Annotated in this window: 90 protein-coding genes and 2 tRNA genes (1 of these 92 cut by a window edge); 35 read left to right on the plus strand and 57 right to left on the minus strand. The window is 43.7% G+C overall.

The features are described from left to right. The 7 genes in view from rfbD to BLS64_RS02155 are tightly spaced (at most 10 nt apart) and all read right to left on the minus strand, a layout consistent with a single transcriptional unit that may run on beyond the window. Positions 1-828: the 5' portion of a dTDP-4-dehydrorhamnose reductase gene (rfbD, locus tag BLS64_RS02125; protein ID WP_093111252.1), read on the minus strand. It extends 21 nt beyond the left edge of the window; 828 of the gene's 849 nt are visible here — the first part of the coding sequence; it begins with the start codon at positions 826-828; the stop codon falls past the left edge of the window. After that, positions 825-1,373: a dTDP-4-dehydrorhamnose 3,5-epimerase gene (rfbC, locus tag BLS64_RS02130; RefSeq protein ID WP_093111254.1), complete on the minus strand. Its 549-nt coding sequence runs from the start codon at positions 1,371-1,373 to the stop codon at positions 825-827. The genes rfbD and rfbC overlap by 4 nt, the downstream gene beginning before the upstream one ends. Further along, the gene (gene rfbA, locus BLS64_RS02135; RefSeq protein WP_093111256.1) at positions 1,373-2,230 is read right to left on the minus strand and encodes a glucose-1-phosphate thymidylyltransferase RfbA; all 858 of its coding nucleotides are present in this window, start codon (positions 2,228-2,230) and stop codon (positions 1,373-1,375) included. The genes rfbC and rfbA overlap by 1 nt, the downstream gene beginning before the upstream one ends. Continuing rightward, complete coding sequence (rfbB, locus tag BLS64_RS02140; protein ID WP_093111258.1) at positions 2,227-3,249, minus strand: dTDP-glucose 4,6-dehydratase; 1,023 nt, start codon at positions 3,247-3,249, stop codon at positions 2,227-2,229. Before rfbB ends, rfbA begins: the two co-directional genes overlap by 4 nt. After that, positions 3,246-4,955 carry a DUF6909 family protein gene (locus tag BLS64_RS02145; protein ID WP_093112261.1) on the minus strand — a complete coding sequence of 570 codons (1,710 nt, stop codon included), beginning with the start codon at positions 4,953-4,955 and terminating at the stop codon, positions 3,246-3,248. Before BLS64_RS02145 ends, rfbB begins: the two co-directional genes overlap by 4 nt. A gap of 10 nt (positions 4,956-4,965) precedes the next feature. Then, on the minus strand, positions 4,966-6,462 hold the full coding sequence (locus tag BLS64_RS02150; RefSeq protein ID WP_093111261.1) for a GH3 auxin-responsive promoter family protein: 1,497 nt from the start codon (positions 6,460-6,462) through the stop codon (positions 4,966-4,968). A 5-nt stretch (positions 6,463-6,467) separates the two neighbouring features. Further along, entirely contained in the window at positions 6,468-7,337 is an 870-nt protein-coding gene (locus BLS64_RS02155) for a M23 family metallopeptidase (protein ID WP_093111263.1), read from the minus strand. A 116-nt stretch (positions 7,338-7,453) separates the two neighbouring features. Between BLS64_RS02155 and BLS64_RS02160 the strand changes: the two genes are divergently transcribed. Further along, complete coding sequence (locus BLS64_RS02160) at positions 7,454-7,651, plus strand: Sec-independent protein translocase subunit TatA/TatB (RefSeq protein WP_093111265.1); 198 nt, start codon at positions 7,454-7,456, stop codon at positions 7,649-7,651. Between the two features lie 60 nt (positions 7,652-7,711). On the opposite strand, the gene BLS64_RS02165 is transcribed toward BLS64_RS02160, so the two are convergent. Genes BLS64_RS02165 through BLS64_RS02175 form a run of 3 tightly spaced genes read right to left on the minus strand, consistent with a single transcriptional unit; the run spans position 7,712 to position 11,538 of the window. Continuing rightward, positions 7,712-8,689: a DUF4837 family protein gene (locus BLS64_RS02165; RefSeq protein WP_093111267.1), complete on the minus strand. Its 978-nt coding sequence runs from the start codon at positions 8,687-8,689 to the stop codon at positions 7,712-7,714. Between the two features lie 20 nt (positions 8,690-8,709). Then, on the minus strand, positions 8,710-10,299 hold the full coding sequence (locus tag BLS64_RS02170) for a lytic transglycosylase domain-containing protein (RefSeq protein WP_093111269.1): 1,590 nt from the start codon (positions 10,297-10,299) through the stop codon (positions 8,710-8,712). A 54-nt stretch (positions 10,300-10,353) separates the two neighbouring features. Further along, positions 10,354-11,538, minus strand: a complete 1,185-nt coding sequence (locus tag BLS64_RS02175; protein WP_093111271.1) for a phosphoglycerate kinase — start codon at positions 11,536-11,538, stop codon at positions 10,354-10,356. Between the two features lie 72 nt (positions 11,539-11,610). Between BLS64_RS02175 and BLS64_RS02180 the strand changes: the two genes are divergently transcribed. Next, positions 11,611-12,759, plus strand: coding sequence for a DNA polymerase III subunit (locus BLS64_RS02180; protein WP_093111273.1), 1,149 nt, complete (start codon positions 11,611-11,613; stop codon positions 12,757-12,759). Between the two features lie 6 nt (positions 12,760-12,765). Continuing rightward, positions 12,766-13,161, plus strand: coding sequence for a DoxX family protein (locus BLS64_RS02185; RefSeq protein WP_093111275.1), 396 nt, complete (start codon positions 12,766-12,768; stop codon positions 13,159-13,161). 46 nt (positions 13,162-13,207) lie between these two features. On the opposite strand, the gene BLS64_RS02190 is transcribed toward BLS64_RS02185, so the two are convergent. The 5 genes from BLS64_RS02190 to BLS64_RS02210 all read right to left on the minus strand — a co-directional run bounded on the left by BLS64_RS02190 (position 13,208) and on the right by BLS64_RS02210 (position 20,370). Beyond that, positions 13,208-13,720 carry an OmpH family outer membrane protein gene (locus BLS64_RS02190; protein ID WP_093111277.1) on the minus strand — a complete coding sequence of 171 codons (513 nt, stop codon included), beginning with the start codon at positions 13,718-13,720 and terminating at the stop codon, positions 13,208-13,210. 229 nt (positions 13,721-13,949) lie between these two features. After that, complete coding sequence (locus tag BLS64_RS02195; protein WP_093112263.1) at positions 13,950-14,771, minus strand: class I SAM-dependent methyltransferase; 822 nt, start codon at positions 14,769-14,771, stop codon at positions 13,950-13,952. 97 nt (positions 14,772-14,868) lie between these two features. Next, positions 14,869-16,740, minus strand: coding sequence for a tRNA uridine-5-carboxymethylaminomethyl(34) synthesis enzyme MnmG (gene mnmG / locus BLS64_RS02200; RefSeq protein WP_093111279.1), 1,872 nt, complete (start codon positions 16,738-16,740; stop codon positions 14,869-14,871). A 14-nt stretch (positions 16,741-16,754) separates the two neighbouring features. After that, on the minus strand, positions 16,755-17,174 hold the full coding sequence (gene ybeY, locus BLS64_RS02205; RefSeq protein ID WP_093112265.1) for an rRNA maturation RNase YbeY: 420 nt from the start codon (positions 17,172-17,174) through the stop codon (positions 16,755-16,757). Continuing rightward, positions 17,167-20,370, minus strand: a complete 3,204-nt coding sequence (locus BLS64_RS02210) for a hypothetical protein (protein WP_143019259.1) — start codon at positions 20,368-20,370, stop codon at positions 17,167-17,169. Before BLS64_RS02210 ends, ybeY begins: the two co-directional genes overlap by 8 nt. Before the next feature lie 184 nt (positions 20,371-20,554). On the opposite strand from BLS64_RS02210, the gene gltX reads away from it, so the two are divergent. Next, positions 20,555-22,078 (plus strand): glutamate--tRNA ligase, encoded by a 1,524-nt coding sequence (gene gltX, locus BLS64_RS02215; protein WP_093111284.1) that lies wholly within the window; start codon positions 20,555-20,557, stop codon positions 22,076-22,078. Positions 22,079-22,179: 101 nt separating this feature from the next. Here the strand turns inward: gltX and BLS64_RS02220 are convergent, their stop codons facing one another. Further along, positions 22,180-23,001: a hypothetical protein gene (locus BLS64_RS02220; protein WP_093111286.1), complete on the minus strand. Its 822-nt coding sequence runs from the start codon at positions 22,999-23,001 to the stop codon at positions 22,180-22,182. A 16-nt stretch (positions 23,002-23,017) separates the two neighbouring features. Continuing rightward, complete coding sequence (locus tag BLS64_RS02225; RefSeq protein ID WP_093111288.1) at positions 23,018-23,698, minus strand: hypothetical protein; 681 nt, start codon at positions 23,696-23,698, stop codon at positions 23,018-23,020. Positions 23,699-23,777: 79 nt separating this feature from the next. Here BLS64_RS02225 and BLS64_RS02230 point away from each other — a divergent pair, with 79 nt between their 5' ends. Further along, complete coding sequence (locus BLS64_RS02230) at positions 23,778-24,809, plus strand: SPFH domain-containing protein (RefSeq protein WP_093111290.1); 1,032 nt, start codon at positions 23,778-23,780, stop codon at positions 24,807-24,809. Positions 24,810-24,812: 3 nt separating this feature from the next. On the opposite strand, the gene BLS64_RS02235 is transcribed toward BLS64_RS02230, so the two are convergent. The 4 genes from BLS64_RS02235 to BLS64_RS02250 all read right to left on the minus strand — a co-directional run bounded on the left by BLS64_RS02235 (position 24,813) and on the right by BLS64_RS02250 (position 27,652). After that, positions 24,813-25,037, minus strand: a complete 225-nt coding sequence (locus BLS64_RS02235; protein WP_093111292.1) for a DUF6327 family protein — start codon at positions 25,035-25,037, stop codon at positions 24,813-24,815. Further along, positions 25,024-25,467, minus strand: coding sequence for a phage holin family protein (locus BLS64_RS02240; protein ID WP_093111294.1), 444 nt, complete (start codon positions 25,465-25,467; stop codon positions 25,024-25,026). The genes BLS64_RS02235 and BLS64_RS02240 overlap by 14 nt, the downstream gene beginning before the upstream one ends. Before the next feature lie 7 nt (positions 25,468-25,474). After that, positions 25,475-25,843, minus strand: coding sequence for a YtxH domain-containing protein (locus tag BLS64_RS02245; protein WP_093111296.1), 369 nt, complete (start codon positions 25,841-25,843; stop codon positions 25,475-25,477). A 132-nt stretch (positions 25,844-25,975) separates the two neighbouring features. Further along, on the minus strand, positions 25,976-27,652 hold the full coding sequence (locus BLS64_RS02250) for a glutamine--tRNA ligase/YqeY domain fusion protein (RefSeq protein WP_093111298.1): 1,677 nt from the start codon (positions 27,650-27,652) through the stop codon (positions 25,976-25,978). Between the two features lie 134 nt (positions 27,653-27,786). On the opposite strand from BLS64_RS02250, the gene folB reads away from it, so the two are divergent. Both folB and BLS64_RS02260 read left to right on the plus strand, forming a co-directional pair. Next, a complete protein-coding gene (gene folB / locus BLS64_RS02255) occupies positions 27,787-28,143 on the plus strand; it encodes a dihydroneopterin aldolase (RefSeq protein WP_093111300.1) in 357 nt (118 codons plus the stop codon). A 77-nt stretch (positions 28,144-28,220) separates the two neighbouring features. Further along, positions 28,221-28,291 (plus strand) — tRNA-Cys (locus BLS64_RS02260). Positions 28,292-29,060: 769 nt separating this feature from the next. Here the strand turns inward: BLS64_RS02260 and BLS64_RS02270 are convergent. Genes BLS64_RS02270 through rnr form a run of 3 tightly spaced genes read right to left on the minus strand, consistent with a single transcriptional unit; the run spans position 29,061 to position 32,714 of the window. Then, a complete protein-coding gene (locus tag BLS64_RS02270) occupies positions 29,061-29,798 on the minus strand; it encodes a LysE family translocator (protein WP_093111304.1) in 738 nt (245 codons plus the stop codon). A 41-nt stretch (positions 29,799-29,839) separates the two neighbouring features. After that, a complete protein-coding gene (locus BLS64_RS02275; protein WP_093111306.1) occupies positions 29,840-30,526 on the minus strand; it encodes a head GIN domain-containing protein in 687 nt (228 codons plus the stop codon). After that, positions 30,510-32,714, minus strand: a complete 2,205-nt coding sequence (rnr, locus tag BLS64_RS02280; RefSeq protein ID WP_093111308.1) for a ribonuclease R — start codon at positions 32,712-32,714, stop codon at positions 30,510-30,512. The genes BLS64_RS02275 and rnr overlap by 17 nt, the downstream gene beginning before the upstream one ends. Before the next feature lie 383 nt (positions 32,715-33,097). On the opposite strand from rnr, the gene BLS64_RS02285 reads away from it, so the two are divergent. The 3 genes from BLS64_RS02285 (at position 33,098) to BLS64_RS02295 (ending at position 34,748) form a co-directional block, all read left to right on the plus strand. After that, complete coding sequence (locus tag BLS64_RS02285) at positions 33,098-33,340, plus strand: putative signal transducing protein (protein WP_093111310.1); 243 nt, start codon at positions 33,098-33,100, stop codon at positions 33,338-33,340. Between the two features lie 520 nt (positions 33,341-33,860). Then, positions 33,861-34,292, plus strand: coding sequence for a ribose 5-phosphate isomerase B (gene rpiB, locus BLS64_RS02290; RefSeq protein ID WP_093111312.1), 432 nt, complete (start codon positions 33,861-33,863; stop codon positions 34,290-34,292). A 15-nt stretch (positions 34,293-34,307) separates the two neighbouring features. Further along, positions 34,308-34,748: a GNAT family N-acetyltransferase gene (locus tag BLS64_RS02295; protein WP_093111314.1), complete on the plus strand. Its 441-nt coding sequence runs from the start codon at positions 34,308-34,310 to the stop codon at positions 34,746-34,748. Here the strand turns inward: BLS64_RS02295 and BLS64_RS02300 are convergent, their stop codons facing one another. The 6 genes from BLS64_RS02300 to BLS64_RS02325 all read right to left on the minus strand — a co-directional run bounded on the left by BLS64_RS02300 (position 34,749) and on the right by BLS64_RS02325 (position 43,151). Next, positions 34,749-36,383: a S41 family peptidase gene (locus BLS64_RS02300; RefSeq protein ID WP_093111316.1), complete on the minus strand. Its 1,635-nt coding sequence runs from the start codon at positions 36,381-36,383 to the stop codon at positions 34,749-34,751. Position 36,384: 1 nt separating this feature from the next. After that, positions 36,385-36,762: a ribonuclease P protein component gene (gene rnpA / locus BLS64_RS02305; protein ID WP_093111318.1), complete on the minus strand. Its 378-nt coding sequence runs from the start codon at positions 36,760-36,762 to the stop codon at positions 36,385-36,387. A gap of 101 nt (positions 36,763-36,863) precedes the next feature. After that, complete coding sequence (locus BLS64_RS02310; RefSeq protein ID WP_093111320.1) at positions 36,864-38,693, minus strand: M1 family metallopeptidase; 1,830 nt, start codon at positions 38,691-38,693, stop codon at positions 36,864-36,866. 5 nt (positions 38,694-38,698) lie between these two features. Beyond that, on the minus strand, positions 38,699-40,378 hold the full coding sequence (locus BLS64_RS02315) for a S8 family peptidase (protein WP_093111322.1): 1,680 nt from the start codon (positions 40,376-40,378) through the stop codon (positions 38,699-38,701). Between the two features lie 8 nt (positions 40,379-40,386). After that, the gene (locus BLS64_RS02320) at positions 40,387-41,247 is read right to left on the minus strand and encodes an MBL fold metallo-hydrolase (protein WP_093111324.1); all 861 of its coding nucleotides are present in this window, start codon (positions 41,245-41,247) and stop codon (positions 40,387-40,389) included. A 119-nt stretch (positions 41,248-41,366) separates the two neighbouring features. After that, positions 41,367-43,151 (minus strand): cation:proton antiporter, encoded by a 1,785-nt coding sequence (locus BLS64_RS02325; RefSeq protein WP_093111326.1) that lies wholly within the window; start codon positions 43,149-43,151, stop codon positions 41,367-41,369. 141 nt (positions 43,152-43,292) lie between these two features. Here BLS64_RS02325 and BLS64_RS02330 point away from each other — a divergent pair, with 141 nt between their 5' ends. Both BLS64_RS02330 and BLS64_RS02335 read left to right on the plus strand, forming a co-directional pair. Continuing rightward, entirely contained in the window at positions 43,293-45,320 is a 2,028-nt protein-coding gene (locus BLS64_RS02330; RefSeq protein ID WP_093111328.1) for a cation:proton antiporter, read from the plus strand. 95 nt (positions 45,321-45,415) lie between these two features. Next, positions 45,416-47,299 carry a cation:proton antiporter gene (locus BLS64_RS02335; RefSeq protein WP_093111330.1) on the plus strand — a complete coding sequence of 628 codons (1,884 nt, stop codon included), beginning with the start codon at positions 45,416-45,418 and terminating at the stop codon, positions 47,297-47,299. A 3-nt stretch (positions 47,300-47,302) separates the two neighbouring features. Here BLS64_RS02335 and BLS64_RS02340 read toward each other — a convergent pair whose 3' ends face one another. Together BLS64_RS02340 and lepA are read right to left on the minus strand one after the other, a co-directional pair. Then, on the minus strand, positions 47,303-48,061 hold the full coding sequence (locus tag BLS64_RS02340) for a YebC/PmpR family DNA-binding transcriptional regulator (protein ID WP_093111332.1): 759 nt from the start codon (positions 48,059-48,061) through the stop codon (positions 47,303-47,305). A gap of 430 nt (positions 48,062-48,491) precedes the next feature. After that, positions 48,492-50,288, minus strand: a complete 1,797-nt coding sequence (gene lepA / locus BLS64_RS02345; protein ID WP_093111334.1) for a translation elongation factor 4 — start codon at positions 50,286-50,288, stop codon at positions 48,492-48,494. Between the two features lie 256 nt (positions 50,289-50,544). Here lepA and BLS64_RS02350 point away from each other — a divergent pair, with 256 nt between their 5' ends. From BLS64_RS02350 to BLS64_RS02400, 10 genes are all read left to right on the plus strand, one after another. Then, a complete protein-coding gene (locus BLS64_RS02350) occupies positions 50,545-51,816 on the plus strand; it encodes a sugar MFS transporter (RefSeq protein WP_093111336.1) in 1,272 nt (423 codons plus the stop codon). A 24-nt stretch (positions 51,817-51,840) separates the two neighbouring features. Next, complete coding sequence (gene murQ / locus BLS64_RS02355) at positions 51,841-52,665, plus strand: N-acetylmuramic acid 6-phosphate etherase (RefSeq protein WP_093111338.1); 825 nt, start codon at positions 51,841-51,843, stop codon at positions 52,663-52,665. Positions 52,666-52,740: 75 nt separating this feature from the next. Next, positions 52,741-54,357, plus strand: coding sequence for a glycoside hydrolase family 10 protein (locus BLS64_RS02360; protein ID WP_245693357.1), 1,617 nt, complete (start codon positions 52,741-52,743; stop codon positions 54,355-54,357). 15 nt (positions 54,358-54,372) lie between these two features. Then, positions 54,373-55,413, plus strand: coding sequence for a dipeptide epimerase (locus BLS64_RS02365; RefSeq protein WP_093111340.1), 1,041 nt, complete (start codon positions 54,373-54,375; stop codon positions 55,411-55,413). Continuing rightward, positions 55,410-56,651, plus strand: a complete 1,242-nt coding sequence (locus BLS64_RS02370) for an SH3 domain-containing C40 family peptidase (protein WP_093111342.1) — start codon at positions 55,410-55,412, stop codon at positions 56,649-56,651. The genes BLS64_RS02365 and BLS64_RS02370 overlap by 4 nt, the downstream gene beginning before the upstream one ends. An 8-nt stretch (positions 56,652-56,659) precedes the next feature. Then, positions 56,660-59,599, plus strand: coding sequence for a glycoside hydrolase family 3 N-terminal domain-containing protein (locus BLS64_RS02375; RefSeq protein WP_093111344.1), 2,940 nt, complete (start codon positions 56,660-56,662; stop codon positions 59,597-59,599). A gap of 126 nt (positions 59,600-59,725) precedes the next feature. Next, entirely contained in the window at positions 59,726-62,134 is a 2,409-nt protein-coding gene (locus BLS64_RS02380; protein ID WP_093111346.1) for an outer membrane beta-barrel family protein, read from the plus strand. A 433-nt stretch (positions 62,135-62,567) separates the two neighbouring features. Then, on the plus strand, positions 62,568-63,560 hold the full coding sequence (gene dusB / locus BLS64_RS02385) for a tRNA dihydrouridine synthase DusB (RefSeq protein WP_093111348.1): 993 nt from the start codon (positions 62,568-62,570) through the stop codon (positions 63,558-63,560). 416 nt (positions 63,561-63,976) lie between these two features. Further along, a complete protein-coding gene (locus BLS64_RS02395; protein WP_093111350.1) occupies positions 63,977-64,228 on the plus strand; it encodes a type II toxin-antitoxin system ParD family antitoxin in 252 nt (83 codons plus the stop codon). Further along, positions 64,221-64,523, plus strand: coding sequence for a type II toxin-antitoxin system RelE/ParE family toxin (locus BLS64_RS02400; RefSeq protein ID WP_093111352.1), 303 nt, complete (start codon positions 64,221-64,223; stop codon positions 64,521-64,523). The genes BLS64_RS02395 and BLS64_RS02400 overlap by 8 nt, the downstream gene beginning before the upstream one ends. Before the next feature lie 174 nt (positions 64,524-64,697). On the opposite strand, the gene BLS64_RS02405 is transcribed toward BLS64_RS02400, so the two are convergent. Further along, a complete protein-coding gene (locus BLS64_RS02405; protein ID WP_093111354.1) occupies positions 64,698-65,894 on the minus strand; it encodes an ABC transporter permease in 1,197 nt (398 codons plus the stop codon). 6 nt (positions 65,895-65,900) lie between these two features. Then, positions 65,901-66,296 carry a 30S ribosome-binding factor RbfA gene (gene rbfA, locus BLS64_RS02410; protein WP_093111356.1) on the minus strand — a complete coding sequence of 132 codons (396 nt, stop codon included), beginning with the start codon at positions 66,294-66,296 and terminating at the stop codon, positions 65,901-65,903. A 143-nt stretch (positions 66,297-66,439) separates the two neighbouring features. Between rbfA and mce the strand changes: the two genes are divergently transcribed. The 3 genes from mce (at position 66,440) to BLS64_RS02425 (ending at position 69,214) form a co-directional block, all read left to right on the plus strand. Then, positions 66,440-66,886 (plus strand): methylmalonyl-CoA epimerase, encoded by a 447-nt coding sequence (gene mce, locus BLS64_RS02415; protein WP_093112269.1) that lies wholly within the window; start codon positions 66,440-66,442, stop codon positions 66,884-66,886. 172 nt (positions 66,887-67,058) lie between these two features. Further along, a tRNA-Ile gene (locus tag BLS64_RS02420) sits at positions 67,059-67,132 on the plus strand. A gap of 123 nt (positions 67,133-67,255) precedes the next feature. Further along, complete coding sequence (locus tag BLS64_RS02425) at positions 67,256-69,214, plus strand: ATP-dependent nuclease (RefSeq protein WP_093111358.1); 1,959 nt, start codon at positions 67,256-67,258, stop codon at positions 69,212-69,214. Here BLS64_RS02425 and BLS64_RS02430 read toward each other — a convergent pair. The 5 genes from BLS64_RS02430 to BLS64_RS02455 all read right to left on the minus strand — a co-directional run bounded on the left by BLS64_RS02430 (position 69,211) and on the right by BLS64_RS02455 (position 73,630). After that, positions 69,211-70,050 carry a rolling circle replication-associated protein gene (locus BLS64_RS02430; RefSeq protein ID WP_093111360.1) on the minus strand — a complete coding sequence of 280 codons (840 nt, stop codon included), beginning with the start codon at positions 70,048-70,050 and terminating at the stop codon, positions 69,211-69,213. The genes BLS64_RS02425 and BLS64_RS02430 overlap by 4 nt on opposite strands. A 305-nt stretch (positions 70,051-70,355) precedes the next feature. Next, positions 70,356-70,655: a helix-turn-helix domain-containing protein gene (locus BLS64_RS02440; protein WP_093111364.1), complete on the minus strand. Its 300-nt coding sequence runs from the start codon at positions 70,653-70,655 to the stop codon at positions 70,356-70,358. 80 nt (positions 70,656-70,735) lie between these two features. Next, complete coding sequence (locus BLS64_RS02445) at positions 70,736-71,413, minus strand: hypothetical protein (protein ID WP_093111366.1); 678 nt, start codon at positions 71,411-71,413, stop codon at positions 70,736-70,738. A gap of 112 nt (positions 71,414-71,525) precedes the next feature. After that, complete coding sequence (locus tag BLS64_RS02450) at positions 71,526-72,257, minus strand: hypothetical protein (protein ID WP_143019260.1); 732 nt, start codon at positions 72,255-72,257, stop codon at positions 71,526-71,528. Between the two features lie 137 nt (positions 72,258-72,394). Further along, on the minus strand, positions 72,395-73,630 hold the full coding sequence (locus BLS64_RS02455; protein WP_093111370.1) for a site-specific integrase: 1,236 nt from the start codon (positions 73,628-73,630) through the stop codon (positions 72,395-72,397). Between the two features lie 616 nt (positions 73,631-74,246). Between BLS64_RS02455 and BLS64_RS02460 the strand changes: the two genes are divergently transcribed. Further along, positions 74,247-75,818 (plus strand): hypothetical protein, encoded by a 1,572-nt coding sequence (locus BLS64_RS02460; protein ID WP_093111372.1) that lies wholly within the window; start codon positions 74,247-74,249, stop codon positions 75,816-75,818. Positions 75,819-76,044: 226 nt separating this feature from the next. Then, positions 76,045-76,251 (plus strand): hypothetical protein, encoded by a 207-nt coding sequence (locus BLS64_RS02465; RefSeq protein ID WP_143019261.1) that lies wholly within the window; start codon positions 76,045-76,047, stop codon positions 76,249-76,251. A gap of 28 nt (positions 76,252-76,279) precedes the next feature. Here BLS64_RS02465 and BLS64_RS02470 read toward each other — a convergent pair whose 3' ends face one another. Next, positions 76,280-78,748 (minus strand): DUF5916 domain-containing protein, encoded by a 2,469-nt coding sequence (locus BLS64_RS02470; protein ID WP_143019262.1) that lies wholly within the window; start codon positions 78,746-78,748, stop codon positions 76,280-76,282. Between the two features lie 211 nt (positions 78,749-78,959). On the opposite strand from BLS64_RS02470, the gene BLS64_RS02475 reads away from it, so the two are divergent. The 8 genes from BLS64_RS02475 to BLS64_RS02510 all read left to right on the plus strand — a co-directional run bounded on the left by BLS64_RS02475 (position 78,960) and on the right by BLS64_RS02510 (position 84,667). Beyond that, a complete protein-coding gene (locus BLS64_RS02475; RefSeq protein WP_093111376.1) occupies positions 78,960-79,334 on the plus strand; it encodes a ribosomal maturation YjgA family protein in 375 nt (124 codons plus the stop codon). A gap of 118 nt (positions 79,335-79,452) precedes the next feature. Beyond that, complete coding sequence (locus BLS64_RS02480) at positions 79,453-79,866, plus strand: BLUF domain-containing protein (RefSeq protein ID WP_093111378.1); 414 nt, start codon at positions 79,453-79,455, stop codon at positions 79,864-79,866. Between the two features lie 193 nt (positions 79,867-80,059). Further along, positions 80,060-81,076, plus strand: a complete 1,017-nt coding sequence (locus tag BLS64_RS02485) for a WD40/YVTN/BNR-like repeat-containing protein (protein ID WP_093111380.1) — start codon at positions 80,060-80,062, stop codon at positions 81,074-81,076. Positions 81,077-81,212: 136 nt separating this feature from the next. After that, on the plus strand, positions 81,213-81,677 hold the full coding sequence (locus BLS64_RS02490; protein ID WP_093111382.1) for a hypothetical protein: 465 nt from the start codon (positions 81,213-81,215) through the stop codon (positions 81,675-81,677). A gap of 84 nt (positions 81,678-81,761) precedes the next feature. Continuing rightward, a complete protein-coding gene (locus tag BLS64_RS02495; protein ID WP_143019263.1) occupies positions 81,762-82,160 on the plus strand; it encodes a hypothetical protein in 399 nt (132 codons plus the stop codon). Between the two features lie 108 nt (positions 82,161-82,268). Further along, the gene (locus tag BLS64_RS02500) at positions 82,269-82,820 is read left to right on the plus strand and encodes an RNA polymerase sigma factor (RefSeq protein ID WP_093111386.1); all 552 of its coding nucleotides are present in this window, start codon (positions 82,269-82,271) and stop codon (positions 82,818-82,820) included. Continuing rightward, complete coding sequence (locus BLS64_RS02505) at positions 82,807-84,012, plus strand: hypothetical protein (protein ID WP_093111388.1); 1,206 nt, start codon at positions 82,807-82,809, stop codon at positions 84,010-84,012. Before BLS64_RS02500 ends, BLS64_RS02505 begins: the two co-directional genes overlap by 14 nt. 31 nt (positions 84,013-84,043) lie before the next feature. Next, on the plus strand, positions 84,044-84,667 hold the full coding sequence (locus BLS64_RS02510; RefSeq protein ID WP_093111390.1) for a porin family protein: 624 nt from the start codon (positions 84,044-84,046) through the stop codon (positions 84,665-84,667). Positions 84,668-84,720: 53 nt separating this feature from the next. Here the strand turns inward: BLS64_RS02510 and BLS64_RS02515 are convergent, their stop codons facing one another. From BLS64_RS02515 to BLS64_RS02595, 17 genes are all read right to left on the minus strand, one after another. Further along, a complete protein-coding gene (locus BLS64_RS02515; RefSeq protein ID WP_093112271.1) occupies positions 84,721-87,573 on the minus strand; it encodes a M16 family metallopeptidase in 2,853 nt (950 codons plus the stop codon). 244 nt (positions 87,574-87,817) lie between these two features. Then, positions 87,818-89,221 carry a sugar porter family MFS transporter gene (locus tag BLS64_RS02520; RefSeq protein ID WP_093111392.1) on the minus strand — a complete coding sequence of 468 codons (1,404 nt, stop codon included), beginning with the start codon at positions 89,219-89,221 and terminating at the stop codon, positions 87,818-87,820. A gap of 163 nt (positions 89,222-89,384) precedes the next feature. Further along, a complete protein-coding gene (locus BLS64_RS02525) occupies positions 89,385-90,488 on the minus strand; it encodes a formylglycine-generating enzyme family protein (protein WP_093111394.1) in 1,104 nt (367 codons plus the stop codon). Further along, a complete protein-coding gene (locus BLS64_RS02530; protein ID WP_093111396.1) occupies positions 90,485-91,384 on the minus strand; it encodes an alpha/beta hydrolase in 900 nt (299 codons plus the stop codon). Before BLS64_RS02530 ends, BLS64_RS02525 begins: the two co-directional genes overlap by 4 nt. Positions 91,385-91,393: 9 nt before the next feature. Then, positions 91,394-93,982: a glycoside hydrolase family 2 TIM barrel-domain containing protein gene (locus BLS64_RS02535; RefSeq protein ID WP_093111398.1), complete on the minus strand. Its 2,589-nt coding sequence runs from the start codon at positions 93,980-93,982 to the stop codon at positions 91,394-91,396. Positions 93,983-93,991: 9 nt separating this feature from the next. After that, positions 93,992-95,185, minus strand: a complete 1,194-nt coding sequence (locus BLS64_RS02540) for a CehA/McbA family metallohydrolase domain-containing protein (RefSeq protein WP_093111400.1) — start codon at positions 95,183-95,185, stop codon at positions 93,992-93,994. Positions 95,186-95,201: 16 nt separating this feature from the next. Continuing rightward, a complete protein-coding gene (locus BLS64_RS02545; RefSeq protein ID WP_093111402.1) occupies positions 95,202-96,998 on the minus strand; it encodes a family 43 glycosylhydrolase in 1,797 nt (598 codons plus the stop codon). Positions 96,999-97,019: 21 nt separating this feature from the next. Continuing rightward, on the minus strand, positions 97,020-98,651 hold the full coding sequence (locus tag BLS64_RS02550; protein WP_093111404.1) for a sulfatase-like hydrolase/transferase: 1,632 nt from the start codon (positions 98,649-98,651) through the stop codon (positions 97,020-97,022). Between the two features lie 89 nt (positions 98,652-98,740). Continuing rightward, a complete protein-coding gene (bglX, locus tag BLS64_RS02555; RefSeq protein WP_093112273.1) occupies positions 98,741-101,014 on the minus strand; it encodes a beta-glucosidase BglX in 2,274 nt (757 codons plus the stop codon). A 37-nt stretch (positions 101,015-101,051) separates the two neighbouring features. Continuing rightward, complete coding sequence (locus tag BLS64_RS02560) at positions 101,052-102,857, minus strand: family 43 glycosylhydrolase (protein WP_093111406.1); 1,806 nt, start codon at positions 102,855-102,857, stop codon at positions 101,052-101,054. Between the two features lie 11 nt (positions 102,858-102,868). Beyond that, on the minus strand, positions 102,869-105,208 hold the full coding sequence (gene bglX, locus BLS64_RS02565; RefSeq protein ID WP_093111408.1) for a beta-glucosidase BglX: 2,340 nt from the start codon (positions 105,206-105,208) through the stop codon (positions 102,869-102,871). A gap of 36 nt (positions 105,209-105,244) precedes the next feature. Beyond that, on the minus strand, positions 105,245-106,060 hold the full coding sequence (locus BLS64_RS02570; RefSeq protein ID WP_176763408.1) for a carboxylesterase family protein: 816 nt from the start codon (positions 106,058-106,060) through the stop codon (positions 105,245-105,247). A gap of 18 nt (positions 106,061-106,078) precedes the next feature. Further along, the gene (locus BLS64_RS02575) at positions 106,079-107,449 is read right to left on the minus strand and encodes a glucoamylase family protein (RefSeq protein WP_176763409.1); all 1,371 of its coding nucleotides are present in this window, start codon (positions 107,447-107,449) and stop codon (positions 106,079-106,081) included. 20 nt (positions 107,450-107,469) lie between these two features. Then, positions 107,470-108,810 (minus strand): glucoamylase family protein, encoded by a 1,341-nt coding sequence (locus BLS64_RS02580; RefSeq protein WP_093111414.1) that lies wholly within the window; start codon positions 108,808-108,810, stop codon positions 107,470-107,472. Positions 108,811-108,886: 76 nt separating this feature from the next. Next, on the minus strand, positions 108,887-110,584 hold the full coding sequence (locus BLS64_RS02585) for a LamG domain-containing protein (protein WP_093111416.1): 1,698 nt from the start codon (positions 110,582-110,584) through the stop codon (positions 108,887-108,889). Between the two features lie 19 nt (positions 110,585-110,603). After that, the gene (locus BLS64_RS02590; protein ID WP_093111418.1) at positions 110,604-112,130 is read right to left on the minus strand and encodes a RagB/SusD family nutrient uptake outer membrane protein; all 1,527 of its coding nucleotides are present in this window, start codon (positions 112,128-112,130) and stop codon (positions 110,604-110,606) included. Between the two features lie 12 nt (positions 112,131-112,142). Next, the gene (locus tag BLS64_RS02595) at positions 112,143-115,145 is read right to left on the minus strand and encodes a SusC/RagA family TonB-linked outer membrane protein (protein ID WP_093111420.1); all 3,003 of its coding nucleotides are present in this window, start codon (positions 115,143-115,145) and stop codon (positions 112,143-112,145) included. Positions 115,146-115,343: the final 198 nt, after the last annotated feature.

A 115,343-nucleotide genomic window follows, 5' to 3' on the forward strand; every position in this document is an offset into this window, starting at 1 on the left:
CTTTTCTAGACTTTCTCTCCAATGCAGAATTGGAATTCCAAAGGCCTCTTCGGCCCTTTTCTTGTTTAAAACGCTGTATGCCGGACGGGTGGCTATGGTCTGAAAATCATTATTCTCTTTAAGCTCTGTGCGGGAGTCGCTCAGGGCCAGGATCTCTGCGGCAAAATCATACCATGTAGCTTCTCCCTGATTGCTGTAGTGGTAAGTGCCGTATTTTTGGCTTCCGGAAGCCATTAATTCCAGCACAAAACCCGCAAGATCATAAGCATTAGTAGGCGTCCCTTTCTGGGAAGTGGTAATATTGAGCGTCTCCCCAGCCGCAGCTTTTTTCCGAATGGTGTTAAAGAAATTGTGCCCGATATCTGAATACAGCCAGGAGGTCCTGAAAATGAAATACCGGTCCATGTGTTTCCTGATGTATTCTTCTCCCATCAACTTTGAAGCTCCGTAAACGTTCAGCGGTGCTGTCTCATCTTCTTCGGTATAAGGGATCTCCTTTTTCCCGTCGAAAACATAATCGGTTGAAAAATGGATCAGCGTACATTCATTTTCACAGCAGGTTTCCGCCAGGTTCTTCACTGCTTCGGCGTTCACCAGGTAAGCCATCTCCTGCTCGCTTTCTGCCTGTTCCACCTTGGTATAAGCTGAACAATTGATGCAATAATCGAAATTGTTATTTCTGAAGTAGGCGCTAACCACTCCAAAAAGGGTTAGATCCAGGTCTTCAGAAGTGGTAAAAGTGAACTCGAACTCCTGGTATCTAGAGGAAAGCTTTCTAATACACTGCCCCAGTTGACCTGAAGCTCCTGTCACCAATACTTTTTTCATAAGCCAAGAGATTCTAAGGTGGGTAATTGTTTGTCTTTTTCAGAAAGGATGAGCTCTTCTTCTGGCATTTCCCAGTCAATGTTCAAAGTGGGATCTTTCCAAATTATTCCGGCATCTGAATCTTTGTGATAATACTGGTCACATTTATAGGCGAAAACAGAGGTTTCTGAACGTGTTAGAAAGCCGTGAGCGAATCCGGCAGGCACGAATAGCTGGTACTGGTTTTCATTGCTTAAAATCACCTTAAATGACTTCAAATAAGTTGGGGAGTCGGGCCTAAGGTCTACCACCACATCCAGTATCTCTCCCACCACTGCCCTCACCAGCTTGGCCTGAGCAAATTTCCCTTTCTGAAAATGCAGTCCCCGCAATACTCCTTTGGTTGAAGTTGACTGGTTATCCTGCACAAAATTAAGGTGCAGCCCAGTCACTTCCTCAAACCTTCGCTGACTAAAGCTTTCCATAAAAGTTCCTCTGTGGTCCTTGAAGACAGAAGGCTTCAGAATAAAACAATCTTTTAACGGTGTATTTTCTATTTCAAGCATTAATCGATCCGTAATAAATATTCACCATAACCGCTTTTCAGCAAAGGCTGCGCCAGCCGGTGAAGTTGTTCCTTGTTTATATAGCCCATCTGGTAGGCAGTTTCTTCTATGGCTCCTATCTTCAAGCCCTGCCTTTCTTCGATCACCTGCACAAACTGGGCGGCTTTCATAAGAGAGTCAAAGGTCCCGGTGTCCAGCCAAGCGGTTCCCTTATCCAAGATGCTTACCTGTAATTTTTGTTTCTGAAGGTAGGCATTATTGACATCGGTGATCTCCAGCTCCCCACGGGCCGAGGGTTTAATGTTCCTGGCGATCTCCACCACGTCATTGTCGTAAAAATATATCCCCGGCACCGCGTAATTTGATTTCGGAGAAACCGGTTTCTCTTCAATTGAATTTACTTTTCCCGAAGCATCAAAGTCTACCACCCCGTAACGCTGTGGGTCGTGCACGTGATAGGCATAGATCATTCCCCCGTCGGGTTCATTATTGCTTTGCAGCAACTTGTCAAGCCCCGAACCGTAAAATATATTATCACCCAAGATCAGCGCTACCTTATCGTTCCCGATAAAATCTGCACCAATAACAAAAGCTTCCGCGAGACCTTTTGGTTCTTCCTGCACAGCGAACTCGAACCTGCACCCGTAGCGGCTGCCATCTCCCAAAAGTTCCCTGAACAAAGGCAGGTCCTTGGGCGTGGAGATGATGAGGATCTCGTTGATCCCCGCCATCATCAGTGTGGAAAGCGGGTAATAGATCATGGGTTTGTCATACACCGGCATCAACTGCTTGCTCACCGCGAGAGTTAGCGGGTGAAGCCTTGTTCCGGAGCCGCCTGCAAGAATAATTCCTTTCATTTTTGATATTTTTGAAGATACCAGTTCACTGTCTTTGCAATACCGCTTTCAAAGTTCTCATCTGCTTTCCAACCCAGTTCGCCTTCAATTTTTGAAGCGTCTATGGCATACCGTCGGTCGTGCCCGGGTCTGTCCACCACGTAGGTGATTAGGTCTGCATAGCTTTTTCCGCTTTTTCGCGGAATCTTTTTGTCGAGCAGCTCACAGATCTTTTTCGCAATGTAAATGTTCTCCCGCTCATTTTGGCCGCCAATGTTGTAAGTTTCTCCAAACCTTCCCTCACGCAATACCAGATTAATGCCTTTACAATGATCTGTTACGTATAACCAGTCCCGCACATTTTTACCATCGCCATAGATGGGAATAGGTTCTTCGTTAAGAGCGGTTCTAATGATGGTGGGAATAAGCTTTTCGTCATGCTGATGGGGACCATAATTATTTGAACAGTTGGTGGTCAAGACCGGCATTCCGTAGGTATGAAAATAGCTGCGCACCAAAAAGTCTGAAGCCGCCTTTGAAGCAGAATAAGGGCTATTTGGCGCGTAAGGCGTCTCTTCAGTGAACAATCCCTCAGCTCCTAAAGTGCCGTACACCTCATCTGTGGAAACATGCAAAAATCTGGCATTTTTAAACCCTTCCTTTATGCTGAAAGGTTTATTCATCCACAGCACATAAGCATTTTGAAGCAGGTTAAAAGTCCCGTTGATATTGGTTTCAACAAAAGCCGAAGGATCCAGAATGGAATTATCCACATGAGATTCGGCCGCAAAATTGATCACCTCCTGAAAACGGTATTTTTCGAACAGCTCCTTTACCAGCGGCTTATCATTTATATCTCCCTGCACAAAAGTGTAATTGGAAGCTCCTTCTACCTCCAGGTTGTCCAGATTTCCGGCGTAAGTAAGCTTGTCCAGGTTGACGATATGGTAATTTTCATCCTTGACAAACAGGTTGATGTAATTAGAGCCGATAAATCCGGCGCCACCTGTTACAAGAATATATTTTTGTTCCCGATTCATTTTTCTTCGGAATTATCACATTCAAAGATTTGCTCCAGGATCTTTTCAGTAATGAGATACGTTGGTTTTACCCCTGTTGTTCCCAAACCTCCGGAAGCCAGCGTACTCCCGGTTTCCAGCGGATTATCTGAGGCGTAATAGGCATAACGCACCTTCACGTCACCATTGATGTTCCCCCTTAATTTGGCGGCGGCCTGTATGGCCTTTTGATAATGTGCACCTTCCATCTCAAGCCCAACCACATTCCAGGAGGATTCATGGAAGAACTTAAGAATATCCTTGTTTTGAAGCGAAGTTCCTAATACGGTGATCATGGCGCCGTCACAAACACTAATTCCATGACCTTCGAGATCTTCCTTGCTCAGTTCGTTCGTGAACGGATAGTTATCTGCGGTCCCCTCAAAAAGGTGTGCAGAAGGGATCATAATATCGCCTTTTCCACCCACAAGGATCCCTGCTTTTCCCATGATAGAAATAGAAGCCACATTCATGTGAATATTACCCTGTTCCGTTTGCAACGGTTTCAGCATTTCATCCATGGTCTCATAAGCCTGTTCCCCAAAAGCGTAATCCATCACCATGATCACCGGCTTCTCCTTATCGTCAATATCGCCGTTGAGCTTGAATTTCGGATTCACGTACTGCATTTTTGCGGTATCAAAGATCTGCACGTCAATGTTCGCGCCGCTGGTATCTTCAATAAAGGTCATGCCTTCTTCGGAAGCGGTCTTCATGACCTTCATACGCAGCTTGCCATTAGCGGAGTTACTAAGATCTTCGTAAATGCCTGAAAGTTTTTTCTTTTTTAGCTCAGTTTTAAGGGCTTCCGGAGCATAAAGCGTGTTCATTACGCTGTGCATATTGGCGCTGATAATGTGCAAAGGCCGGCTCAAAAGGTTCTTTTCAAGCAGCACTTCCTTCACCTTGGTCGCCCAGATCTCCCCGTGAATATGATGACCCAGCCTTTCTCTCAACACCGGACTAAAGGTCACGATGCGTTTGTTGTTGTTGAGCATCTCGTCAAGGGCGAGTTTACCCAGCCAATAGACAATATGCAGAAAACGTTCATTGTTTCCGGGAATACTGAAAAGTGGAAAAATAGTGGTCACTTCCCTGAAGGTTCTCCCTAAAATGTTTGCGGTATGCGTAAGAGCAACTTCTCTTTCTGCCTGCGACAGCTCTTCCTTGCTAAGCACAGCATTTTCCAGCTTTTGCCAGTCGCGTGAAACTTCCCCTTCTTCATCTATCAACACGCGCCTCATGATCTTGTGAGACTCTATGAACAGAAAAGTAAGATGGGTTAAAATGTCATAGATCTCAGACCTCCCGCGGGTGATCTCGATATTCATTTGCTCCTCGTCTATGCGGTAGCAGTTTCTGCGTCTTTTTGGGGGTACAATGGGTTTAAAATGGGAATTTCCGTAGCCTTCGTCACTGGTAAGGTTGATGAACCTGCATTCTTCAATGCCTATAGGCAACCTGTCAATGACGTACAGCAGTCCGTTCAATTCCACTTTTTCCTCTGCTACAGAGCCGTAGATCTCGGGCCTCAGTATCAGCAAGGATTCCCGCAAAGTTTCTCCCGATACTCCCATGGGTTTATAGAAACCGCGGTTGAACAGGTGACGCATGGTAATGTACATTCTTTCAATGGCATTGGAACTTTCCTGTGCCCGGGTGCGACCCTGTAATTTCAAATTACTCATATATATTTGCTCATTTTTTAAGTTTTTCAAGGGCATCTGCGATCTTACGATCGTTAGAGAGCCTTGGTAATTTATTTTGTCCGCCCAGCTTTCCTATTGATTTCATGTATTCCTGAAATCCGGAAACCGGGACTTTGGTTATTTTCAATCTCTGCAGGATCTTCCCTTCCAGCAGGTCAAAATAATAGGAATTCTGTTGTTGCATAGACTTGTCCAGGGCATCTGCAAAGGTATCCATATCTTCGGGCTCCTTTTCGAATTCAATGAACCATTCATGATATGGCAACTGTTCGCCTTCGGGATTGATCTGCGGCGCAACGGTGAATTCTGAAATTCTTACTTCTGTTCCTGCAGTAGCCTCTTGCATGGCCTGCTCCACTTCCTTGGCGATGACATGCTCCCCAAAAGCCGAAATAAAGTGCTTAATCCTTCCGGAAACGATCACCCTGTACGGCTTCAGCGAAGTGAACTGTATGGTGTCTCCCAGGTTATAGGCCCAGAGGCCGGCTGTAGTTGAGATGATCATTACATAGTTGGTGTGCAGCTCTACTTCTCCAATAGTGAGACGCTTCGGGTTTTCTGAAAAGAATTCATCAGTCTTAATGAACTCGTAGAAAATACCTGAATTAAGCTGCAGCAACATACCTTTTTCATCTTGCTTATCCTGAAAGGCAAAAAAGCCTTCCGAAGCAGGGAAAAGTTCAATGCTGTCCACTTTTCGTCCTATCAGGTTCTCAAACTTTGCACGGTAAGGTTCGTAATTTACCCCGCCGTAAATGAAAAGTTCAAAGTTAGGGAAGATCTCTCCTACTTTTTTCCCGGTGCGGGCCTGCAACCTTTCAAAATACATCTGCACCCAGGAGGGAATACCGCTTATTACCGACATGTCTTCGTGAACGGTTTCCTCTACGATCGCGTCTACCTTGGTTTCCCAGTCTTCAATGCAGTTGGTCTCCCAGCTCGGCATTCGATTCTTCTGAAGGTATCCCGGCACGTAATGGGCCACGATGCCCGAAAGCCTTCCCAGTTTGATCCCGTTCTTTTCATCCAGTTCGGGACTACCCTGCAAAAAGATCATTTTTCCGTCTACAAAGTCAGCTTTCCCGGTGTCTGCAATATAGCACAAAATGGCATTTCGGGCCGCTTCGATATGGGTGGGCATAGAGGCTTTGGTAAGTGGGATGTACTTTGCGCCGCTGGTGGTACCAGAAGTTTTTGCGAAATAAAGCGGCTTTCCCGGCCAAAGAATGTCTTCTTTTCCCGCGACCACCTGCTCCACATAAGGCTTCAGTTCTTCGTAATCCCTTACCGGCACCTTTGCGGCAAAGTCGGCAGGAGATTGTATGGAACCAAAGGAATGGTCTTTCCCAAATTTGGTGTTTTTGGCTTTCTGAATTAGCTCTTTAAAAACCTTTTGTTGGGTCTCCACTGGCTTTGACGCCCAGGAGTCAATTTTTCGTTGTATGTAAGCGGCAAAAATTTTAGCCGAAAATGATTTTATAGACATAGCAGTTATTGAAAATCAATGAAATCTGTCGGGTTCACAGGTTGACCTTCGCTCCACAGCTCAAAGTGCAGATGCGGCCCGGTAGAGAATTCTCCCGTAGAACCTGCAGTAGCGATCACTTCTCCTTTTTTCACCCTTTCCCCCTGTTCTTTAGTGAGGGAAGCATTGTGCTTGTAAACCGACAATAATCCGTAGCTATGCTCCACAATGATCACGTTACCGGTCTGTGAAGTCCATGCGGCAAAGATGACCGTACCGTCAGCAACCGATTTCACAGGAGCGTTATGAGCCGCGACAATATCGATCCCAAAATGGCGGTCCTTGATATTGTAGCCTTCAGAAACAGGGCCTTTGAGGGGCGGAAAAAGAGCATAATTCGCTCTTGAGGTAGCCGTTTCAAGGAAATTATATTTATCTTCCTGCACCACCATTTCCCTCAAGAGTGAGTCCTCTTTTGAAGGGGCAAGATCTATATCTCCGGGTTCAGATCTCTGACTCTCCAGCAGAGAATCCCGGTTGAATTCCACCGTTTTGACATCTCCGGTGAGAACCCTCCTAATGGAATTGATATACTGGTTGTTCATCTCCACCACGTTCTGCAGAGAATCGGTTTTATAAGCCAGGGTAACGGCACGCTGTTTAAGTTCTGTAGAAGAATAACCCGGAATGTATTCCCGCAAGCCGGTAAAGGCAATTAGAACCGTAGTGAGCGCTATCAATACGATAACCGCTACTGTTAATACAACAAATACATTTAGCCGCGTAAGATTTACAGAAAGTTTCTCTTCAAAAGTATCATCGTTGAGGATCACCAGCCTGTACTTATCCAGCAGCTTCTGGGAAATCTTTCTCTTATGTTCTTTATTTTCTTCCATAGTTCAAGGGGCTGAGGCAAAGATAGGATAAAGAAAATTTTTAAATTGGTTTTATACTAACAGAAACCCTTGATTTAAAGATTTATTGCTAACTTTGCAACACTAAATTTATCATTATGAACGCAGCTATTTTACCATGGGTTATTGGAACACCTCAAATAATTTTCATTGTTGTGGTGGTGTTGTTGTTATTTGGCGGAAGGAAAATTCCTGAACTAATGAGAGGATTAGGTAGCGGGATAAAGGAATTCAAAGACGCTTCCAAAGATGATGAGCCTACAGGCAAACCTGAAGAAGACCAGAAGAGATTGTAAGATCTTCAACTTTTATAAGATATTAAAAAACCCAACTTTCGTTGGGTTTTTCTTTTGTCTCTATTTAATGTCTGCCGACTTTAAAATAGCTTCTATCTCCTGCATGTGGTCTCTCTTCATGGCCGAAGGGGCAAAAGCGAATCCTTCTATCACCACATACCTGTCGTTCTTCTCATCCAACACAGCATAGTTTAAAAAAGGGCCTGCCATAAAAGCACCTTTTACCTCCCAGGTTCCTTTGGTTTCCCAGGCGAACTTACCGTCTATTTGCGATTCAAAAAGGTAAGGCGCATAGGCCTCCTCTGTGATCATGTAAGTGTCCTCAAGGGGTCCGGGAATATGTTTCTGCCCTATAGAGTCTCTCATCGCGATAATATTTCCAATCACATTGGTATCCTTTTCCAGAACGTGCCTTGGAACTTCATAGGCCAGGATCTCCATGCTGCCGTTCTTAATGTCTTTTCTTATCCAAAAGAAATCGTCTTCTTCTTTAGCATAGCGGTATGCCGTAGGAAACTTGAGCGACAATCCCAGTTCCTCCTCCAGGCGTTTATCATCTTTTAAAGACTTTTTCATTCGCCGCTGCTTTTCCTTGATCTCGGTTTCTTTAAAAGCCTTTACGATCTCTTCGGAATGTTCTTCTAATTGATTGATGATCTCCTCATTGGTCTGGCCAGAAATAAGTACCCCGGTCTGCGGGCGGGCATAAGGATTTTCAGCCACTTTCACGTTGGCCTCTTTTCCTTTCTGAACCCTTAAAAAGATCCTGTTCTTTCTAACGAAACCTGAAAAAGCTTCGGGTGGCATCTGGCTTATGGAAAACAGTGGTTCTTCCTGTGGCAATCCGTCTACAGGCGCAGCCAGTACCTTGCGCAAAGAATCTCCCACCTCTCCGTTCCATAGCTCATTTTCTATGATGACCGATAGATTATTGATGTTGCCAGATGAGCTGGTCAAAACCACCTGATCTTCTTTTGGGTTATCGTTACAGGCCGCAAGTACGAACAGGCTAAGTACCAGTGATGTTATTTTTCTCATATTTCTGAATTTTGAAGGGCTTATCCTTCTGAAAGTTTAAGTTTCATTCCGGGTTTTAGGCTGCTGCCACGCATGTTGTTGAGATCCTTGATCTTTTGAACCGTAACTCCCGGAAATTTTCGGGAAATACTCCACAACGAATCTCCATGCTTGACAGTATAGAATTTTGGAGAGGATTTGCTGCTGCTTGATGCCGTACTTCCGGAAGTTACCGGTTTCCTCGGATAGATCGTCAGCCGCTGCCCTACTCTAAGGTTATTGCTTCTTAGGTTGTTCCATCGCTTTATCTGGCTTACACCCACCCCATATCGCTCGGCTATCCTTCCGAGGTAATCCCCGCTGCGCACGCGATATCTTATACGACTTTCGGAATCAACAAGCTGGGGTAAAGGTTTCTCCTCCTTGGCCAGCTCGGCTTCAGCATATCTGTAAATAGCCTCTTCGTTGTTTACAAAGAACCCTGAGCGGCTTCTTGGCAGGCGAATGGCGTACTTTTCATCTTCTATATAGGGAATGATGTCAAGCTTATAGCTTGGATTAAGGAACTGAAGCAGCTCCTTCTCTACCCCTGTGACCTCAGAGATCTGGTCAAAAGACAATAATCGTTTGGTTTGAATGGTATCTGTCTCGAAATAGGAAGTGTGCGGATTTGGCGGCTGAAAACCATGTTCTTCGGCATATTCAAAGATATACATGGTTGCCAGGAAGGCGGGAACATAACCCGCTGTTTCACGTGGAAGAAAAGGCCTCAAATTCCAATAATTAGTGGATCCGCCGCTTCTTCTAATGGCTTTGGAAACATTCCCGGGTCCGGAATTATATGAAGCAAGCACCAGGTCCCAGTCCTCAAAAACCCGGTAAAGGGTAGACAGGTACTGGGCTGCCGCCTCTGTAGACATCATTGGGTCCATACGCTCGTCAACATAAGAGCTTACATCAAGACCGTGCATTTTCCCGGTTGCGAACATGAACTGCCACAGTCCGGTAGCGCCCACCCTGGACCTCGCCCTGGGGTTAAGGGCAGACTCAACAATGGCCAGGTATTTTACTTCCAGCGGAATATTATATTTATCCAGCTTCTGTTCGAACATCGGAAAGTAATACGCGCTGAGCGCCATTAAGCGCTCCATGGATTTTTTGTTACGTTTGAGATATGATTTGATCACATTTTCCAGCAACGGATTGTATTCTACCTTAAAAGGGGTTCTGGCATCGAGTTTTTCAAGCCGCTTTTTCAGCGTATCGGTAGGAAGGTCGTCATAGACAACTTCATTATAATCTAAATTCACCAGGGAATCCTGCAGCCCGTTATACAGACTGGACATGAACAATTCCTTTTGCCACAGCGAGTCTATCATAGCCGCTCCAGGATCGTCCAAAAGGGCAAAAACAGCAGAATCTTTGATGATCTTATGAATAGGAACATTGTTGGAGATCTCTACATCGTCGCTATTCATTAACAGGAAGAAATCCTGCTCTGGTAGCCGAATGGTGTCTTCGGGCTCTCCGTTCTCTTGTTTATTTTCGTTTTTTGCCTCTGTTCTTTCTTGCTGCGCATACAGGCTTACTGACAGTAGCAAAAACACTAAAGGCAGAACTCTTCTAATCATAGGTTTTTATTAATTCGCATTAATAAGCTTTGGAGCTTCAATTATCGTACCTCTTTACTTTTTCATGGCTTCAATTCCCGGAAGACTTTTCCCTTCCAGCATTTCAAGCATGGCTCCGCCCCCTGTAGATACGTAACTTACCTGGTCTTCAAGATTGTATTTTTTTACGGCTGCTACAGAATCCCCACCGCCTACAAGTGAAAAAGCGCCTTTCTTAGTGGCACTGGCTATGTACTCACCAACAGCAATGGTGCCTTTGGCAAAAGGTTCCATCTCAAAAACACCCATTGGGCCGTTCCAGAGTATGGTTTTGGAATCCTCCAGCACACTGCCATAATTCTTTACGGTTTCTGGGCCTATATCAAGTCCCATCCATCCATCGGGGATCTCATCTACCGGCACCACCTCGGTATTGGCCAGTTCAGAAAAACTGTCGGCAATTACCGAATCTACCGGCAAATGCACCTGGACTCCTTTGTTCTTTGCGGTTTTCAGGATCTTCAGGGCTAGCTCCTGCTTGTCATCTTCCACAAGAGAGCTGCCTATCTTTCCGCCTCGGGCTTTTATGAAGGTATAGGTCATTCCTCCGCCGATGATCAAATGGTCTATTTTGTCAAGAACGTTCTCAATAACAGTGATCTTGGTCGAAACTTTCGCCCCGCCCAGAACGGCAGTCACGGGTTTTTGGGAGTTACCAAGAACTTTGTTCAGGCTTTCTATCTCTTTGGCCAGTAAATATCCGAAGCATTTATCGTCGAAGTATTTCGCGATGATCGTGGTAGAAGCATGCGCCCTGTGCGCAGTTCCAAAGGCGTCGTTCACGTAGATATCTCCGAGGGATGCCAGTTCTTTAGCAAAATCATCGTCACCTTTCTTCTCTTCGGGATGAAACCTGAGGTTTTCCAGCAGTAGCACTTCGCCCGGCTGTAGTTCATCGGCAGCCTCTTTGGCCACTTCCCCTACACATGCAGGAACAAATTTCACCTTTACCCCAATGATCTCAGAAACCTTATTAACAATGTGCTCTAAAGAATATTTCTGCTCTACTCCTTCGGGCCTTCCAAGGTGAGACATTAAAATGGCGCTTCCGCCATCCTCAAGTATCTTAATAATGGTAGGTTTGGCAGCTTCAATCCTACTCGTGTCCCCCACTTCCTGATCTTCGTTTAGCGGCACATTAAAATCTACCCTTATTAAAGCTCTTTTATTCTGAAAATTGTAGTCGTCTATCGTTTTCATAGTTATTGTTGTTAGGAACAAATAAAATTTTTCCCTAAGATATAAAAGTGTGGATAAATTTTATCTTTGCTTATGCTATTTTCTGAAGTATTAGGACTCCCTCACATCAAGAACCACCTTACCACAACCGCCGAGAAAGGACGTGTTCCCCATGCGCAGTTGTTTGTAGGTTCCTCGGGTAGTGGAACTTTACCCATGGCCATTGCTTATGCTCAATACATTCTGTGCCAAAATACCGGCGGAGAAAATAATTCGGGGATCGAGGCCTGTAACATCAAGATGAACAAGCTGTCTCACCCAGACCTGCACTTTGCATTTCCGGTAGCGGCCAATGACAAGGTAAAGAAGAACCCGGTCTCGGGTAATTTCCTTGATGAATGGCGGCAGTTCGTTGAAAATGAACCCTACGGAAGTCTTTTTGACTGGTACCAGAAACTGGGAATAGAGAACAAACAGGGCCAGATAGGCGTACATGAGGCACAGGACATTGTGAAATCGCTTTCCTTAAAAGCCTATGAAGGTGGATATAAGGTCATGATCATATGGATGGCCGAAAAAATGAATACCGCTTGCGCCAATAAGCTCCTAAAGCTTATCGAAGAACCGCCGAAAGATACGCTGTTCCTGTTGATCACCGAGGAAGAGGAGAATATCATACAGACCATACGCTCCAGGTGCCAAACCCTTCACTTTCCACCGCTCAATGAAGCAGTTATTGCTGAAGGTTTGATGAAAAATGAAGCATGTGAGGAGCAAAAGGCCCTCACTATTGCTCACCGGGCAAACGGCAACTACAGCACTGCGCTGGATATTCTTCAAAATAATTCGGGAACCGAGCAATTTGAGGAATGGTTCATCACCTGGGTGAGAAGCGCCTTCAAAGCAAAAGGAAATAAATCAGCTATTTTGGATCTTATTTCCTGGAGCGAAACTATAGCCGCGACTGGGCGTGAAACTCAGAAAAAATTTCTGCTTTTTTGCCAGGATTTCTTCCGCCAGGCCCTGCTTCAGAACTACAAAACCGAAAGCCTGGTTTTCATGCAGCCGCAGACCAAAGGCTTTAGCCTGGAAAAATTCGCTCCTTTCGTGAGCGGCAATAATATTCTGGGCATCAATAAAGAACTCGAGGATGCCATTTACCATATAGAACGAAACGGTAATGCCAAGATCATCCTCACCGACCTTTCAATCAAATTAACCCGACTTTTACACAGCAAATAATCATTTATGGAAAACATTACTATCTACATGCCGGTACTTTTAATCCTGCTTTTTACCCTTATCACCTTCTTACAATCTGGTCTTGATAAATTGACCGACTGGAAAGGAAATGTGGGATGGTTAAAAGAGCATTTTGGAAGCACATTTTTAGGCGGAATGGTCCCTCTATTAGTCGGTACTATTCTGGTTTTGGAAGTGCTGGTAGGGATTCTTGCCCTGGCGGGAATCTACTCAATAGTGGTACATGGGGAACTGCAAATGGCCTTCTGGACGCTTGTTTTGGCAGCCATAACCCTGCTTATGCTGCTCTTTGGGCAAAGGGTAGCAAAAGATTATCCCGGCGCTTTCACCATCACCGGTTATTTCATGGTGGTCATCTTTGGACTTTACCTCATCGCATAAAAAAAGGGTTCCATGTGGAACCCTTTTCTATATCTTTCTTCTTCTTTTATTCTTCAGTTTTAGCAGCATTCAGTTCTGCAAGCACTTCCTGAGTGATATCCAGGCCTTCTTCGGCGTACATTATATTAGCTGATTCATTTGAACCGAAGATGTAGGTGTAATCGTTTTCCTCCCCGTAAACCTTCACGAAATCTCTCACTTTAGTGATAAGCGAATCGATCACCTGGTCACTCTCCTGCCTCAATTGTCCGGTTCTAACCTGCTGTTGCTGCTGAAGCATTTGCTGTTTTTGCATTAGCTCCTGCTCTGTAGCCTGTCTCTCGGCTTGTGACATGGTAGCCCTGTTTTCCTGGTACTCCATTACCTCCTGTTGAAAACCCTGCGCCACAGAATCCAGTTCTTTTTTAAGCTTTTCAGATCTGGCATTGAAATCGGCTTCTACTTCCTTCATTTCAGAAAATTCCTGGATGAGCTTTGTCGTATCGACATAAGCAGTTTTATTTTCATTACATCCGGTCAATACCACTCCTAAAAAAAGGACCACAAAAAATTTCTTCATCTTTCTTGATTTTGATTTGGACAAAAATAAGAAAGGAAATGAATAATGGCGGGTAAAGAAAGGAATTGTATCACTATCAGATTACATAATACAGATCACAAACTAAATAAAATAAAACTATATAAACTATGGCATTTACATAGGCAATAAGGCTCTTTTATGGTTTTCGGAAGGTTCTTCTACCACGAATCCTATAAAGTGCTCGCAAATCGGCTTAAAATGCGTTTTTCTACTGTTTCTTCAAAAAATAGGCGATGGAAGAATACTCTCCTGTGTCTTTTGCTTTTTGGTTGGAAATAAAACCGGTAAAAGCGGCTTTTAAAGGATTCCCTTTTCCATTTCTATAATTCTCTGAAAGGAGGCTCACATAATAAGAATCGAACGGCAAACCTTTTTCCTTAATAACCTCAAAATTGAATTCTGAAAATATTTTCTGAATGGAGGTTCTGGAGAAGTGATATAAATGCCGCGGAACATCAAAAGCGGCCCAATGTTCTTTATAAACATTAGCATCGTAACTTTTGAAATTCGGAACCGCGACTACAAGCAAACCGTCCTTTTTCAAAACCCGGAAAAGTTCGTTGACCTGATCTTCCAGATCAGGCACATGTTCAAGAACATGCCACATAGTGATAACATCAAATTCTTCATCTGGAAAAGAAGAAGTGTTTTCCTTAAGAGAGATCCCTTTTTTTAGGGCCAGTTGTTTGGCTCCGGAATTTGGTTCCACACCAAAAACATCATAACCCTTCTTTTTTGCCTCAGCTAAAAAATCTCCGGTACCGGCTCCAATATCTAAAAGTTTACCCCTACCCTTTTTTTCCTTTTCAATCCACTCCAACTTCTTTTGAAGCATATAGGATTTTACCTTTTGATATACCTTTTCAAAAATGGAATTTTTAGAATCGGTATGGGAAATGTATTTTTCACTTTTGTAGAACTCCGGCAATTCATTTTCTTTCGGTCTCGGAAAAGTCCCTAAAAGATCAAATTGGTTTTCCCTCTTCAGCTCAAAAAATTTGTGGCTAACGGTGTAATCCTTACAAACCATTTCCGTGGTTTCCGAAAAATCAAAAGGGGGAAGTTTCTTCAAAATATGATCTAAAAATTAATTTTAAAAATAGATGTTCCACGTGGAACGTGAAAAATTATCTACCCATATAAACCAATAAAACTGAAATATCATTCGGGCTCACTCCACTGATCCTTGATGCCTGGGAAACGGATGTCGGTTTAACTTTTCTCAATTTTTCACGTGCTTCATATGACATGGATTTGATCCTGGAATAGTCAAAATTCTCCGGAATCTTTATTCCTTCAAGTCGATTTAATTTATCGGCGTTGTTCTTTTCCTTTTCAATATATCCTGAATACTTCACCTGGATTTCGGTCTGCTCAAGTTCTTCCTCTTTAAGATCATTAGCTTCGATAAATTCATTTACGCCACTAAATTTTCTCACATCATCCATGGTGATATTAGGACGAGAAAAAACCTTAAATATCTTATCGCTTTGTTTCATCGGGGAAGATCCTTTTTCCTCCAGGACAACATTTGCTTCTTCAGGAACCACACTCGTGTCCTTCAAAAAATTTACGAAAGCAGCAGATTTCTCCTTCTTCTCCTCCATTTTCCGAAGCCTTTTTTCAGAAGCCAATCCGATTTTATAAGATCTTTCAGTAAGACGAAAATCAGCATTATCCTGTCTCAAAAGAGTTCGATATTCTGCCCTTGAAGTAAACATTCTATATGGCTCTTCTGTACCTTTTGTAATAAGGTCATCTATCAAAACTCCGATATAAGCCTCACTCCTTTGAAGGACAAATTCCTCTCTTTCCTGCACTTTTAAAGCGGCATTTATACCCGCGATCAGCCCCTGAGATCCGGCTTCTTCATATCCTGTAGTTCCGTTTATCTGTCCGGCAAAATACAACCCATTTACCAACTTTGTTTCAAGCGTATGCTTCAATTGCGTTGGCGGGAAATAATCATACTCTATCGCGTAACCCGGTCTAAAGAATTTTACATTTTCAAATCCGGCAACAGATCTTAAAGCCCTAAACTGAACATCCTCGGGAAGCGAAGTTGAGAATCCGTTTATATACATCTCAACCGTATTCCAACCTTCCGGTTCAATGAATAACTGGTGCCGGTCTTTATCTGCAAAACGATTGATCTTATCTTCTATAGAAGGACAATACCTGGGACCTATACTTTTGATCCTTCCATTAAACATTGGCGACCTGTCGAAACCTTCTTTTAAAAGTTCATGTACCTCAGGTGAGGTATAACTCATGTAACAGGAGCGCTGTTTTTTCAGGGGAGCAGTTTCATCCAAGTAGGAAAACTTCGCAGGGACATCATCCCCGGGTTGCTCGATCATTTTAGAATAATCCAAAGACCTTCCATCCACTCTTGGAGGAGTTCCGGTTTTCATTCTTCCGGCTTCAAATCCAAGTTGAAGTAATTCTTCGGTGATTCCTGTAGCAGCTCTTTCTCCTGCTCTACCTCCACCAAATTGTTTGTCGCCAATATGGATGAGTCCGTTCAAAAAAGTTCCGTTGGTAAGGATAACAGATTTGGCTTTAACTTCAATTCCAAGAGAAGTCCGAACTCCAACCACCCGATCATTTTCTATCAAAAGACCGGAAACCATTTCCTGATAAAAATCCAAATTCGGTGTGTTTTCCAGACGCAGTCTCCAATGTTCGGCGAACATCATTCTATCGCTTTGCACCCTCGGACTCCACATAGCTGGTCCTTTAGATTTGTTCAGCATTTTGAATTGAATAGCACTGGTATCGCTCACCAATCCGCTGTACCCTCCAAGCGCATCAATCTCTCTAACGATCTGACCTTTTGCGATACCACCCATTGCAGGATTACAACTCATTTGGGCGATGTTTTGCAGGTTCATGGTGATGAGCAGGGTCTTGCTGCCCATGTTCGCTGCGGCCGCCGCAGCTTCACTTCCGGCGTGCCCGGCACCCACTACAATTACATCATATTCTTTGTCAAACATATCTTGATTTTCCTCTATTGTTCCACGTGGAACATTTGCATTTTTTCTTCTTCTTTGGAACGCATCAGCTTTTTCTCCTCGGCTGTTTTATCCTTATATCCACAGAAATGAAGCACCCCGTGAACCATCACTCTTTTGAGCTCTTCACTAAATTCAACAGAAAATTTGCCGGCATTCTCTTCCACTCTTTGAGTGCTGATAAATATATCGCCACCCAAAATATCTCCTACCGAATCATCAAAGCTGATAATATCGGTATAGGTATCATGATCCAAATATTTCCGGTTGATCTCGAGCAGGTATTCATCATCGCAAAAGATAAAGCTTATTTCACCCAGCTTCTTATCTTCAGAAGAAATGACTCTTTTAAGCCAGTCTTCATGCCGAGTCTCATCTTCAAGATTGAAGTTGTTCTCTGAATAGAAATTAATGATCTCCTCGTTCAAAATATTCCCTTACTTTTAGTCTGTAAATTTGCCGCAAAGGTAAGGTTTGTCTGTTTAAAATTTCAGTGGTACTAAAATATTCTTTAGCCCTGATAATTGGTGAAACCTGCGGGCGATCAAACTCTTCCTTGTTCGTGTTTGCCTCTCGTTCCTGCTTTTCTCCCTGCAGCAATTCAGCGTCATCCAGTTCAAGCAATTTGTGTTCCAAACGTTTCATTCTCTCAAGCGTTTTCCTGTTGAAACCATTATCAAGAATTTGCTTTTCCATTTGTTCCATTTCCTTTAAAAGATTTCCGGCCTTCCCATTTTTTCCTTCACGTTTCAATCTTTCCTCCAGCGCTTTTCTTAATAACTGCTGTTCCTGAAAGATCCTGAACAATTCTTCACTGGTCTCCTCAGACTCGTTTTGTCCGCCTTTCTCACCACCTTCTTCCGGACCTTCTTTCTCCCCTTTTCGAACCCCTTTTTCCATCCTGTCATTGAGACCTTGTTGCTTCTGGATGATATCGGGGAGTTGCATTCCGCCACTTTGACCTCCCGAGCCTTTTCCCGAAGCCTGCGCCATCATCTGTTCCATGCTTCCAAGTATCCTGCTAAGAAAATAAGCCAGGTCATTTGCCCCGGTAACCACATACTGCTGACTGCTTACCCCCTGCATCAGGTTGTCCTGAGCCAGTCTTTTAAGAGATTTGTCCAGGTGGTAACCTACATCAACAAGTTTTCCCGTAACCTCATCTGTGATCATTTGGTTTCGCAGGGCCAACGAGTAGATGCTGTCATCAATATGCTGAAAGTTTTCCTTTAGAAAATTCTGCTCCCGCAGAAGAGAGGAAAACATAGGATTATTATTACCCGACTTCCTGAAGGATTCCATCACATCTTCCTGCTCAAAGGAAAAGGTAAGCAGGTTATCCAGAATTTGCCTTAGCATATCCACGTCTTCCTGCATTTGCTGCATACCAGCCATCTGCATTTGGTTTTGCATTTGCTTTGCCATTTGCATCATCTTCTCTCCTGCTTTCTTTTGTTCTTCTTGTGCCCTCAGTTTATTCCCTTGTTCCAATTCTTCGGAAGCCTTTTTTTGATCCTGCTGAATTTCCTTTTCCGTATTTTCATTCCGCGGCATGTTAACGGGTTTTTTCAAATCTTCATTCTCATTTCCCAGTTCGTCTAATTCTTCAAAAACCTCTTCGGTCTCCTTGTTGAGGGAATCCTGAGCAGTGGCATTATTTTCTTTTTCTGAAGTACCAAGTTCCTGTTGTTCCTCTCCAAGTTTTTCAAGTTCGTTTGCCAGCTTCTGAAGTTTTTCCTGCACGTAATATTTTTTTGTGAGCTCGAGAAGTTGATCCAAACTCCGTTCCCGGGTTTGGTTTCCTTTAGACATTTTCTCCAGCTTTTCCTTAAGACCCTCCTCCTCTATTTTATCGGCATATTTTTCAAGTTCCTCCAAAAGTTTTTCCTGTTCCCGGAGCTCTTCTTCTTTTTTATCGAGCCTCTCCTGAAGATCTTTCCTCAACTCTTCGTTGTAAGATTTTTCTTCCTTTTCAAGAGTACGTTTTAATTTCTCTGTGTACGATTCCATCAAACGATTCTGCTCCTTTTGGCGCTGCAAAAAATTCTCCAGCCGTTGCCGGTTCTTATAATCCAGTTCCTCCTTTCGGATCCTGGATAATTCCTCCAGTTCTTTCCCGGTCTGCTTCATTTCCTTCAAAGAATTCCCCAGATCATCTATAAGTTCTTCCTGCCCCGCCAGCCTTTCTTCCTTCTCTTCCTGTTCAGTCTTCTTTCGAAACGAAAAAGATCGGCTCCTCACCTTTTTAAATCCGTTAACGCGGTCATTATCAACCACTTCAAAGAATATTTCGTATTCTTTTCCCCTCTCAAGTTGCAGAGTATCAGGAAAAACGGATAAAAACTCCCCTACCGTACCCTTTCCGGCATTAATCCTGACCATTTTTTTGATTTTAGGCTCATCAACGGGAAAGGCGATCAGGTTCACTCGGGCTATCCCGTGATCGTCAGAAACCTTTCCGTAGAAATAATGAACCTCCTCTTCAAGGCTGTCAACTTTGTGTTCCAATTCAAGTTTTGGAAATTCATCCTTCACCACCTTTATAGAATAATCCAGTTTCTCAAAATCTTCCACCTCCCGGTTAGACGTACTTATTTGATAATCGGTATTTGCTAAGACCCTTTTGGAATAGGAAAAAGCTCCCTCCTTCTTCTGAAATATATCCACAGTATCGGGAAGAGAGATCTTTACTTTATCTGTTGACCGTGTGGCTAAAAGCCAGGTTACCAAAGTCCCTTCAGGAACGGTCGCGTTGCCCGTACCATCGATCACTTCATCTTCCATAGAAGTATGATCGGGAAAGTCCAGCTGCATTTGGAGATTAAGGGTGCGGGGAACTTTTACGATCTCTACAGTATAAGACCTGGAATTCACATTATTTCCGGAGAGATAAAAAACAAAATCCTCTTCAACGGGTTCAAATTCATATCTGAAAATCCCAGGAGAAACCTGGTTCATGAAATAGGTCTGACCCCCATAGTGAACCGAAACGTTTTCCGGGATCACTCTCCCTTCGGTCATTACCTCTATCTCCAAAGTTTCATTCTCTCTTACCTTTAGGTTCTCATTCCGAACTTTAAAAGCAAAGGGCGCGGGCGGTTCATAAACCACTTTATAATTCACTACCCTCTCGTAGCTGTCAGTAAAGATATCAGCCTTCCCCAGCAGAACAAAGATCAGGATGATCAAAACCGGAACAGCTGCATATTTAAGATATGGAAGATTTTTCCTGAAGTCGATGGCCATCGCAAAAGGAACAGGTCTTAACTCTTTGGCTTTTTGATCAATTCCGGCGAACAAAAGATCTGTCTTCTGGGGATTGTTTTTTAGCTGCAGCACATTCAGCAGTTTATCTTTTACTTCGGGAAAATGCCTGCCTATGATGCCTGAAGCTTCTACCTCATCTATACCTTTGGAAATCCTGAAAATTTTCAAAAGCGGATACACGATAAACCTTCCGAAGAGCAAAACTTCCACCGCAATAAAAGTCCAGAACAGCACAGTCCGCGCCGTTGGATTTAACCAAAACAGGTGCTCGATAAAAAGGGTAAGCAGAAAATAAAGCAGGCCAATGGCCGTAAAAAGGATGAGCCCTTTCAAAAGTTCGTTCATGTAGAACTTCTTTATAAAAGCCCTTAATTTTATTTTTAAGATCTCGAAATTATCCATGCCCCCCGCTCGTTACCAGTCTTTTAAAAATACGATTTAATTTTGAAAATGCGCTAAGGGATAGCTTATTAAGGCCGTTTCTAAAACATAAAGAATCCCTTATCTTTGCCGTTCAAAATAAGGATTTATGTCTACAAACAAAGTAAGGGTGCGATTTGCACCAAGCCCAACAGGCCCTTTACATATTGGTGGGGTGCGTACAGCTCTCTTCAACTATCTGTATGCAAAAAAACACCAGGGAGATTTTATTCTGCGTATTGAAGATACAGACCAGGCCAGGTTTGTCGAAGGAGCAGAGGATTATATAATCGATTCCCTGAACTGGTGTAATATTCCTTATGATGAAGGCCCCGGAAAGGACAAAGGTTTTGGTCCTTACCGCCAAAGCGAGCGGAAACACCTGTACCGTGAATATGCCGACAAGCTCATCGAATCGGGTAACGCGTATTATGCATTTGATACTTCGGAAGAATTGGATGCTCACCGGCAAGATCATGAAGCGAATGGAAAGACCTTTATCTATAACTGGCACAACCGTCTTAAGCTGAACAATTCCCTTTCCCTTTCTGAAGCCGAGGTAAAAGAAAAACTGGACAGCGGAGAACCGTATGTCATCCGATTCAAAACGCCCGAAGATGAAACACTGAATTTGCAGGACGAGATCCGCGGAAAGATGACCGTGGAAACAAAGATCCTTGATGATAAGGTGCTTTTTAAGAGCGACGGGATGCCAACCTATCACCTGGCAAATATCGTGGATGATCACCTCATGGAGATCTCGCATGTGATTCGCGGGGAAGAATGGCTGCCTTCACTTGCCCTGCACTTTATGTTGTACAGGGCGTTTGGTTGGGATGTTCCAAAGTTCGCCCACCTGCCGTTGATCCTCAAACCACAGGGTAAAGGAAAACTCAGCAAACGAGACGGAGATAAAATGGGATTCCCGGTTTTCCCACTGGAGTGGAAAGATCCAAAATCAGGAGACGTCTCAACAGGATATCGTGAAGAAGGTTATTTCCCTGAAGCTGTTGTGAACATGCTGGCCCTTTTAGGCTGGAACCAGGGCGGCGGCAGCGAACAGGAGATCTATTCCCTGCAGGAACTGGTGGAGGCATTTAGCCTGGAGCACGTTTCTAAAGGAGGTTCCAAATTTGATCCTGAAAAAACAAAATGGTTCCAGCATCATTACATGCAGGAAGCCGATGATAATGAACTGGCTAATGACTTTTCAGCTTTACTGAAGCAAAAAGACCTCTCGCCTTCCAAAGAGTATATACTGAAGGTGATCGCGCTCTTAAAAGAGCGTGCGACCTTTGTAAGCGATTTTTGGGAACTGGGCAACTACTTCTTCACCGCACCGGAGAACTACGATGAAAAGGCCGCTAAAAAAGCCTGGAAAGAGGATACTACCAATGTTATTGAACAGGTAAAATCCATCCTGAAGGAAACTGAAGATTTCAGCGCTTCAAATCTTCAGGATAAGGTAAAAGGATGGATAACCGATCAAGGAATAGGTTTTGGAAAGGTAATGCAGCCTTTCAGGTTATCCCTGGTGGGTGCCATGCAAGGGCCAGATGTCTTCGAGATCGCAGCGGCCATTGGCAAGGAAGAGACTATAAACCGACTTGAAAAGGCACAACAAACCTTATAAAAATAGAGAGGGCTGAAAATCCAATTTTCAGCCCTTTTTTTTCATTGCTGTTCGTATTGCGACAAATGGTACGGTATTAGAATCTCTTACCTGTTTTATTTCTAATGCTCTAGGTGAATGATAGAATCTTTATCTACAGTAAACTTTAAATATGATCTATATTTAACCGATTCCTTTAAATCAAGGAAATAATATTTTTCCCATTTCTTAATTTTCCCGGCAATTTCTAAGGCAGTTTTTTCAAAGTTTGTCCGAGGTTCTTCAAAATCATTTTTAAACTGGTTCATATTAAAGATAGTATCTACAACTTCATATGTCGGTTCTTTTCTAGGTGCTAAATTTGCGGTTTCTAAATCTCCGTTATCGTCAACATCTACCCATATAGGAGCGAAGCCTGAAGGATCAAATTTTCTCTTTTTGTACTTTTCTAGAATTGAATCGGTATTAGTGACTGGTACGGCCTTAAAAAATTGGTATCGGTAAGCAGTTAAATCAAGGTCATTTCCATTATGTAAAATTTTTTGCTCCTTTTGATTTATTGCTTTGTAATCCAAAGGCTTGCTATTGGAGCAATAATATCCAAAATAAAGGCTATTATCACTCCCTTCCTTGGCATATATTAACCAGGTTTCTCCTGCTTGAACATTCCAGTCACAAGAAGTAATATTTCCTGTGATTTCACCCTCAGAAATTAATTCGAATTTTAGAGTTCCAGGATTATCTCCATTTTTGAAATGTTTTGAAACTTCAAATGTGACCGTATAGGTAAGTGAATCAGAAGAATAAATTTTATCAATTACTTCTCCCTTAAAAACATACTTTGCTTGATAAAATTCTACCGCAATTTTCGGGGTATCACAACTACAGGCAAAACTTTTAAAAGTTGCAAAAAAGAATATTAGAAAGGTTATTCCTGTTTTCATTTAAGAGCAAACTGATTTACAGGAATATTATCAGTCCAAAGGTCACCATGCTTATATGACCACTGAGATCGGCAAGAGCCGGTTCCTTCTCCCCCAACCCTTCTTCGGTTGGTTTTTTCAGAATATTGTTTATTCCATACTGATATTGCAGCCATAATTTCACCTTTTCAAGGCCTCCTGCAATTCCTGCTGCAAGATTGAAATTGACCGAAGAGATCTCTTCCAGGTCAATGGGATTCACGTTATCATAACCTTCAATAAAAAAGTATTCTGCATCCTGCCGGGCATCAAATTTCCCGTTGATCTGCAATATAGGCCCGCCATGAATGCTCAAATAATGATCGATGAGCTTGTAGCTTCCGAAGAAATTGGCCTGCACTCCTATCATGGTAAAAGGGATCTCTGAATATTCTGAATCCTGGGGTTGTTTCACCCGCCCGTCCATGCTCAACTTAAAATCGAAAAAATTGATCCCATAGATAAATTCAAAGTCATTGTAAAAGGAATCCCAGGTGGTGAAACCTGCCGTCCAGCTCATTTTGGGAGTGATGGGCAACGAATCAGTATTGATATTGAAATGGTTCACCCCCGCCTGCAGCCCAAGCCGGTTGTATTCCCCGTCCCAAATTCTCTGGGAATGAGATGCCATTGCAAAACAGCAAAAAAAGCCAAGAATAAGGATCTTTTTCAAAGTCATGGGATTGGTGCTTTTAAAAATTATCTCCTAAATGTAGGAGTTTATTTTCTATCTTCCCGTTAAAATTAAAATTCACCAAATGATTACTACAATTTTATCCATTTTATTAGCATTCTTAGCGCTCGTTATTCTCTTTTCCGGAATCTTCACCGTGAAACAACAAACGGCGGCGGCCATAGAACGCTTCGGAAAATTCCAGCGCATAAGCAACAGTGGATTGCATTTTAAAGTTCCCGTAATTGACCAGATCGCAGGACGAATAAACCTGAAAGTACAGCAACTGGATGTATTGGTAGAGACAAAGACTAAAGACGATGTGTTCGTTAAATTAAAAATCTCCGTCCAGTTTCAGGTGATCCAAACCCGTATCTATGACGCCTTTTACAAGCTGGAAAATTCGCATGATCAGATAACTTCTTATGTATTTGACGTGGTGCGTGCCGAGGTGCCGAAAATGAAATTAGATGACGTTTTTGAGCGCAAGGACGATATCGCAATTGCCGTGAAAAGGGAGCTGAACGAAGCCATGCAGGATTACGGGTATGACATCATCAAGACCCTGGTAACCGATATTGATCCCGATGTACAGGTTAAGGCGGCGATGAACAGGATCAACGCTTCTGAAAGGGAAAAAGTGGCTGCCGAATATGAAGCCGAGGCAGAACGCATCAAGATCGTGGCAAAGGCTCGTGCCGAAGCCGAAAGTAAACGTCTACAGGGTCAGGGTATTGCCGATCAGCGCCGGGAGATCGCCCGCGGACTGGAAGAAAGTGTGGATGTACTGAACAATGTAGGGATCAATTCACAGGAGGCTTCTGCCCTTATCGTTGTTACCCAACATTATGATACGCTGCAATCTTTGGGAGAGGAAACCCAAAGCAATCTAATTCTCCTACCGAATTCTCCGCAGGCCGGCAGCGATATGCTGAACAACATGATCGCATCTTTTACAGCTTCCAATCAAATTGGAGAGGCCATGAAAAAAGAGAATGCTCTTAAGGAACGCAAGAGAAGGGAAAAAGAAGAGTTTGAAAAAAGGGATTTCAGAATGCCAAAACAAACAGATGAAGGCGAAGAAAATGATAAAGGGGAAGATAATGTAAAGGAATAGATCCTACTTCCACTTATCGCCGATAAAGCCAAGCACTTTGGTCGCACCTTTGAGGATAAGGGCATTCTTGAAGATACTGCCGGCCGCGCTCTTTAGCAGCCTTTTGGGAGAAAGGCTTTCTTTGGTCTGATTATAGTTAAGGAGGATACGCTCCTTATCGATCTCCTTTTGAAGTTTAAGCAGTTTAAGGTCCCGGTCTATTTCCTTGAAGCTCTTATACTCTCTCATTGTCTTCGACTGGTTTTTCTTCTGGCTGAAGATTGTTTGGAGATGTGAATTCAGGATGGGCTGTTTTTGGCCCTTCCTCGGGCTCTTTAAAGAACTGTTTTGAAGCTTTGGATAACATCATCCTGTTGATGAAAGAACTTCCGAAGAACACGATAAAAAGGCCTGTGAGCAGGTAAATGCCGCCTACAATGAAGAAACCACTGCTGGGTGCATCAAGCCAGTCACTAAGCGCAACAGAAATGGCTATCGAAAGGAACAGAATGGCGAAAAGAATAAAGAAAGCTACTACCACCCCTTTTACGGCGGCAGTAGCTCCTTTCATTGTTTTGTTAAAAAGGTCGAGCTTATAATACTCGGCACTACTTTTAGCAAATTCGCGTATGTTTTCGTTTAGCCTGTGTAGATTGTCGGATACTCTTTCGAATGCCATATTGTAATTATACTACAATATTATCTGAAGTGTCTGCCTCGCCTTTTTTATCCTTTTGGAACTTTGCGTTCTGCTTTTTCAGTTCTTCCAGTTTGGCTTCAAGACTGCTCAAGATCTCATCGGCTTTGTAACTGGCAGAAGAAAGAGTTTCTTCAAGCCTGTCCTCGAAATCCATTTTTGCCTTCTTGGCCTTTTGTGAAAGATTAGAAGAGGTTTCCCGGTATCTGCGGTTAAGATCATCCTGAGTTCTTCTGGCGTTTTCCCCAAGTTTTCTGCGGGTTTCCTCACCGCTGTCAGGCGCATATAACATTCCAAGGCCGGCTCCTATGGCTGCCCCGGTTAATAATGCTAAAAAGGTACTTCCTGAATTTGCCATGATATAATTGGTTGTTTAGATTAATACTATAACCAAATATAGGATAATGCCTTCTCACCCCCTGTTAACAACCGGTTAATATCCATTTCCCAATGCTAAAGTATTCTTAAACTGGAAAACTTGGCCTGCATCTTAGTTCTTGCCACCCCAGGAATCCCGTAGTGTTACTGTGCGGTTGAAAACAAGCTTTTCTGCTGTACTGTCTTTATCAACGTTAAAATATCCTATTCTCTGGAACTGGAACTGGTCCAGCACCTTGGCATCTTTAAGGCTTGGTTCCAGGTAACCGGTAACCACCTTTAAAGAATCCGGATTAAGGAACTCGGTAAAGTCTTTTTCCTTGTCGGCATCTGGCGCTTCTACGGTGAACAGGCGGTCATAAAGCCTTACCTCTGCTTCTATGGCGTGCTTTGCAGAAACCCAGTGCAAGGTACCTTTCACCTTACGCATGGATTCCTCTGTTCCACTGCCGCTCCGGCTTTTGGGATCATAAGTACAATGGATCTCAACGATCTCCCCATTTTCATCCTTTACCACATCCTCGCCTTTGATGATATACGCGTTCTTAAGCCTTACTTCCTTTCCTAAGGTTAACCTGAAGAACTTGCGGTTGGCTTCCTCCTTGAAATCTTCTCTTTCAATGTAAAGCTCCTTAGAAAACGGAACTTTTCTAGACCCGGCAGATTCATCTTCAGGATTGTTCTCAGCATCAAGCCATTCTTCTTCCCCTTCGGGATAATTTGTGATCACCAGCTTTACAGGATCAAGCACGGCCATAACCCTTGGCGCGGCTTTGTTAAGATCTTCCCTAATGCAAAATTCAAGAAGGGAAACATCCACGATATTTTCCCTTTTTCCTATCCCAATAGTTTCAGCGAACTTCCTGATAGACGCTGGCGTGTAACCTCGTCTTCTCAAAGCAGAAACTGTCGGCATACGCGGGTCATCCCAGGAAGAGACTATCCCCTTCTCTACCAGGTGAAGCAGTTTCCTCTTGCTCACAATCGTATGGCTCAAATTACGCCTTGCAAATTCCCTTTGCTTTGGCCTGAATTCTTCCGAAGAACTTACCTTTTCAAGGAACCAGTTATACAGATCACGGTGTGGTAAAAATTCAAGCGTACAGAAGGAATGAGAAACATGCTCAATAAAATCACTCTGCCCGTGTGCCCAGTCGTATAAAGGATAGATCATCCAGTCGTTCCCGGTGCGGTGGTGTTTTTTATGAAGGCTGCGATACATCACAGGATCACGCATGATCATGTTCTTGGAAGCCATATCTATTTTTGCACGAACAACATGCTGACCTTCGGCAGTCTCACCGTTCTTCATCTTCTCGAACAACTCAAGGTTCTCTTCTACCGAACGATCCCTGTACGGGCTGTTCTTTCCGGGTTCTGTAGGCGTACCTTTTTGCTCGGCGATCTCTGCGGAAGTCTGACTGTCCACATACGCATGACCGTTCTTGATAAGCTCTACCGCCCAGTCATACAATTGCTGAAAATAATCTGAAGCATAACATTCCCTGGCCCATTTAAACCCAAGCCATTCCACATCTCGCTTTATGGCATCAACGTATTCCTGTTCCTCTTTTATGGGATTGGTATCATCAAACCTGAGATTAACAGGCGCATTGTACTTTTCTCCCAACCCAAAGTTAAGGCAAATCGAAGAGGCATGACCAATGTGAAGATATCCGTTAGGTTCAGGCGGAAACCTGAATTGAAGTTCTTCTCTGCTATAATTTGTTCTTAGATCTTCTTCAATGATTTGCTCAATAAAATTGAGGGATCGCTTTTCTTCAGACATAATTGTTTCTTTCAGCTTTTTCAGCTGCAAAATTACAGAAAATAAACATCAAAAAAGACAGGGAAAAAGAGGATTCCAAAGCAGCCTTTTAGGAAGGTATTCTGAATAGTTCCTATCTTCGCAAAAAATTGATCATGGGAAGCATAAAACTTAAAAATATCAAGATCTTCGCCTACCACGGATGCATGGATGAGGAAGGCAGAATAGGCAGCGATTACCGTGTAGACCTGAAGGTGCAGGGCGATCTTTCCCGGTCGGCCAAGACCGACGCGCTTAGAGATACCATAGATTACGTTCACCTAAATAAGATCGTAAAAGAAGAAATGGCCATACGTTCCAAACTCCTGGAAACAGTAGCAGAGCGTATTTTGAGCAGGGTGCTGGAGGAAATACTTCTGGTTCAAAAGGTTACGGTAGATGTCTCAAAGATCAATCCACCCATTGGCGGAAATGTAGAGATGGTAACGGTAAGGAGGACTAAAAGCCGTTAGAAAAGCTAAACTTTAAAGCTTTCTAAAAAGGTAGTCTCAAAAAATAAATTTTATTACATTTGCCTCCGTTAAACAACGGCATCGTGGCCGAGTGGCTAGGCAGAGCTCTGCAAAAGCTTGTACAGCGGTTCGAATCCGCTCGATGCCTCAAAAGCTCCTTTTTCAAGGGAGCTTTTTTTATTTCTTTTCGCTTCAGATCATTCAAAATATCTCACTATTTCCAGATCAGAATGAAAGGATGATTAATAAGGATAACTTGTACAGCGGTTCCCCCGAAGCGTCGGGGCGCTCGATGCCTCAAAAGCTCCTCTTTCAAGGGAGCTTTTTTTATTTCTTTTCGCTTCAGATCATTCAAAATATCTCATTATTTCAAATAGGAATGAAAGGATGATTAATAAGGATAACTTGTACAGCAGTTCCCCCGAAGCGTCGGGGCGCTCGATGCCTCAAAAGCTCCTTTTTCAAGGGAGCTTTTTTTATTTCTTTTCACTTCAGATCATTCAAAAATATCTCACTATTTAAGATCAGAATGAAAGGATGATTAATAAGGATAACTTGTACAGCGGTTCCCCCAACACTTCGGGGCGATCGATGCCTCAAAAGCTCCTTTTTCAAGGGAGCTTTTTTTTTTCTTTTCACTTCAGATCATTCAAAATATCTCACTATTTTCAGATCAGAATAAAAGGGTTATTAATAGGATAACATGGACAGCGGTTCTCCCGAACCGTCGGGGCGCTCGATGCCTCAAAAGCTCCTTTTTTCAAGGGAGCTTTTTTATTTCTCTGCACTTCAGATCATTCAAAAATATCTCACTATTTCAAATAGGAATGAAAGAGTGATTAATAGATAACTTGTACAGTGGTTCCCCCGAAGCGTCGGGGCGATAAAGCTAATTTTCAGAGCCTTTATGTAAAGCTTTAAAAATTGCTTCGGAAATTTTTTTTCGAAAGTTGAGCTGCCGCACTGTCCTCGGGAGTAGTTGGTGTGATATTGTCGATCTGCTCCTGTATCTGATTGATCTCCTGCGGAACGAGGCCCTGCCCTATCAGGAAAATTCCGAAGATCATAAGGAGCACGCTGATGCCTTTTTTAACCCTGTAAATACGATTGGGAGTAAGTTTCCGGTTCAGCTTTTTGGCAGCCAGGATCTTGAAGATATCCACCACAAAATAGGTACCTATTATGCTGCTGAAAAAGATGGTAATCCTGTCGGTTTCCATTTCCATTTGAGGACCAAACACAATGATCAATCCCAGCCAGAAACCCAGTACTCCAATGTTGATAAAGTTCAGCAGAAAACCTTTCGCGGCCAGTCCCAGGTAATCTCTTTTGTTCAGTTTCTGAATTTCGGGCACCTCTTCATGCTGTAAAACCCGCTTGGTCTGTATGAACTGAATAATGCCATAAGTAACCAGAATACCTCCGCCAAAAATAAAAAGAGCCGGATCATCCTTGATCCGGTTCAATAATTTCGTGGTACTAAAATAAGCTATAAGTAAAAAGATAACATCGGCAAAGATCACTCCCAGATCAAAAGAAATGGCGGCTCTAAAGCCTTTGATGGCAGCAGTTTCCAAAAGAACGAAAAAGACCGGGCCCAGTAAGAAAGCGAGGAAAAATCCTAGCGGTACGGCTGCCAGTATATCTTGAAACATTCGGAGGTTTTAGTTTCCACAAAGGTAGTATTTTACTTCACTTATAAAATTTTACCTCCAAGGCTGGTTTTGCGGTCTATTTCATCGGGATTTCCAAAGATCTTCACTACCCCTCCAAGAGAAGCTGTAGCCTTACAATATGCTTCCGCATAAACTTCAGCTTTACCTGCCGTACCCACGCTCACAGTGGTTTCGTTGGTCTTCAGATCCTTTCCGTAGAATTGGCCGCCGGTATTGGCTTCAGCCTCCTGGTTTTCAGCCTTACCTTTTACGGTAATATTCCCTCCCGAAACCGCTTTAGATCTCACAGTTTCGGCTTCAACTTCAGCAAATATCGAGGCACCTTCCTGAGCTCTTAACATGATCATCTGAGTCTCTAATTTTCCCTCTGTCTTTACAAGGGAGCCTTCATTCGCATCTATGGTCTCAATGGACTTTCCGTAGACCGTGATCAGTGTATTGTCATCTGACCAGATATTATCAAGCGTAAGCCTAATCTCAAGCCTGTCCTCCACGATCTCGAATTTCACTTTTTCTTTGCTGTGACCGGTGATCTCAATACGGTTTGCTTCCGAAGGAATCACGACCACTTCTACTCCATTAAAGGTCTTCACTTCCCTGAAATTCCTCAGATCCTGGACAACATCCTGGGCCGATAGCGGCAGTGTGAGCAAACAAATTACCGTGATTAATATGATTTTTGAAAAAAGATTAGTTCTCAACTTCATTTCGCGTTCCTATTAAATTAAAATCAAGGTGACGTTTTACAAGGTCTGCATTCTTAACCGTCACATAGACCTCATCACCCAACTGATAAACTTTCTTGGTATTTCTACCTATGATGGCGTAATTCTCCTGGTCAAAATCAAAATGATCTTCCCTGATGTCCCTTAGGCGAACCATGCCCTCACATTTATTAGCAATGATCTCAACGTAGATACCCCATTCGGTCACCCCCGAAATAACGCCGAGGAATTGCTCCTCATTGTGCTCCTGCATGAATTTTATCTGCATGTACTTGATAGAGTCCCTCTCGGCATTGGTTGCCAGGCCTTCCATCTGACTACTGTGCTGACATTTCTCCTCGTATTCCTCTTCCTTAACCGATCCGTGTCCGTCAAGGTAGTGCTGTAACAGGCGGTGCGCCATCACATCGGGATAACGGCGAATAGGAGAGGTAAAATGAGAATAATGGCTGAAGGCAAGTCCGTAATGGCCGATATTTTCGGTACTATAATACGCCTTGCTCATGGTCCTTATAGCCAGGGTATCTACCAGGTTTTGCTCCTTGGTTCCCTGAACATCTGAAAGGAGCTTGTTCAGTGATTTACTAATGTTCTTTTGATCCTTTAAATTCAGTTTATGTCCGAATTTGCCCACTAAGGATTGAAGGGCTGCTAATTTTTCATCATCGGGATCGTCATGACATCTGTACACAAAGGTCTTTTTCGGTTTTTGTTTCCCAATGAATTCGGCCACCTTCTTGTTGGCCAGCAACATGAATTCTTCGATAAGTTTATTGGCATCTTTAGAGGTCTTAAAAAATACCCCTACAGGTTCGTTCTTTTCATCAAGATCAAATTTTACTTCCACCTTATCAAAAGAAATGGCTCCCTCACCCATGCGTTTTTCCCGCATGATCTTGGCAAGTTTATCCATTTTAAGGATCGCAGAAGCCACGGCGTCATCTGCGTGGTACATTTCTCCGGAAAGGGAAATATCTGCCGGAATTTCTCCTGCGGTGGTTTCTATGATGTACTGTGCCTCTTCGTAAGCAAAACGGGCATCTGAATATGTCACCGTTCTCCCGAACCACTGGTCCAGTATCTGGGCCTTGTCGTTCATCTTGAAAACAGCGGAAAAAGTGTACTTCTCTTCATTAGGCCTCAACGAACAGGCGTTATTCGAAAGCACTTCGGGAAGCATGGGTACCACCCGGTCAACCAGGTATACAGAAGTAGCGCGATTAAAAGCCTCTTCATCGAGAATGGTTCCGGGTTTTACGTAGTGTGAAACATCGGCAATGTGGATCCCGATCTCGTAGGTACCATCCTCGAGTTCTTCAAAACTTAAGGCGTCATCAAAATCTTTCGCGTCTTTTGGATCAATGGTAAAGGTGAGAGTTTCCCTCATATCCCTTCTCTTCGCAATCTCTTCCTGCTGAATGGAGGTATCCAGTTTTCCGGCGAATTCCTCAACTTCAGCCGGGAATTCATGCGGCAATCCATATTGCGCTAGAATAGCATGTATTTCTGTGTGGTGCTCTCCGGGTTTTCCCAGTACCTGCACGATATTTCCGAAGGGAGAATCGGCTTTTTCCGGCCAGTCTTCCATTTCAACCACTACCTTATCCCCGTCACTGGCCTCACCTATCTTGTTCTTTTGAACAAAGATATCCGTGTACATTTTCGGATCACTGATCGCTACAAACCCAAAGTTCTCCTGAAGTTGAAGCACGCCTACAAAACGGGTTTTCTTCCGGTTAATGATCCTGGTGATCTCTCCTTCCGGTTTTTTGTTTCTTCTTCTCTTGTAGACGTAGATCTCAACTTCATCACCGTCGAAGGCTTTGTTGATACTATTGCTGGGAATGAATACGTCGTCTTCAAGTTCCTCAACCACTACATATCCGCTGCCTTTGGCCGTCATATCCAGGAAACCGGTGTAGTAATCAACGTTTGCCACCAACTGGTACTTCCCTCTTTCTACTTCTTCTATCTTCTTTTTAGCGGCAAGTTGAGCGAGCGTTCTGATGATCTTATTCCTGTTGGTAGGATCATCAACGCCCATTTTTGCAGCTATTTGTTTATAGTTAAATGGTTTTCCTGAATTCTTTCGCAGAATGTTCAGGATCGTTTTGGTTACATTTTCCAGGGAAGGTCCTTTTTTTCCCTTATTCTTCTTCTTTCTTGTCATTGCTCGTATTAAGCTATAAAATTAAGCCTTATATCTTACTTGATTGATCTTTGCTCTTATTATTTCGTTAAGTCTGCTTAAAAGCCTTAAAATTATTAACATTCATTTAGAAAATATTAACATTATCATTCATATCTCTCTGGGAAATCGCATTTTAGTGGAAGGATCTAATCTCAACTATACTAATATATGAGTAAATCTTCGAAGATTACCATGATCTTTGTTCTAATTTTCCTTGTAGGAGTGCTTTCATTTGTTGCCAGCATCAATCATTCTCTCAACAATCCTGAATTTTCGTCCTGTAAAGATTTTATGAAAGAAGAGAACTCAGCAGACTATTCCTTAACCAAATAATCGGTATCTTTCATAGCAATAACCCTGCTATGAAAGATTTTACCTTACTCGCCGTTTTTACTTTTCCGCACGAATATGCGATCCTGCGACTATTGTTCGACCAGGAAGGAATAAGATACGTTTTCCAGAATGAGACAATGATAGGGGTATTCCCTTTTTACTCCAACGCCCTTGGAGGTATCAAACTTAAAGTACACAAAGAAGACCTGCAAAGATCAAAAGAGATCCTCGAATCATTAGATGACACTTCCACACCCTTAAGGATCGTCTAGTTGTTAACAATTATAATAATTTTCTTTTTTCTTTTCTTTTTTTAAAAATTAAATGATGAGGTATTATGGCTTGTTAATATGTGGAATAACTTTTTTCCTCTTTTTTTGGAATTGTAGAGGGAAGTATTGTGGTAACAGGTTATGAACATCCTTTAAAATGATCAAAGTCCTGATTCCTAAATAGTCTTAAGAGTTTCTTAACAATTGTTCATAACGAAATGTAAATTTGTTTCTCTGAAAACTTTCTCTTTTTTGGTTGTTCACAATCCAAATTTCGGGTCTGAAAACTTTTCCAAAAATCGCAGATAAAAAATTTGATACTCTCGTAAAATAATTGGTATGGGCAATTAGAAGGATTATTCCAAATTTCATTTTTATTTTTTGATGATAATTTATGAACAAACAAGCTGATTTTATAAGAGCTTAATCTTTAATGCTTTGTAACATTTAATTAACAATAGCAAAAATTGAAGTTAATAAGCCAATTTTCTACCTTTGTCCCTTATTCAAAACAAAAATCATGAAGATCTCCCTCGGAAACGACCACGCAGGTACCGACTACAAATTCGAAATCTTGGAATACCTGAAGAGTCAGGGACATGAGGTTACCAATCACGGTACAGATAAAGATGACAGTGTGGACTACCCCGATTTTGTACATCCCGTGGCCAAAGATGTTGAGAACAAAAAAGCCGATTTTGGTATCATTATATGTGGCAGCGGTAACGGTGCCAACATGACCGCCAATAAGCACCAGGGAGTTCGTTCTGCGTTGTGCTGGAACAAGGAGATCGTTAGCCTTGCGAGGGAACACAATAACGCCAATGTTTTAAGTATTCCTGCAAGATTCACTTCAAAACCACAGGCTCTTGAAATGGTGAAGACCTTTCTTAATACTCCTTTTGAAGGCGGAAGGCATGAAAGAAGAGTTGAAAAGATCGCCTGTAGCTAAATCAATTTTCTGTTAATGAAGATCCTTGTCAAAAGATTTGAAGAGCTGGGGCTACATGAGCTTTACGAGCTTTTGCAGCTGCGCTCTGAAGTTTTTGTGGTAGAACAGGATTGCGTCTACCAGGATATAGACGGCAAGGATGAGAAAGCTCTTCACGTCCTGGGATATGATAATGACAAACTGGTAGCTTATACCCGCCTCTTTCCTCCGGGAATATACTTTTCCGAAGCCGCCATCGGCAGGGTTGTAGTAAGGGAAAGCAGCCGAAAAAATAAGTTTGGGCATGACATTTTAAAGGCTTCTATAAAGGCAATCGAAGAGAATTACAGTACTAACAGGATCAAACTTTCTGCTCAAACCTATCTTACCAAATTTTACGAGAGCCATGGCTTCAAACAAATAGGCGAAGGTTACCTGGAAGATGGTATCCCTCACATAGCCATGTTGAAGGAATAATTACTGGAGTATCTTATTGTATTCTGCCGGGTCGTTTAATACTGTACGTGCTTTTCTTATCTCCGGATTGTTTTCTACATAATATTTATACAAACCTTCTTTGTAAAAATACCTTTTAATGATCTCATCAGATAACAGACTGATGATCTCCTCTTTTTTATCTTCTATGGCCTGTTGCTTTGAAGTTTGAATCGTTTTTTCGATCTCTTTGTAATCCTGTGCAATTTCGTCATCAAAGCCTTCAAGCGCTGCCGCTTTTTTGAGTTCGGAAAGTTGTTTTTCCGTAAAGGTCTGGTAATCGAAATCTGTTGAAGCCAGGAACTTTTTGAAATCATTGAAATCTGTCTGGCTTAGATCAAGCGCTTCGGGAGAGGAAAGATCATGTGAATAGTAGTAGTCTGTCGCATAGTCAAAGATTGAATTCTGCTGCAGGATCGCATTGGTGATACTGCTGTATTCCGAAGTTTCCAGTTTGATATCAGGAGAAATACCTCCTCCGTCATACACTTTTCGACCATTTCGGGTCTTGAATTCGTTATAATCTTCCTGACTGAACCTTATGGCGTTCCCTTCCTCGTCGCGGTTCTGATAATCCAGTGCCTGTATGCACCTGCCGCTTGGAGTGTAATAGCGTGAAATGGTCACTTTTAATTGGGTGCCGTAGGTAAGGTCTTTAGGCCGCTGTACCAGGCCTTTTCCAAAACTCCTGGCTCCTATGACTACGGCACGGTCAAGATCCTGCAGGGCACCCGCCACGATCTCGCTGGCAGAGGCGCTTCTGCCGTTAATGAGCACAGCTAGCGGAATTTCGCTGTCAATTGCTTTTCGGGTTGTGAAAAAGGTCTGGTTGTATTTTTCTACAGCCGATTTTGTACTGGTGATCAACTCTCCTTCAGGAATGAAAATATTGGCCACATTAATAGCTTCGGAAAGCAGCCCGCCGGGATTGCCCCTAAGGTCAAGAATGATCTTCTCGGCTCCCTGTTCCTTCAGCTCCCTGAATGCCTGTACAGTTTCTGCTGAAGCATTGCGGTTAAATTGAGAAAGCACGATGTATCCGGTATTGTCCCCTATCAGTTTATAAAATGGAACGGCTTTGATCTCAATAGCGCCCCTTGTAAGTACGGTCTTTTTAATCTCTCCCTGGCGGTTGTAGGTGAGTTCCACCCTACTATTTGGCGCCCCTTTCAGCAGCTCTCCTGCATCTTCGGTAAAATCAGCTACTGTTACGTCCCCTATCTTTATGATCTCATCTCCTGCTTTTAAACCGGCTTTATCTGCAGGATAATCTTGGTAGGGTTCGATAATGGTGATCTTGTTGTTCCTTATTCCCACTGTAGCTCCTATGCCTGTGTATTCCCCGGCGTTGTTGATCCTGGCCGCCTGCACTTCCTGCTCGTTCCAGTAATGCGTGTAAGGATCAAGATCTTCAAGCATCGCATTGATGGCGGTATCCATCAGTTCTGCCGGATTTGTTTCATCAACATAGTTAAGGTTGAGTTCCTTGAACAGGGTGGTGAAGATCTCCAGCTGTTTGGCGATCTCGAAGAAATCAGCTTTAAAACTTATGGTACTAAAGAAAAGCACCAGCACAGTGGCCACTACTCCTAATCGTCTGGTATGGTTCCGGTTCATGTTATCTTGTTTTTTCTTTCTCTACCAGTCTCTTCAAGAGTTCTTCGGTTGCCGAAAAAACCTGTTGGTAAGTGGCTTTTTCCCTGCCGGTATATATGAGCATGAAAGCGTAGCGAGAATCTAACTGGCTACTAACAAGATACTTATTTTTTCTGAATGCTTCCCGCATCAGTCTTTTCAATTTGATGCGGTCAACTGCTTTTTTATGATTTTTTTTAGGAACAGACACCCCCGTCTTGTTAAATTCTGCTTCAGGATCGTTCAATGGAAGATAGATAAGCCTCAAAGGATATTTTTTCACCGACTTTCCTTCAGTGAATAATCGATCGATTAGGACCTTGCTCTTTAATTTTTCCTTTTTTCCGAAGCTTTCGTTCATGAGGTAAAATTATTCATTTCTGAAGCTATTTTACGCTTCTAACTAAAAAGAATAAAAAAAGCCCCTTCTAAGAAGAGGCTTTAAAATGGTATTTTTCAGTCCTATTTTTGGTAAACATTGTTTTCCCTGTTGATATCGGCCATCAATTTTGAACTGTCTATTTCAATAGAAGATATCTCGCTGAGCGGTTCTTCAAGAGAGAAAGTGTAGGTAGGATAAGCCCAGGCCCAGTCGTCTTTTATAACAACATTCTCTGCATCCTCAAATGGCTTTTCCCATCTCATCATTTGCAACGGAATGTATACCTGCTTTGAACTGCCGTTGGTATAATTTACAGTCACTTCAACCGGCATAGGCATTACCCCGATGCGTTCCAGGGTTACCTGCGTACCGGTTTCTTCCTCCTGCACGTTCTGCACGGCGTAATCAATGGTATTGGTGGTCTGGGTCCAGTCTCTTAGATACCAGTCAAGTTCGGCTCCGGAAACTTTCTCGGCTACCCTGATAAAATCGTTTGGAGTAGGATGTTTGAACTTCCAGTCGTTGTAGTAGCGTTTTAAAGTTTTCTGAAGGTTCTCTTCTCCAATGATGTAACCCAGTTGCGCCAGGAATACTTCTCCTTTGGAATAAGCTGAAGCTCCGTAAGCGGCATTATAGGTATATCTGTCGGCGTGGGTAGATTGCGGCTGCTCCACTCCCGAAGTAGCCAGGCGCAGATAACTATTATACGCACCTTCATAAGGATTTTCCTTGTTCTGGTTCATCACCTCGTTCATGGCCTTGCTTGAAATGTAACTGGTGAAACCTTCATCCATCCATTCATGTATGCTTTCATTGGTAGCCATAAGGTGCTGGAACCAGGCGTGAGCCATTTCGTGGGCGGTAACGCCAACAAGGCTACCAAAATTTCTTTCTCCGGTGATAAGGGTAAGCATGGCATATTCCATTCCGCCGTCACCACCCTGGATAACCGAATACTGAGGCCATGGATAAGGCCCTATATGCTCATTGAAGAACTTCAGCAGTTCCTCGGTCTTTGGCTGCAGGTTCTTCCAGTTTTCCTTGATCTCCGGGTTATCTTTGTAAAGGAAATGCAGTACGGTTCCATCGGCAGCGGTGCGCTTGTCATGGATGTATTCAGGATCTGCGGCCCAGGAGAAATCGTGCACTTTTTCGGCTATAAAATGCCAGGTGTGCTTATCTCCTTTTTTGTTCTTTACTTTTACGCCTTCATCTTCATAACCGTGACCGATCTCATTGGCATTTTGAAGTATTCCGCTGGCACCAACAGTATAGGATTTGTCAATGTTGATCTTCACGTCAAAATTACCCCATACGCCATGCCATTCGCGACCTATATAAGGATCAGCATGCCATCCCTGGAAATCATATTCGGCGAGCTTTGGATACCACTGGGTCATGGAAAGGGCCACACCTTCACTGCTGTTCCTTCCGGAACGACGGATTTGCTCAGGAACCTGTCCTTCAAATTCCATTTTAAAAGTGGCTTTTTCCCCGGGTAAGATCGGTTTATCCAGCTGTACTTCCAGTACGGTTCCCACTTCTTCATATTGAAGTTGTTTGCCGTCCCGGCTAAGCGATTTTACCTTTAAATATCCCTGTTGTGCGGGTGAAAGTTTGGAGATTCTGTCTCCTACCCTTCTGTCAGGATCTGAAATGGTTCTTGACCTCACATCCATTTCACTTCCCGGTTGGAAGGCGTTAAAGAACAGGTGATAAAACACCTGGTTCAAAGTATCGGGAGAATTGTTGGTATAGACCAGTTCCTGATCTCCGGTGTATTGAAAGTTCTTTACGTTCATGTCAACGTTCATGCGGTAATCTGCATGTTGTTGCCAGTAAGAGGTGTTGTTCTGGGCATTTAACCCCAGGCTTGCTAAAACAGCAAATGTTAACAGGATTTTCTTCATAATTATTATCTAGAAAGTTTATCTGCCAAAATCAAGGCATTATACATATTGGCCATTTTTCCTGAAGTTGAAAGCTGACCGAAATTTTTAGTGTTTGAAGGATCTCCTCCCAGTACCACTGTGGCACTGGAACTAAGCCCGCCGTCCATGATCACTTTTTTGACCTGTCTGGCTGAAAGCTTTGGATACAACGAACGGATCACTGCAGCCACTCCTGTTACTGCCGGAGCAGCCATGGAAGTTCCCTGCATGAACTCGTATTCATTATTTGGTGTGGTAGACCAGATCTGTGTCCCGGGAGCGAAAACGTCCACGTTAGATGCTCCGTAATTGGAGAAAGAAGCGATCATGTTAGAACCGTATGTGTAATTAAGCGCACCCACGGTCAATACATTGTTAGCGATCTCCTTCGGATCTTCGGGAGTCTGATCGTTTGGATAAACCCTTTTCTGATCGAGGTCAAGGCCTTCGTTTCCGGCGGCATTAACGACAAGCACATCGTTCTTTTCAGCATACTGAATGGCATCTATCACCCATTCCGGATGGGTGGAAAAATACTTTCCGAAGCTGGTGTTGATGATGCTCGCGCCATTGTCTACGGCATATCTTATGGCAAGGGCGATGTCCTTGTCATATTCATCCCCGTCGGGTACTGCGCGAATGGGCATGATCTCCACATTATGGGCCACCCCGTTAATACCTCTGTTGTTGTTCCTTTCCGCAGCAATGATCCCGGCCACGTGGGTACCGTGTTTGATATCTTCCTTATCTGGAGTAGGTCCGGTCACGTCGTTGTTCCCGTAGTTAGTGTCATTGATATCATTCACATCATCACCAACAATAGCTCTTCCGTCAAGTTCAAGGTTGAAGTGGGAATCAAGCCTTCCGGAGAAATAATCAATGGCCTCGTTCAGCTGGGCAATGGCATCAGGAATATTTCCTTCAACATTGCTCATCACCTGGAACAGGAAACCTTTGTATTGTTTCATTTCTTCCGTTTCAGCTTTCATTGCCTGAAGTTCTTCAAGGGTATAATCCTCTTTTCCCAGCTTGGTAGAAACGGCATCATGAGCCATTTTTAGCTGCTGAAGAATGCCTTCATACTGGTTCTTTAGACCAAGAGCTTCGTTGTATTCTTTTTCATATTCGGCTTTAGCGCTCATGTACAGGTCAAATTCCTCTTTGTTCTCAGGCTTAACTGCCGATGCAGGAATCCCATTATATTTTGGCTTCAGCTTTTTGTAAATACGCACGTATTCCATGTTCTCTTTTACGGCATCTCCCAGGAAGTTCCATCCGTGAATATCGTCAACATACCCATTGTTGTCATCATCTTTGTTATTTCCGGGAACTTCATCTTCGTTGGTCCAGATCACCCCGTCAAGGTCTTCGTGTTCAATGTCCACCCCGCTGTCAATAACAGCTACGATCACTTTCTTGCCTTTTGTATTCTTGATGATCTCGGAATAGGCTTTTTGGACGCTCATTCCGGGAATGGTATCAGAAACCAAATCTGCTCCTCCCCATCCTTTTAATTCGGTTTCGGTAAGGTCTGTGACCTTGAGGGGCATGGTATCTATGTTTTCAATGGGTGTAGAAACTACGGCCGGGGCAGAACTGCTGCAGCCTGCTACAGTTATCGCCAAACCGGCGATAAGCAAGGGTCTGAATGTTGGGATCTTCATAATTCGATTTAGTTAAAAAGTTCGTTGAAAGTATAAACCTGGTCCAGTCTTACTCCTTTTTCGGTGTGTTTGACTGTGATGATCTTGTTGTGAGCATCATGTTCCAGGAACAGGTAAAAGTTTTCATCTGCGGCCTTGTTCAAAAATGCCTTTTTCTCCGGAAGGGTCAGCAAAGGCCGGGTATCATACCCCATCACGAAAGGTAAGGGTGTATGCCCTGCAGTGGGCAAAAGATCGGCCATGAAAACCAGTTTTTTCCCTTGGTAATCTATGTGAGGGATCATTTGTTTGTCTGTATGCCCGTCTGCATAGAGAATTCCGAATCCCAGTTCTGAAGTGTCCTGGTAGGCTTCGCTGGTGCGGTCAATGAAATTCAGTTGACCGCTTTCCTGCATGGGCAGGATGTTCTCCTTCAAAAAAGAGGCTTTTTCACGATCGTTCGGGTTGGTTGCCCATTCCCAATGTTCCTTGTTGCTCCAGAATTTCGCGTTCTTAAAAGCAGGTTCATAACCCGTTCGGTCTTTGTTCCACTGTATGCTTCCGCCGCAATGGTCAAAATGCAGATGGGTCATAAAAACATCGGTGATATCATCGCGATGAAATCCGTGTTTTTGAAGGGATTTATCGATATTATCATCTCCCCACCGGTAATAATAGCCAAAGAATTTATCACTTTGTTTATCGCCCATCCCGGTATCTATGAGGATAAGCCTGTTTCCGTCTTCGATGAGCAGGCAGGTAGCCGCGATGTCTATCATGTTATTGGCATCTGCCGGATTGGTCCTGTTCCAAATGCTTTTTGGGACTACGCCAAACATGGCGCCGCCGTCCAATTTAAAATTTCCGGCTTCAATAGGATATAAGGTCATAAAGATTTTTTCTTCGGAAGTTTATGGATCCGCAAAATACTAAAAGCTCCCTATAATTCTAGGTTGTTTTGGAAAATGAATCACTTCAATTAACAAAATTTTTAGCATTTATGTAGAGGTCAGTGCAAAAAGAGGACCTTTTCTTCGGGCTGAATTTCGTCGTGATAATGGAAAGGACGCTTATGACCTTCAGGATCTATGATCAATACCGGAAGTATTTTTCCCTTTCCTGATTTGTGCTTTTTTACCCAGTTTCGGGTGGTGGTTACTTGTTTAACTTCCTCTGTGTCTTCACTGTAATCACCAGATTTTATCTTGAAGATCCAGGGGCCGAGTTCTGTCTTACTGGCGAACATGGAGGAAGCTTTGATCCTGTCCAGCACCTCCACTCCCGCGCCTTCATCCTGGGGTGCGAAGAGGACAATATTCTTTGGGATGAAGAAAGCGTCGTGAGCCAGTTGGGCTGCCAAAAGATTGATCTCGTTGTTACCGGTAAGGGCAATGAAAGATCCTTTTTCAAAAGCCCTGGCAGTTTCCATGGTTTCTTCTTTTAAGATATTCCCATGAACGCTTTCAAAACCTCTTTGACGGGCTTCTTCCACCAGCTCCCGGTTGGAATCCACAAAGGTGATCTCCTCCTGGTCTTTAATGTGGCCGGCAAGGTACAATCCTAGCGGATTTGCCCCCAGGATCAATATGCCTTTCCTGCTTTCCTGGTGAATGAGTTCGCCCCTCTTGCGCAGCCAATTGGTAGTCCAGGTGAGGAACACCGGCACGCTAAGAGTGGTGAAAATAGCCATGAACACCAGGATGGAAAATATTTCCGTAGAGATAATTCCCATTTCCAGTCCAATTCCGGCGATGATGATCTCCACCGCCCCCCGGCCGTTCATTCCGGTTCCTACTGTGACACCTTCCCGCCAACCGTAGCCACTGGGCAGGTAGAAAAGCGCTGTTCCCACTATCTTTCCCACCATTGCTACAAGCACTACAGTTATCAGCATTAAAAGGTTGGTTTGAAATACCTCCAGGGTTACATGAAATCCTGCGGATACAAAAAAAATCGGCGCCAAAAATCCGATGGAAATGTCATGAAAAATGTCGTTTATTTCCTTTGATATTTGTCGGTTGAAAACTCCGTCCCTGATGAAAAGCCCTGCCATAAAGGCGCCCAAAATACTATGCAATCCCGCAAGTTCGGCGAGTTCGCAGAATCCGAAGACAATGATAAGAATAAGAGTGAAATGAAAGGTACGGTTCTTAATGTTGTTCTCGCTAAGTAACCTTCCGAGTAAGGGCAAAAGAAAATATCCCGAAAGGGCTGTAAAAGCGAAAAAAAGGATGGCTTTCCCGGCCACCCAAACGAGCCCCAGGGTGTCTATGCTGCCAACATCAACAAAGCTCAGCATTCCCGCAAAGATCACCAGGGCAAGAGTATCCGAGATGAGGGCACCTGCCATGAGAACATAGGCGATACGGGTATTCAGAAGTTTAAGGTCAACCAGGATCCGGCTTTTTGTTGCGAGAGAAGTGACCCCCACGGCTATGGCGACGAAAAGGGCTGCGAGATCAGTTCCGCCAAAAAAGATAATGGTATAATAACCCATTCCAAACGGAACGATAAACCCACCTATCGCAGCAAGAAGCCCCGGCCATGAAGCCTTTCCAAGGTCTCTGAAGTTTATTTCTATCCCAATGTAAACCATGAGAAGGATGATCCCCACCTCGGCCAGGACCGAGATCATTTCTGAGGTCTCTAACAGGCCCAGCAGTGCTGGCCCAAGGATAATACCTATTACCAGCTCGCCTAAAATGGGGGGATAACCCAGCCTTTTTGCACTAGTTCCGCCTAACCAGGCACCGGCAAGAATGATAAGCAGACTTAAGATGTTGAATTCTTCCATGCCGGTAAGGGTTTGAAAAAGCGATTAGAAATGAAATTCTTGCTTGACTTCCTTAAAAATAACAGATTTTTTACAGTAGAGTAGTTAAAGATTCATTTTCTTTCTTTTTTATTTATCTTGTTTTATAAAAAATTTAGGAATATGAAGGATTTTTTAGATATACTTCATCATGAGTTCGAATTGCCTTTATCCAATCCGGTACTGGTTTTTGCGTTGATCCTTCTAATCATCCTCGTTTCTCCAATAGCTTTAAAAAGATTGAACATTCCGGGGATAATTGTCCTGATCATCTCCGGGATCGTTATTGGTCCTTATGGGTTCGGGATTCTGGAACAAAGCTCGGCTATAGATCTTTTTTCCACCATAGGGCTTTTGTATATCATGTTCATTGCAGGTCTTGAACTGGATATGAATCAGTTCAAAGCGAATAAGAACAAGAGTTTTCTTTTTGGTTTTTTCACCTTCATCATGCCCCTTGCTATAGGTTTTCCGGTTTGTTTTTACCTGTTAGGTTTTGATTTTAACGCGAGTTTTTTAACGGCCAGTATGTTCGCTACCCATACCCTTCTCACCTATCCCATTGTGAGCAAGATGAAGGTTTCGAAAAATGAAGCCGTGGCGATTACCGTGGGAGGAACCATACTTACAGATACGGCGGTTCTTATCATCCTCGCAGTGATCATGGGCAATCATGAAGGCACATTGAATATGGCTTTCTGGCAAAGACTTATCATCTCGCTTTCCATCTTTTCGGCCATTATTTTCCTGGTGGTGCCCAGGATCGCGAAATGGTTCTTTACCCAAATGGAGAACGAAAAACATTCCCATTACATTTTTGTGCTATCGGTGGTCTTTATTGCTGCTTTTATGGCAGAGCTTGCAGGCGTGGAGCCTATAATAGGAGCATTTTTAGCAGGTCTAGGTCTTAACCGTTTGATTCCACATTCCTCGGCTCTTATGAACAGGATAGAGTTCATTGGAAATTCCCTTTTTATACCCTTTTTCCTGATAAGTGTGGGGATGCTGGTAGATGTTAGCGTGATCTTTAGCGGCCCTATGGCTTTGATCGTGGCAGCAACTTTAAGTGTGGTGGCACTATTCGGAAAATGGCTGGCGGCTTTCTTCACCCAACTGGTATTTAAATATTCCGGTTCTCAAAGGAAAGTGATCTTTGGGTTGAGCAGTGGTCACGCTGCAGCAACTTTGGCAGTGATCATTGTAGGGTTCAATGCGGGGATCATTGAGGAAAACATTCTTAACGGAACGATCATTTTGATCCTGGTGACCTCCATAGTAGCCACCCTTGCTACCGAGCGGGCTGCAAAGAAAATGGCTGAAGAAGCCCGGGAATTGTCGGCTGTTGATGTGAAAAATTCTGAAGCATACAAGAGCGAATCCATTTTGCTTCCCATTGCCAATATCCGAAATTTCGACAAACTCCTGGAATTTGCCATTCTTATAAAAGATAAATCTTCACCCAATCCCATATCAATTCTATCGGTCGTGCCAAATAATGAAGAGGCCGAGGTGAATATAGCCCGTGCGACCGAAAAACTGGAAGATTTTGTCAAACAGGCTTCAGCGGCCGAGACGAATGTGAATATCCTGGCGGCGGTAGACCATAACGTGGCGGCAGGAATTGCTCGAAAATCCAAGGAGATCATTGCCGATCTCATCATCCTTGGCTGGCCTACTCAAAAAGGACTCATGGATAAGCTCATCGGGAAAAAAATGGAGCGTATTATTTCTGCCACTTCAAAGACCTCTTTTGTCACTTATTTTGATCGCCCACTTGCGACTCATAAGAGGATATTCATTATTGCGCCGCCTTTGGCCGAAAAAGAGAATGGATTTGACCTATGGATAAGGAAGATTGATCTGTTGGCAAAAGAACTGAGTGTTTCGGTGCTGGTAAATTGTACTTCTGAAACAGCTTCAGAAATAAAAAAGAAGATCAGGGAACTTAAAAGTGACTCTCCTTTTGAATACAGAAAATTTTCTGCCTGGGAAGATTTTCTCATCCTGGGCAAGGATATGCTTGAGGATGATATAGTAGTGCTGGTTTCCGCAAGAAAAGGATCAATTTCTTTCCAGTCTGTCTTACCAACCATTCCTGCCAAACTTGAAAAATATTTCTTCGATAAAAGCCGGATCATCATTTATCCCTGACACGCCCTAATAGCGACACCTTCTACTTTTTTCATAAATTGTCTTTTTTCAGCTGAAAAAGGTAACTTTAACCCATATAAAAAGTAAACGCATAGATGTTAGAGCTTGCAGGATTAGTGATTTTAGGGATCTTAGCCCAGTGGGTGGCATGGAAAACGAAGACCCCGGCCATTTTACCTCTTATTTTGATCGGTCTCTTTGTAGGCCCCATTTCCACTCTGCTTTCGGGAGACGGCACCAAATGGCTGGAACCTATCTGGAACGGACAGGAAGGGGTATTTCCCGGCGAAAGCCTTTTCTACTTCGTGTCGCTTGCTATTGCCGTGATCCTCTTTGAAGGCGGACTGACCCTGAGAAAAGGGGAAGTAGGAAATATTGGCCCCGTGATCATCAAGCTCATAAGTGTGGGGGTGGTGGTGACCTTTTTTGGCGCCGGACTTGCCGCGCATTTTATCTACGGATTCTCCTGGCAGATCTCTTTCCTGTTTTCATCATTGATCATAGTAACGGGACCCACTGTGATCTCCCCTATTCTGCGGAATATTCCGCTGAAGACCCACGTTTCTTCCATTCTTAAATGGGAAGGAATTTTGATAGACCCTATAGGTGCCCTTATCGCAGTTCTCATGTATGAGTTCATTCGCGTGGAAGGCGGGCAGGATTTCACCATGACCGCACTTACGGAATTTGGAAAGATCATCCTGTTTGGGTTCACTTTTGGGTTCACCTTTGCGCATGTCCTTGCCCTGCTTATAAAACGCAACATTATTCCACATTACCTACTGAACGTTTTCACTCTAGCCACGGTTCTGGGAGTATTCGTTCTGGCCGATCTTTTCGCACATGAAAGCGGACTTTTGGCCGTGGTAGTTATGGGAATGGTCATGGGAAATAAAGACCTCCCTAACATCAAGGAACTGCTTTATTTTAAAGAATCCCTGAGTGTTTTGCTGATCTCTATCCTGTTCATTTTGCTGGCCGCAAATATTGAAATTGAAGAACTGTTGCTGATTTTCAACTGGAAAGCCCTGATACTTTTTGGAACAGTCGTGTTACTGGTAAGACCGCTTGGAGTCCTGCTGAGTTCCCTTGGTTCCGGGTTAAGGTGGAATGAAATAGCCTTTGTGAGCTGGGTTGGACCTCGTGGGATCGTGGCTGCCGGTATCGCTTCTCTCTTCGGATTAAAACTTGCAAGAGAAGGAGTGCCCGGTGCCGAATACATCACTCCGCTGGTGTTCATGATCGTGCTGCTGTCGGTGCTGCTCAATGCGACCACAGCCAGAATGTTTGCCCGTGCCGTAGGAGTGTTCATAAAGAATTCTGAAGGTATCCTTATTATTGGAGCCTCTTCCCTTTCGCGGCTTATCGCCAAATACTTGCAGGACAATAAAAGGCATGTAGTGCTTGTGGACAACAATGCAGATAACATCAGGAAAGCCAAGGATCTTGGTCTTGATGCCATTGAAGGCAGTGTGTATCAGGATGACCTTATGAACAATATTGAGCTGAACGACATTGGTTACCTCATGGCGATGACCGGTAACAGTGATATCAACAAAACGGCCATTACAAAATTCACCCGTCAGTTCGGTGAAAAAGGATCTTTCAGGCTGATCTCTTCAGATGAGATGAATGATCCTGAAACCAATCCTTCAGAAGGCCTTTTCTCGCATACAGACGATTATATCAAGCTTACCGAGGTGGCTCGCAAATACCCCAGAATCCATGAGGTAATGTTGAACAGCCGTGCTCACTATGAAGGATTGATAGAGATCTCCAAAACAGATCCGGATATCATTCCTTTGTTCGTGAAGAAAGATTCCGGGGAACTGGAGATCATTCCTTCCCACAGTTCAGAGGTGGAAATAGGCAATGGTTATCAACTGGTCTATTTGGGTAAAAAGATCCAGAAAGAAGTTGAAGAAGAGCAGGAAGAGGATTATGAAGAGACGGTAGAAGACCTGGACAAAGAGGTGTAGAAATCACTCTTTCTCGAGCTCCTGCATCAGTTCCTCTGTTATTTCCATGTTGTGGTAGACGTTCTGGACGTCATCGTCTTCCTCGAACTTATCAATAAGCTGGAGTATCTTTTTCGCGTCTTCCAGCGGAAGCTCCACAGTGTTTAAAGGAATGCGCTGCAACTCGGCATTTTTGGGTTCTATTTCCAACTCTTCCAATTTGGCGTTCATGCTCCCGAAATCTGTAAAATCTGTATAGACGTAGATAACGTCATCTTCTTTTTCAATGGTGGTGGCCCCGCCTTCTATCAGTTCCAGTTCAAATTCTTCCATTTTCCGGGCAATGCTTTCCCTGTCTATGGTGAAGACCCCTTTACGGTCAAAAAGGAATTCCAGCGAACCGTTGGTTCCAAGGCTGCCGCCGTTCTTGGAAAAGATAGACCTTACTGAGGCTACTGTGCGGTTGGTATTGTCTGTAGTGCACTCTATGAAAATTGCGATTCCGTTAGGTCCATATCCTTCAAAGGTGACCAATTCGTAATTGTCGGCTTCTGCCCCGCTGGCCTTCTTTATGGCGCGTTCTATGGTGTCTTTGGGCATGTTGACACCCTTGGCGTTGGAAATGGCATTACGCAGCGCCGGATTGGTTTCAGGATCGGGGCCTCCCCCATCTTTTACCGCCACGCTGATCTCTTTGATCGCTCTGGTGAATTGTTTTGCTCTTTTCTTGTCCTGGGCCCCTTTGCGGTGTTTGATGTTCGCCCACTTGCTGTGTCCGGCCATTTCTTGGTTTTTAGTCGTTAGACTTTAGAAAATAGAATACCTTGTAGAGGTTCGTTTCACAAAGTTAAAAAAATTGAAGGCAGACCCAAGGAGGTTAGGAAAGAGAGGAGAGAGTAAAGAACAGAGAGTAGAGACCTTCCTAATAGAAAATTATAAAAACCTTAATGTTTCACGCAAAGAACGCAAAGTTTCCGCGGAGGCCGCAAAGTAATCACCGTTCAAGCTTCGGCGGGTCAAAATCTTGGTACATGGAAATGACCTCCTGCAGATAACACAGCAGTGTTCCAAGTAAAAGCAATCCGACAATATAAAATTCGTGTATTCGTGGCTGCATAAAATGAAAAAGCGCCCGATAATTCGGACGCTCTTGTAAAATATCGATTTTAAGATCTTTTGGATTTTGGTGCTTGAACTTTTGGAATTTCTCCGTTTAGTCGTTCAGCTTCAGTACCGCCATGAAAGCCTCTTGCGGGATCTCTACGTTCCCTACCTGGCGCATGCGTTTTTTACCTTTTTTCTGTTTCTCAAGAAGTTTTCTTTTACGGGAGATATCTCCTCCGTAACACTTCGCGGTAACATCTTTTCTAAGTGCTTTTACGGTCTCACGGGCGATGATCTTCGCCCCGATAGCAGCCTGAATAGGAATATCGAACTGCTGTCTCGGTATAAGTTCCTTCAGCTTTTCACACATCTTTTTACCTATGTCATAAGCATTGTCTACGTGCAAAAGGGCAGAAAGGGCATCTACGGTATTTCCGTTCAGCAGTACATCAACTTTCACCAGTTTTGAAGGCCTCATGCCAATAGGAGAATAGTCAAAGGAAGCATAGCCCCTGGAAACTGTTTTCAAGCGGTCATAAAAGTCAAATACGATCTCGGCAAGCGGCATGTCGAATGACAATTCCACTCTTTCTGGGGTCAAATAGGTCTGGTTGGTGATCTGTCCGCGTTTCTCGATACACAATGACATTACAGGGCCAACGAAATCGGCTTTCGTAATGATGGTCGCCTTGATGTAAGGCTCTTCTACCCTGTCGAGACTTGAAGGCTCCGGCAGGTCGGACGGGTTGTTCACCAAAATGACTTCATCCGGGTGTTTATGGGTATAGGCGTGGTAGGAAACGTTAGGAACCGTGGTGATCACGGTCATGTCAAATTCCCTCTCCAGGCGCTCCTGAATGATCTCCAAATGCAGCATGCCCAGGAATCCGCAACGGAAACCAAAACCTAATGCAGCGGAACTTTCCGGAGTGAAAACCAGCGAAGCATCATTGAGCTGCAGTTTCTCCATAGAAGCCCGCAGATCTTCATAATCTTCGGTATCTACAGGATAAATTCCCGCGAATACCATCGGTTTGACATCTTCGAATCCGGGAACGGCTTCGGTGGTCGGGTTTTTCGCATCGGTGATGGTATCTCCCACCTTCACCTCTTTGGCTTCTTTGATCCCAGTGATGAGGTAACCCACATCTCCGGTCTTTATTTCATTCCTCGGAAGTTGCTTCAGTTTAAGCGTACCCACCTCGTCTGCATTATAGTTCTTGCCGGTGGCCACGAATTTGATCTGCTGTCCTTTTTTGATGGTACCGTTGATCACCCTGAAGTAGGTCTCCACTCCGCGGAAAGGGTTGTAAACAGAATCAAAGATCAAAGCTCTTAAAGGGGCATCCACTTTTCCTGAAGGAGGCGGAATACGCTCAATAATTGCTGAAAGAATCTCGTCTATCCCCAGGCCGGTTTTTGCACTGGCAGGAATGACTTCAGAAGGGTCACATCCCAGAAGATCCACGATATCATCGGTCACCTCTTCGGGATTGGCGCTTGGAAGGTCAACTTTGTTCAGCACTGGAATGATCTCCAGGTCATTTTCAAGGGCCAGGTACAGGTTGGAAATGGTCTGTGCCTGAATACTTTGCGCAGCATCCACCACCAGGAGGGCACCCTCGCAGGCAGCTATGGAACGCGAAACTTCGTAAGAGAAATCCACGTGTCCCGGAGTATCGATCAAATTCAGAACATATTGTTCTCCCTTGTAGGTATAGTCCATCTGGATCGCATGACTCTTTATGGTAATACCTCTCTCCCGCTCCAAATCCATACTGTCAAGCAACTGCTCCTGCTTTTCCCGATCGGTCACCGATCCGGTAGAGTCCAGCAACCTGTCGGCAAGAGTACTCTTGCCATGGTCAATATGTGCAATAATGCAAAAATTCCGAATATGCTTCATGTGTCAATTTCCAAGATAAATTTCCGCTAAGGGAAATACGAATTTAAAAGGTACAAATATAGTTTTTTTTAGAGGGCGCTAAAGAAATATTCATATGGGATCATGACCTATATTTTTCCCCATTTTCAATAGTCTACATAAAATAATCAAAGCAGAAAATATTCTTTATTCATTTATGCTTTATTTAAGAAATGTATATCTTAGGTGCTGTTTAGAAACCTGCTTATTAAGTAATTAAATTCCTCCCCCCGCACTTATGGAAAACACCCATAGTACTACGAGATCGGGCACCAATCGATCTATAATCATAATTGGTGCTCTCTTTTTTATTTTTGGATTTGTGACGTGGCTTAACTCGGTCCTTATTCCTTATCTGAAAATAGCCTGTGAACTCAATAATTTCCAGTCTTATTTTGTGGTGACTGCGTTCTATATTTCTTACCTGGTGATGGCTTTGCCTTCAGCCTGGGTGCTGCAAAAGACCGGTTACAAAAAAGGGATGTCGCTTGGCTTACTGGTAATGGCAGTGGGAGCCGTAATTTTTATCCCGGCTGCATATTCACGTACTTATGAGTTATTCCTGCTTGGATTGTTTGTACAGGGAACTGGTTTGGCACTATTGCAAACGGCGGCCAATCCGTATGTCGTGGTTTTAGGCCCTTCTGAAAGCGCTGCAAAAAGGATCAGTATCATGGGAATTTGTAATAAAGTGGCGGGAGTATTGGCACCTATTGTCCTGGGAGCTATCCTCTTCACTTCCGGAGATAATTTGCTGGAGACGGTAGATGCCTTGAGTGGAACCGAAAAAGCAGCCGCTCTGGACGAGCTGGCGCAAAGAGTGATCAACCCTTACCTGGTAATGATGGGCATTCTGATATTGTTGGGCGCATTGGTATATTTCTCTTCTTTACCTGAAGTTGATGCCGATGCCGAGGATGAAGAACTGGCACAAACCAACCTGACCAAAAAGAGCATTTTTCAGTTCCCTCATGTTTTCCTGGGGACTCTGGCTTTATTTCTGTACGTGGGAGTAGAGGTAATAGCAGGGGATACGATCATCAATTACGCAAATGAATCCCACGGCATTCCATTGGATGAGGCCAAGTTCTTCGCCAGTTTTACCCTGGGAGCAATGATCGTGGGTTATATTATTGGGATCTTTACGATTCCCAAGTTCATCACCCAGGAAAATGCGCTGAAAATTTCCGCTATTCTCGGATTGATTTTTGGGTTGCTGGCCATATTTGCTGATGGATTTACTTCGGTAATGGCAATTGCGCTGCTGGGAATTGCCAACGCTCTGGTTTGGCCCGCCATCTGGCCCATGGCTCTGGCCGGTCTGGGGAGGTTCACCAAGGTAGGTTCCTCCTTTTTGATCATGGCTATCGCAGGCGGAGCAGTTATTCCTCCCATTTACGGCTATCTTGCTGATAGCTGGGATCCGCAGCAGGCATACTGGATCCTCATTCCCTGTTACCTGTATATCCTTTATTTCGCTACCAAAGGATATAAAGTTAGATCGCTATAATTACTGCTCTAAAGAAAGAATGCTATGGAAAAACGTACAACAGAACAGGCTTCATTATATGATCATCTCGAAAAGATGAGCACCAGCGAGATCCTTACCAGTATTAACCGGGAGGACAAAAAGGTGCCGGAGGCTATTGAAAAAGTGATCCCGAAGATTGAAGAACTGGTTGAAAAAGTAGTGGAGCAGATATCTGTTCACAATGGCCGTCTTTTTTACATAGGAGCCGGCACCAGCGGGCGTTTGGGAGTGTTAGATGCTTCTGAATGTCCACCCACTTTTGGAGTTTCAGATAACGTGATCATTGGGCTGATCGCCGGCGGGGATGTAGCCCTGCGGAAGGCGGTAGAGAATGCCGAAGATGACGATACCAGGGCCTGGAAAGACCTGCAGGAATATAAGATATCGAAAAATGATGTTTTGATCGGGATTGCGGCTTCGGGTACTACTCCTTACGTGATTGGCGGAATAAAGGATGCCAGGAAAAATGGGCTTATAACGGGTTGTATCACGAATAATGAAGGCTCTCCACTGGCCGAAGCGGCTGAATTTCCCATCGAGGTGGTAGTAGGGCCTGAGTTCGTCACCGGTAGCACCCGTATGAAAGCGGGTACAGCTCAGAAACTGGTCCTGAACATGATCTCAACAGCTGTAATGATCAGGCTTGGACGCATCAAAGGGAATAAGATGGTTGATATGCAGCTATCCAATAAGAAACTGGTAAGCAGGGGCGAACTTATGCTTATGGAGGAACTCGATATCTCTGAACATCTTGCAAAAACCCTGTTATCCGAATACAAAAGCGTTCGCAAGGTCCTGGAAAAATATAAGAACAAGCCCAAAAGTTGATCTGTAATATACTTTTTACAGAAGTTGATTGTTTAGAAATAGAAATTGCTTAACCTAATTTTTCAGAAGCTGTATATGTCCCCAAAAAAACCGATCATCCTATCGGTGATGATCATTTCCTTTATTTTTTCCGGTTGTTTCACCCCAAAACCTGTAGTCTCTCCTGAATCATCCATAGAAACTCGGGAAGTTCCTTCTGAAAAGAAGGAACCTTCCAATATGATTTCAGAACCAGTTCCTGAAATCAAAAAAGAGGATTCGGAAGAAAAAGCTTTCAAACACTCTCCTTTTGTGATGCGGGAATTCCGGGCGGCATGGATCGCCACGGTAGCCAATATTAATTGGCCCAGCAAGGCTGGTTTATCTTCAGAAGAGCAGAAAAAGGAAGCCATTGCCCTGCTTGATTTTCTGCAGGAGCATAACTACAACGCGGTGATCTTTCAGGCAAGGCCACAGGCTGATGCATTATATGAAAGCGACCTGGAGCCCTGGTCTTATTTTTTAACGGGGGAACAAGGGAAAGCCCCACAACCTTATTACGATCCGCTGGAGTTTTGGATAAATGAGGCGCACGACCGCGGCCTTGAGCTGCACGTTTGGCTCAATCCATACAGAGCTCACCATTCCACGGGCGGGAAGATCACCGAAGCTGCAACCGTTAAAAATCATCCCAACCTTGTGGTAGAGCTCAAAAACGGAATGTGGTGGTTGGATCCTTCAAAAAAGGAAACTCAGGACCATACCGCGGCTGTAGTGATGGATATTGTGAAACGCTACGATATTGACGGGGTGCACTTCGATGATTATTTTTACCCCTATGCTTCCTACAACAAGGGAGAGGATTTTCCGGACTCTTCAAATTACCAGGCTTACCTGCAGCAGGGAGGAAAAATGGAAAGAGCTGACTGGCGCAGGGATAATGTCAATCGTTTTGTTGAGAGGATCTATAAAGAAATAAAAGCCGAAAAACCTCACGTTAAATTCGGGATCAGCCCTTTTGGGATATACAGACCGGGCTTTCCGCAGTCGATCCAGGGAATGGACCAGTACAATGAACTTTATGCAGATGCCCGGTTATGGCTGAATAAAGGCTGGATAGATTACTACTCCCCTCAATTATACTGGAAGATCAATCAAACCGCTCAAAGTTTTCCGGTACTGCTTGGGTGGTGGGAAAAGGAGAACCATCAGCAAAGGCATTTATGGCCCGGGATCAATATCGATTTTGGAGGGGATGATCCCAATGTCATTGAGACCATTAGCCAGATCATGATCACCCGCGGAATGCTTCCGGAAAGTAAAGGCAGTGTGCACTGGAGCATTGGTCCTCTACTGAAGTACCCAAAAATTTCCGCTGGAATTCGGGACGGAGCCTACAGCAGGAAAGCCTTGATCCCTGCAAGTCCGTGGCTGGATGCTACGCCTCCAAAAAAACCGGAACTTTCCGTAGAACTTAATAACGACCTGGTAAATCTTTCCTGGAACCATGAGAACGAGTTTGAAATCTTTCAATGGGTAATACACTATAAATACAAAGGTGCATGGAACTATAGGATTCTTGATCGTCACCAAAAGTCCTTAACTTTACCCAAATCCCATTCCGAAGGAGAGAATAACTACCTGACGCATATTGGAGTTACTGCTGTGGACAGGAGCGGAAACCAAAGCGAGTTCGTCGAACAGAAACTTTAAATGGCAGCATAAAATTTGAAATTAGAAACTTACACTTTTGACCTTGAACTGAAGAATACTTTTACCATTACCCATGGTTCAAGAAATCATCAGCCCACCCTCATAGTAAAACTTACTGAGGATGGTTTTAGTGGATATGGAGAGGCAGTTGGCACCTCGTACTATGGCAAGAGTGTGGAAAGGATGCGGGAGTCTGTGCTGAGGGTTGAAGAGATTCTGATTGATAATTTACATCGGCGTCCAGAGGAGGTTTGGGATGTACTTCAGCCTTTACTTGAACAGGATTATTTTGCTCTCTGTGCCATCGATATCGCTATGCACGATCTTCATGGTAAGAGAAAAGGCCTGCCCCTTTACAAACTTTGGGGTTATAACCTGGATCATATTCCGCTGACAAATTATACCATTGGGTTAGATTCCACGGAAAAAATGGTAGAAAAAATGAAAGCTTTTCCGTGGCCTTTATACAAGATCAAACTTGGCACGAAAGAAGATGTAAAGATCGTGAGGGAATTAAGAAGGCATTCAGATTCAGTTTTTAGAGTAGATGCCAATGGTGCGTGGACTGCTGAAGAGGCCGTTGAGAATTCCAGACAGTTGAAAGATTTGAATGTGGAGTTCATTGAGCAGCCTTTGCACCGAAATGATTGGGAGGGTATGAAAAAGGTCAAACAAGAAGCAGTTCTTCCTGTTATTGCCGATGAAAGCTGTATTACTGAAGCAGATGTGAAAAAATGTGCTGAATATTTTGACGGCGTGAATATTAAGCTCACTAAGTGCGGAGGCCTTACTCCAGGAAGAAGAATGGTACAGGAAGCTAACAAACTAGGGCTAAAAGTCATGGTTGGCTGCATGACAGAATCAACCATTGGGATCTCTGCCATAGCCCATCTTTTGCCGGTCCTTGATTATGTAGATATGGATGGGGCGATGCTGCTGAAAAATGACATTGCCGAGGGAGTTAAGGTCCATGATCAAAAAACATATTTTCCCGAAAGAAACGGAACTGGAGCAATGCTCCTTCCGAAATATGAAAGTCAAAAATCATTAAAATGAAAAGAATCCAGAAATCACTTGTTCTCACTCTAGCTGGCATGAGCCTGTTGTTCTCATGTAAGAATGAAGAAGTTGAAGCGCCTTCCGAAGAAAATGCAGCTACACCTTACATTGCTGAGGTGCGACAGCAGCATGCACCCGATAAGCGGGTAGCGCTTTTTAATGTTGAAGCGAAAGAAAATGGGGATCAACTGGTGCTACGAGGAGAATCAAACCTGCCTGCAGCGGTAAACGATTTAAAAACGCGTTTAGATGAAAAAAACGTGCAATATGTTGATAGCATCCAAATGTTGCCTTCTAAAGAGCTCGGGGAAAACATTAATGCGGTGGTAAAGAACTCAGTGGCCAATATTCGCTCCAATCCCGGGCATTCGGCAGAACTTGCTACACAGGCTACCCTGGGCACTCCTTTAAAAGTCTTTAAAAAAGACGATAACTGGTACCTTGTTCAAACACCCGACGGATATCTTTCCTGGGTAGACAGCGGGGGAATCGTTTTGATGACAAATGAGGAACTGGCAGCCTGGAAAGCCAGGGAAAAACTGATCTTCCTGAAGCCTTTCGGGGAATCTTATCAACAGCCTGATAGTGGATCTCAGTCGGTTTCAGATCTGGTTGCCGGTGATATTCTGATATTAAGGGGAGAAGAAGGAAATTTTTACGATGTTGAATATCCGGATGGAAGAACGGCCTTTATTGCAAAAGAGGAAGCCCAGAGATATCAGGAATGGCTAGATTCTTTAGATCATTCTGAAGAATCACTGGTAGCCACTTCAAAAAGATTAATGGGGCTGCCATACTTGTGGGGTGGCACCTCTCCCAAAGGAGTAGACTGCAGCGGGTACACCAAGACAATATTTTTCCTTAACGGGATGATCATTCCAAGGGATGCTTCGCAGCAAGTGCATACAGGAAAGGTTGTGGATTCTACCAAAAATTTTGAAAACCTTCAAAAAGGAGACCTTCTATTCTTCGGAAAACCCGCAACAGATTCCACCAAAGAGAGGGTCGTTCACGTGGGAATGTGGATAGGTGACAACAAATTCATTCATTCTATGGGAGATGTGCACGTAAGTACCATGGATACCACTGCTGCAGATTTTGACGAATACAATTATAATCGTTACCTGCGCACCAAGCGCTTACTTGGAGAGGAAGATTCCAAGCTGATCCAGTTAACTCAAAGCGATCTTTTTATGACTTCCCGGGAGAAGGAAGATACAGTTGATACCCAATAAGAAAACTTATGAAAAATCTACTGAGTTTTCTTTTTTTGGTTGTTTTCTGTTTTGCCGGAACAGCCCAAACCACCAAACCACCCTTTCTTAAATACACCAACAGCACCTGGGTAGATTCTGTGATGACCACGCTATCGCCCGATGAGCGCATTGCGCAGCTCATCATGGTTGCGGCTTATTCAAATCGTGGGGAAGAGCACAAACAGGAGATCCTGAAACTTATCGAGGAACAAAAGATCGGCGGACTCATCTTTTTCCAGGGTGATCCGGCAAGTCAGGTGAAGCTGATGAACGAATACCAGGAGGCTTCAGAATTACCGCTTTTGGGTGCTATTGATGCCGAGTGGGGTATCGGAATGCGGCTTGACAGCACTATAAGCTATCCTTTCCAGATGACACTGGGAGCCGTTCAGGATGACCAAATGTTGTACGAATTGGGGACTGAGGTTGCCAGGCAGGTGAAAAGAACCGGCCTGCACCTTAATTTCGCGCCGGTGGTAGATGTGAACAACAACCCAAATAACCCCGTGATCAATTTTCGCTCGTTCGGGGAAGATAAGTTCAACGTCGCCCGTAAGGCTACTGCTTACATGCAAGGCATGCAGGATGCGCAGTTGTTAACCACTGCGAAGCATTTTCCTGGTCACGGAGATACCGATACCGACTCGCATTACGCCCTTCCGCAGATCAATCATCCTTTGGCAAGGTTGGATTCCCTGGAGCTGTACCCGTTCAGGGAGATCCTGAAAGAAGGAATTGGCGGGGTAATGGTGGCGCATTTGAACATACCGGCGCTTGATTCCACCGGTGTTCCTTCCACTTTATCTAAACCTATTATTACGGGACTGCTGAAGGAACAACTGGGTTTTGAAGGCCTTATCGTGACCGATGCCATGAACATGAAAGGGGTTACCGAAGGCAACGAACCCGGAGTGGTGGACAAGGATGCAATTCTGGCCGGGAATGACCTGCTGGAGTTCACCGAAGATGTACCCAAAGCCATCGCCGAGATCAGGAAGGCGATCAATGCTGGATTGATCTCCCAAAAAGAAATTGACCAAAGGGCGAGAAAGATCCTGGCGGTGAAGCAATGGGTTGGACTGAACCAATATCAGCCGGTAGCGGTTGAAAATATCGTCGAGGAACTAAATACGCCCGACGCGGCATTGCTCAATCGCCGACTTATGGAAGCCGCTCTTACGGTACTCAATAATAAAGACAATATTCTGCCGCTTCAGGAACTTGAAAAAAGAAGATTTGCTTCGGTTTCCTTCGGAAGGGATCAAAAAACGCCTTTCCAGAAAACTCTTGACCTGTATGCCGGAATGACACATTTCACTGTGCCTGTTGATGCTACCGAAGAAATGGTGAGTACCCTTAGAAACCAGCTGGAGAATTATGATGTGGTCATTTCGGCCATTCATGATCAGAGCAAATTTCCGCGGAACAGCCTGAAATTTTCAGAAGCCGCGCTTGAGCTGGTCACTGAACTTGCCGAAAAAGAAAATTCTGTTTTTGCCTTTTTCAAGAACCCGTATGTGCTTAATAAAATAGATAAGATTGAAGAGGCAGCGGGACTGGTAGTGGCTTACCAGGACAATGACGTGGCGCAGGAAGTTGCTGCACAGCTCATTTTTGGAGGTGTTGGCGCTAACGGAAAGCTGCCGGTGAGCGTGGGCGAAAAGTTCAAAGCCGGGGATGGCCTTGACCTGGAAGAAAAGATCAGGTTGAGCTACACCCTGCCTGAAGCGGCCGGTATGGATTCAAAGCTCCTGAACAGCCGAATAGATTCGCTAATGAATGTGGCCATACAGATGAAAGCGACGCCCGGGGCACAGATCCTGGTGGCCAGGAACGGGAAAGTGGTGTTTCACAAAGCCTATGGCGAGCATTCCTACTTCGATACCATCAGTGTTAAAAAGGATGATCTTTACGACCTGGCTTCGGTCACCAAGATCTCGGCCACCATGCCGGCGCTGATGAAACTGTATGATGAGGGAAAATTTCAGCTTGACGGTACTTTGGCAGACCACCTTCCGAAGTTCAAAAGATCAAACAAAGCCGACATTCCTTTTACCGACATTCTCACCCATCAGGCGCGTTTTCAGTCCTGGATCCCTTTCTGGAAGAACACGCTAAGAAAGAACGGGAGCTACAGGTGGTGGACCATCAAAAAGGATTCTTCTGCGCGCTACCCTATCAGGATCACCAATGACATGTACCTGCACCGCAATTATCCCGAAAAGATCGTAAAGGCAATCAGGAAATCCCCTTTAAGGGAAAAGAAGGTGTATGTGTATTCAGATTTCTTCTTTATCCTCGCTCCACGGGTAGTGGAAAGCCGTACAGAGGAAGATTTCGCGTCCTACCTGCAGGAGAATTTTTATGGGCCGCTGGGCGCTGAAACTGTTGGTTTCAATCCAGCTGCGCCAAAATACAAGATCGTCCCTACAGAGTATGATTTTTCATTCAGAAAAGAACCCATTCACGGCACGGTACACGATGAAGGTGCGATCATGCTTGGCGGAGTTTCAGGCCACGCAGGTTTGTTTGCCAATGCTAATGACCTTGCCAAACTGCTGCAGATGTACCTTAACGGCGGGGAATACGGCGGGAAAAGATACCTTCAGCAAGAGACATTGGAAAAATTCACCAAAACCACCTTTCCCGACACTGATAACCGCAGGGCCTTAGGCTTTGACAAACGCCGGCCCAATAGTAAAGGGGTGGTGAACAACACTGCTAAAGATGCGAGCGAGGCCAGCTATGGCCATACCGGCTTTACCGGCATCATGGTATGGATGGATCCCGAAGAGGACCTCTTGTACATCTTTCTTTCTAACCGGGTTCATCCTACCCGCGAGAACCACAGGCTGTACAGTCTCGACACCAGGACCAACATTCACCAGGTGTTATATGACGCTATAAAGGCTGAAAAGACCTCCTGAAAATGACCTTTTCATCACTGATTTGGTGGAAAGGGTTTTCTGACAATTTTGTTTTTCTGTTATAGGAGAATGGCTATATTTGTCTGATTTCCCTACGAATCCTGCATTTTAACGAACCAAATCTTGATGATTAAGAAATATTGCCTCCCGTTCTTAACACTGTTTTTTTCAGCATCTATAGCAGCAACAGCCCAGAACACCGTAGAAGGAAAAGTTACAGACAGCACCAGTAAACCCGTAGCCTACGCCAATGTTATCCTGCTCAACGCAGCAGATTCCACCACCGTATATAAAGGTGCGGTAAGCGGTGAGAACGGCAACTTCAGCTTAAATGAGATCGCTGCGGATAGTTACCTGTTAAAAGTGAGCTTTGTAGGTTATGAAGATTTTTTGAAGCAGGTGAAGATTTCCGAAGATAGGAACCTTGGGCAAATTACTTTAAAAGAAGCGACAACAGGACTTGATGAGGTTTCCATCAATTACAAAAATCCTTCCGTAGAAAGAAAGGTGGACAGGCTGGTCTTTAAGGTGGAAAACACCACGCTTTCCAGCGGTACGTCCTGGGATATCCTGAAGAAGACACCGGGGGTGATCATGGCCAATAATGTGCTGCAGGTGCGTAACCAGGGTGTGGACGTGTATATCAATGACCGTAAAGTGCAGCTTTCGGCAGCTGAACTGCAGACCTTGCTGTCCAACTATTCCGCGGAAAATATCAAATCTGTTGAGGTGATCACCAATCCGCCGGCGCGATATGACGCCGAAGGCGGAGCTATTCTCAACATCGTCACCACCAGCGCCATTTCGCCTGGTTACAAAGGCAGTGTGAACGCGGCCTGGACGCAGGCGATCTTTCCGAAGTACACCTTTGGCACCAGCCACTATCAAAAAGGGGAAAAAATCAACCTTTTTGCCAATTACAGTTTTAGTCCGCGCAAGGAGTTCAAAAATGATATCAGTTATATCAATTTCAGGGACAACAGCGGCATAATTTCCCGCTGGGAAACAGATTTTGAGCGCACCACCCGCTCAAAGGCTCATAATGCCAATTTGATGCTGGATTATTACCTGGATGAGCGCAATACTTTGAGCTTTTCGGCGAACGGTTTATATTCCCCCAACAAGACCTTTGACAACGAAGTACTCACCGAGATCGATGACCGACAAGGGGAAGATTCTTCTTTTTACACCAACAGCGGTTTGGAAACAGATCAGGCCAACATTGGAATGGACCTGGAATTCACTCATAAGCTCAAGAAACCGGGGGCGCAACTTTCGGCTAAAGCTCATTACACCCATTATGAGCAGAACCGCGATCAAAACGTCTTTACCCGCTATTTTGATGCTTCCGGAGTTCCCACAAATGACAACAGGTTCTTTACCGATGCCGATCAGGAGATCAATATCGTGACCGGGCAGCTGGATTATTCCACTCCCTGGGGTACCACAAATTTCGCGACCGGGGTGAAGGCATCGATGATAGATTCTGAAAGCGGTATCGATTTTTATGATGTTGCCAACGGCGATGACCAGTATAACCAGGCGCTGTCTGATAATTTCCTGTATGATGAAGGCATATATGCCGCCTACTTTAGCCTGGCTAAAGACTGGGACAGCTGGAGCGTAAAAGGTGGTTTGAGAGGGGAGTTTACCGACAGGCAGGGAGAGTCTATTTCAATGGATGAAGTGGACAGCCGCGAATATTTTGAACTGTTCCCTACATTCTACCTTATGCATACCTTTTCGCCAAAGCACAGCATGAGCTTTGACTACAGCCGGAGGATTCAGCGGCCGCGGTATGAGAGCCTGAACCCTTTCAGGTATTTCCTGAACGAGCACAACTACAACGCAGGAAATCCGGACCTGCGAGCCGCCATTTCCAATAATTTCAATTTGAACTACACCTTCAAAAATGAGTATTTCTTTGACATTTATTACCGGGATAATGGCCCCGCTCCGGCGACTTTGAGTTTCCAGGACAACCAGGCCAGGAACATCAGGTCGGTAAGCGTGAACCTGCTTGAAAGTTCTTCTTACGGGCTTGACATAAGCCACGGCCGTTCTATTACCAACTGGTGGTACGCTTATGCTTACACCTCTTTTTTCCATGAGGAGCAGACATTTTTGGCTTTGGAAAGCGGCAACGCCGAGGTGACGAATGAACTCGATGGTTTCTACGGAACCCTTTACAACAGCCTTGTCATTTCTAAAGACGGGACCTTTACCGGAGAACTTACCTTCACTTATGTTTCTGACTGGCTTAGCGGTTCCTATTACCTGGAGCCCATGACCACGCTTTCTGTCGGCCTTCGGAAGACCCTGTGGAACAACAGGGCTGAACTCACGCTTAATGTGGAAGATGCGCTGGATGAAACCAACACCTGGATGCGCTCCCGCTATCTGAACCAGGATAACGGGTTCTTCGCAGAACCTGAAACGCGTTACGTAAGAATAGGTTTCAAATACAACTTCGGAAACTTCAGGCTTAGCGACAACCAGAGAGCTGTGGAAGCAGCGGAGCGGGAACGTTTGTAGTTTATGGTACTGTCAGGTCGAGCGGAGTCGAGACCTACTTTCATAGAGAAATCCCAAATCCCAAATTCCAAATTCCAATTTCCAAAAATCGCACAAAAATAATTCGTGCATTCGTGGCCCTTGGAACCTGTGAAGACGGGCCAAATTCTGCGCCCTCCACAAGCAACAGAAGGAGCCTGGTAGAAGGGATTGCTTCGTCGGTTTCCAACCTCCTCGCAATGACAATAGTTTCATGATCTGCGAAAATCAGCTATATCTGCGGGTAATGGGTAAGACCCATATTACGAGCCCCAAATTCCAAAAACCTTTTCGTCATAATTAAGAAATCAGAAGCTTTTTAGATATAAGTTATTCGTGCATTCGTGGCACTAAAACTCTACTTCTTTGCAACTGAATTAATTTCGTTATTTTTGCAACCCAAAAAACAATTGATTTGGCTAAAATAGGAAACATAGATGTAGGAGAATTTCCATTGTTGCTGGCACCAATGGAAGACGTGAGCGATCCGCCATTTCGCGCCCTTTGCAAAGAGCAGGGCGCCGATGTTGTTTATACTGAATTCATTTCTTCAGAAGGATTGATCCGTGACGCGGCCAAAAGCGTGATGAAACTCGATATTTACGAAAAGGAAAGACCCGTAGGCATACAGATCTTCGGGGCTAACCTGGAATCCATGCTGCAGTCTGTAGAGATCGTGGAGAAATCGGGCCCTGATATCATCGATATCAACTTCGGATGTCCCGTAAAAAAAGTGGTTTCAAAAGGCGCCGGTGCGGGAATCTTAAAAGACATTCCGCTGATGGTCTCCTTGACCGAGGCTATGGTGAAGCACACTAATTTACCGGTGACCGTGAAGACCCGTCTTGGCTGGGACAGTGATTCCATCAAGATCGTAGAGGTAGCCGAAAGACTTCAGGATGTTGGAGCAGCCGCTATTTCCATCCACGGGCGTACCCGCGTGCAGATGTACAAAGGGGAAGCCAATTGGGCGCCGATTGCCGAGGTTAAGAACAACCAGCGGATGCACATTCCGGTATTCGGCAACGGAGACGTTGACAGCCCCGAAAAAGCCGTAGAGATGCGCGATAAGTTCGGACTTGACGGCGCGATGATAGGTAGGGCGAGCATCGGGTATCCCTGGTTCTTCAGGGAAGTGAAGCACTACTTCAAGACCGGCGAACATTTATCGCCGCCAACCATGCAGGAAAGGCTTGACGCCGCACGCAGGCACCTGCAGATGTCCATTGACTGGAAAGGGGAGAAGCTCGGGGTTTTTGAGACCCGACGACATTACACCAACTACTTCAAGGGAATTCCGCATTTCAAGGAGTACCGCCAAAAAATGGTGACCAGCGATGATGCTGCCGATGTTTTCGCGGCCTTTGACGAGGTGGAAAAGGATTTTGCAGATTATCAGTTTGCTTAAGGTATAAATTACATATACCAAATTCCAAATGGTACATTTTTCTGCGTCCTATGAGTTGTGGTTAACTTGAGAATAGTTAATTGGGGATTGGTTAAATGGAAAAAAGCACCTGATTTTAATTCCAAATTGCACCAAATTTAAAAGATCACTTCTGCTTGCTTTGCACATAACCTCTGCGGTCTCTGCGAGAAACAAATTGGCTAGTTGGTAGACGGTAGAATTTCTTCGTGCTCTTATTTCTACCTTATTTTGCCTTGTGTGAATAAATTGGCGGTGATCAACGAGATCTGCAGGAAACAAAAAAGGGAATTGGTTCATTATGGACATAATTACGCTTTTTTAAGCGTAATAAATTTCATCCGTTTATAAAAAGTGATTTATACCAATTTTTGGTATCTTTCTAAAAAGTTTGAGACATGGGAAAGAACACCTCCATATCACTGGGAGAATATTTTGACAAGTTCGTACAGGAGCAGGTTTCTACCGGGCGCTACAAAAATGTTAGTGAAGTGATCCGATCCGGATTGCGATTGTTGGAGACCGAAGAAAAGAAAACTGCCGCTTTGAGAAAAGCCATTCAGGAAGGAATAGACAGTGGTATTGAACAGGATTTTGATGCAGCAAAAAACCTTAAAATACTGAAAACTTCCCATAAGGTTAATGGCTAATTATTATCTCACCAGAAAAGCCGTTGAAGATCTTAATAAAATCTGGTATTATACCTTTCAAAATTGGTCAGAAGAACAAGCAGATAGATTATACCATTTTCTGCTCGACAGCTGTCAATACATAGCTGACAACCCAACGCTGGGCAAATCATATGATTTAATAAGACCTGATCTCTATGGGATTAAAGCTAATCGCCATATCATATTCTACCGCAAACTAAGCAGTGACAAATTGGAGATAACAAGGATTTTACACGGACGGATGGATTTAAAAAACAGGTTCACTGAGCAGTGATAATTTTCTTCACGTAAACATTGCACATCTGAGGAAAACCTGAAAATGGTTAATAATAAAATGATAATTATCCGAAGCAATCCTGAATTCTAATCGGGAAATTTTAGCTTTCTAACGTCTAACGTCTAACGTCTAACGTCTAACGTCTAACGTCTAACGTCTAACGTCTAACGTCTAACCGAGCGCCTTCTTACTTCGGCTGGCCGCGATCCAGGAAGCCAACGTCCCCAGGGCTCCGATGGTGAGCAGTACGATCAGAATATTTTCAAAAGTAATGGCCACGGGGTAGGCAAGACTTGGGGTGATCATCACCAGTTGATATTCCAGTTGCAGCATCACAAGTAATATCGAAAAACCGAGCCCTATCACTCCGCCCAGCAGCGTCATGAAAACTCCCTGCGCAAAGAAGATGTTCCTTATCTGCACCGGCGTGGCTCCCAGGCTGTGAAGCGTCTTGATGTTCTCACGCTTGTCCAGGATCACCATAATGATCGAGCCCACCACGTTGAACAGGGCGATGATCAATACCAGCGTGAAAATCAGGTAAACCGCAAGGTTTTCCGTGTTGAGCATTTTGTAAAGCGCGTCATTCAGCTGCGCGCGGTTCTTGATCTGCACGGGATCATCTATGGCAGCACGGACTGCCTGCTGCACCATCTCTACATTGGCCGTGGGCGAAAGCTTCAGTTCCAGCGCGCTTAATTCGTTCGGCTTAAGGTCAAGCAGGTCACGGGCAAAGGAAATGTCTGAAAAAACGAATTTATCGTCCAGGTCTTCGTTGATGCTGTAAATTCCGGAAACCACCGCATTTTCCGAATTGAATGCGTTGGTAGGGTCGGTAACCTGTCCCGTACCCGGGCGGGGCACCAGGATCTCCAGCAGGCCCGAATAATCAAAAGGCCCGAGGGATAGTTCCCTTGAAATGGTGTTGCCAATGACCACCTGGCTTTCCCCGGGTACGAACCACGCGCCTATCACCAGGGCGCTGTCCAGCTGGTTCACCCGCAGGTAATTCTCGTCCACGCCTTTGATGTAGGCCGTCTTGTTCTTCGACTTGAAATTGAGGAACACCCTTTCTTCGATCACTTCGGAAAATTTCTGCAGCCCCTCGATCTTTTGGAGCCGTTGCGCTTCTTCCGAAGAGAAATTGAAGGTCTTGCCGCTCTCCGGAAGCACCTTAAGATCGGGATCGTACTTGTTTGAAAAGGATAAGCTGAAGTCTTTGAGGCCGGTAAAGCCCGAAAGCACGATGAACAGGGAAAAAGCCCCTGCAAAGACCCCTATAGCCGCGATAAAGGTAATGATGTTGATGGCGTTATTGCTGCTTTTGGAAAACAGGTACCGCCGGGCTATGTAAAAGGGGAAATTCAAGCCTGCTTAGGATTTTTTCCTTCTGGACAACAGATCGGGATCCTCGATAGGGTTTTCATCCCCCTTCATTGACTTCTCAATGTTCTCGATATAATCAAGCGAGTCGTCTATATAGAAATCCAGGTTGGGCATACGGCGCAGCTGATTTTTGGTGCGCTGTGCCAGTTCATGCTTTATCTGTGGTTTGAGGATATTGATTTCCTTGAGCAGTTCCTGCGCGTTCTTCGCCGGAAAAATGCTTAGGTACGCCTTGGCCTGTGAAAGGTCGGTCGTTACTTTCACCTTAGAAACAGAGATCAATATACCCGTCTTCCCCGCGTCCCTAAGGTGGGCCTGCAGTATAGCCGCCAGGTCCTCCTGTAAAACTCCGCCAATTTTCTTTTGTCTGTTTGTCTCTTCCATAACGCAAAAATAACATTTTTAAATGTGATTATTCTTAAATTCGTGCAAGTAAGCTGTTAGCTTTTAGCTGTTGGCCTTTGGCATCAATGGCCAATAGCCAACAGCTGAAATTTTTTAACCGACAACAGAAAACCGAAGACGACATGAACAAGATAGAACACATAGGCATTGCCGTAAAAGACCTGGAAGCCGCCGGAAAGACCTACGAAACCCTTTTGAACACCGAATGCTACAAGACCGAAAAAGTGAAGAGCGAAGGCGTGGAAACCGCATTTTACCAGGTGGGGGAGAGCAAGATCGAGCTGCTGGCCGCCACGAATGAAGACAGCCCCATCGCCAAGTTCCTGAACAAGAAAGGGGAGGGGATACATCATATCGCCTTTGCAGTAGACGACATTAAAGCCGAAATGAAAAGGCTTAAGGAAGAAGGGTATCAGCTCCTGAACGAAAAACCAAAAAAAGGGGCCGACAACAAGCTCGTGGCCTTCCTGCACCCGAAGTCAGCCAACGGGGTGCTGGTGGAGCTGTGCCAGGAGATCACCGAAGAGCCCGAGCGCCTTCCCGAGGGCGATGAGGTATGGGAGGATTAGGTAAAATATATTTTTGAAATGCTTGTTAAGTAAACAGAAGTTATCTAAATTTGCACGCTCTCAACAGCGTTTGAGATTGGTCCTATAGCTCTCCCGATAGTTATCGGGATGGTTAGAGCACCAAGCGGTCCTATAGCTCTCCCGACACATCGGGGGGTTAGAGCACCAGAGCGGTCCTATAGCTCAGTTGGTTAGAGCACCTGACTCATAATCAGGTGGTCCCTGGTTCGAGCCCAGGTGGGACCACAGAATACACTTTAGAAGCCCTATGAACAGTACGTTTGTAGGGCTTTTTTTATTTCAGGGGACGAATGAGGGGACGACAATGGGAGAAATACTATATATTTACTGAACCCAATCAAATAGAATATGAAAATAAATAAGATCGAAGTCAAGAACATTAAAAGTTTTAAAGAACAAATAATAGTAGATTTTAACAAAGACTTCAATATTCTAATCGGCCCCAACGGAAGTGGTAAAAGTAATTTATTAGATATTATCACCATTTGTATTCGGCATTTCTTTCTTAAAACATTTACGCTTAATGAAGGGACTGATAATAGTGGCTTCTATAAGGATATTCAACCCGCATTTTCATTCAGTAATGTCGGTTATTCTTTAGACAAATTTTACGGAGATGATAGTGATTCCGAAATAATCTTTCAGTTTTTAATACAAAAAGAGGATATCCAGAATATTCAGACTATCCAGTCAAATATTGGTAAACTTGAGGCGGAATTACTTAAATACAGATTTGGGCAAAATCAGAAGCATTATTTAGATAGTGTCAAAAATTGGAAGACAGGTTCTCTTAAGGAAAATGATATCCTGACGTACAACATTAAAAATAATCAGTTAAATAGTAACTTGACTGAAGAAGAAAGAACTTTTCTTCAATATCTTAATTGCTTTGAACTTCTCCTTATTTTAATAAGAGACATCCCAGAAGTTAAATTAAACACTAATTATCTCTTTTTTAGTCCATACAGAGGAGCAAATTTGCAGAATCTACAGGCTAATTTATCCGCCCAAAATTTCTATGGAATTCTAAAATCACATTCGGATGCTACTTCAAAGTCTGTGTTTTCTTTAATTATGCTCGCAACCATTTATTTTGCTGAGAAGAGAAGAAGATTCGAAGATGAAGCCTCAAATCAAGGATATGAACAGAAGTGGAAACAGGATGATGAGGTGAAATTGGTTTCGAAGTACTTAGGAAAACTAGGGTATGGATGGAATCTTAAACTAGTAGATAAGAATAAAAATATCTACGAAATTATTTTAACAAAGGAGGATAAACAGTTTTATATAAATCAGGCTAGTTCTGGGGAAAAGGAGATAATTAATTTTATGCTTGGAATCTTTGCACTGAATTTGAAAAATGGCATCATTGTGATAGATGAACCAGAACTTCATTTACATCCTAGATGGCAAAATGTCTTGCTTGAATTATTTATTGAACTTGCTACAATTACCAAAAACCAATTTATTGTTTCAACTCATTCACCGACATTTATCAATGATAAATCTTTAAATCATATATTCCGAATTTACAAAGATGAAAATAACATTAGTCGGCAAGTAACATTGAAAGATAACCATACTTTTAAACTCCGAGACATTCTTCATATCGTAAATAGTACAAACAATGAAAAGTTATTCTTTGCAGATGTCGTTATCTTAGTGGAAGGAATTACTGATAGGTTAGTATTTCAAAAAATTCTGAAGGATAAGTTAGAAAATTTAGGTGTAACTAAAATTATTGAGATTATTGAAATAAAGGGGAAACATAACATTCAAAATTTCAGAAATTTTTTAGATATGGTGAATGTGCCAAATTTCTTTATTAGTGATCTTGACTTTATCAATGAAGTGGGGACTAAAGAAATAAAATCTTTTTTTATAACGGATGAAAAAAAAATAAAAAAGGATGTGATTAAAAATCCAAAAAGTAAGGATGGAGAAACATTGGTAAAAGCAATGGATGAAGCTATACAAGGAGGGGAGATTTCACAATTACAAAATTTATGGAATTATATTAAATCTTTCAGGAGAAAACTAAAATCTGATCTTAATGAGGGTGAAGAAAAAATTCTTTGGAATTTTTTAGAAGATCAGAAAAGTTTAAGAAATTATATTTTAAAACAGGGGGACATCGAGGAATACTTTCCTTCTGACTTTAAGAGTAAGAAATTGACCAACGTAATTGCACTGTTGTCGAATACCGAATATGAAAAATGGAAAACCTCTCCAGAATTTAAAGAGTTGTCACATATAGTGGAGGAGATCCTTCTTCGTTCCAATCTGATTGAGGAAAAAGATAATTAAGACTTAGTTTTATTCTTTTCATCCAATCTTCTATATAAAGGCAAAGTCTTTCTGTTTAGATCAATCATTTTGATATTAAGAAACGGTTGTTCCCTGTGATCTTTCACCTCAAACTCTTTTAGTATTGCATTTAAGCGCTTGAGTTGGTCGGTAAACTCTGTTGTAGTATAAAAGTCTGTATAAAGCTCTGAAACACGCTTAGAACAGTTCCAAACCTGACATTTAAACTTTGCATCGTTCTTAGTTACATATTTAGTAACATAAGAAGCTATTGACCTAATATTGCTAGAATTTAATTGTTTTACATCAAATGCTGAAGAGGGCTTAAAATCTTTCTTTCTAGGTTTAATTCCATTCTTGATTTGTAGGTCTATCCAGTAGTTCCACCACTTTTCAATTTTCCAGTATTTATTAGTGATCATATGGAAATGAACATTCCCTTTATAGGCATCATTCTTTGTTTGTCGTTCTGCCACCCAAACATATTCAAAGTCGCTACTTCTCTTTTTTGCATTATCTAAGAACTTCCTGAGAATATTTACTGCTTCTTCATCTGAGACTTTATTTAAGAATGTTAGAGTAACAAAACTTAATCGTTTATAGCATCTCGCAAAGCAGGTAATTTTCTTTCTGATCTTTTGTTTTGATCTTCTTGAAAGAGTACGAAGTTTAATTTCTTTTTTCTCCACACTCACTACTTTTTTCTTTTTTGGTTTCTTATCTGGATCTGGTTTTTTGCGTTGTAATGCTGAACCTGAAAATTCTTCTTTTGGAACTACACCGTATTGACGAGTTGAAAATGCGACACTAGTTCCATAAGTATTCTTGACTATCATAATCGGAATCGTTGCACATTAATAAATACCATTTAAAGGTTTTTAATTGAGGGTAGATATTAATGGTGCTGTTTTTAAAGGTTAAAAAAAAACTTACTCTTGGATGAATGGAGGAATGAAACTATCTCTCTTGAATTGACGCATGAAAGCACGTGTTCTTCTGTTGTAAACATTCATATATTGCCAAGTGGGATGTTCTTTGTTGAGAAACATCTTAAACCCGTTTAGTTTATGAACAAACATCCATTTCTTAGGGGAAGTGCCATCTTCAAAATAGACTATAACCGAATAATCATTTTTCTTTTTTAGCATCTTAACCCCCTTCCATTATTTGATGATTGAATTTGACTAAGTGCCTCATTAACCTCTTCCAGTTTATAGAGAATTCTGTTCCCTATTCTGTGAGCTTTAATAGTTCCATTTTTAGTCCAATCGTGGAGAGTGGGAAGAGATATACAAAGAAGCTTCGCGGTATCTTTTCTAGTTAAGAGAGTGAGCTTTTCTTTCTCTTGAGGAATGAAAGTTTGTAGTTTTCTTTCAAGAACTTCTTCAACGACTTTTTTTATGTCGGAGAGTTCGAATGTGTGCAATAATACTTTTGCCATAATTAATCTTATTTAATTGATTTATGGCGCAAATATGTTGCGAGAAGGTGCGTGTGGTAGTTCGAGTGGTAACCACTAAGTTATTTAGTGATCTTTTCTAAATCAGATTTTATAGTGTTTGATATTTCATCAAAACCTTGTGATTCAAAGAGATTAAGTGTGATCTTTAGTGTTTTAGGAGTTCGAACATTATTTTTCCCTGCAGTGAGATAGGATAAGTATTTTCTAGTATTTTCTTCGCTATGGCCTATAATCTCCGAAAGAATCTTAGACGTTTTTTTATTATCAAATTTGCTTAAATCCAATCCCAAATAATGCAGAGCTAGAAGTTTTTCCTTATGGTCTAAAGAAGATTTTTTAGGAAGTGTCTGTGGCTTATTTTTTAATTCGTTTAACCATTTATAATATTTTACAAATTCTAAAGCCTGTTGTGAGATTTGCTTACGGAAAAGAAATGCCTGGTCAGATTCAGAGTGAAGTTTAACCTCTTCAAGTTCTCCAGTTATTATAATTTTATTGAAAGCTTCAGCAAACGTTCTTCGAAACTCGAAAGGAATATCAAGATCAAAGATTGCTGTTCCTTTAGGAATAGAATAATATTTAGAAAAAATATTTCTTTTAGCTCTTGGGATTGGCAGATTAGTAACAAAATTGTTTATTTCTCGAAGTTCATTTTCTATCAGGTATTGTTTTTCTGAAGACTTTTCGAGTGCAGATTTGAAAGACTTTTTGAGGTCAGAAAGAGTGGTAAGAATCATTAAAAGAGAATGTATTGGAATTAATGCGTAATTGGTGATACTCTTTAGTAAAAATAAAAAAAGCACCCATTAAATCTAATGAGTGCTATTCTTTTATTTTAAGACCTAATACTTATATCTCATCCTCCTCATCCTCATCTTCCATTTCTACATCACTTGCTAAATCAAGACCATCAGCAACGACATCAAAAATATGAGTATTTTCAGTAGAGCTAACAACTATAACACCTGCTTCGTTCTTAGTTGCATTGGCGTACTGCTCATCAGTAACTTCCATGAACCATGCCACAGGATCAAAAGTGACCTGAGCAATAGCTACTTGGGCTTCTGCAAATGAAATTAATCCTTCTCTTTCAACTTCAAAAGTTTCCTCAGAATTAAAATCAAATCGGATGTCATGTTCTACTCCGTCTGGAGCCACATAAGTTCCGAAAAGACGAATAGCTGGTTGTTCTAATCCTTCACTTAATTCTATTTCCACCTCAACTTCTTCATAGGTTCCTGCAGGAATAGATATAAAATTAATATCAGGATTTGTGGTTCCTGTAGCGAAATCGATCAATGTATTTTGTTCTATTTCGAATTCTATTTCTATAGAATCATTTTCTGCTTCTACTTCGAATTCCAAACTGCTAATGGCAATATGGCCTGTAGAAAATGTAAGAGTACCAGCGGCAGCTTGCTTTAGTTGGGACTCTTTGCTTATGGCTTGAGTTGTTAAAGCCGATTGAACTGTGTTGAATTCAACTCCCACCTGTGCTTCTGTGGTAGGTTCGGATTCTGTGCTACAAGAGACGAAGCTCACGGCTAGGATCATCATTAGTGAAAAGGATAAGTGTTTCATTTTAAATAGATTTAGGTTTGTTAAAAAATAAATTAACTTCTTGTTAAATATAAAACAACTGAGATCTCTTTTACCCTACCCCCCTGTTAATTTTTTTATTTTAGAAAGGAATGTGCCTATTATTCAGGTTTTTGTCTTTAGTTAAAGAATGGATGATTTACTAATTTATCTGCGTTCTGTTCTTGAGTTACCCGAATGTATTGCAAAAATGATCTTTCTGATTTATGACCAGTGATTTTCATTATTGATATACTGGGAACATCCGCTAAATACAAATTAGTGGCAAAACTTCTTCTTGCTGTATGAGTGGAAACAAGATCATATTTTTTAGAAAGAGTTTTTTCTACTTTTCCACCTCTTGTAATTGTAGTTTCTACTGTTTCTTTCAAACCTGCTAAAGATGCCACATCTTTTAAATACCTGTTCATAACCTGATTAGTATAGGCTTTAGGTAGATGATTATCATATTTAGCTAAAATCTTTTTAACTGTCTTGTGCAAAGGAATAGAAACTCTTTCTCCTGTTTTTTGAGTCCTTACTTGAATGATAGATTTTTCTGTTATTATATTTTCTGGCTTTATCTGCGTGAAGTCCGAAAACCTTAAACCTGTATAACACCCGATCAGGAAAAGATCTCGTACTTTTTCTAAACGAGGACTGGCAGAAAGATCAAGCTTTTCAAATTTTTCAAGTTCATCAAGTGTGAGATAGATAGAATCTGACTCTTCCCTAAGAGTTTTAAACTTTCTCTTTTTAAATGCTAGGTTTGTATTGTAACCTCTATCAGTAGCTTCATTCATAAATGTTTTTAATGTCTTGATATGTTTTCCAACTGTATTAGAGGCAAGTTTATGCTCGAGAGATAGAAAGGAAACGTATTGATTGTAGAACTCTAAATTTATTGAATGGAAGTCTATTTCTTTATTGAGATAAGCAGAGTACTTTTTTAAATATCTATAGGCAGTTGTGTAAACTTTTACTGTTCCTTCTTTTTTGTGAGCTTTACTTTCCTCTATGTAATTTTTTATAAACTCAAGGAGAGTTAATTTATTCCCTTGAAGAATATTCCCTGAAAGTTCTGCTTCAAAAGTTTTTTTGAGGATTGTATTATTTGGCTGAATTCCGTCATTCAAAAGTTTTCGAAATGCAGTATTTATGGCAGTTTCAAAATTATTTAACCGAGCATTAAACTCTGGATATTCTCTAAACTGTTTAGTTTCTTTCACTCTCTGTTTGTCAACATTCCAAAATTTAGGAAGAATCTTTTCTCCTGTTGAATATTTAAATCTTTTATACTGATACCTAAACAGCATATAGATCAAAGTCTCTTCTTTTGCCTTTGGTTCTTTGAGGATAAATTTTGCGTTTGCCATGGAACAAATATATTCTAAAAAATCATTCAGGGGACGAATGAGGGGACGAATAAATTTAATTTAATGCTGTTATCTTTGTTTTTGCTTTATCCTGTAAACCCTTTAAAATATAGTCTAAACCTGTATTAATAAAGAAAATAAGATAAAATGCAGTAAAATTTCATGGTGTACAGGTGGGACCACGAAATTAGATCCTCGCCAATGGCGGGGATTTTTTGTTTGTGCACCTTATATTCGGCTCCCCAAGTTCCCACTTCCCTTTTATTGCCCTCTATTCCAACTCCTTTTGCCGCTTTTCAAAGAACCTTTACCACATTTACAACTCCCTCATTTTCAGATATAAGAATCTTCCTTCAATCATAAAGTTTTTCTTCCAAAAGAAAACTTAAAGAGGGTTGTTAAGGCCTTTTCTACAGTTAAGCTTAAGGTAAAATGTAGGAAATATGATGATTTAACTTTCTGTGTGCCAGATTAATATGACACCATATTAAGACTTCTTAACACTGCTCTCCCCTATATTTGTCCGGTACAAAAGCAGGTGTCTTATGAGGGTTAAAAGCTCACCTTGAATGTTGATGCCTTATTCATTAACCATTCTAATTTAAACACAAAACCTATGAGAAAATTCCAAATTTACCTAGCATTTCTGGCCGCCTTTGCGCTGGTTTTTACATCCTGTAGTAAGGATGAGTCCGACACAATAGCTACCGAGGAGAAAGCAACTCTTTCCTTTGGAGCCATTGTTGCCGATATGGCCAACAAATCTGCCGACAAACAATCTGACGTGGGTGACCTTCCCACCTGTTCAGAAGATTCTCCCGCATACGTAGAAGTCGTATTGATGAAGGGTGATGAATATGTAATTGGGGAGGACGAGCCGTACAGGGTCGATCTTGCTTCCGGCCAGGTGTTCACCAAAGAAGATGAGGCTTTAGAGCTGGAACCGGGACAGTACACCCTGGAACATTTTGCCACCTATGATGCAGAAGGGAATTTAATCTGGATCGCGCCAAAGGGAGGAGTACTTGAGAAATTCGTTGACGCGCCGCTTCCGCTGAACATCGATCTTGGTGCCGGAGTGAAGAAGTATGTTGATGTTTCCGTTCTTTGTTATGACGACAGGGATGTCAATCAATACGGGTACCAGTTCTTTGAATTCAATACCACAAAAGCGATGGAATTCTGCTTTTTCGCAAATTACTGCGCCCCAAGCGGAAGACACTTCCCTGCGAGATATTCTGTAGAATTTTCTGTTGACGGTGAGGTGATCTATGAAGCCGAAGAGAACATTAACAATGTTGGCGTGAACGAATACGGCGATAACTATGCAGATCCTATTTGTTTTGCACTTCCGGATCTTTCTGAGTATGCAGATGATGAAGAATACATCGACTATACCGTAACTCTCCTTGATTCTGAAGGCGTGTATGATGCTCCCGAAAACATGACGATCACAGGAAGCCTTAGCAGAAACGAGATCGAAGCTAACTTTGACGGTGACAGCAATGTGGACTATGAGCACCTGAGATTTGGTTGTGACGGAGAAGTGCCTGCAGATGACGCAGACGATGACGGAGTAGCCGATGAGGAGGACAACTGTCCTGAAACCTATAACCCGGGGCAGGAAGATGCCGACGGGGACGGAGTAGGAAACGCCTGTGAGGATGGTTCCGGAGACGGAGACAACGATGGCGACGACAATGACAACGACGGGAACGATAATGACGGAGACAGTGACGGTGATGATAACGACGGAGATGACAATGATGGGGACGAAGTAGCAGAAAACTGTGACACCGCCTACATGTATGGAGATAATGAGCTTGACGACCTTGGTTTGTATGATAACGCTAACTGGGGCTGGGGTCTTGTTCTGGATGAAGATGCCTTTGATGATGAATATTACGAAGGTGACGGTGTGTGGAGATTGCCATTCTACGCCGGAGCCGGACAAAATGATGTTTCCAAAGGCTGGGAAGCCGGTTATATCGTGCTTACTTTAGACGGAAATGAACTCGAGGTGGATATTGAGCTTAACGAAGGGGTAAGCCTGAATGAATCTCATATCTACGTTGGAGCTGACTGGCCTGAAAGTGACGCGCCGGGACAATTTGACCTGGGCACTGATACCTTCACAGTGGGTGATGCACCTCATATCATTGTACATGCGGAGGTGTGTGAAAACTAATTCATATATTGTAAATACTGTAAATTCTACAGTAGAAGCGGAAGTTCGAAAAGAGCTTCCGCTTTTTTATTTCAATAAATTTTTCAGCAGTATTTTCTTTTAATCTCATGTTCCTCAAAAGGTTCAACCTCTTCTTAAAATTTCCTGAAGAACCCTGTTAAGCAATCTAAAATTCTATTCGTGAATATTGTTTTTCCTGTATTTTCCCCTTGAAAAAGAAAAAGTTATGAGCGCAGAAGACATTTATGAACTACTACAGCCTAAGATCAAAAGACTGAACAAGACCGAAAAGAAAAAATTGTACTACAAGATCTTTTCTGAAACGCATCCTGCCTATCAGGTGAGGAAAAGAGCAAAAACCAGGAGTCTTTCAGAAGCAAAAGAGAAACTCCAAAGAGATTTTCGGGTTGCCTGCCTACAGGAACGGGCATAGATCCCAGTAGAGCTTTCCGAAAACCTTTCTAAAACCTCTTTTTTGAATCCAGGTAACTCGTTCCGTTCATTTCCCCCGCGGGATTTTCCGAAGATCTGAACCAGCTTTTTACGCGGTTATAATCCAGGTAATAGGAGATGCGTAGGGAAAGACTGTTCACCTGCGGCTGTTCAAAAAGGTTCCTGAAGTTGTCTCTAAAGTTGATGTGGGAATAACCCAGGTAGCTGTCGGTGCCATTGCGGTAGAGCAGCGTCATCTGGCTGCCCGGGGCAAACCACCAGGAAAAGCGCAGGTCAACATTCCAGCTGTTGTAGGTGGTGTTGAAATCATTGTTTCGGGGACCGTAATAACTTAGTTCCCCGTCGTCCTGCAGGGTATAGAATTCGGTATAAAAAACTTCGGAATAATAATGCCTGAAGGCCAGGTTCAAGCCCATCTTGTTGTTGAAGATATAATTCGCGCCGAGGGAATTGATAATGGTATTACGATCCCGCTGCCCGAACAGGATGTTGTCTTCCAGGAATTTTACAAACCCTTCTTCCTTATCAGATAATCGAACATTGGTCGATAAGTTCATCTTGAACTTGTCCGAAAAACGGTATCGCGGCCCAAAATCAAAAATGAGGTCTCCGCGGCCGCGTTCGTCATATTTGTACCAGTCGGCTACGGCCTGCACCACCAGTTTCTTTCTAAAATCTGTATTGAACCACAACCATTGGTCGTAGTATGCAGGAATTTTAAAATAAAGCCCGTCCACCCGGGGTTCATAAATATCGTTGGTGCCAATGGGAGTGGTCTCAAAACCACCGCCAAAATTGAAAAAATCTTTGGTGGTGAAGCTGGAGTTAAAGTTCAGGATCAGCTTGCTGTGAAGATCCGGTTCGAGGCGACGCTCGTGCACCGCCACAAAATTGAGGTACATGTTGTTGAGAAAGCCCTTCGGCTGTAAAAGCCTGCGCTGGTAAAGTCCCTGGTACCGTACATAATTTGTGGCGCTGGAATAGCCCAGGTCATTGATGTCGTAATCTTTTGTGCGCAACTGGAAATTAAGGTCTGCCCGGTTCTTGCCGCTTATCTTCGAAAGCCCGGCCGCCGCCTCCAGTCCTGCTTTGGTATCATCTTCCATCACCCAGCTGCCCTCCAGCCCTGTAAAATATCTGTAGGTGTTGTTCTTGTTGGTGTGGTTGAGGTAAAGCCCGGTGGCATTCGCGTCCCTGAAATGCCCTTCCCGGGTGGTGTTCGTATTGACCAGTGATACAGATGAATTGTCGCCATAGCGTTGGTCCAGCACCAGGATGTTATAATTGGTGAACGGCTCAATAAGTTCCCTGCGGGTTTCTTCGGTTGTGGTGTTTCTCACCGTTACATACGTCTTTTCTGTAATGGCGTTAAAAAAACCCACTCCCAGACCGCCATCGGTGCGCCCCGAAACCTTAAAAGCGTTGATAAGATCTACGGAAGAAGGAAAATTCAACATCTCTTCTTCTTCGGAAAGTGTTACGCTTCCGAAAGGAGCCCCGCCAACCCTTCGGGAATAGAAGAGGTTCCCTTTGGTGAACAATTCGGTGCCTTCGGTGAAGAAGGGCCGCTGCTCATCATACTGCACCTCAAAGGCTGAAAGGTTCAAAACAGATTCATCAAATTTGGTCTGCCCAAAATCGGGCACCAGGATCATATCCAGCGTAAAAGCGTCATTTATGCCATATTTCAAGTCCATTCCCCCATTAACGGTGGTAGCGGTCTCTCCGTCGTAATTGTTCAGGTAAGCAGAGATGTACGGCTGTATCGAAAGTCGGGTAGGGGTTTCAATGTTTTTGATCCCGTGGATCTCCCCGTCGTAAATAGAGTAGGAGCCTTTAGCGGTATTTATCGGGCTCCAGCTGTAGCGGGTACCTGCGCGCTTAAATTCCCTTTCCATCTGCAGGCCCCACTCCTGCACGGGTTTTTCCGGAAATCTCAGCTCAGAATACGGAATAAAGACTTCGGCCGTCCACCCACGGCCATTGATCTCAATATCGCTGTACCAGATGGCATTCCAGGAAGAGTCCTCAGAGCCATTGGTCATCTTGGCGTCATACTGCACCCCGGCGGCTGTGACTATGAATTGCATGCTCTGCTGTCGGTCATTATACCCATTGAGCAAAATAAAAAAGAAATCGTCATTGCCTATTCCATCACGCTCGGTAAGCTCTTTCCTTATTTCTGAAGGATTCGGGTCGAGCATCTCTGCCCCAAAATAGATCCCCAAATCATCATATACTATTTTCACGGTGGTGGACAGACTGTCCGGGATAGGTCTGCCGTTATTGGGTAAGCGCTCCACAAAATTGTTGGCGATTGCGGCATCTTGCCAGGCTGCATCGTTCAATTTCCCATCGATCTTCGGAGATTCCTGAATTCGCTTTATATGGATCTGTTTCCGCGGAATGCTGTCTTGTTCCTGCGCAAGACCCGTAAAGCCTAAGAACAGGAAAAGAACTGAAAAAATGGATTTCATTGACGATTTTATGGTAAAGACTACAAAAAAACAAAGTTGTTTCAGTTTTAGCGCATTTTTTTGCAATTAATTCGAATGGAATCTAAATAACAGGGGAAAGTTTTCTCCCAGATCAGGAAATCTTCTGCGGAGGGCCGAAGGAAATTCAATCCAACTGAACATCTTAATAAGCGGTTTGTTTTCCTATCTTTCCGCCAATTATTGGCTCCTTATGCTGCGGTTTCAAAAAACCTATTTTTTCATTGCTCTTTTGCTGTTCCTATCGCTGGTGTTCATCGCCATGTATGTAAGAGATAGTTTCATCAGGCCGTATGGAGGCGACCTCCTGGTGGTGATCTTCCTGTATTGCCTGATAAGAATTTTTTTTAGAATACCGGTCAAAAAAGCCGTTTTCGGGGTGCTTCTGTTCGCTTTTTTCATTGAAGGTTTGCAGTACCTAGAACTCATCAGGCGCCTGGAACTGGAAAATAATGCAGTGGCCGTGGCGGTGCTGGGGAGCCATTTTGAATGGCTTGACCTGCTGTTGTATTCTGTTGGCGCCATTCTGATCTTCGGGTTTGAAAATATAAAAAAACCAAATTCATGATTCTCAATTCGATGCTTCTGTTTCGATCAGTTCAGCATTGACAATTAATAAAATCTTGGCACTCACTTAGAAAATGTCTTATTAACTTATTTGAGTATATAAGACAGATCCACCATTTATGCAGCACGCAATTTGTTACATAAGCACCGCTACAAAAGATTTTACCGAAACTGGGATCCGGGAGCTGCTCAATAAATGGAAAGAGAAGAACAACAGACTGAACATTAAAGGCCTCCTGCTGTATTCGCAGGGGCACTTTTTCCAGGTATTGGAAGGAGAAAAGACCACTGTTATGGAATTATTCAATTCCATAACAACAGACTCTCGTCATACCGGGATCATCCAGATAATGGGTAAAGATATTACCAGAGGATCTTTTGATGATTACAGGGTGGAACATCTTAAAGAAGGAAATTTTTCCCGACCAAAAATCATTAGCGAATATTGCGAATCTGTAAAAGGAATGGACCCAGAAACTCAGCAGCAGATAAAGACCATGCTCCAATCCTTTATTGATACACAGGTCCTGTGATTCTTCTTTTTCACTTGTCCACTACCGCTTTATTTAATCCTGTTTTCAAACTTCCTTCAGCCAAATCCTTTTGCCATCACTCATGGCTTTTTCAAAAAAATATTCCTCCCTACGCAACCTTTTTCATTTTCCTGGTCATATAAATAAAGACCGGCTGTAAAATGAATCTAAGAAGCCGTCCAAATTTATTTTTATGAACTCTTACATGCACCTCAACAAGTTGTCCCTGCTGTTTATCCTTTTTTCTTTTCTTACAGCTTGCTCTCCTGAAGAAGAACCGGTTATTACTGGAAACAATGAATACACCGTCTCATTTGATTTTTACGTCCTGGAAACAAATTTTTCAAAGATCGATTTTCATAATAAACAGTCCGGTTATGGAATTGAAGAAACAGGAGCGATCTGGAAGACCGAAAACGGGGGAAAGGCCTGGACAGAACTATATAACGCCGGCGACGCTCTTTTGCATCTGCAGGTAATATCAGAAAACACAGCTTTTGTTTTGGAAAAGGAGGGAGTCAATTACACGCTTATTAAGACCGAAGATGGAGGGCAGACCTTTGAAGAGATCCTTCTTCCGGCGGGAGGGGAACCTTCAAAAGTGTATTTTTCACAGCCTGAATTGGGGTTCGTCATAGGGCAGGATGTTGTGCTGAGAACAGAAGACGGAGGTGCATCCTGGACCAAAATTCCGTTAAAATTCAATGTTTACACAGATATTACTGAAAACAGGGATGGGGAATTCCTGTTGACCGGCCTTGATGGCGCTCTTTACAAAAGTAGCGACCTGGGGCAAAACTGGGAATTCGTTAATATTGGTACGAAATCACACCTCTACCATATTAACTTATATAACGATCTTTACTTTATAGAGGGGCAGAACTTGATAAAAACCGATCTTTCGACTTCTAAGGAATTTGAAATGCCAGCATATATACTGGGAATAAGTGTAATGGATGAAAATTCCCTGGTGGGTGTTGGTCATAATTTTGCCAATAGCGACTTCGGACATGCAGCTTACTTCTTGAGTGACGATTCAGGGGAAAACTGGGATATTTTCCTTATGAAAGATTTTATAAGGATAACCAGTCCTGATTTTATAGAACCTTCCACGGGTTTTGCCTTATTCAGCGATGTGGTGGATGGGGTTCAAAAACTGGGGATCATCACCGTTCAAAAAAATGAAATCCCCGTCGAAATCAACATTTAATACTTCTCCCTATGGATTTGTCATTTTTCCTGGTAAATAAATACGAAATCTCAATTTTTAGAAACCATTTCCCGGTACGCAGCCATCTTCTTTCTGCAGGTCATTTAAGAAAGAGGGCATCTAAAAACATCTTTTTATGAAGCGAAAATTACTGATCTTAAGTACCCTTATCTTAGGGATCTCCTGTTCTAAAGATTCTGTTCAGGATGACCATCGCTTCACGGGAAGCTGGATGGCTTATTTTGGATTAAAGAGTTCCAGTACCTCTGCCCACAGGTTTGATTTTAAAGCCGACGGGACTTATAAGGAAGCCTCCCTGGAACTCGACAGTGAAACCTTAGAAGTTCTCGGTTACTGGACCTATGCTACAGGCACCTACTCTGCAATAGATAACAGGCTTACCTTAAACAGGAAGGAGTTCTATGTGGCTGAAGATCTATCTGAATATCAACAGCAGGAAGACCTTATAAAGAAGGAGGAAAATATAAGCTATGGCTTTAATTATGAGTTCCAGTCAGGCTCACGGTTTACCCTTTACCCTGAATGCCCGGAAAATTCAAGTTGCCTTGGTGCCGTGGAGTATGAAAAACTGGATGAATAAAGGAGTAGACAGGATGTCAAAAATATGTTGGCGGCCATATAGAAGCAACAATAGACAACATATTATAATTTTAAAACCGTATCTGTGAGAAAGCTATTTTTTTTACCACTTATCTTTGTTTTAAACCTATTCTGGTTAGGGTGTGATAAAGACGAGGAATTGATCCAGACATCATTTATGAATGTACAGTGGATTGAATCATTTGAAGAAAAAACATCAGAGGAAATTGAGGTTTACAGAACTGGCAATGTCGATGATTTTCCACCAAGCTGGTACAGGCAGATTTTTTATTTCGATGTTAATAATGAAGTTGAGTATAGCGTATTAGCCGCAAATGATGCTCATTATATGACAAGCGGAACCTGGGAGTATGACGAGGAAATGAAGATCATTAACATATATAATTCAGATTCAGAAAAAGTATTTGAATTTAAGATAGTGGAACAAACCGATCAGGTGCTTAAATTAATCGCAAATCCCTAATTTCAATAAAGAACAATTTGAATTGAGTCCCAGGTTTTTGAAAATTATTCCAACCGCCAACAGGAGATTCTTCGAAAACAGAATAATCATGACCCAAAGATTTGCCCGGTGAGACTGAAGAAGCTCATTTCACAATGTCGAAAACAGGACAGGGAAGCTCAGGAAAAGCTTTATCGCGAATATGCCGATAAGCTGTTCGTACTGTGTCTTAAATATGCCGGCAACTATGAAGAAGCTAAAGATATCCTGCAGGATGGGTTCATAAAGATCTTTCAGAACATAGCCCAGTTTCGCGGAAAAGGGACTTTTGAAGGCTGGATGACCCGTATCATGATCAACACTGCCTTGAAAAAATATCAGAACCGCTCTGTCTTTCTTAGCATTGAGGAAGAGTGGGTGGAAGAGCCCGAAATAGAAGATGACGAGGAACTGCTTTCCCTGAACGTGCTTATTGACCTGGTGCAGGAACTGCCGGAACGTTACAGGCTTGTATTCAACCTGTACAGCCTGGACGGATATTCCCATAAAGAGATCGCTGAAATGCTGAATATCACTGAAGGAACCTCAAAATCCAACCTGGCCAGAGCCCGTATAAAGCTCAAAGAAAAAATAGAAGATCACCGAACTAAAAACCTCAAACCTGTTTATGTCGAAAAGTAAGAAAATAGGCGAACTATACAGGGAGCGGTTTGAAGATGCCCGCCTCGAACCCCCAAAGGAGTGCTGGGACGCTATCTCGGCTGCCCTTCCCCCGGAGAAGGGACAAAAAAGGAGAGTAGTGCCATTGTGGATATCCCTTGGTGGAGTGGCAGCTGCTTTGGCTTTTATTTTCTTGTTAAACTTTGACCGGACGAATTCGGTTCCTTCAGAACCTTTTGTTGTTAGCCCTGAAACTGAAAAACCAGCAGAGATAGATAAGCTTCAGGAAGAAACCATACTTAGGGAGACAGAGAAAAATCTGCCACAGGAAAAAATGTCCGGGGTGGTGGTTTCTGAAAAGGTAGAGGAAAACGAATTTTCAAGTCAAACACCAAACTCTCTTGAGACCATAATTACGGTTTCGAAACTACGGCAGGGGTCGGTCATGCTGAAGGAGGCAACTATCAGCAGTTCGCAGGGTGGTCTTTGGAAAACCTTTCCGCATGAAAAGAATATGCCGGAAAGCATTTTTGAGGCTAAAGAAGCATTGCTCTTGGCATTTTCCGAAGAAAAAAAGGAGAAGGAACCGGAGCCCGAAAAAGTGAGCCGGTTCAGTATCAGCCCTAAGGCCGGTGCCATTTATGCTGACCAGATGGGGTCAAATGGAAATTCTCCTGGCGGAAGCGGCCTTACCATGACCTATGGAATGAACCTGGAATATCGCATCTCAGATAAGATCAGGTTGCGAACAGGTTATGGGAAACTGGATCTCCAGTACCGTTCCCAAGAATTAAATTATGATTCGGCGGTAGATTACGGATTTGTCGGGAGGACAGGAAATCTGCCCCGCTGGGAACAGGCTAGTCTTGAACAGGAAATGGCATATGTGGAGATTCCTGTGGAGATGGAATTCCAGATAATAGAAGGTAAACTCGGATTGAATCTGATAGGCGGGATGAGCAGCTTCTGGCTGCAGGAAAACAGTATGTCGCTTGAGGGTTCAGGTGGTTCATATGAAGAAGGCAAGGCAGGAAATCTCCGTGGACTTAGTTTCAGTACTAACCTGGGCGTGGGACTGAGTTATGATCTTTTCCGGGGAATGGAATGGAACCTGGAGCCCATGTTTAAATACCAGTGGAACACTTATACTCATGATACGAACCTGAGGCCCTATATCCTGGGTGTATATTCTGGCATCAGGTTCCAATTTTAATTTTTTCAACATACTTATTAATCACTGAAACGTGAAGAAATTTTTTTTTCTAAGTATCCTTTTTTTGCTCTTTTTTATCAGCGGCTATTCTCAAAAAGATTTAAAATTTGGAATTAAGGGCGGTATTAATTTATCTGAAATGCGATCTAATGAATTTCAGAATAAAGAAGGACATACCGGGTATCATCTGGGGGCATTAGTTAGTTTTCCTTTGGCCGGTAGATTTTCTCTGGAAACAGGTTTAGGTTATTCCACACAGGGAGGTACAGCTGAATTTTCAAATGAAGTGGGGAAAACACGGGCTGAGATGGACCTTGATTACCTGCAGCTGCCTGTAATGATAAAAATTTTGGTGGTTCCAAAACTGTCTATAAACGCAGGCACTTACCTTAATTTTCTGGTTCACGAAGAAATTGGGGCTGAACATACATCCCCGTTCCTTTACAGCTTTCTTCCAATAGATCCCACAGAAATACAGTATGATACCAACGATCTTGAGGTGAATGCTGCCTTGGGGTTGAACTACGAACTTTCTTCCCGGTTCTGCCTGTATACAACCTTTGTACAGGGTGTAACCAATGCTGTTGAATTCGGAGAGGGTTCTGTTAAAGCCAGGAACAGAACATATCAGGTAGGAATAGGATACCGGTTCTAATAAAAGAACCCGCCTTTTACAGCGGGTTCTTTTAAAATTAAGGAAGCGGGAAATTACATTTTCACATCTTCCAGTTCTATTTCTTCTCCCTGCTTGTTAAGCAGTTTCACTTCGTCAAAGCCCATCTTCTTGAACTGCTCGAACTGGGTGGCGGCGTCTCCAACCACCAGGTAAGCCATTTTGGACTCATCAAGATATTTATTGGCCAGTTCTTTATGCTGCTCCAGGGTCATGGCCCCAATGATCTCTTCTTCTTTCTCGATATATTTCGGGTCAAGGTCATAAGCGCTCATCTCCTGTAACATTCCCAATAGTGAGTACTGAGTCTCAAACCTGCGGGCGTTCGACTTGATCATCGCGTTCTTGGTGAACTCAAGATCCTCTTCGGAAATTCCTTCTTTGTATTTGGCTATCTCATCTCTGAAGATGCCTACAGACTCTCCTGTGGTGTTGGTACGCACGCTGGAAGAAGCCGTGAAAGTTCCCGGGATCTTAGAGCCGCTGAAGCCTGAACGTGCCCCGTAGGTATATCCTTTCTCCTCACGCAGGATCAGGTTCACGTTTCCGGAGAAAGAACCGCCCAGCTTGTAGTTCATCACCTCGGCAGGGAAGAAGTCCTCGCTGGTACGTGGCAGGGCGATATATCCAATATTGATCACCGATTGCTTCGCGTTCGGCACATCCACAAAGTAAAGGGAGGCTTTATCGCGTTCATTGGGTATTTCGAATTCCGGAATACTTACTTCTTTGGCTTCCCAGTTTTCTTCAAGGCCTTCTATGGCTGCAAGAGTAACCTCCTTAGAAACATCCCCCACCACATGGAAACGGGTCACTGAAGGTGAAAAATAGGAATTATAGTAATCCTTTAGGTCCTGCATGGTAATGGCCGCGACAGATTCTTCGGTTCCAAGAGTTGGATAGGCAAAAGGATGCCCTTCACCATACAGTACCTTGTTGTAAACCTGGTTCGCGATACGGTCAGGATTGGCCTGGTTTCTTTTGATGTTGTTGATGGTACTGGTCTTGATGCGCTCCAGCTCTTTCTCGTCCCAGCGTGGCTGCAGGAGCATTTCCTGTACCAAAGCCATGGTCTCGTCAAAGTTACGCTTCAAAGTATTTCCGCGTATCACGATAGATTCGTTGGTGGTATACATGCTGATGTTGGCTCCCAACAGGTCTATGGCCTCCTCCAGTTCTTCCGGGGTCTTGTTGGCCGTACCTTCCATTAAAATATCAGACATAAGGTTGGCTAACCCGTTCTTGTTGAGGTCGTCCAGTAAATGTCCTCCTTCCAGCACTATGCTGAAATTGACCAGCGGAATCTCAGTTTGCTCAATTCCATAAACTTCAAGGCCGTTATCCAGTTCCACGGTCCAGGAATCGGGGATGTTGAGGCTTGGTGTGGTTCCCATCTCAGGCTGAACAGACCGGTCAAAAGAAGAAGGGGTCTTCTTGATCTCTTCCTGCTCTGTTTCGGTTACTTCAGTTTCCACATTCTCGGTGATCTCTTCTTCAACCACCTCGGCTTTTTCAGAATTCTCCGCGATAAGCTCTGTCTGCCCCTTCGGGACAAAACTGGTCATCACGTAAGGTTTATCCTGAATGTACTTTTTGTACACACGCATCACATCATCTTTGGTGACCTTCTTAATGTTAGCGATATCCTTTTCGATGAATCCCGGGTCACCGGCGAAAACGTCATACTGTGCCAGCTGAAAGGATTTTCCAAGCACGCTGCTCACCCCGTTGTAAAAATCGGTTTCCAGCCCTGCTTTGATGCGCTCAATGTCTTTTTCGGTCACGCCTTCTTTTTCAAATAAGGCAAAAGCCTCATTGATCCCGGCTTCCACGCTGTCAAGGTCTACTCCCGCATTGGCGGTGACCAGAATGCGGAATTTTCCGGAGATCTGTTCTGAACTGTTGAAAGCGTATGGTTTTGAGGTTACCTTTTTCTCTTCAACCAGCACTTTGTAAAGGGGAGCCTTTTTTCCGTCAGAAAGTATCTTTCCGAGGAAATCAAGGGCATAGGCATCCTCTGTATAATGTTCTACCGTTGGCCACACCATGTTAAGCTGCGGTGCGGTTGCGAAGTTATCTTCGTGGTAAAGCCTCTTGGTTTCGTCAAGAGTCACGATCTGCACCTCAAGCGGTGCTACTTCCTGGCGCTTTTTGATCTCTCCGAAATATTTTTCGATCATTTTTTTGGCCTCGGCCTTATCGAAATCTCCCGCAAGTACAAGCGTAGCGTTGTTAGGTCCGTAGTACTTGTCATAGAATTCTTTTACATCTTCTACAGTAGCATTCTGCAGGTCTTCCAGTTCCCCGATCACCTGCCAGCTATACGGATGTCCATCAGGATAAAGGTTTTTGTCAAGCACCCAGTTGGTGTGGCCGTATGGATTGTTGTCCACGCGCTGGCGCTTTTCGTTTTGCACTACCTCCTGCTGATTGGCAAAAGCAGATTCCGTTACCGTGTTGATGAGGTAACCCATACGGTCAGATTCCAGCCACATTACCATTTCCAGAGCGTTCTTTGGAACAACTTCATAGTAGATGGTCCCATCCTGCCAGGTTCCACCGTTAAGTGTTCCACCAGCATCCTGAATCTTTTTGAAGAACTGGTCTTGCCCAACATTTTCAGATTCCTGGAATAACATGTGCTCAAAAAGGTGCGCGAAGCCGGTGCGGCCTTTTTTCTCGCGGTTAGAACCCACGCCGTACTGAATGGCTACGGAAACTATTGGATCTGATTTGTCCTGATGAAGCACCACATTAAGGCCGTTCTCCAGTTCATATTTTTCAAAGTCGATCGACAGCCCTTCCTGGTCGGCCGAATCTTTCTCCTTTCCCGTAAGGGTGTCGCAGGAGATAAAAGCAAACATCACCAATGGTAAAAAGAGCACCATTGGGTTTAATTTCATTTTTTTCATAAAAAATAGTGGTTAAAAAATTGCTTAATAAGTATGTAATCTACTAAGAATCTGTCTTCTTGCCCCTTGATTTGTTACAATAAATTTACGGGAAGAACAAAATTGCTCCTGAAAGTCTATTATTTTCGAAGGAAATTACTTCTTTTAAGAACCACTTGGTGCCAAATAAAACAGGCTTTCGAACATCGAAAGCCTGTTTTATTTTAAGCCTGAAATTTTATTAGGTCGTTTCTTTTGCCTCTTCAGGAATGTTCCACATATCTTCCAGTTCTTCCAGGGATTTACCTTTGGTCTCCGGAATGTATTTCATGGTGAAGATGATGATGATAAGGATGAATCCGGAGAAAATGAAATAGGGGAGAGACCCGCTCCAGAACTCATTGTTATTCATCTCACTTTCGGCCACCATTGGGAACAGTTGCGTTACCAGGTAATTAGCTGCCCATTGCGCCGCTACGGCTATAGACATGGCCACACTTCTAATGGAGTTAGGGAACATTTCAGAAAGTACTACCCAAACTACCGGCCCCATTGACATGGCGAAGGAAGCGATGAACAATAAAACTCCGATAAGGGAAAGAATGCCTACGTTTCCGGTCATCAGGGTGATGCCAAGAATGATAAATCCGGTCATCATTCCCACAGAACCTATGTAGATCAAAGGCTTTCTTCCGAATTTATCTACGGTCGCCATGGCTACAAAAGTGAAGATGAGGTTTACCGCCGCAAGCAATACCTGCTGCTCCAATACATCCTCCTGCCCAAAGCCTAAGGCCTGTTCAAAGATATCGGCCCCGTAATAAAGTACCGCGTTGATCCCGGTGAACTGTTGGAGGGCAGAAAGTACCGTACCAATTACCACTATGGAGAAAACTCCTTTGGCAAAAACGCTGAGCTTTACCTTTCTTTCTTCTCTTTGGATGGAATTTTCGATCTCCCTGAACTCTACCGCCGCCATCTCATTTCCGTGAATGCGGTTGAGCACCCTCAAAGCTTCTTCTTTTGCGCCATGTAGTGCCAGCCAGCGCGGACTCTTTGGAACAAAGAACAACAGGATAAGGAAACTCAAACTGGGTATAAGTTCAGACCAGAGCATCAATCTCCAGCCTCGTTCAATATTTTCGGCTTCGGTGGCCGAACTTCCAATAAAGTAGGTGGCAAGGAACACCACGAAGAAACCTATAACAATGGCCAGCTGGTAATAAGTTACCAGGGTTCCCCTGATCTTTGCAGGAGCGATCTCGGCAATGTAGGTTGGCGCGTTCATGGATGCGATCCCGATCCCTAGTCCGCCAATGATCCTGAAGACCACCAGCAGCGAAACCGACTGCGGCAGGAATTCCGGTAACCCCGAGCCCCAGGCAGAAATCGAGAACAGGAGGGCGGAAATGATAAGCGAATATTTTCTTCCCAACCAGTTGCTCAATGGCCCGGCAAGGATGGCTCCAAAAAAACAGCCTATTAGGGCACTTCCCACAACCCAGCCTTTCATGCCTGCGTCCAGGTCAAAATACTGACTGAAATAATATTGGGAACCGTTGATTACACCGGTGTCATACCCAAAAAGGAGTCCGCCAAGAGCAGATACTATTGTGATTAGAAAGAGGTAAGATTTATTTTTCATGATAGGTCTTCATTATTTGGCGTAAGGTAATATGTTTTAGGAAAATATTAAGAATGTTGAGCTGTCGATATTGAAAATTTTATTGGCAGATCAAACTGGGTCTACCAGTGAAATTTGCCATTGCAAAAGTGGAAATAAGTTGTGACATGTTGTGTGATTGCCGTCATTTTTCAGGATTCATTTGGTTTTTAAGTTTTTCAGCGCTTACCACAGTTCTGAACCCCAGGTGTTCATGTGAAGAATCTAAGCTGGTCTGCATCCTGGCCGAGATCCTGAAACTGGAACAATAGGATTCATGGCATAAAAAGGATCCTCCTTTAATGACCTTTTCGGGTACCTGTGGATTATGCTGATTATAAGGCCTCTCTGCCCCCTGCGGGTTTATTTGCAGGCCTGTGTCTTTTGACTGCTTGTAGTAATTGACATTGTACCAGTCTGTTGTGAACTCCCATACATTCCCGGCCATATCATAAAGGCCGAAATCATTTGGCGGGAAAGTTTTCACCGGGGCTGCGCCTTCAAATCCGTCTGAAAGGAGATTCTCAGTCGGGAATTCCCCGTTCCAGGTATTCGCCATGTCACTGAGCTTTGCAGCGTCGCTTCCCCAAAAGTAAACTTCACCTTCCTTTCCTGCTCTCGCGGCGTATTCCCACTCGGCTTCGGTAGGCAGTCGTCGTCCTGCCCATTCTGCATAGGCCTGGGCATCTTCAAAAGCAACATGCACCACGGGATGATCCATTTTTCCTTCTATAGAACTTCCCGGTCCCTGGGGGTGTTTCCAGTTGGCACCGATCTTCCATTCCCACCATTGTGAAAAGTCATAGAGGTTAGCCACTTTTTGTCCGGGTTTCTTGAACACCAGCGATCCCGGTTGCAACAGGGAATCAGGTGGTTTTGGAGTACCGGGAGGCACCTGTTTTTTGATCTCTTCCCAGCTTATCTCTCTTTCGGCCACTGTCACGTAGCCGGTAGCATCAACGAACTTTTTAAATTCAACGTTGGTTACCTCGGTTTCATCCATGAAAAAGCCATCTACCTGTACAGGATGTGCCGGTTTCTCGTGGTTCATCGCCATGCTATCCTTTTCTACCGCGCCCTGCATGAACTTCCCGCCGGGGATCCACACCATCCCTTCAGGGGTTTCGACGCCTTCGGGTTTTTCGGTTAGAACTTCCGGAGCAGGGGGAGAGGAAATTTTTTGTTCCTCCTTGCAGGAAAAGATCAGGAAAAATGAGGTTATAAAAAGGTATTTTAGAGAGGTCTTCATAATATTATTTTTGACTGCACGGTATTCTTGTTAAAAACCACCTTTTTCAGAAATTCGAACACCTGCGGCAGGTGATCAAAAGGCATTCCCGAGATCTCGTGCCGGGCATCCTTAAAGGTGTAGAACAAAAAAGAGGTATCCAGCTCTTCCAGTTTTTCGACTATCGTTTTGGAACCGTCTAAAATGAGATATCCCGGTTTATTGTTCTCGCAATAATGATGTGGTGCGGTTGCGTAGGGCACCAGGTTATCATCAGTGCCATGGAAAAAGATTCCGGGAACGGCATTTTCTTCGGTTAAATACCGCACGTCAACCAGGGCACCGGCAAGGGAGATCACTGCGGAAAACTTCAGATCGGAATACTTTTCGGCATCCTTGAACATGAGATCAGGATTATAAACCGCGTTGAGCACGGCTTCAGCGCCGGCACTGCTGCCGCCCACGATGATCTTTTCTTTGTCAATGCCGAATTTTTCGGCATTCTTATGCATGAATCCGGCGGAATCCATGAAATCTTCGGCCGCGGCCCTGAAGGTTTCTATCTTGCCTTCAGCTTCAAAATCACAGCCGAAAGACTCGCCTTTCCGGGTAAGCCGGTAAGAGATCAGCCCTACTGAATAGCCCCTTGCAGTGGCGATCTTCGCGAACTTCACTTCCTGTGGGTTCTTCGGACTACCCCCTGAAAAGCCACCGCCGTGCATGAAAATGATCAGGGGAGTGCTTTCACCTGCATTTTTCGGCCGGTACAGGTCGATCACTAATTCTTCTCCCGCTTTTGTAGCGTAGACCACCGTTTTCGGTTCTTGAACTGAATAAAGGCTGTCCACATACTTTTCCTGCGCGGTTACAGCCAAACCGGAAATGAGCAAAAGCAATAGGGAAACGAATTTTTTCATGCCCAAGGTTTAAAGTTTTTCAAGTTTGATGGCGGAAAGTAAGGATTTTCCAAGATTTGAGGAAAAGCTCACTTCGAGGCCTTTTTCAGTCCTGGTGATAAAGGAGATCTCCGCGGCCCTGATGCGGCCAAAATCCCGTGCTAGGTTCAGGTCTTTTTTCACTTTTTCGCCATTGATGCTGATGTCAAAACTTCTCAGCGTAGCGGCTTTTTCTTCTGAGACTTCCGAAAGGTTGTAGATGTTCTCTTCAGATGCGGAATATTCAGGCTCAGCAAATAAAAGAGTGACTTTGTATTTCCCTTTTTCGACATCAAATTTATAAGCTTCTATGCCCTCACGCATGGTCTGGAACAACGGATCATTCTCTGTACCCTGAATGTCTGAAGCCGTGCCCTGGAACTTATCTTTGGATTTCTGGTAAATTTTCCCGCCTACATAGCCAAAACCGCCTTCCCGGTATTCCTGGTCGGCGATCCATACTTCTTTGGTCACCGGATCGTGATACTGCACGTGCGTGCCCACATTGATGAGCAGGTCATTCTTATCCAGTTCAGAAAGTAAATTTCTGCGGTACCTGATCGTAAAATCTCTGGAGTGGGACAGATCTTCTGCTGTTGCCGTGAGCTGGTGAGTGCCTTCGGGAAGGGAGATCTCAAAAAGGGCAATTCCTTTTTCAACTTCGGAAGTATACTGCTTTCCATTAAAATTCAGAGTCACTTCAGCAGCATTTGAAAATACGGTGAACTGCAGTTTTTCCGAAGCGTCTTTCGGAAATCTTTCCGAGAAATTCTTTCCGGCGAGATAGAGTACAGGTTCTTCAAGCAGTCTTGCCTGGTAGTAATAGTAAATATCCTTTTTTGTGCGGTCCATGTTCAGCAGACCCTTCTGGTTGATGTACGGCATGGCGTCCTGCCGAAAGGAGGAACCGAAATCAGCAAAATTCCAGGCGGCCATTCCAAGCACGAAATCGCGTTCCAGCACCTGCCTTATGTAGCTGCGGTGCAGCTTCAACTGGTATGCTTCGGAATAATCCCAGGGTTTGGGATCAGAGGTCTGATTGCGTATGTCTGCACCGGGTCCGTACTCTGAAATGAACAGCGGCCTATCCGGATAGCGCTCGTGCTGCTCATCGAGAAATTTTCCGAAGTTTTCAAGTCCGGGGCCATACCAACCCATGTACAGGTTCCAGCCAATAACATCGGGAATGTCTGCGATCTTTGAGGTATTGTAAATTTCATTTTCGTGGAGGGCCATCACGCTCAGCCTGTAAGGATCGAGCTCTTTGGTCTGTTTTTCCAGTTTTTTGGCCAGCTCCACTGAGGTACGGATCTTTTCCCTTTTTTCCTCCTCGGTCAGCTTGTTGTTGAAGACCAGCCTGATGAAGATCTCGTTCATGTAGCCCCACATGACGACCGAGGGATGGTTGAAGAACTGCAGGATCTGTTCGCGCTGCATTTGTTTGGACACTTCGTGATAGGCCTCGGAATCGGTTACGTCATTGATCACCGGGATCTCTGACCAGACCAGCAAACCGAGCTCATCACAGACCTTATAAACTTCAGGGTCTTGAGGATAGTGAGCGGTACGAATGAAGTTGGCGCCCATTTCTTTGATCATTTCGTAATCACGGAGATGGAGTTCACCTGGTAATGCATTACCCAGGTTTTCGAAGTCCTGGTGGCGGTTGGCGCCGATTAGCTTCAGCGGTTTTCCATTGAGGAAAAAGCCTTTTTCGGGATCGGCTTCAAACCAACGGAAACCGAAACGGGAGTCAATAATGTCATTTTCTGAATCTGCAGCTGAAACCGAAGCTTCCACCCTGTAAAGAACAGGGGAGGAGGGAGACCACAATTCAGGGGTATTGACGGTGTGACTGAAATTCACCTTTTTTATTTCTCCGGCTTTCAGGTTAAATTCCTTCCGCAACGTCTTTATAAGCTTATCTGTAGGGTCAAAAATGTCAATTTTAACCTCTGTATTTTTCTTTCCGGCACTGCTATTGACCACTTTGGCCTCGACCTCCAGGTTCCCGGATTCTTCGGAAACTTCGGGGGTTTTGATCAAAATATTTCCGGCAGCTTCATTGGCCATTTCAAAATGCACTTTGGGAGTGGTGACCAGCCAAAGGTCACGGTAAATTCCGCCGTAAAAGTTGAAGTCGGCGTCAAGAGGGGGAATATCCAGATTGTGGCTGTTATCAACCTCGATCCTGATCTTGTTTTCCTTGCCCGGTATCAGGGCTTCAGAAATATCAAAAACAAACCCGGTATAGCCACCCCGGTGCTCCCCGATCTGCTGATCGTTAACAAAAACAGTGGTGACTTGGTTACTGCCTTCGAATTTCAGAAACATCCTTTTTTCGTTCCATTCTTCAGGGGCAAAAAGCGTCTTTTCATAAATACCTTTTCCGCGGAAATATTCCTTCCCGTCCCTGAAGGCGTCTTCGGCATTCCAGGTGTGGGGAATATTGACGATCTCAGTTTTTTCAGGTTCCTGTTCCGTAGCAAATTTCCAGGCCGAATTCAGGCTTTGGATGTTGCGCTGGCTGTGAGCCGTTAGACTTAGGCATATAAAGAGGAAAAACAACGATTTTTTCATGACTGTTTCTTATTTCTGGTAAACATACGGCTGGATCCACGCCACTTCTACATCGCCTTTGCGGTAAGGGTTCTTCTTGGGCTTGGTGGAGAGGATCTTCGCTCTTACGAATAATTCATCCTCCTGAAGTTGATAAGAGGCTTCTGTCCCGGTTACCGTTTTCACTATGCTGGTCTTAGGTTCATTTTCTTTGGCGGTGATGAATTGTATAGTGTACTCGATGCCTTTTTCAGCCTTGATCTTTAGGTCCAGCCTGTTATCGCTGAAGGAGACCTTTTCCATTTCCACGCCGGTGGAAGAATAGAATTTACCGGCTTCCATACTTCTAATGAGCGAGTGCGGGTGGAGAATATCGGCTTTCACTACCACCCAGCCGCGGCCGGCATTGCTGAACTTCGACCCGAATTTGTGGTAGTGGTGACTGTCATCTGTGGCCAGGCCGTACATGACGGGTTTTCCCATCTGGAGGTAAGCGATATTGACGCGGTCCCACATTTCTTCGGTACTGCTGTGAATGCTGTCGCCGTAGTTGTTCACGTACGGGTGACCGTTGAAAACCTCGAAAAACCGTTCCCCGTCTACCTGGATGATATCTTCGGCAGAAATGGCATAGGTGAAATTAGGGTGATTGAGGTGTTGTAAGATCGGCTCTCCGCTTTTCTTTTCCTGCGCCATGATGGCGTCGAGGTTGTTCTGAATGAGCTCCACGATAGTATTCCCTTTTTGAGGTTCGATGACCTCCTGAACGTTGATCGCGCCCATGTGCACTGCCTTGCCCTCCAGGTAAGAAGTGACCTCCTCGGCCCTGAAGATCATGAATTCTTCCTCTTTTTCAAAGAGCGGCCGGAATTCCTCCAAAGTCTTCAATTGAACATGTGTACCTGCGGAATCTGTCCTGTAGTTCACCCAGTCTTCGCCATATTTTTTCAGGTACTGCTGAAAAGCTGCCTGGTAAAGACTGTCTTTTCTGATCTTTTTCCATTTTTCCCCTTCGGCAATGATGTTGTGGTCTGATAGTGCCACGAAATCATAGCCGTTATTCTTATACCAGTCCATGATCATCTCGGGAAACTCATCGCCGTCACTCCAGTAGGAATGGGTGTGGAGGTTGCCTTTGTACCATTTCTGCTGGGCCTGAAGAGTGCTCGTAAGCAGAAGCACACATATCACGAATTTTATTTTTTGAAGGGAACAGGTTTTCATAAGTAGGAAAAATTTTTTATTGAACTTTCTGGATCTTGGTCCTTTGGGAAATTCCGTTTTCGTTAAAGGCTTCCACCTGGGAATAGTACGCCTGATCAATATTTAAGGCCCGCAAATTATATTCCGGCTCTCCATAGATCAGGACAGAATTGTTGAGCTTATCTTCTTCAATTCCCCAGTAGATCACATAGCCGGTAGCTCCTTTGACGGGATCCCATTTCAGATCAGCGTTTCGGCGATCTTCCTGCCTATGAACTTGAAAATTTTCGGGAGCCTCAGGTGCCTTTCCGTAGCCTTTTCCGAAGATCCGAAAACCGGAAATGGCAAGATATTCATTAGGAGTACTGATGTTCCTGTACCGCACATATCGCGCGTCGGTTGGAGTTTCGAACGCAATATAGGCGTGGGGCTGGTCCTTCTGATTTTCGGAATAGTCTGCAATAACATCCCATTTTTTTCCATTTTCAGAAGCTTCAATTATGAACTGATGCTTAATTCCTGGCTGTCTTCCGAAGATCTCTGCATTGAATTCGTGGAAGTTCACCTGCAGGGCATGAATTTTCATGGTTTCCCCAAGGTCGATGCTGGCTTCTACTGATCTATCGTTGGTCTTTGCCACCCAAAAACTGCTGATATTCTCATCCACCATGTTCGCAGGATCATAACCGGTGTTTTCTCGGACCATTGATTTCATCCCTGGTCCAATTACTTTTTGCTCCACTTTTTTGTCTAAAACCGAATTGGCAGTGACCTTTTTGCCATAAGAAAGCAGCATCCAGCCTGTAAAGCGATTTTTGTGTTCCTTTACTTCAGCAGTGGGTAAATAATGTGGATAATCCCCGTATGCGGTATTGACATACATTTGGCCATTGTTTTCAAATCCTGCAGGAAAGAGTCCTATTCTGCGTTCAAATTTGTAATTCACGGCGATAGGCATGGTCGCAAAATGCCAATAGTTTCCATTGTTATCCTGAACTGTACTTCCATGGCCGGCACCTGTGACAAAACCTCCGGGTTTATAGGAAACGGGATTGTAAGGAGCATACTCAAAAGGTCCCAACGGATTGTCACCGGTATAAACCCCATCGGCATAAACATTGAATTCTGTGCCAGGAGCGCCATACTGCAGGTAATAGGTGCCATTGTGTTTGGTCATCCATGGGCCTTCCAGATAAGGTGCCATTTCTGAGGAATGGTCCTGCCCAAAGCGTTCCCAACCATGTGCTTCCGGATCGAGCTGAATAAGGGCTGTTTCCTCCCCTTTTGGGAGATAATTATTGTCCGGGTCAAGTTCTACCCCATAAAGCGGATGTTTATTGGAAGACTCCTCGTACAAAAAAACTTTTCCGTCATCATCAACGAAAAGTGCAGGATCCTGAATGCTGATCGGGAGTACGCTATAGGAAGTTTTCCAGTCTCCAACTTCGGGCGTATCGGTGCTAATAATGGCCATTCTTCCGGAGGGATCGCCGGCTACTATGATCTTATCCCCGTGAACAGCAGCGGCAGGGGCGTTACTGCCGTTGAAATACCAGTTTTGAGGCGTGATGAATTCCCAGTTGCTCATATCATCTGAAACCCAGTAGCCGTAGGAGCGGGTAACGAACATGAAAAATTTTCCTTTGAAGTTGATCACCGCCGGGTCGGCTCCTGCCCGATAGGAAACTCCGGTATAGGAGTTATGGGCCACATAGGTGTAATCTATATCTATGGGATTGCAGTAGGTTAGAAAATCCCTTTCACCAGGGGTGTTTTGACCTCTTCCGGGGAAATAGACCAGTATAAAAAGAAGAAAAAGACTGATGTTTTTCATTTTTTGAAATCCTTTTTTGGTTTACCGTACTTTAAAAGCCTTGGTGGTACGTGGGTCTATGGAGTCATTATTATGATCGTTGTACTTCAGGAATTTCTTGTGAAGCCTGGAAACGGTTTCCTGATATTCCGGTTGGTCGATCAGGTTGTGTTCCTGCGCGAGGTCATTTGAAAAATCATACAATTCGGTGGCTTCTTCATTCCTGTCTACTACCAGGACAAGATCTCCTTCCCTGATAGCGCCTTCATAGGCAAAACCAGCCTGGTAAAGGATGAACTCGTGCAAAGGTTCGTTCTCGGCTTGTTTTCCGGTAAGAATGGGCAGGAGGGAAGCGCTGTCTTTTGCCTGATCCTCCTCCATGTTCTGCCCGGTGATCTCATACATGGTGGCTACCCAGTCGTGGCCCACGATCAACTGATCTGAAACCGATCCGGGTTTGATGACCGAGCCGGCATCGGTGCCATCTCCCCATTTCGCAATAAAAGGTACGCGGTGCCCACCTTCATAAACCGAAGCCTTATAATCACGAAGAGGACCGTTGTTATCATGAGAAGGGTCGCCGTAATGGGTAATGTGAGGCCAAAGGGCGCCATTGTCGCTTGTGAAGAAGATCAGGGTATTATCGGCAATACCTTCTTCCTCAAGTTTGTTCAGAATCTTTCCAACCTGCAGGTCGAGTTCATACAGCACATCTGAAGTTACCGCCCCGGTCTTACCCATCACCTGCTCATCTATGGTCGACGCATCGCCGTCAAAGTCGAATGGCGGAGTATGAGGCACGTGAATTGCCTGAGAAGCGAAATATAGTAAGAAAGGCTGCTCTTTTCCGGTTTCCTTATTGTTCTGAAGGTGCTGATCAATAAAATTCACAGCTCCGTTGGTAAAAATGATCCCGGCCTGACTGGAGTCATAATCCACATCTCCCCGGGCGGGAACCTTGCCGGCTTCCACGATCTCAGAAAGTCCGTTGTCACTTACCCTGTAAAATCCGTTTTTCAGGAGGCGGGTGCTGGAGTTATCTGCCGGTTTTCTGGGATCAACAGGAACAAATTTTCCATTTTCGAAATATGCGTAGGGTTCATGCTGGATTCCGCTAAGAAGTCCCAGCCAGTAATCAAAACCGTGTTCATTTAAAGCGTCATCAACTCCGCGACTGTAGTCCATAGTGTTGAGCTTATCTTTTTCCCTGATGACTTCTCCTTCGGAATTATAAACATTTCCGCCTAAATGCATTTTTCCGAAGAAAGCGGTCTTATAGCCTGCATTTTGCAGGATCTCACCTACAGTAATATGCCTTCCGGCTTTAGTCCTGTCGCCGTTAAGGCTGAAACCCGAGCTGTTATTCACATCCCACGAACCACCCGGGCGGCCATTTCTGTAGGGATAACTTCCCGTCAATAAGCTAAAGCGGGAAGGGGCACAGAGGGCTGCCGGCGCATGGGCATCGGTAAAGCGCATTCCCTGTTTTGCCAGTTTGTCGATGTTGGGAGTAGGCACAGTGCCACCGTCAATGCCAAGGTCGGCATAGCCGACATCATCGGCAAGGATGAAAATCACGTTAGGGGCTTCAGGCGCAGTCTTTGATTCCTGTGCATGGACAGAGAAAACCGAAAGCCATATAAGAGCGATCAGGGAAATAGGAAAACTTTTCATGATAACAGGTATTAATTAAAAGCCAATGATCCTGAGTACTTAAAAAAGCGGTCAGGATCATAGCTTTATAGGGAGGAGATCATCATATTTTATTGGGTCAATTCAAATGATCCGGCCATTTTGTTGTCTGAGCTTCCACCAATGAAAAACTCATACTCTCCCGGTTCATTTACAAACTCGATGTTATAATTGTAGAACTTCAGGTCTTCGGGAGTGATCGTAAAGGTCACTGTTTTAGATTCCCCCTTTTTAAGAGCGATCTTCTGGAAACCTTTAAGCTCTTTTCCGGGAGGAGTGACAGATCTCACTACATCGCGAATATAAAGCTGCACGACCTCCTCCCCATCGAAATCTCCGGTATTGGTAACGGTCGCGCTGAGTTCGATAGAACCATCAGTACCCAGTTTTTCTGCGTTTGCCTTTACATCGCTGTATTCAAAGGTGGTATAGCTTAATCCATAACCGAATGGGAGTAACGGGCTGTTAGGAGAATCCAGGTAGTTGGTCTTGAACTTCTGGAAATCGCCTGATTCCGGTCCCGGTCTTCCGGTAGTTTTCATTCTGTAATGGATCGGGATCTGGCCTACGCTTCTTGGCCAGCTGTTGGTCAGTTTTCCTGAAGGATTGTAATTTCCAAATAACACGTCACCTACGGCATTTCCGGCTTCCACCCCGGGATGCCATATCTGAAGAATGCTCACCGGTAGGGCCATTTCTTCGGAAATATCAAGAGGTCTTCCGCTCATTAGAACAAGTACCACAGGCTTCCCTGTTTTTACCAGCTCATTGATAAGTTTTTTCTGGCTGTCGGGAATGGTGATATCGGTGCGGCTGGCCGCTTCCCCGCTCATCTCGGTAGCTTCTCCAACTACGGCAACGACAACATCAGAACTTTTAGCCAGATCAAGAGCCTCCTTTAGTAGGGCCTCGGGAGACTCCTCAGCGATCTGAATTCTTTGCCCGAACACATTTACTTTTTTGGCAAAACTGGTGTCATTTGAAATATTTGCCCCTTTCGCATATGTGATATTTGCGTTCGGAGCTACATTTTTAAGCCCTTCCAGAATTGGAACAGACAACTGCGGATTCCCGGTTGGAGCCCAGGTTCCCAGCATGTTGTTCTTATTGTTGGCCAATGGTCCAACCAATGCGATCTTCGCATTCTTAAACAGCGGCAGGGTATTATTATGCTTTTTCAGCAGGACGAAAGATCTGGTCGCGGCTTTTCTCGCCAATTGTCTGTTCTCTTCTGTCAGGATATCTTTTTCAGGTCTGCTTTCATCTGAATACAGGTAAGGATCATCCAGCAGGCCGATCTTATGCTTGGCTTCAAGGATCCTTCTCGCTGCTTTAGTGATCTGCTCTTCGGAAACCAGTCCTTCTTCTACAGATTTTTTCAGGGTGGTCAAAAAACCTTCCCCTACCATATCCATATCCAGTCCTGCATTGATCGCCAACGCTGAAACTGCCTGCAGGTCACCCAACCCGTGAGCGATCATTTCATTTACCGAAGTATAGTCTGAAACAACAAATCCGTCAAAACCCCATCTTTCACGAAGCAGATCGGTAAGTAACCACTTATTCCCAGTGGCAGGAATTCCGTCAATATCATTAAATGAGGTCATTACACTCCCAACACCTGCGTCTACCGCAGCTTTGTAGGGAGGAAGGTATTCATTGAACATTTTAAGGCGGCTCATATCAACCGTGTTGTAATCCCTTCCGGCTTCTGGAGCGCCATATAAAGCCATGTGCTTCACCGTTGCCATCATGGTGTGCGGAAGGGACATGTCTTCGCCCTGATAACCCTCTACCATTGCTTTCGCGATCTGGGACCCCAGGTAAGGATCTTCACCCGCTCCTTCTGCTATTCGGCCCCATCTTGGATCCCTGGCGATATCCACCATAGGTGAAAAGTTCCAGTTTATCCCATCGGCGGTAGCTTCTTTCGCTGCCATTTCAGCTCCTTCCTTGATCAATTCCAGGTCCCAGCTGGAAGAAAGTCCCAGCGGGATGGGATAAGTGGTCTTATATCCATGAATGATATCTGATCCAATTAAAAGCGGTATTCCCAAGCGGGAGTTTTTAACGGCTAATTCCTGCGCCTGTCGTACCCTTTCAGGGCTGGAGACACCAAATACTCCTCCCACATTTCCTGCCTTGATCTTGGCTTCCACATCTTCACTAACCACAGAACCTGTAGCTATTCCGCCACCCGGGGTAAGCAGGTTCAACTGACCTATCTTCTCTTCAAGCGTCATTTTCTCAAGCAGTTCTTCCACCTGCGGGATCTTTTCCTGTGCCTGGAGGCCCGAAAGCCCGGTAAAGAGCAGGAGAGCAACTGACAGTTTAAATTTTCTCATCTTCATATTCTTTAAAAAATTGGTAATTCCTATTATATTATTTTACTTCCTGAACCTCAGTTCTTTCTGAGATCCCGTTCTCATTAAATGCTTCGATACTGAAGTAGTACGTTGTACCTTTATCCAGGTTGCGCATAAAATGCTCGTTTTTATCATAGATCAACCAGGACTGGTATAATTTATCTGGTGCGATCCCCCAGCGGATATTATAACCCTGGGCACCTTTAACCGGCTCCCACTTAAAGGCTGCATCTCTTCGATCATCCTGGCGCTCTATCTTAAAGCCTTTCACTTTTGCAGGTTTCTTTCCAAGGCCTTTTCCGAAAACTCTTATCTCAGATAGTGCAAAATTCTTTCCGGGAACCTTTACGTTGTTGTACCGAACATATTTTGCCTTTACAGGTTTATTAAGGGTGAGATAGGCATTTGGGGAATCTTCAAAACTATTGCTTCTATCCACGATCGTTTTCCAGTCTTTGCCATTTTCAGAAACTTCAATGGTGAACCTGTGTTTCAGTCCTTCGGTTCTTGTGTAAATACCTGATTCCTCATCATGGAAATTGATCTGAAGGGCATAGATATTTCCTGGAGCAAGCATTTCGATCTCCACCCACTGTTTGTCGTCATTGGCCTCAGCCACCCAGAAGGATTTGGGGCTTTCGTCTGTCAGGACCTCTGAAATGATCTCTCCTTCACTGTTCTTTTTCAGCGGCATCTCTGTAATGTCGAATTGCCCGTCGGTAGAAGTACTTTTGCTTATCTGCATTTTAGAAGAGGAAACCGTGGTCCTGCCTTTATAGGAAAGCAGCATCCAACCGGTATGCTGGCCGGCTTTCGTAGGATGGGCCGGACTATGCAAGGGATAGTCCCCATAGCTGGTATTCGTATACATCAATCCTTCATCATCAAAGTAAGTGGGGAACATTGCAAGACGACGTTCCCAGTGAGAGTTGGAAGCCAGGGCCATTGTGGCAAAATGCCAGTATTGTCCGTTGGTTTGTTTCACCGTGATCCCGTGGCCGGCTCCATTGGTAAAACCTCCAGGCTTGAAACTGTAGGGATTGTTTTTCATGTATTTAAATGGGCCGAGCGGAGTTTCACCAATATAAGCGGCATCTGCATAAACGTTGAACTGTGTTCCCGGAGCAGCATACTGTAAATAGTACTTACCATCATGTTTGGTCATGGAAGCACCTTCCATATAGCCTTCCTTGAGGGTTGGATGGAAGTTGTTTTCTCCAAAACGTTCCCAGCCGTGCTCTTCCTCCACCAGGTTTATAAGCTCTTTTTGTACGCCGGTTTCAAGAAATCGGTCGTCCTTATCCAGCATTTTCACACGAAGAGGATGTAAATTCGATGAGCCCCAGTACAGATAGGTTTTTCCGTCATCATCAATGAACAATTCAGAATCCTGGATGTTGTTGGATATGGAAGCTGTCGGGGTCCATTCACCGCTTTTAGGGTCATCGGTGTAAAGTATGCTGCCGTAGCCCGCAGGATCCCCGGCAAAATAAACCAGGGAATCTTTGTAATTGAATGCGGTTGGCGCGTTGGAACCTTCAAAGAACCATTGTTTTGGCTTGATGAATTCCCAGTTGACCAGATCTTTGGAATGCCAGTACCCAAAAGAACGGGTAACGAACATATAGTATTCCCCACGGTACTCGATCACTGCTGGATCGGCTCCAGAACGATATGAAATATTGTTAGCCGAATTATACACCATGTAGGTATAGTCGATATCCAGCGGATTGATATAGGTTTCCGGCACCACTTCCTGCGAATGAAGCATTGCGGCGGTTAAGAAAGCAGCTGTAGCAATTATATTTTTAAAGATCTTCATTTCTTTTTCAATCAGTTTATTAGTTCGAATTCAGATTTAAGAGTATTACGGGAATCGGTTCCTACAAATACTTCAAATTCTCCAGGCTCATACACATGTTCCAGCTCGTTGTTATAGAATTTGAGATCTTCGGCAGTAATGCTGAAAATGACTTTTTTTGATTCTCCTTTCTCGATGAATACCTTTTGGAAACACTTAAGTTGTTTTACCGGCCTGGTGATAGAACCAACAAGATCTCTCACATATAGCTGAACAACTTCCTTACCATCGTAGTTGCCGGAGTTTTTTACGGTAACCGAAACTTCAAGTGTATCCTCAGGAGATAATTTGTCAGAGCTTAGAGTAAGATCTGAATATTCAAAAGTGGTATAGCTCAAACCATATCCAAACGGGTATAAAGGTTCATTGCGTTCATCCAGGTAATTAGACCTGAATTTTTCGAACTCTCCCTTGTCATTTTTCAAAGGCCTTCCGGTATTCTTATGATTGTAGAAGATGGGTATCTGGCCAACGCTTCTTGGAAAGCTCATGGTTAATTTAGCTGAAGGGTTAACTTCCCCAAAAAGGACATCGGCAATGGCCGATCCTGTTTCAGTCCCTCCGAACCAAACATCCAGAATGGCAGGAACCGTTTCATCCTCCTCGTTCATGACTAAAGGTCGGCCGTTGAACAATACAAGCACTACCGGCTTTCCGGTCTTTAAAAGGGCCTGTAGCAAATCCTTTTGAGCCTGAGGGATCGAAATATCCGTACGGCTGCTGCTTTCCCCGCTCATTTCTGCGGATTCTCCAATTGCAGCGATGATGACATCGGCTTTTGCAGCGATATCTATGGCTTCTTTTCTTAATTCCTCATCAGATCTGCCGTCCCTTGGAATGTCTTTTCCGAAGGTAGTTCCTCTTTTTTCGAGCTCCAGGTCATAGGAGACATTACTTCCCTTTGCGTATACTATTTTCGCACGGTTACCAACTTCTTCCTTGATCCCTTCCAGTACTGAAACCGATTTATCCTGAGGTGCGGCAACGCTCCAGGTACCGGCCATATTGGTCCGGTTAGAGGCAAGAGGGCCTACTACTGCTATGGTCCCTTCTTTCTGTAACGGAAGTAAATTATTTTCATTTTTAAGCAATACCATGGACTGGGAAGCCACCTGTCTTGCAAAATCCCGGTTCTCTTTGGTGAATACTTCCGCCGCCGCCCTTTCTTCATCCAGATATCTGTAAGGATCTTCAAACAGGCCGAGCTGGTATTTCGCTTCCAGCACTCTTCTTACCGCTGTATTAATGGTTTCCATGCTCACCTTTCCTTCTTCCAGGGATTTTTCAAGGGTAGAAATGAATCCTTCGCCCACCATGTCCATATCGATGCCGGCGTTCAAAGCACGGGCAGATACGGTTTGGAGGTCACCTATTCCGTGGTCTACCATTTCGTTGATCCCCGTATAGTCGGTCACGACAAAGCCATCAAAACCCCATTGCTCTCTCAAAACATCAGTTAGTAGCCATTTATTTCCTGTCGCTGGTACCCCGTTTATCTCGTTAAAAGACGCCATTACCGAACCGACCCCTGCTTCAACCGCCGCTTTGTAAGGAGGCAGGTAAACGTTGTACATACGGTTCTTACTCATATCAACCGTATTGTAATCCCTGCCTGCCTCGGCTGCACCGTATAGCGCGAAATGTTTTACACAGGCCATCAAGGTATTGTTCCTGCTAAGATCATCTTGCTGGTAACCACGTACCATGGCCTTTGCCACCTGGCTGTTGTAAAAAGGATCTTCGCCGGCTCCTTCGGAAACGCGACCCCATCTTGCATCTCTGGAAAGATCGACCATAGGGGAGAAGGTCCAGTTGATCCCGTCGGCGGTAGCTTCCCTAGCTGCCATTTTTGCCGTTTCCTCGATCAGATCCATGTCCCAGGAAGTGGAAAGTCCAAGAGGGATAGGAAAGGAGGTTTCATAGCCGTGAACAACGTCCATTCCAAAGATCATGGGAATTCCCAAGCGGCTGTCTTCAACCGCGATCTTCTGGACATTTTTTATCTTTTCTACCGATTTGATATTGAAGAGCCCACCGATTTTCCCTTCCCTGATCTTTTGGGCGACATTCGAGCTTTGCGCTTGCCCTGTAGTGATATCCCCCGAAGATGGCAGGTTTAACTGGCCAAGCTTTTCAGTAAGGGTCATAAGGTCCATTAAGGAGTCTATGGTCTTGTCCATCTTTTCTTTGTCGGCTGTGTAGGCTTCATAATTGATACGATCAACCTGAGAAAAAGCAGTTGTGGAAAGTGCCAAAAAGACAATTAGGCTTACTTTTTTAAATATTGATATTTTCTTTAAATTGGTCTTCATTTCTTAATTTTTAGCGGCCTCTATCTACCAGAGTTTTTATTTGGCCGTGGTATTTCTATTTCCTTTTTGGTTGGAAAACAACCAGCTTAACAGGTAAGGTTCAGAAAGAGCCGAATCCCAGCTGTTGTGGTTGTCATTCGGGTAAAGGGATAACTTGGCGTTGCCTCCGTAATGATTGATCATTCGGGCCATCTCTTTTGAAAAAGAAGGTGGCACGATATCATCTTTTTCTCCGTGAAAGATCCAGATGTTGAATCCATCCGGGTAATCTTCAGTAATAGCGGGATCTGCCCCGCCACAAATGGCAAATGCCGCCGCGAACATTTCTGGTTGACGATAGATGAGTTCATAGGTGCCCATTCCGCCCATGGAAAGTCCGCCCACATAGATCCTGTTGTTGTCTACATAGTCTTCCGCAGAAACAGAATTCAGAAGGGCCATTACCAACTGTAGGGATGTTGTAGGCCCTTCCTCCTTCTTAAAATTAAACTCAAAGGGTTTCACTTTACGATCAACATCGACCCGGGCCCAGTAATCTTCTTTTGGGGCTTGTGGAAAAATGATGATCGCGGGAAATTCTTTTCTTACTTCTTTCTTCAGAAACAGGTCGCCGCCATGGGTGAGCTGTGCCTTGTTGTCATTGCCTCGTTCTCCTGCTCCATGAAGGAAAAGCACCAGGGGGTATTCTTTATTTCGGTCAAAATCTTTAGGAAAGAGGACCCTGTAATTCAATGTATCCTTTCCCTGGATAAATGTTTTACGCTGATAATCCTCATACGTTTGTGCCCCGATCGAGAATGGGATCATCAGCAGGGTGTAGAGCAGTGCGAGAATCAGATACAAAAGCCTCATTTTCAACGGTCACATTTATTAATAGTTAAAACCAAGTTTGTCCAGACCTTTCTTGATTTCGGGAGCGTTCATGAACAGGTCCCAGATCAAACCTGACCTGTAATTTTCGATCATTACTACCATAGGCCCCTGGTCGATCGCAAGATACTGAGGCGCTACCCAATCTTCGCCTTCAAGACTAAAGGCGTCGTAGAATCCTGCAGGTCCCCATAACAGGTCGTTCAGGTCTGTATAAAAATACCTCATGGCTCTCAGCGATTTTTCGGGGGTATAAGGAATAGAGCTTATGGCCGCTGTTGGGGAAACCACCCCGCGGTCGTCATCTGGAGAATGTGCCGTATAGCCAATTCCACCATCCTCTTTTCGAGTGTAGCTTGCAGTTAAACCCCAGGAATTGGGTCCGTAGGTTTCAAAATTCTTCGGATTTTCCTGAGCATACTCGTAATTTATCAGCGTGTGATTTACATTGAGGTCCCAGTAATTAGCATATCTATCTGAAAGCCCTTTCGGATTAAGTCCGAGGTAAGAATAATGCGCCCAGAACAAAGGTCCGCCTTTGTCTCCCCGGGTATTGTGCTTTAAGATCAACGGGAGACCGTAAGCCTCAACATCGGTAGTAATGTTACCACTGCGGGCCCAGCCTTTGTGATATGCATCAGCATCTATAGCATGTTCCGGGGAAGAGGCTGCCATCACGTAGGTGATAAGGCACTCGTTGTAACCTTCTATCATGAAATCCATTTCCCATTGATAATCGGGCGACCAGTGCCAGTAGATCCCGTCTTTATTGTTGGTGTACCAGTCCCATTCGATCCCCTTCCAGAGTTCATCGTATTTTTCTGCAACGGCTTGTTCTTCTTCGGAACCGTTTTTAAGATATTCTCTTACTACAAGGAAGCCCTGGGCTAAAAATGAGGTCTCCACTATGTCACCTCCATTGTCCTTTCTTCCGAAGGCCTGAGTTTCGCCGGTCTCTCCGTTGATCCAGTGAGGCCATGCGCCGTGAAAGCGGGTGGTGCTATCAAGAAATTCGGCTATCTTATCTAGTCGTGCCACTGCGGAGTCACGAGGGATGAACCCTCTTTCCATTCCTGCAACTATGGCCATTAGGCCAAACCCGCTACCCCCGGTGGTAACCACGTGGGCATCATTTTTGGGGTAATTGCCGTCAGGATGAAAACGCTCGCGAGCCATTCCTGAATTGGGTTCGGCGTAATCCCAGAAGTATTTGAGGGTCTGTTTTTGAACGGTGTCCAACAAAGCTTCTTCAGAAATTTCCTGTTCCTGAACAGGTCGGTCTGTTGCGTTTTCTGCAAGCTTCTTTTCCTGTTTGCAGTTCATGAAAAGAAGCGTTGAAAAGGTAATTATTAGTATGTAAGGTTTTTTCATTTTAGATCTGTGGTATTTATTTAATAGGTAAAGCCCAGTTTCTGTAGTCCGCTTTGAACAGCTTTAATTGACATGAACAAACTCCAGGGTAGACCGGTGCGGTAATTTTCGATCATAGCCACAATGGGCCCCTGGTCAATGGCCAGATAACCATTTGCCACCCAATTGTGTTCTTCTGAAAAAGCATCATAGAAGCCATAGGGTCCCCACAATTGATCACCCATATCTTCATAAAAATATCTTAGTGCCTGCATCGACTTTTCCGGAGTATAAGGAAAAGAGGAAAGAGCGGCAGTTGGAGTAATAACTCCCAGATCATTAGTAGGACTATGAGCGGAATAACCCTCATGATTGTCAGATGCCGTTAACCCCCATGAATTTGGTCCATATCCTTTATAATTTTTGGGATTTTCTACCGCATATTCATAATTGATTAAGGTATGGGCAGTATTCTGCTCCCAGTAATTTGCAAATTGGTCGTGAAGGTTTCGGGGGTCAAGGCCAATAAACGAATAATGACTGAAGAAAAGAGGTCCACCATAAGCCGGACCTAAAGGCATATTTATGCCGTAATGCATTCTATTGGTCATCATGCTGCCACCTGATGCCCATCCTTCTATATAGACCTCTTGGGTAATTGGGTGGGTAGGAGAAGAAGCTGCTAAAACATACACGATCAAAGCTTCATTCCAGCCCCTTATTTCCATGTTCATTTGGAAACCATAATTAGGTGACCAATGCCAGTACAGGGTATTCTGATTTTGAGTGTACCAATCCCATTCCACATTTTCCCAAAGCTCGGTTATTCTGGTGTCAATCGATTCATCTTCAAAGTATTCCCGACAAATTAATAACCCTTGTATTAAAAAGGCGGTTTCAACCAGATCCCCTCCATTGTCAAACTCGCTGAAAGGCCTGGTTTGCGCCGTATTTCCAAAATACCAGTGAGAAAATGCCCCGTGATAAGTGGGTGCCGTTTCTAAAAAGGTCAATATTTTATCTAATCGTTGTATTGCCTGGGCATTTGTGATCCAGCCACGTTCAACTGCGGTCGGGAAGGAGGCAAGACCAAATCCTGTTCCTCCGGTAGTCACAATGTTCAATCCTTCTCCATTGTAAGCATCAGCCTGGGACCGTTCCCTTGCCATCCCACTATTAGGTTCAGCAAAATCCCAGAAGTATCTGAAGGTCTGCTTTTGAACAAGTTCCAGAAGTTCTTCATCGCTTAAGCTTTCTTCAGATCCGTTTTCTTCGGAACCAGGAATGTAGGGTTCCTGATATCCCGGGCCTGAATCTTTAGAACAGGCCAGAAAAAAGATCATAATAAACGGCACGGAAAAGTATTTAATTAAACTTTTCATGGAGATAAGTGATTGTGGGTCAAATAAAAAGAACAGTCCCCAAAAATGTAGTTTTTGAGGACTGTATTCTTAATGATTAGTTGTTCATTTCGTCAACTATTTCCTCTTGAGTTAAAGCGATTCGGTAGAAACGCAGTTCGTCAATAAAACTTCTGTCTGAGAGGTGATTCCATGCGGTAAAACGTGGGGCACCGGACATTACAGACACAATATCTGCTCCCGTCCAGTCTACACCGCCTGAAACAGCAGCTTTATTCACTAGTTCCCCATTTAAATAGATTTTACTTTCGGAACCTGAAATAGTGAAAGCCACGTGTACCCACTCTCCGGCAGTTACATCAATTAGGCCTCCGTCATTCCAACTATTAGCGCTTCCGGTACCAACACTTGCTTTAATACGTTGGCTATCGGCAGATCCCTCTCTAAATAAATGAAAACCATAATTAAGGTTGTTTGCATCAGGATTTTCTTCATTAACAGCACTCACTGTAATGATACCCGCGCGGTCTGGAGTGGAATTTACTTTATACCAGAAGGTTGTGCTGAATTCTTCACCCAGTAATCCATCAGAAGGGAAAGTTAAGTAAGCGCCTTCGGCTCCTGCATAAGCATCACTTCCTGCAACACTTTCACCAGCAAAACCGGGAGAACCAACTACCTCAATATTTCTTCCAGAAACTTGTTCAGTATAATCTCCATCAAATGGAAGATAAAGTGATAGATCTTCAGAAGGAGGATTAACCATCATATTGATATCCTCAGCTGTCAGGGCGGCATTAAATATTCTTAGATCATCGATCAAACTTGTATCTGAATTGTGTCCCCAGCCGCTGAAATTCAATCCTGAACCTATTACTAGTTCTTCCACATTGGTCCAGTCTATTGGTACATTGACCAGATCTGTTTCTCTTACCAGGTTTCCGTCAAAATATATTGCGGTTCCGGAAGGGGAGACAGTAAAAGTGATATGGGTCCACTCGGCCTCAGTACCAATGTTCCCACCATCATTCCAAACATCGCTGGCACCTGTGCCTACGTTTAATTTGATAAGGTCAGTTTGTTCTCTGAATAATCGGAAGCCCTGATTTCTGTCATCATCATCTGTTGCAGTAATGATTCCTGCTCTTTCCTGGTTTGGATCAAGTTTGTACCAAAAAGCAACGGTGAATTCATTTCCGAGGTCTGCCATTGGAATTGTGAGATAGGAATCTGAAGCCCCCTGGTAGGCACCACTGCCGGCGTAAGCATCATCAGAAAATCCTGGATTTCCTACCTGTGTTGGATTCTGCAGTTCCACGAGCTCCATAAAAGATCCGTCAAAAGGCATGTAGAAGATCTCATTCGCAAACCTTGGGGAGTATGGAGGTTCCTTGGTGAAGTTCACAGTTTTGGTAGTAACTTTGCCGTCTGTGTCGGTAGCCGTTACCGTAACCGTATGCTGCCCAAGGGGGAGATCTTCAAAAGTGACTTTTTGTAAAGCGATCCTGTAATCTGGAAATTCAGTGTAGGTTGCAACGTTCTGTCCATTCACCTGTACCTCGATCTCTTCGATTTCAATATCATCCTCGACTCGAAAATCGATTTCAATATCAGAAAGTTCGGAGGCTTCATTAATCACTGTACCTTCTCTGGGATAGTTAATGGTAACTTCTGGGGCGCCTTCATCTTGCCCGGGATCAACTGCCGTGATAGGATCTATTCCTTCCCGCTCACATCCTGCAAGGATAAGTAGGAAGACGAGAAGGCTTAAATATTTTATATTAATTTTTTTCATTTTTTCTGATTTTTAAGATCTAATTTCCTAATGGTAATGCATCTACCTGTGCCTGCGGATAAGGCAAATATTCATCGGCAGCAGTGAAAGTTCTGCCGTCATAGCTCAATTCACTGTAGTTATCGACTCGAATCATATCATAAAAACGGATACCCCATTCCATGGCCAGTTCGGCAAATTTTTCATCAAGTACATCCTGCGTGGTCACTCCAGATAGCGGAGGCATATTGGCACGCTCCCTTACCAGGTTGACGGCCTGATCTGCGGTAAGTCCCGTACCACTTGCGCCGTTAGTCAATGCTTCAGCGTACATGAGAAGAATCTCTGCGTATCTTATTACGATGAAATTTTTTCCCGCACCGTAATTATTTCGGCCATCTGTAAGTTGTATGGATGGCAAGTAGTGCTTTCCACTTGAAAAGAGGGCACGAGGAAAATCCTCGATTACATCCCCTGAAGGTGTTTCATTACTAACGAATGCCGGAAGATCTGTATATCCTTCATTTCTCAGCTCCTCAATCCCTCTGTCTGTAAAAAGAACACTGGTTTGAAGACGTACAGTTTCATCCCTGTCAAGCATAAAACCAATAAATTTCTTGCTGGGTTCGTAAAAACCCCATCCTCCTGATGCATTTGCCCTGGCGGGAGACCAGTTTTGAGGTCCAAAAGGAGCATAAGTATGATAGAAAGCTTCTCCCGTCTCGGTGCCATAGTCAGAATATTGGATCTCAAACAGGCTTTCATTACTTAATTCTCCAGGCTTTTTGAACAACTGGTAAAAATCGGGGTAAAGAGAAAATTTCCCGGAATTGATGATCGCCCCGGCAGCATCTGCAACTCCCTGAGGTTCCCCAAGTTCCTGGTGTGCGAGAGCTTTTAATGCATATGCAGTATACATGGTTACACCACCTGGTAGATCTGTTCGCTCATTGGGTCTTTGATCTGGAAGATTTGGGATCGCCTCATTCATTTCTGTGATAATGAACTGCAAGACCTCTTCTTTGGTAGAAACTCCCTGCGCCAGTTCTTCTTCTGGTTGATTGGAGGTAATGATAAACACATCACTCCAGGTTCTGGCTAAATTGAGATAAAACCATGCACGCAATACTTTTATTTCAGCAATGTACTGTTCTCCACGGGCCAGGTCGGCTCCAGTGGCGTATTCCATAAAATTTTCGACCTGAAGAATAGCAGTGTTTAAATTAATGATATCATTGTAGTGTACATTCCAGAGAGAGTTATACATCCAGTAATCCTTATCATAATTATAACGGTCTGTGTCGGCTAAAGGTTGTTGATCACCAAGACCTCCGGCGTTAACGTCATCTCCACGCACCCCAAGCAAAATAGGCTCTTCCCATCCTCGGGTTCCTACTTCATAGTAGGCTCCAATTAATGGTTCGATCATTCCTCTTGCATCAGTATAATCAATATCTGCTGTACTTAGCTGGCCTTCCTGCACATCCAGTTTGTCTGTACATGAACTTATAACCAGCGCAGAGACCAGTAGAGAAAGCCGAATTAATATATTTCTTGAATTTTTCATTGTTTCTGCCTATTAAAATTTAACATTGATTCCTACAGTATAGATAGAAGGTACCGGATAGGTCTGCCGGTCTACACCGTTTTCTACTTCAGGAGTAAACCCGTTGTAGTCAAAGAATGAAAATGGTCTTTCTGCCGTAAAGTAAAGTCGTGTTAATGGCAATTCTTCATTTTCTATTGTATATCCAAGCTGGATGTTCTGGATTCTGAAGAAATCTCCGTCTTCAACCCAGAAGTTGCTCAATCTTTGGTTCCAGGCTTTCCGCATCCCTGCAGAGGAAGGATAAATATTACTTGTTCCTTCTCCATGCCACCTGTTGATCGCCAAATCTGCATCCATATTAGTGTCCTGCGTGAAAATGATCTCTCCTCTTCTACGGTTTAGGATCTTATTGCCTGCCTGCCCATAAAAATTCATGGAGAAATCAAAAGCTTTATAATTCATGGAAATGTTTCCTCCGTAGGTTACATCCGGCAGGAATGATCCTAAAACCACCCTATCTTCGTCATTGATCACACCGTCGCCATTTTGATCTCTGTAAATTAGATCCCCCGGCACAAGGTTATTTGCTACTGCGACAGGGTCTGCATCGATCTGTGCCTGATTTTGATACACTCCTACTCTTTCGTAACCGTAAAAGGCGAAAAGTGGTCCACCCTCTATGGTTCTTTGTCTGAATTCTGCTGAACCGGCGTCTAAATAACCCCTTTCGTCTTCTATTTCAACTGCTTCATTATCAAGAGTGGTTAGGTTTGCACCAACAGAAAACTGGAAGTCTTCGCCAATATTACCCACATAATTAGCACTGAATTCAAAACCCTGGTTTCTAATGACCCCCGAATTACGGTCTATACTGCGGTTCACGATTGGGATGTACACGGGCAGAATAGCGTTCTCTGTATCTCTGGTGTAATAATCCGCAGTAATATCAAGACGGTTATCGAGGAGTTCGAGATCGATCCCGAAGTTCAATTCTTCAATTACCTCCCATGTGTTATTGGAGAATACACTGGTAGAAGTTATCCCGGTGTACTGATTTTCTCCAAAAGGCAAGGTAACGACCTCTATTGTATTTGTACCTGCACTGGCAGCTACATTGTCATTTCCTAGTTTACCCCATGCAGCTCTGAATTTTAAGAAATCGATTACTCCCACATTTTCCATAAATGCTTCCTCTGTAAGTACCCATCCTAATCCTACCGATGGGAAATAACCCCATGGATCAAGTGTGAATTTTGAAGAACCATCTGCTCTAAATGTTCCATAGACTAAATAACGATCCAGATAATTATAGGAAACTCTTCCGAAATAAGAAATCCCATAGTACCTTCTCCCAATTTCATTGACGTTGTTATTAAAAGATTCCGGATTGGCAAAATTTAAATACCGGCTTGATTCGAGGCCAATTCCTTTAATGTCTTGTCCGGTAGCCTCAAACTCATTGGTTGCTTCATCTCTGTATGAAGTACCTACCATTGCGGTAAAATTGTGATCACCTATTTGATCTTTATAGGTAAGAATATTATCCCAGTATTGATTTGAAAAGGTGTTGTTTTCTCGTCTTATAGAAGAGATTACTTCATAGTTATTTCCCAGGGTATAGGGTAGGTTTACGTATCTTTCTTCAAAAGTAATGAGGTTATGGCTATAGGTCGTTTTTAGATCTAACTTATCCTCAATGATTTCGTACTGGAAATCCATGGTAGCCAATAATTTTCTTGTCTTGATCCTGTTCTCATTAAATTCCATAAGGGGAAGTGGATTCTGAGTGCTCCTGTAACCAAGAAGCTGTGCGTTTGCGAACCTTATTGGTGAGGCCTCAGTATTTTGAGGATCCATAGTGGGAAGAATTGGCACAGCGAAGTAAGCATTGAACCAGGCAGCATTTTCAGGTGCATACTTGGTAGCATTACTAAACACAAGATTAACCCCGGTCTTGAACCTGTCAGAAATATCCACGTCCATTTTAGATCGAATATTGAAACGCTCGTATTCATTCTTCATATCCAGGATACCTTCTTGTGAAAAATAGTTCGTTCCCAGGGAATAAGTTACATTATCTCCTCCTCCTGAAACTCCTACACTGTGACTCTGGATTATACCATCTCTAAGGATCTCGTCATACCAGTCGGTATTGACATCAGGGATATTCGGATTGATTCGACTACGGCCGAACCTTTGCATGGCATTTAAAACGAACTGGGCATCGGCCTCAGATCCAGACTCGAAAGCCATCGTCGTGAATTGTTCGGCATTTGCCATTTTTACGATATCCTGGGCACGTTGAATGCCTGTATAACCATCATACTCGAATTGTGGTTTTTGATTAAGGCTTCCCGATTTGGTCTCTATGATTATAACACCATTGGCCGCTCTTACACCGTATATCGCTGCAGAGGATGCATCTTTAAGGATGTTGATTGATTTGATGTCTTTTGTACTTAAAAAATCAATGTTATCGTACAGGGCTCCATCTACAACATACAAGACATTAGTACCACTTGTGTAGGTTCCAAGTCCCCTAACTCTCACGTTGGGAGAGTCTCCGGGAGAACCAACTGAAGTGATCTGAACCCCGGCAACTTTTCCTTGCAAAGACTGCATGACATTGGAGGTAGGGGTTTTCTCTATTTCTTCAGACTGAACAGTAACGATAGAACCTGTAAGGTCAGCCTTTCTTTGGGTTCCATAACCCACCACTACCACTTCGTCCAGAGTTGCCGCATCTTCCTGTAAAGTAATTGAGTATTCATTGGCCTCCAGAACAGGTAATTCTTGTGGTTGGAACCCCAGGAAAGTTATTCTGAAAGTATCGCCTACTTCCACACCTTCAAGAGTGAAATTCCCGTCAAAATCGGTGATGTCAAAAATGTCTTTGTCAATCACCTTTACTTCTGCACCAGGCAGAGGCATTCCCTGTGGATCCAGAACCTGTCCCGTGATGGTCTTGTTCACCTGGGCAAGGAGCGGATTTATGATCAGAAATGCGAAAATAAAAAGTAAACTATTTTTCATGCGATCAGTATTTTTTGAATTGCCTTCCGAAAATACAGCCACAATTAGGTATCCGAAAACGATTTAGTACACAACTACTACTTCAGAAGACGACTCAGAGTTAAGTGGCTTAAAAATAAGCATTTACGTGTTAAATGATGTAACACAAAATGTTAAACTAAGCCAATGTTGTAGTAATGATGTAGTCGATTTTCCTAA

This window comes from Salinimicrobium catena (assembly GCF_900102915.1).
GTDB classification, from domain to species: domain Bacteria; phylum Bacteroidota; class Bacteroidia; order Flavobacteriales; family Flavobacteriaceae; genus Salinimicrobium; species Salinimicrobium catena.

What these genes read in the sequence shown, in the direction of transcription:
- rfbC (WP_093111254.1), bottom strand. Translation starts at nt 1,373, where the DNA reads ATGCTTGAAATAGAAAATACACCGTTAAAAGATTGTTTTATTCTGAAG.
- rfbA (WP_093111256.1), bottom strand. Translation starts at nt 2,230, where the DNA reads ATGAAAGGAATTATTCTTGCAGGCGGCTCCGGAACAAGGCTTCACCCG.
- rfbB (WP_093111258.1), bottom strand. Translation starts at nt 3,249, where the DNA reads ATGAATCGGGAACAAAAATATATTCTTGTAACAGGTGGCGCCGGATTT.
- BLS64_RS02145 (WP_093112261.1), bottom strand. Translation starts at nt 4,955, where the DNA reads ATGAGTAATTTGAAATTACAGGGTCGCACCCGGGCACAGGAAAGTTCC.
- BLS64_RS02150 (WP_093111261.1), bottom strand. Translation starts at nt 6,462, where the DNA reads ATGTCTATAAAATCATTTTCGGCTAAAATTTTTGCCGCTTACATACAA.
- BLS64_RS02155 (WP_093111263.1), bottom strand. Translation starts at nt 7,337, where the DNA reads ATGGAAGAAAATAAAGAACATAAGAGAAAGATTTCCCAGAAGCTGCTG.
- BLS64_RS02160 (WP_093111265.1), top strand. Translation starts at nt 7,454, where the DNA reads ATGAACGCAGCTATTTTACCATGGGTTATTGGAACACCTCAAATAATT.
- BLS64_RS02165 (WP_093111267.1), bottom strand. Translation starts at nt 8,689, where the DNA reads ATGAGAAAAATAACATCACTGGTACTTAGCCTGTTCGTACTTGCGGCC.
- BLS64_RS02170 (WP_093111269.1), bottom strand. Translation starts at nt 10,299, where the DNA reads ATGATTAGAAGAGTTCTGCCTTTAGTGTTTTTGCTACTGTCAGTAAGC.
- BLS64_RS02175 (WP_093111271.1), bottom strand. Translation starts at nt 11,538, where the DNA reads ATGAAAACGATAGACGACTACAATTTTCAGAATAAAAGAGCTTTAATA.
- BLS64_RS02180 (WP_093111273.1), top strand. Translation starts at nt 11,611, where the DNA reads ATGCTATTTTCTGAAGTATTAGGACTCCCTCACATCAAGAACCACCTT.
- BLS64_RS02185 (WP_093111275.1), top strand. Translation starts at nt 12,766, where the DNA reads ATGGAAAACATTACTATCTACATGCCGGTACTTTTAATCCTGCTTTTT.
- BLS64_RS02190 (WP_093111277.1), bottom strand. Translation starts at nt 13,720, where the DNA reads ATGAAGAAATTTTTTGTGGTCCTTTTTTTAGGAGTGGTATTGACCGGA.
- BLS64_RS02195 (WP_093112263.1), bottom strand. Translation starts at nt 14,771, where the DNA reads ATGGTTTGTAAGGATTACACCGTTAGCCACAAATTTTTTGAGCTGAAG.
- mnmG (WP_093111279.1), bottom strand. Translation starts at nt 16,740, where the DNA reads ATGTTTGACAAAGAATATGATGTAATTGTAGTGGGTGCCGGGCACGCC.
- BLS64_RS02210 (WP_143019259.1), bottom strand. Translation starts at nt 20,370, where the DNA reads ATGAACGAACTTTTGAAAGGGCTCATCCTTTTTACGGCCATTGGCCTG.
- gltX (WP_093111284.1), top strand. Translation starts at nt 20,555, where the DNA reads ATGTCTACAAACAAAGTAAGGGTGCGATTTGCACCAAGCCCAACAGGC.
- BLS64_RS02220 (WP_093111286.1), bottom strand. Translation starts at nt 23,001, where the DNA reads ATGAAAACAGGAATAACCTTTCTAATATTCTTTTTTGCAACTTTTAAA.
- BLS64_RS02225 (WP_093111288.1), bottom strand. Translation starts at nt 23,698, where the DNA reads ATGACTTTGAAAAAGATCCTTATTCTTGGCTTTTTTTGCTGTTTTGCA.
- BLS64_RS02230 (WP_093111290.1), top strand. Translation starts at nt 23,778, where the DNA reads ATGATTACTACAATTTTATCCATTTTATTAGCATTCTTAGCGCTCGTT.
- BLS64_RS02235 (WP_093111292.1), bottom strand. Translation starts at nt 25,037, where the DNA reads ATGAGAGAGTATAAGAGCTTCAAGGAAATAGACCGGGACCTTAAACTG.
- BLS64_RS02240 (WP_093111294.1), bottom strand. Translation starts at nt 25,467, where the DNA reads ATGGCATTCGAAAGAGTATCCGACAATCTACACAGGCTAAACGAAAAC.
- BLS64_RS02245 (WP_093111296.1), bottom strand. Translation starts at nt 25,843, where the DNA reads ATGGCAAATTCAGGAAGTACCTTTTTAGCATTATTAACCGGGGCAGCC.
- BLS64_RS02250 (WP_093111298.1), bottom strand. Translation starts at nt 27,652, where the DNA reads ATGTCTGAAGAAAAGCGATCCCTCAATTTTATTGAGCAAATCATTGAA.
- folB (WP_093111300.1), top strand. Translation starts at nt 27,787, where the DNA reads ATGGGAAGCATAAAACTTAAAAATATCAAGATCTTCGCCTACCACGGA.
- BLS64_RS02270 (WP_093111304.1), bottom strand. Translation starts at nt 29,798, where the DNA reads ATGTTTCAAGATATACTGGCAGCCGTACCGCTAGGATTTTTCCTCGCT.
- BLS64_RS02275 (WP_093111306.1), bottom strand. Translation starts at nt 30,526, where the DNA reads ATGAAGTTGAGAACTAATCTTTTTTCAAAAATCATATTAATCACGGTA.
- rnr (WP_093111308.1), bottom strand. Translation starts at nt 32,714, where the DNA reads ATGACAAGAAAGAAGAAGAATAAGGGAAAAAAAGGACCTTCCCTGGAA.
- BLS64_RS02285 (WP_093111310.1), top strand. Translation starts at nt 33,098, where the DNA reads ATGAAAGATTTTACCTTACTCGCCGTTTTTACTTTTCCGCACGAATAT.
- rpiB (WP_093111312.1), top strand. Translation starts at nt 33,861, where the DNA reads ATGAAGATCTCCCTCGGAAACGACCACGCAGGTACCGACTACAAATTC.
- BLS64_RS02295 (WP_093111314.1), top strand. Translation starts at nt 34,308, where the DNA reads ATGAAGATCCTTGTCAAAAGATTTGAAGAGCTGGGGCTACATGAGCTT.
- BLS64_RS02300 (WP_093111316.1), bottom strand. Translation starts at nt 36,383, where the DNA reads ATGAACCGGAACCATACCAGACGATTAGGAGTAGTGGCCACTGTGCTG.
- rnpA (WP_093111318.1), bottom strand. Translation starts at nt 36,762, where the DNA reads ATGAACGAAAGCTTCGGAAAAAAGGAAAAATTAAAGAGCAAGGTCCTA.
- BLS64_RS02310 (WP_093111320.1), bottom strand. Translation starts at nt 38,693, where the DNA reads ATGAAGAAAATCCTGTTAACATTTGCTGTTTTAGCAAGCCTGGGGTTA.
- BLS64_RS02315 (WP_093111322.1), bottom strand. Translation starts at nt 40,378, where the DNA reads ATGAAGATCCCAACATTCAGACCCTTGCTTATCGCCGGTTTGGCGATA.
- BLS64_RS02320 (WP_093111324.1), bottom strand. Translation starts at nt 41,247, where the DNA reads ATGACCTTATATCCTATTGAAGCCGGAAATTTTAAATTGGACGGCGGC.
- BLS64_RS02325 (WP_093111326.1), bottom strand. Translation starts at nt 43,151, where the DNA reads ATGGAAGAATTCAACATCTTAAGTCTGCTTATCATTCTTGCCGGTGCC.
- BLS64_RS02330 (WP_093111328.1), top strand. Translation starts at nt 43,293, where the DNA reads ATGAAGGATTTTTTAGATATACTTCATCATGAGTTCGAATTGCCTTTA.
- BLS64_RS02335 (WP_093111330.1), top strand. Translation starts at nt 45,416, where the DNA reads ATGTTAGAGCTTGCAGGATTAGTGATTTTAGGGATCTTAGCCCAGTGG.
- BLS64_RS02340 (WP_093111332.1), bottom strand. Translation starts at nt 48,061, where the DNA reads ATGGCCGGACACAGCAAGTGGGCGAACATCAAACACCGCAAAGGGGCC.
- lepA (WP_093111334.1), bottom strand. Translation starts at nt 50,288, where the DNA reads ATGAAGCATATTCGGAATTTTTGCATTATTGCACATATTGACCATGGC.
- BLS64_RS02350 (WP_093111336.1), top strand. Translation starts at nt 50,545, where the DNA reads ATGGAAAACACCCATAGTACTACGAGATCGGGCACCAATCGATCTATA.
- murQ (WP_093111338.1), top strand. Translation starts at nt 51,841, where the DNA reads ATGGAAAAACGTACAACAGAACAGGCTTCATTATATGATCATCTCGAA.
- BLS64_RS02360 (WP_245693357.1), top strand. Translation starts at nt 52,741, where the DNA reads ATGTCCCCAAAAAAACCGATCATCCTATCGGTGATGATCATTTCCTTT.
- BLS64_RS02370 (WP_093111342.1), top strand. Translation starts at nt 55,410, where the DNA reads ATGAAAAGAATCCAGAAATCACTTGTTCTCACTCTAGCTGGCATGAGC.
- BLS64_RS02375 (WP_093111344.1), top strand. Translation starts at nt 56,660, where the DNA reads ATGAAAAATCTACTGAGTTTTCTTTTTTTGGTTGTTTTCTGTTTTGCC.
- BLS64_RS02380 (WP_093111346.1), top strand. Translation starts at nt 59,726, where the DNA reads ATGATTAAGAAATATTGCCTCCCGTTCTTAACACTGTTTTTTTCAGCA.
- BLS64_RS02395 (WP_093111350.1), top strand. Translation starts at nt 63,977, where the DNA reads ATGGGAAAGAACACCTCCATATCACTGGGAGAATATTTTGACAAGTTC.
- BLS64_RS02400 (WP_093111352.1), top strand. Translation starts at nt 64,221, where the DNA reads ATGGCTAATTATTATCTCACCAGAAAAGCCGTTGAAGATCTTAATAAA.
- rbfA (WP_093111356.1), bottom strand. Translation starts at nt 66,296, where the DNA reads ATGGAAGAGACAAACAGACAAAAGAAAATTGGCGGAGTTTTACAGGAG.
- mce (WP_093112269.1), top strand. Translation starts at nt 66,440, where the DNA reads ATGAACAAGATAGAACACATAGGCATTGCCGTAAAAGACCTGGAAGCC.
- BLS64_RS02425 (WP_093111358.1), top strand. Translation starts at nt 67,256, where the DNA reads ATGAAAATAAATAAGATCGAAGTCAAGAACATTAAAAGTTTTAAAGAA.
- BLS64_RS02430 (WP_093111360.1), bottom strand. Translation starts at nt 70,050, where the DNA reads ATGATAGTCAAGAATACTTATGGAACTAGTGTCGCATTTTCAACTCGT.
- BLS64_RS02440 (WP_093111364.1), bottom strand. Translation starts at nt 70,655, where the DNA reads ATGGCAAAAGTATTATTGCACACATTCGAACTCTCCGACATAAAAAAA.
- BLS64_RS02445 (WP_093111366.1), bottom strand. Translation starts at nt 71,413, where the DNA reads ATGATTCTTACCACTCTTTCTGACCTCAAAAAGTCTTTCAAATCTGCA.
- BLS64_RS02450 (WP_143019260.1), bottom strand. Translation starts at nt 72,257, where the DNA reads ATGAAACACTTATCCTTTTCACTAATGATGATCCTAGCCGTGAGCTTC.
- BLS64_RS02455 (WP_093111370.1), bottom strand. Translation starts at nt 73,630, where the DNA reads ATGGCAAACGCAAAATTTATCCTCAAAGAACCAAAGGCAAAAGAAGAG.
- BLS64_RS02460 (WP_093111372.1), top strand. Translation starts at nt 74,247, where the DNA reads ATGAGAAAATTCCAAATTTACCTAGCATTTCTGGCCGCCTTTGCGCTG.
- BLS64_RS02465 (WP_143019261.1), top strand. Translation starts at nt 76,045, where the DNA reads ATGAGCGCAGAAGACATTTATGAACTACTACAGCCTAAGATCAAAAGA.
- BLS64_RS02470 (WP_143019262.1), bottom strand. Translation starts at nt 78,748, where the DNA reads ATGAAATCCATTTTTTCAGTTCTTTTCCTGTTCTTAGGCTTTACGGGT.
- BLS64_RS02475 (WP_093111376.1), top strand. Translation starts at nt 78,960, where the DNA reads ATGCTGCGGTTTCAAAAAACCTATTTTTTCATTGCTCTTTTGCTGTTC.
- BLS64_RS02480 (WP_093111378.1), top strand. Translation starts at nt 79,453, where the DNA reads ATGCAGCACGCAATTTGTTACATAAGCACCGCTACAAAAGATTTTACC.
- BLS64_RS02485 (WP_093111380.1), top strand. Translation starts at nt 80,060, where the DNA reads ATGAACTCTTACATGCACCTCAACAAGTTGTCCCTGCTGTTTATCCTT.
- BLS64_RS02490 (WP_093111382.1), top strand. Translation starts at nt 81,213, where the DNA reads ATGAAGCGAAAATTACTGATCTTAAGTACCCTTATCTTAGGGATCTCC.
- BLS64_RS02505 (WP_093111388.1), top strand. Translation starts at nt 82,807, where the DNA reads ATGTCGAAAAGTAAGAAAATAGGCGAACTATACAGGGAGCGGTTTGAA.
- BLS64_RS02515 (WP_093112271.1), bottom strand. Translation starts at nt 87,573, where the DNA reads ATGGTGCTCTTTTTACCATTGGTGATGTTTGCTTTTATCTCCTGCGAC.
- BLS64_RS02520 (WP_093111392.1), bottom strand. Translation starts at nt 89,221, where the DNA reads ATGAAAAATAAATCTTACCTCTTTCTAATCACAATAGTATCTGCTCTT.
- BLS64_RS02525 (WP_093111394.1), bottom strand. Translation starts at nt 90,488, where the DNA reads ATGAAGACCTCTCTAAAATACCTTTTTATAACCTCATTTTTCCTGATC.
- BLS64_RS02530 (WP_093111396.1), bottom strand. Translation starts at nt 91,384, where the DNA reads ATGAAAAAATTCGTTTCCCTATTGCTTTTGCTCATTTCCGGTTTGGCT.
- BLS64_RS02535 (WP_093111398.1), bottom strand. Translation starts at nt 93,982, where the DNA reads ATGAAAAAATCGTTGTTTTTCCTCTTTATATGCCTAAGTCTAACGGCT.
- BLS64_RS02540 (WP_093111400.1), bottom strand. Translation starts at nt 95,185, where the DNA reads ATGAAAACCTGTTCCCTTCAAAAAATAAAATTCGTGATATGTGTGCTT.
- BLS64_RS02545 (WP_093111402.1), bottom strand. Translation starts at nt 96,998, where the DNA reads ATGAAAAACATCAGTCTTTTTCTTCTTTTTATACTGGTCTATTTCCCC.
- BLS64_RS02550 (WP_093111404.1), bottom strand. Translation starts at nt 98,651, where the DNA reads ATGAAAAGTTTTCCTATTTCCCTGATCGCTCTTATATGGCTTTCGGTT.
- bglX (WP_093112273.1), bottom strand. Translation starts at nt 101,014, where the DNA reads ATGAGAAAATTTAAACTGTCAGTTGCTCTCCTGCTCTTTACCGGGCTT.
- BLS64_RS02560 (WP_093111406.1), bottom strand. Translation starts at nt 102,857, where the DNA reads ATGAAGATCTTTAAAAATATAATTGCTACAGCTGCTTTCTTAACCGCC.
- bglX (WP_093111408.1), bottom strand. Translation starts at nt 105,208, where the DNA reads ATGAAGACCAATTTAAAGAAAATATCAATATTTAAAAAAGTAAGCCTA.
- BLS64_RS02570 (WP_176763408.1), bottom strand. Translation starts at nt 106,060, where the DNA reads ATGAGGCTTTTGTATCTGATTCTCGCACTGCTCTACACCCTGCTGATG.
- BLS64_RS02575 (WP_176763409.1), bottom strand. Translation starts at nt 107,449, where the DNA reads ATGAAAAAACCTTACATACTAATAATTACCTTTTCAACGCTTCTTTTC.
- BLS64_RS02580 (WP_093111414.1), bottom strand. Translation starts at nt 108,810, where the DNA reads ATGAAAAGTTTAATTAAATACTTTTCCGTGCCGTTTATTATGATCTTT.
- BLS64_RS02585 (WP_093111416.1), bottom strand. Translation starts at nt 110,584, where the DNA reads ATGAAAAAAATTAATATAAAATATTTAAGCCTTCTCGTCTTCCTACTT.
- BLS64_RS02590 (WP_093111418.1), bottom strand. Translation starts at nt 112,130, where the DNA reads ATGAAAAATTCAAGAAATATATTAATTCGGCTTTCTCTACTGGTCTCT.
- BLS64_RS02595 (WP_093111420.1), bottom strand. Translation starts at nt 115,145, where the DNA reads ATGAAAAATAGTTTACTTTTTATTTTCGCATTTCTGATCATAAATCCG.